The 82,325-nt window shown below is 63.4% G+C and carries 73 protein-coding genes and 2 pseudogenes; 40 read left to right on the top strand and 35 right to left on the bottom strand.

Annotated features, from left to right (window positions below; all coding sequences use genetic code 11):
- From AC1DYO_RS26090 to AC1DYO_RS26075, 4 genes are all read right to left on the bottom strand, one after another.
- Positions 1–217: hypothetical protein (locus AC1DYO_RS26090; protein ID WP_477267300.1), on the bottom strand; the 217-nt coding region annotated here is incomplete at its 3' end.
- Positions 218–278: 61 nt separating this feature from the next.
- On the bottom strand, positions 279–872 hold the full coding sequence (locus AC1DYO_RS26085) for a hypothetical protein (protein ID WP_477267299.1): 594 nt from the start codon (positions 870–872) through the stop codon (positions 279–281).
- A gap of 26 nt (positions 873–898) precedes the next feature.
- Positions 899–1,363: a hypothetical protein gene (locus AC1DYO_RS26080; RefSeq protein ID WP_477267298.1), complete on the bottom strand. Its 465-nt coding sequence runs from the start codon at positions 1,361–1,363 to the stop codon at positions 899–901.
- A gap of 36 nt (positions 1,364–1,399) precedes the next feature.
- On the bottom strand, positions 1,400–2,017 hold the full coding sequence (locus AC1DYO_RS26075; RefSeq protein WP_477267297.1) for a TetR/AcrR family transcriptional regulator: 618 nt from the start codon (positions 2,015–2,017) through the stop codon (positions 1,400–1,402).
- Between the two features lie 73 nt (positions 2,018–2,090).
- Here AC1DYO_RS26075 and AC1DYO_RS26070 point away from each other — a divergent pair, with 73 nt between their 5' ends.
- Both AC1DYO_RS26070 and AC1DYO_RS26065 read left to right on the top strand, forming a co-directional pair.
- Positions 2,091–3,374: an MFS transporter gene (locus AC1DYO_RS26070; RefSeq protein WP_477267296.1), complete on the top strand. Its 1,284-nt coding sequence runs from the start codon at positions 2,091–2,093 to the stop codon at positions 3,372–3,374.
- Positions 3,375–3,683: 309 nt separating this feature from the next.
- The gene (locus tag AC1DYO_RS26065) at positions 3,684–5,258 is read left to right on the top strand and encodes an alkaline phosphatase D family protein (RefSeq protein WP_477267295.1); all 1,575 of its coding nucleotides are present in this window, start codon (positions 3,684–3,686) and stop codon (positions 5,256–5,258) included.
- 213 nt (positions 5,259–5,471) lie between these two features.
- Here the strand turns inward: AC1DYO_RS26065 and AC1DYO_RS26060 are convergent, their stop codons facing one another.
- A complete protein-coding gene (locus AC1DYO_RS26060; protein ID WP_246691371.1) occupies positions 5,472–5,750 on the bottom strand; it encodes a hypothetical protein in 279 nt (92 codons plus the stop codon).
- 197 nt (positions 5,751–5,947) lie between these two features.
- On the opposite strand from AC1DYO_RS26060, the gene typA reads away from it, so the two are divergent.
- Entirely contained in the window at positions 5,948–7,777 is a 1,830-nt protein-coding gene (gene typA / locus AC1DYO_RS26055) for a translational GTPase TypA (RefSeq protein WP_477267294.1), read from the top strand.
- Between the two features lie 61 nt (positions 7,778–7,838).
- Here typA and AC1DYO_RS26050 read toward each other — a convergent pair whose 3' ends face one another.
- Entirely contained in the window at positions 7,839–8,465 is a 627-nt protein-coding gene (locus AC1DYO_RS26050) for a DUF1062 domain-containing protein (protein WP_477267303.1), read from the bottom strand.
- A 333-nt stretch (positions 8,466–8,798) separates the two neighbouring features.
- Entirely contained in the window at positions 8,799–9,833 is a 1,035-nt protein-coding gene (locus tag AC1DYO_RS26045) for an L-idonate 5-dehydrogenase (protein ID WP_477267293.1), read from the bottom strand.
- A gap of 142 nt (positions 9,834–9,975) precedes the next feature.
- Between AC1DYO_RS26045 and AC1DYO_RS26040 the strand changes: the two are divergent.
- Positions 9,976–10,591: pseudogene (locus tag AC1DYO_RS26040) on the top strand (LysE family translocator).
- 78 nt (positions 10,592–10,669) lie between these two features.
- Here the strand turns inward: AC1DYO_RS26040 and AC1DYO_RS26035 are convergent.
- Positions 10,670–10,993 carry a hypothetical protein gene (locus AC1DYO_RS26035; protein ID WP_477267292.1) on the bottom strand — a complete coding sequence of 108 codons (324 nt, stop codon included), beginning with the start codon at positions 10,991–10,993 and terminating at the stop codon, positions 10,670–10,672.
- Positions 10,994–11,116: 123 nt separating this feature from the next.
- A complete protein-coding gene (locus AC1DYO_RS26030; RefSeq protein WP_477267291.1) occupies positions 11,117–11,680 on the bottom strand; it encodes a peroxidase-related enzyme in 564 nt (187 codons plus the stop codon).
- A 131-nt stretch (positions 11,681–11,811) separates the two neighbouring features.
- Between AC1DYO_RS26030 and AC1DYO_RS26025 the strand changes: the two genes are divergently transcribed.
- Together AC1DYO_RS26025 and AC1DYO_RS26020 are read left to right on the top strand one after the other, a co-directional pair.
- Positions 11,812–16,602, top strand: coding sequence for an NAD-glutamate dehydrogenase (locus tag AC1DYO_RS26025; protein WP_477267290.1), 4,791 nt, complete (start codon positions 11,812–11,814; stop codon positions 16,600–16,602).
- A gap of 249 nt (positions 16,603–16,851) precedes the next feature.
- On the top strand, positions 16,852–18,228 hold the full coding sequence (locus AC1DYO_RS26020) for an MFS transporter (protein ID WP_477267289.1): 1,377 nt from the start codon (positions 16,852–16,854) through the stop codon (positions 18,226–18,228).
- Positions 18,229–18,365: 137 nt separating this feature from the next.
- On the opposite strand, the gene purH is transcribed toward AC1DYO_RS26020, so the two are convergent.
- From purH to AC1DYO_RS26005, 3 genes are all read right to left on the bottom strand, one after another.
- Positions 18,366–19,982, bottom strand: coding sequence for a bifunctional phosphoribosylaminoimidazolecarboxamide formyltransferase/IMP cyclohydrolase (gene purH / locus AC1DYO_RS26015; RefSeq protein ID WP_477267288.1), 1,617 nt, complete (start codon positions 19,980–19,982; stop codon positions 18,366–18,368).
- Between the two features lie 106 nt (positions 19,983–20,088).
- Positions 20,089–21,813, bottom strand: a complete 1,725-nt coding sequence (locus AC1DYO_RS26010; RefSeq protein WP_477267287.1) for a heparinase II/III family protein — start codon at positions 21,811–21,813, stop codon at positions 20,089–20,091.
- 217 nt (positions 21,814–22,030) lie between these two features.
- Positions 22,031–22,867: a helix-turn-helix transcriptional regulator gene (locus AC1DYO_RS26005; protein ID WP_477267286.1), complete on the bottom strand. Its 837-nt coding sequence runs from the start codon at positions 22,865–22,867 to the stop codon at positions 22,031–22,033.
- 92 nt (positions 22,868–22,959) lie between these two features.
- Between AC1DYO_RS26005 and AC1DYO_RS26000 the strand changes: the two genes are divergently transcribed.
- Complete coding sequence (locus AC1DYO_RS26000; RefSeq protein WP_477267285.1) at positions 22,960–23,895, top strand: phytanoyl-CoA dioxygenase family protein; 936 nt, start codon at positions 22,960–22,962, stop codon at positions 23,893–23,895.
- Between the two features lie 147 nt (positions 23,896–24,042).
- Here the strand turns inward: AC1DYO_RS26000 and AC1DYO_RS25995 are convergent, their stop codons facing one another.
- Both AC1DYO_RS25995 and htpX read right to left on the bottom strand, forming a co-directional pair.
- Entirely contained in the window at positions 24,043–25,425 is a 1,383-nt protein-coding gene (locus tag AC1DYO_RS25995) for an RsmB/NOP family class I SAM-dependent RNA methyltransferase (RefSeq protein WP_477267284.1), read from the bottom strand.
- On the bottom strand, positions 25,416–26,441 hold the full coding sequence (htpX, locus tag AC1DYO_RS25990) for a zinc metalloprotease HtpX (protein ID WP_477267283.1): 1,026 nt from the start codon (positions 26,439–26,441) through the stop codon (positions 25,416–25,418). The genes AC1DYO_RS25995 and htpX overlap by 10 nt, the downstream gene beginning before the upstream one ends.
- Positions 26,442–26,546: 105 nt before the next feature.
- Between htpX and AC1DYO_RS25985 the strand changes: the two genes are divergently transcribed.
- A complete protein-coding gene (locus AC1DYO_RS25985) occupies positions 26,547–26,753 on the top strand; it encodes a DUF1674 domain-containing protein (RefSeq protein ID WP_477267282.1) in 207 nt (68 codons plus the stop codon).
- A gap of 7 nt (positions 26,754–26,760) precedes the next feature.
- On the opposite strand, the gene AC1DYO_RS25980 is transcribed toward AC1DYO_RS25985, so the two are convergent.
- Positions 26,761–27,426 (bottom strand): HAD-IA family hydrolase, encoded by a 666-nt coding sequence (locus AC1DYO_RS25980; RefSeq protein WP_477267281.1) that lies wholly within the window; start codon positions 27,424–27,426, stop codon positions 26,761–26,763.
- Positions 27,427–27,609: 183 nt separating this feature from the next.
- Here AC1DYO_RS25980 and AC1DYO_RS25975 point away from each other — a divergent pair, with 183 nt between their 5' ends.
- The 3 genes from AC1DYO_RS25975 (at position 27,610) to AC1DYO_RS25965 (ending at position 31,772) form a co-directional block, all read left to right on the top strand.
- Positions 27,610–28,479, top strand: a complete 870-nt coding sequence (locus AC1DYO_RS25975; protein WP_477267280.1) for a transglutaminase-like domain-containing protein — start codon at positions 27,610–27,612, stop codon at positions 28,477–28,479.
- Between the two features lie 294 nt (positions 28,480–28,773).
- Entirely contained in the window at positions 28,774–30,135 is a 1,362-nt protein-coding gene (locus tag AC1DYO_RS25970) for a TadE/TadG family type IV pilus assembly protein (protein ID WP_477267279.1), read from the top strand.
- Positions 30,136–30,503: 368 nt separating this feature from the next.
- Positions 30,504–31,772: a class I SAM-dependent methyltransferase gene (locus tag AC1DYO_RS25965; RefSeq protein WP_477267278.1), complete on the top strand. Its 1,269-nt coding sequence runs from the start codon at positions 30,504–30,506 to the stop codon at positions 31,770–31,772.
- A gap of 90 nt (positions 31,773–31,862) precedes the next feature.
- Here AC1DYO_RS25965 and AC1DYO_RS25960 read toward each other — a convergent pair whose 3' ends face one another.
- Together AC1DYO_RS25960 and acs are read right to left on the bottom strand one after the other, a co-directional pair.
- Entirely contained in the window at positions 31,863–32,600 is a 738-nt protein-coding gene (locus AC1DYO_RS25960) for an MOSC domain-containing protein (RefSeq protein ID WP_477267277.1), read from the bottom strand.
- 33 nt (positions 32,601–32,633) lie between these two features.
- Positions 32,634–34,589: an acetate--CoA ligase gene (acs, locus tag AC1DYO_RS25955; protein WP_477267276.1), complete on the bottom strand. Its 1,956-nt coding sequence runs from the start codon at positions 34,587–34,589 to the stop codon at positions 32,634–32,636.
- 308 nt (positions 34,590–34,897) lie between these two features.
- Here acs and AC1DYO_RS25950 point away from each other — a divergent pair, with 308 nt between their 5' ends.
- Positions 34,898–35,170 carry an usg protein gene (locus tag AC1DYO_RS25950; protein WP_477267275.1) on the top strand — a complete coding sequence of 91 codons (273 nt, stop codon included), beginning with the start codon at positions 34,898–34,900 and terminating at the stop codon, positions 35,168–35,170.
- Between the two features lie 234 nt (positions 35,171–35,404).
- On the opposite strand, the gene AC1DYO_RS25945 is transcribed toward AC1DYO_RS25950, so the two are convergent.
- The 3 genes from AC1DYO_RS25945 to AC1DYO_RS25935 form a co-directional block, all read right to left on the bottom strand.
- Positions 35,405–36,439, bottom strand: coding sequence for an aldo/keto reductase (locus AC1DYO_RS25945; RefSeq protein WP_477267274.1), 1,035 nt, complete (start codon positions 36,437–36,439; stop codon positions 35,405–35,407).
- Positions 36,440–36,482: 43 nt separating this feature from the next.
- Positions 36,483–37,772 carry an SGNH/GDSL hydrolase family protein gene (locus AC1DYO_RS25940; RefSeq protein WP_477267273.1) on the bottom strand — a complete coding sequence of 430 codons (1,290 nt, stop codon included), beginning with the start codon at positions 37,770–37,772 and terminating at the stop codon, positions 36,483–36,485.
- A gap of 65 nt (positions 37,773–37,837) precedes the next feature.
- On the bottom strand, positions 37,838–39,031 hold the full coding sequence (locus tag AC1DYO_RS25935) for an MFS transporter (RefSeq protein ID WP_477267272.1): 1,194 nt from the start codon (positions 39,029–39,031) through the stop codon (positions 37,838–37,840).
- A 126-nt stretch (positions 39,032–39,157) separates the two neighbouring features.
- Here AC1DYO_RS25935 and AC1DYO_RS25930 point away from each other — a divergent pair, with 126 nt between their 5' ends.
- Positions 39,158–40,069, top strand: a complete 912-nt coding sequence (locus AC1DYO_RS25930) for a LysR family transcriptional regulator (protein ID WP_477267271.1) — start codon at positions 39,158–39,160, stop codon at positions 40,067–40,069.
- A 112-nt stretch (positions 40,070–40,181) separates the two neighbouring features.
- Here the strand turns inward: AC1DYO_RS25930 and AC1DYO_RS25925 are convergent, their stop codons facing one another.
- The 4 genes from AC1DYO_RS25925 to AC1DYO_RS25910 form a co-directional block, all read right to left on the bottom strand.
- Positions 40,182–41,231, bottom strand: coding sequence for an aldo/keto reductase (locus AC1DYO_RS25925; protein ID WP_477267270.1), 1,050 nt, complete (start codon positions 41,229–41,231; stop codon positions 40,182–40,184).
- A 145-nt stretch (positions 41,232–41,376) separates the two neighbouring features.
- A complete protein-coding gene (locus tag AC1DYO_RS25920) occupies positions 41,377–41,778 on the bottom strand; it encodes a PIN domain-containing protein (protein WP_477267269.1) in 402 nt (133 codons plus the stop codon).
- The gene (locus tag AC1DYO_RS25915; RefSeq protein WP_123151235.1) at positions 41,778–42,032 is read right to left on the bottom strand and encodes a type II toxin-antitoxin system Phd/YefM family antitoxin; all 255 of its coding nucleotides are present in this window, start codon (positions 42,030–42,032) and stop codon (positions 41,778–41,780) included. Before AC1DYO_RS25915 ends, AC1DYO_RS25920 begins: the two co-directional genes overlap by 1 nt.
- A gap of 70 nt (positions 42,033–42,102) precedes the next feature.
- Positions 42,103–42,765, bottom strand: coding sequence for a YggS family pyridoxal phosphate-dependent enzyme (locus tag AC1DYO_RS25910; protein ID WP_477267268.1), 663 nt, complete (start codon positions 42,763–42,765; stop codon positions 42,103–42,105).
- Between the two features lie 147 nt (positions 42,766–42,912).
- Between AC1DYO_RS25910 and leuS the strand changes: the two genes are divergently transcribed.
- On the top strand, positions 42,913–45,555 hold the full coding sequence (gene leuS / locus AC1DYO_RS25905) for a leucine--tRNA ligase (RefSeq protein WP_477267267.1): 2,643 nt from the start codon (positions 42,913–42,915) through the stop codon (positions 45,553–45,555).
- A complete protein-coding gene (gene lptE / locus AC1DYO_RS25900) occupies positions 45,542–46,138 on the top strand; it encodes an LPS assembly lipoprotein LptE (RefSeq protein ID WP_477267266.1) in 597 nt (198 codons plus the stop codon). Before leuS ends, lptE begins: the two co-directional genes overlap by 14 nt.
- 219 nt (positions 46,139–46,357) lie before the next feature.
- Here the strand turns inward: lptE and fsa are convergent, their stop codons facing one another.
- On the bottom strand, positions 46,358–47,014 hold the full coding sequence (fsa, locus tag AC1DYO_RS25895; RefSeq protein WP_477267265.1) for a fructose-6-phosphate aldolase: 657 nt from the start codon (positions 47,012–47,014) through the stop codon (positions 46,358–46,360).
- Between the two features lie 91 nt (positions 47,015–47,105).
- On the opposite strand from fsa, the gene AC1DYO_RS25890 reads away from it, so the two are divergent.
- From AC1DYO_RS25890 to AC1DYO_RS25855, 8 genes are all read left to right on the top strand, one after another.
- Positions 47,106–49,289, top strand: a complete 2,184-nt coding sequence (locus tag AC1DYO_RS25890; protein WP_477267264.1) for a primosomal protein N' — start codon at positions 47,106–47,108, stop codon at positions 49,287–49,289.
- 37 nt (positions 49,290–49,326) lie between these two features.
- Positions 49,327–50,022: an aspartate/glutamate racemase family protein gene (locus AC1DYO_RS25885; RefSeq protein WP_477267263.1), complete on the top strand. Its 696-nt coding sequence runs from the start codon at positions 49,327–49,329 to the stop codon at positions 50,020–50,022.
- Positions 50,023–50,174: 152 nt separating this feature from the next.
- Complete coding sequence (locus AC1DYO_RS25880) at positions 50,175–50,570, top strand: AGROH133_08824 family phage infection protein (protein ID WP_181061479.1); 396 nt, start codon at positions 50,175–50,177, stop codon at positions 50,568–50,570.
- A gap of 235 nt (positions 50,571–50,805) precedes the next feature.
- Positions 50,806–51,366, top strand: coding sequence for a F0F1 ATP synthase subunit delta (locus AC1DYO_RS25875; RefSeq protein WP_477267262.1), 561 nt, complete (start codon positions 50,806–50,808; stop codon positions 51,364–51,366).
- Positions 51,366–52,895, top strand: a complete 1,530-nt coding sequence (gene atpA, locus AC1DYO_RS25870; protein ID WP_477267261.1) for a F0F1 ATP synthase subunit alpha — start codon at positions 51,366–51,368, stop codon at positions 52,893–52,895. The genes AC1DYO_RS25875 and atpA overlap by 1 nt, the downstream gene beginning before the upstream one ends.
- A 32-nt stretch (positions 52,896–52,927) precedes the next feature.
- A complete protein-coding gene (locus AC1DYO_RS25865) occupies positions 52,928–53,812 on the top strand; it encodes a F0F1 ATP synthase subunit gamma (protein WP_181061476.1) in 885 nt (294 codons plus the stop codon).
- Between the two features lie 70 nt (positions 53,813–53,882).
- A complete protein-coding gene (gene atpD / locus AC1DYO_RS25860) occupies positions 53,883–55,463 on the top strand; it encodes a F0F1 ATP synthase subunit beta (protein ID WP_477267260.1) in 1,581 nt (526 codons plus the stop codon).
- 98 nt (positions 55,464–55,561) lie between these two features.
- Positions 55,562–55,969, top strand: coding sequence for a F0F1 ATP synthase subunit epsilon (locus AC1DYO_RS25855; RefSeq protein WP_477267259.1), 408 nt, complete (start codon positions 55,562–55,564; stop codon positions 55,967–55,969).
- A gap of 110 nt (positions 55,970–56,079) precedes the next feature.
- On the opposite strand, the gene AC1DYO_RS25850 is transcribed toward AC1DYO_RS25855, so the two are convergent.
- Positions 56,080–57,588, bottom strand: coding sequence for a mannitol dehydrogenase family protein (locus AC1DYO_RS25850; RefSeq protein ID WP_477267258.1), 1,509 nt, complete (start codon positions 57,586–57,588; stop codon positions 56,080–56,082).
- A gap of 185 nt (positions 57,589–57,773) precedes the next feature.
- Between AC1DYO_RS25850 and uxaC the strand changes: the two genes are divergently transcribed.
- The 9 genes from uxaC (at position 57,774) to recQ (ending at position 67,009) form a co-directional block, all read left to right on the top strand.
- On the top strand, positions 57,774–59,183 hold the full coding sequence (gene uxaC, locus AC1DYO_RS25845) for a glucuronate isomerase (RefSeq protein WP_477267257.1): 1,410 nt from the start codon (positions 57,774–57,776) through the stop codon (positions 59,181–59,183).
- Between the two features lie 39 nt (positions 59,184–59,222).
- The gene (locus AC1DYO_RS25840) at positions 59,223–60,200 is read left to right on the top strand and encodes a TRAP transporter substrate-binding protein (protein WP_477267256.1); all 978 of its coding nucleotides are present in this window, start codon (positions 59,223–59,225) and stop codon (positions 60,198–60,200) included.
- Between the two features lie 163 nt (positions 60,201–60,363).
- On the top strand, positions 60,364–60,831 hold the full coding sequence (locus tag AC1DYO_RS25835; RefSeq protein WP_477267302.1) for a TRAP transporter small permease: 468 nt from the start codon (positions 60,364–60,366) through the stop codon (positions 60,829–60,831).
- The gene (locus AC1DYO_RS25830) at positions 60,832–62,112 is read left to right on the top strand and encodes a TRAP transporter large permease (protein WP_477267255.1); all 1,281 of its coding nucleotides are present in this window, start codon (positions 60,832–60,834) and stop codon (positions 62,110–62,112) included.
- A 40-nt stretch (positions 62,113–62,152) separates the two neighbouring features.
- Positions 62,153–62,929, top strand: a complete 777-nt coding sequence (locus AC1DYO_RS25825) for a FadR/GntR family transcriptional regulator (RefSeq protein ID WP_477267254.1) — start codon at positions 62,153–62,155, stop codon at positions 62,927–62,929.
- Positions 62,930–62,949: 20 nt separating this feature from the next.
- Positions 62,950–63,807: a 5-dehydro-4-deoxy-D-glucuronate isomerase gene (gene kduI, locus AC1DYO_RS25820; protein ID WP_477267253.1), complete on the top strand. Its 858-nt coding sequence runs from the start codon at positions 62,950–62,952 to the stop codon at positions 63,805–63,807.
- Positions 63,804–64,571 (top strand): 2-dehydro-3-deoxy-D-gluconate 5-dehydrogenase KduD, encoded by a 768-nt coding sequence (kduD, locus tag AC1DYO_RS25815; RefSeq protein WP_477267252.1) that lies wholly within the window; start codon positions 63,804–63,806, stop codon positions 64,569–64,571. The genes kduI and kduD overlap by 4 nt, the downstream gene beginning before the upstream one ends.
- Before the next feature lie 10 nt (positions 64,572–64,581).
- Positions 64,582–64,920 carry a cupin domain-containing protein gene (locus AC1DYO_RS25810; protein WP_477267251.1) on the top strand — a complete coding sequence of 113 codons (339 nt, stop codon included), beginning with the start codon at positions 64,582–64,584 and terminating at the stop codon, positions 64,918–64,920.
- Between the two features lie 262 nt (positions 64,921–65,182).
- On the top strand, positions 65,183–67,009 hold the full coding sequence (gene recQ / locus AC1DYO_RS25805; protein ID WP_477267301.1) for a DNA helicase RecQ: 1,827 nt from the start codon (positions 65,183–65,185) through the stop codon (positions 67,007–67,009).
- Between the two features lie 18 nt (positions 67,010–67,027).
- On the opposite strand, the gene AC1DYO_RS25800 is transcribed toward recQ, so the two are convergent.
- Both AC1DYO_RS25800 and AC1DYO_RS25795 read right to left on the bottom strand, forming a co-directional pair.
- Positions 67,028–67,798: an SDR family oxidoreductase gene (locus tag AC1DYO_RS25800; RefSeq protein WP_477267250.1), complete on the bottom strand. Its 771-nt coding sequence runs from the start codon at positions 67,796–67,798 to the stop codon at positions 67,028–67,030.
- Between the two features lie 193 nt (positions 67,799–67,991).
- Positions 67,992–68,381 (bottom strand): hypothetical protein, encoded by a 390-nt coding sequence (locus AC1DYO_RS25795; RefSeq protein ID WP_477267249.1) that lies wholly within the window; start codon positions 68,379–68,381, stop codon positions 67,992–67,994.
- Positions 68,382–68,449: 68 nt separating this feature from the next.
- Between AC1DYO_RS25795 and AC1DYO_RS25790 the strand changes: the two genes are divergently transcribed.
- Positions 68,450–68,854 carry a DUF3024 domain-containing protein gene (locus AC1DYO_RS25790; protein ID WP_477267248.1) on the top strand — a complete coding sequence of 135 codons (405 nt, stop codon included), beginning with the start codon at positions 68,450–68,452 and terminating at the stop codon, positions 68,852–68,854.
- Positions 68,855–68,856: 2 nt separating this feature from the next.
- Positions 68,857–69,846, top strand: a complete 990-nt coding sequence (locus AC1DYO_RS25785; RefSeq protein WP_477267247.1) for a hypothetical protein — start codon at positions 68,857–68,859, stop codon at positions 69,844–69,846.
- A gap of 113 nt (positions 69,847–69,959) precedes the next feature.
- On the opposite strand, the gene AC1DYO_RS25780 is transcribed toward AC1DYO_RS25785, so the two are convergent.
- The 3 genes from AC1DYO_RS25780 to AC1DYO_RS25770 form a co-directional block, all read right to left on the bottom strand.
- A complete protein-coding gene (locus tag AC1DYO_RS25780) occupies positions 69,960–71,297 on the bottom strand; it encodes an ATP-binding protein (protein ID WP_477267246.1) in 1,338 nt (445 codons plus the stop codon).
- Between the two features lie 5 nt (positions 71,298–71,302).
- Entirely contained in the window at positions 71,303–72,040 is a 738-nt protein-coding gene (locus AC1DYO_RS25775; RefSeq protein WP_477267245.1) for a response regulator, read from the bottom strand.
- Between the two features lie 133 nt (positions 72,041–72,173).
- Positions 72,174–72,587 carry an organic hydroperoxide resistance protein gene (locus AC1DYO_RS25770; protein ID WP_477267244.1) on the bottom strand — a complete coding sequence of 138 codons (414 nt, stop codon included), beginning with the start codon at positions 72,585–72,587 and terminating at the stop codon, positions 72,174–72,176.
- Between the two features lie 235 nt (positions 72,588–72,822).
- Here AC1DYO_RS25770 and AC1DYO_RS25765 point away from each other — a divergent pair, with 235 nt between their 5' ends.
- From AC1DYO_RS25765 to AC1DYO_RS25750, 4 genes are all read left to right on the top strand, one after another.
- Entirely contained in the window at positions 72,823–73,869 is a 1,047-nt protein-coding gene (locus AC1DYO_RS25765) for an alpha/beta fold hydrolase (protein ID WP_477267243.1), read from the top strand.
- Positions 73,870–74,152: 283 nt separating this feature from the next.
- A complete protein-coding gene (locus AC1DYO_RS25760; RefSeq protein ID WP_477267242.1) occupies positions 74,153–74,791 on the top strand; it encodes a glycoside hydrolase family 25 protein in 639 nt (212 codons plus the stop codon).
- A 70-nt stretch (positions 74,792–74,861) separates the two neighbouring features.
- Positions 74,862–75,668: a hypothetical protein gene (locus tag AC1DYO_RS25755; protein ID WP_477267241.1), complete on the top strand. Its 807-nt coding sequence runs from the start codon at positions 74,862–74,864 to the stop codon at positions 75,666–75,668.
- Between the two features lie 24 nt (positions 75,669–75,692).
- Positions 75,693–76,385, top strand: coding sequence for a hypothetical protein (locus AC1DYO_RS25750; RefSeq protein ID WP_477267240.1), 693 nt, complete (start codon positions 75,693–75,695; stop codon positions 76,383–76,385).
- A gap of 10 nt (positions 76,386–76,395) precedes the next feature.
- Here AC1DYO_RS25750 and AC1DYO_RS25745 read toward each other — a convergent pair whose 3' ends face one another.
- Positions 76,396–77,334 (bottom strand): AraC family transcriptional regulator, encoded by a 939-nt coding sequence (locus AC1DYO_RS25745; RefSeq protein WP_477267239.1) that lies wholly within the window; start codon positions 77,332–77,334, stop codon positions 76,396–76,398.
- Positions 77,335–77,461: 127 nt separating this feature from the next.
- Between AC1DYO_RS25745 and AC1DYO_RS25740 the strand changes: the two genes are divergently transcribed.
- On the top strand, positions 77,462–78,355 hold the full coding sequence (locus AC1DYO_RS25740; RefSeq protein ID WP_477267238.1) for an SDR family oxidoreductase: 894 nt from the start codon (positions 77,462–77,464) through the stop codon (positions 78,353–78,355).
- Positions 78,356–78,361: 6 nt separating this feature from the next.
- Here AC1DYO_RS25740 and AC1DYO_RS25735 read toward each other — a convergent pair whose 3' ends face one another.
- On the bottom strand, positions 78,362–78,754 hold the full coding sequence (locus AC1DYO_RS25735) for a hypothetical protein (protein WP_477267237.1): 393 nt from the start codon (positions 78,752–78,754) through the stop codon (positions 78,362–78,364).
- 127 nt (positions 78,755–78,881) lie between these two features.
- The gene (locus AC1DYO_RS25730; RefSeq protein ID WP_477267236.1) at positions 78,882–79,928 is read right to left on the bottom strand and encodes a class I SAM-dependent methyltransferase; all 1,047 of its coding nucleotides are present in this window, start codon (positions 79,926–79,928) and stop codon (positions 78,882–78,884) included.
- Positions 79,929–80,195: 267 nt separating this feature from the next.
- On the opposite strand from AC1DYO_RS25730, the gene AC1DYO_RS25725 reads away from it, so the two are divergent.
- Entirely contained in the window at positions 80,196–82,175 is a 1,980-nt protein-coding gene (locus AC1DYO_RS25725) for a putative bifunctional diguanylate cyclase/phosphodiesterase (protein WP_477267235.1), read from the top strand.
- Here AC1DYO_RS25725 and AC1DYO_RS25720 read toward each other — a convergent pair.
- Positions 82,172–82,325, bottom strand: a pseudogene (locus AC1DYO_RS25720) (IS481 family transposase); the annotation flags it as partial. The gene AC1DYO_RS25725 and the pseudogene AC1DYO_RS25720 sit on opposite strands and share 4 nt — an antisense overlap.

The raw sequence follows: 82,325 nt of genomic DNA, 5'->3' as shown, positions 1-82,325 counted from the left end.
CGTCATCCGCAGGCTCGCGCAAAACATCTTGACGGCTCATCCACTCGACAAACCTATCGCCAGCAAAATGCGACGGGCAAACTGGAGCAAAGATTTCTTCTATGAGCTCTTTATTCATATGCGATAGCCCTGCCCTCAAGGGGGGAGATCGGGTGTCGCCACGGCTTTCGTTAATTTTCAGAGCCGAAAGAAAAAGCGCCGCCAGCGAAGCTGCCAATCTCCCCCCTTGAGGGGGAGATGCCCGGCAGGGCAGAGGGGGGTGCCTCGCGCCAACGTGCCTAGTTGTCCACCCTACCAAAAGCCGGCACGCTACCGATAACGGTGTGTTTGTCCTTGCCGCAGGCGAAGGCCTTCGCCTTTTCGTCGGCCAGCTTGCGCGCCTGGTCGTTGGCTTGCGGGTTGCCGGTGGCGAGCACAAGGCCGATGGTGCAGCCATCGCGGGCATCCATCTGGGCGACCTTGGCGACGAGCAGCACTTCGGTCGGCTTGTTCTCGTCCTCGGGATTGCTGATCGAGCGGCGGTGGATGACAGCGAAGGGAACGGCAACGTCGCCCTTGCTTTCGATGCGCCACTCGACCTTGGCGCCGGACGAATTGAAGCCGGAAAAGCTCTCCCAGACCGTCGTCATGTCGCCGCCAGGCGGAAACCCGTAAAACAGCGATTCACGTGCATCGTCATAGGCGATCAGCACAGGATAGCCGCGATAGCCGGAACAGGCGAGTTCGGCCCAGTCGCCGTCGCCTTCCTCGGCCTGCGCATAGGTGACGCAGTTTTTTTGCGAGTCGAGATCGGTGTAGGCGCTGGATATGCCGTCGGCATGGGCGACCTGGCAGAGGGCGGCGAGGGCAAAGGGGACAAGCAGGATGCGCATGCAGACGATCCCCTTCGAGCCGTTTCCTATCTGGCCCGAAGCCTCGCAAAAAAATACACGGCGTACAATGCGGAAAAGCAGGTGGCAGCAAGGAACGCCTGGTAGTCCATCCAGCAGATTGCGAGCAGTGACGCGCAGGCGACAAGCAGGACGACGGGGACAAAAACATCGAGATATAAGAATACCAAAGCGACTGCGCTTATCGACGCGGTCAGAATGCGCGCCGGTTGGGTAATGCCGTGTGCCTTAGCGGCTAAATACATCGCAGCCGATGCGATCAAAAACAGGAAAAGCAACCTTCGCAGAACGGCTTCCTTCACCGTGTATTCGTTCAGGTCGAGGATCGTGGCGATGTCCCTTCTTTCCTGCTCGCTCATGAACCCCTGGTTGCCCTGCCGGATGTAGTGGATCAGGAACATTTTTTGGAGGTCGTCCAAGAGCGTCCAAGCAAGATTCAAATCACCGCCAGCAATTCTGGATTGATATGACATCGATACTGCTTGTCGTTGGAATGGATCGCAAGAGGTCTATTTCTTCAAACTCGCTTCAATCAGCAGGTCGGCGTTGCGGGCGACCGATGCCGCAGGTCCGCCGAGGCCGAACAGCTGGCCGCTGATATAGGCGCCTTCGATCAGAAGCAGCAGGCCGTCGCCCAGCGTGTCGGGGTCTTGCGCACCCATCGCTGCGGCCATGGCGCGCAGGCGGTGGCGCAGCTCCTGCTTGTTGGCTTCGCTGACGACGCGCGCCGGATGGCTGTGCTCGGGATATTCCACCGCCGCGTTGGTCATGCCGCAGCCCCGATAGTCCGGCGTCTGCGTGCGCTTGCCGATGCGGGTCAGGAAAGCCTTGAGCTGCGCGCGCGGGTCGCCGGGATGGGCGGCCACGGCTTCGTCGAAACGCTCCCAATATTCGCGGTCATATTGCCGGAGATAGGAGGCGGCGAGTTCGTCCTTGGAGGGAAAGCTGCGGTAGAGGCTGGGCTTGGTGACGCCGGCGCGCTTGACGATCTCGTCGACGCCGATCGCCCTGATGCCGCGCCGGTAGAACAGGTCATACGCCACGTCGAGGATCTTCTTGGCAGCCTTGGGTGGCGACGCTGCATGACTGTCGCTGATGATCAGTTCAATATTTTTGTCCGTTGGCATGGTATGACTCGATTGACGTGTTACCGATCGGTACGTATACATCTCCTCACCCTGCAACGTACCGGTCAGTAACATGATAGCTCAATCCCGTCCCTTTGGCCAGCGCTACGCTTTCGTCGTGGTCGGCGTCATCTTCCTCTGCCTGCTGATCGCAGCGGGTCTGCGTTCGGCTCCCTCCGTGATGATGCTGCCGCTGGATAAAAGCTTCGGCTGGGGGCGCGATACCGTTTCGATTGCCGCTGCCATCGGCATCTTCCTCTATGGTCTGACCGGCCCATTCGCCGCCGCACTGATGGAGCGTATCGGTCTGCGCCGCACGCTGCTTGCCTCGCTGGTGATCATGTCGGGCTCGACCGCGCTCAGCCTGCTGATGACCGAGCCCTGGCACCTGTTCCTCACCTGGGGCGTGTTTTCCGGCATCGGCTCCGGCGCGGTTGCCACCGTGCTCGGCGCCACCATCGTCAATCGCTGGTTCAAGACCAATCGCGGTCTTGTCATGGGACTGATGTCGGCCTCCAGCGCCACCGGCCTGCTGGTGTTCCTGCCGCTGCTCGCCTCGCTCGCCCAGTCCGGCGGCTGGCAGCCGGTCGCCATCGCCGTCGCCATCGCCACCGCCTGTCTGTTGCCGCTGGTCTGGCTGCTGGTGCCGGAGCGTCCGGCTTCGATCGGCATGGTGCGTTATGGCGCCGACGCCAATGACGTGCCGCCGGTGTCACCGGCATCACAGGGCAATTTCCTGGTGCATACGCTGAACACGCTGCGCCGCGCCGCCGGCACCCGCGTCTTCTGGTATCTGTTCGCCACCTTCTTCATCTGCGGCTTCACCACCAACGGGCTGGTCGGCACGCATCTGATCTCCTTTTGCGGCGACATGGGCATCGGCGAGGTGCAGGCCGCCGGCCTGCTGTCGCTGATGGGCATTTTCGACCTGATCGGCACGACGCTGTCGGGCTGGCTCACCGACCGTTTCGACCCGCGCAAGCTGCTCGGCGTCTATTACGGCATTCGCGGCCTGTCGCTGATCTACCTGCCCTATTCAGGCTTCTCGGCGACCAGCCTGATCATCTTCGCCGTGCTCTACGGCCTTGACTGGATCGCCACTGTGCCGCCGACGCTCAGGCTCGCCAACGAAGCCTTCGGCGACCGCAGCGGCCCGATCGTGTTCGGCTGGATCGTCGCCGGTCACCAGGTCGGCGCCGCCACCGCGGCCGCCTTCGGCGGTACCATGCGCGAGCTGCAGGGCAATTACGAACTGGCCTTCCTGATTGCCGGCATGACGGCGATTGTGGCTGCCTGCCTGTCACTGCTGATCAACACGAGCAAGCCGGCTTTCGATCCGGAGCCGCAGGTGGCTTAAGGGCTGCTGATCTCCCCCCTTGAGGGGGAGATGCCCGGCAGGGCAGAGGGGGGCGCTGTCCCGCCGGCTTGTCAGTTCAATCTTCGTGATTTCCGTTCAATCGAATCGTTGAGCCAGCGCTCGGCCGGCAACATCTGAGAGGCTGGCGATCCTTCGCGCCCCCCTCTGGCCTGCCGGCCATCTCCCCCACGAGGGGGGAGATCAGCAGCTCGCCTGTTCACTGTTATCAAAACTTCATCTTCCCGAGATGCGGCTGAAACATTGAGGCTGGAGCTTGGTGGCGGACGTTCAAGCCATCAGGAGACAGCCATGAACAAGCTTTCGTTGACCCGCCGCGCTTTTGTCACATCAGCGAGTGCGGCCGGGCTGCTCGGCGCATCGGGGCTCGCTTTGCCCTATTATTCGCGCGCCAGCCAGCGCCCGGCCTTCACCCATGGCGTCCAGTCCGGCGACGTCGACGCCTCGAGCGGCATGGTGTGGACGCGCACCGATCGTCCCTCGCGCGTCATGTTCGAAGTGTCGTCGACGGAGAATTTCGCCAACGCCACCCGGCTGGCGCCGCTCGATACCTCGCCGGCCAGCGACTTTACGGTCAAGCGCCTGCTCACCGATCTCGCCTCCGACCAGGACATCTTCTACCGCATGACGGCCGCCGATCTCGCCGACATCAACGTCGTTTCCGAGCCGATCGTCGGCCGCTTCCGCACAGCACCGGCCTCGAAGCGCGACATCAAATTCGCCTGGTCGGGCGACACCGCCGGCCAGGGCTGGGGCATCGACGAGACCGGCATGAAAACCTACGCCACCATCGCCAAGCACACGCCCGACTTCTTCCTGCATTCCGGCGACACGATCTACGCCGATGGCGCCATGAAGGATGAGGTCGACCTGCCCGGCGGCGGCAAGTGGAAAAACGTCGTCCTCATCGACGGCAAGCGCAAGGTGGCCGAGACACTGGACGAGTATCGCGACCAGTGGAAGTACAACATGATGGACAGACACGTTCTCGCCCTCAGCGCCATCTGCCCGACCTTCTACCAGTGGGACGACCACGAAGTGCTGAACAATTGGTCGGATTCGAAGAATCTGAGCGCCGACAGCCGCTACACCGAAAAATCCATCCATGTGCTGGCGGCGCGTGCGGCGCGCGCTTTCCATGAGATGACGACGATCCGCTACGAGCCGTCGGAACCCGGCCGCGTTTATCGCAAGATCGCCCACGGCCCGCTGCTCGACGTGTTCTTCCTCGACATGCGTTCCTATCGCGGCCCCAACGGCCCGGATATGCAGGACACGATGACGCCGGAGTCCCGCATGCTCGGCGAACAGCAGACGAAATGGCTGAAGCGCGAGCTGGCCAATTCCAAGGCGACCTGGAAGATCATCGCCGCCGACATGCCGCTCGGCCTCGTCGTCTGGGACGACGGCACCAAGAAGGTCGGCGCGGAAGCCGTCAGCAATGGCGACAACGGTCTGCCCAAGGGCCGCGAACTCGAGATCGCCGACCTGTTGCGCTATATCAAGAACGCCGGCATCACCAACACGGTGTGGCTGACGGCCGACGTGCACTACACGGCGGCGCACTACTACAACCCCGACAAGGCGCAGTTTCAGGATTTCAATCCGTTCTGGGAATTCGTCTCCGGGCCGATCCACGCCGGCACGTTCGGCCCGAACGATTTCGACATGACTTTTGGACCAGAGCTGAAATTCATCAAGGCGCCGACCGCCGAACAGGGTCAGAACCTGCCGCCATCGGCCGGGCTGCAGTTCTTCGGACTGGTGGATATTTCAGGCGCCAGCGAGCAGCTGACGGTGCGGCTGATGGATCGCGACGATAATGAGCTTTACAAGGTGACGCTGGATCCGGTGCGGTCGGCGTAGATTGGACAGGCCGGCGGGACAGCGCCCCCCTCTGTCCTGCCGGACATCTCCCCCACACGGGGGGAGATTGGCAGTTTTGGGGTATCGCTAATATCTGCAACCCTGGTGATTGGCGAAAACGGCGGCGATAGCCGATCTCCCCACTCGTGGGGGAGATGCCCGGTAGGGCAGAGGGGGGCGTGAAGGATCGCTGCGCTTGGAGTAGAGCGCCCCTCAGTCCGGGTAGCAAACCGCAGGAATCTTCGGCCAAACCGCACTGTCGCAGCCGGCAACCTGCTGCCTCTGCTTGAAAGAGGCGCTGACCGGGCCGGTGACCACGGGGTCGACACCATCAGGGGCGTCGGCAAACATCTGCTCGGCCGTCTGGTCGGACGACGAGGCGGGATTGGCTTCCTTCAGCGTCGCGGCCGACTGGGCGGCATTGGCCGCCAGCAGGGCAGCGAATGCGACCGAAGCGATGAGTGGCCAAAATCGGTTGAGTTTGTCGGTCATGAGTTTCGAACTGCCCGGGCCCCGAAAGGTTCCCGCCTTGGTTAACAAAACCATCTCACACCGAGATGCTTAAGATTTGATGAGTATTTGGTGATGCGCCTCCTCTTTCGCAATTGCGAAAAACCCTGTATGAGCCGCGCAACCGAAAGAGGCGGCGCCTTTTGGCCTGCTGCCTGCAACGCTCCCGAGACCACAACATGAAAATTCGTAATATCGCGATCATCGCGCACGTCGACCATGGAAAAACCACCCTCGTTGACCAATTGCTGCGGCAATCCGGCTCCTTCCGCGACAATCAGCGCGTCGCCGAGCGTGCCATGGATTCCAACGACCTCGAAAAGGAACGCGGCATCACCATCCTGGCCAAGGCGACCTCGGTCGACTGGAAGGACACCCGCATCAACATCGTCGACACCCCCGGCCACGCCGATTTCGGCGGTGAAGTCGAACGCATCCTGTCGATGGTGGATTCGGCCATCGTGCTGGTCGACGCCGCCGAAGGCCCGATGCCGCAGACCAAGTTCGTCGTCGGCAAGGCGCTCAAGGTCGGCCTGAAGCCGATCGTCGTCATAAACAAGATCGACCGTCCGGATGCCCGCCATGTCGAAGTGGTCAACGAGGTGTTCGACCTGTTTGCCGCCCTCGACGCCACTGACGAGCAGCTCGACTTCCCGATCCTCTACGGTTCGGGCCGCGATGGCTGGGTTTCGGAAAACCCCGAAGGTCCGAAGGATCAGCAGCTTGCGCCGCTGTTCGACCTCGTCATCAAGCATGTGCCGGAGCCGACCGTTCATCCCGGCCCGTTCCGCATGATCGGCACCATTCTGGAAGCCAACCCCTTCCTTGGCCGCATCATCACCGGCCGCATCGAGAGCGGTACGCTGAAGTCCAACCAGGCGGTCAAGGTGCTGCACCACGACGGCACCCAGATCGAAACCGGCCGTATTTCCAAGATCCTCGCCTTCCGCGGCCTCGAGCGCCAGCCGATCGACGAGGCGCAGGCGGGTGACATCGTCGCCATTGCTGGCCTGTCGAAAGGCACCGTCGCCGACACCTTCTGCGACCTGGCGGTGACCGAGGCGTTGCATGCGCAACCGATCGATCCGCCGACCGTCACCATGTCCTTCCTGGTCAATGACTCGCCGCTCGCCGGCACCGAAGGCGACAAGGTGACCAGCCGCGTCATCCGCGACCGCCTGCTGCGCGAAGCCGAAGGCAATGTCGCGCTCAAGATCGAGGAATCGCCCGACAAGGATTCGTTCTTCGTTTCCGGCCGCGGCGAATTGCAGCTGGCCGTGCTGATCGAGACGATGCGCCGCGAAGGCTTTGAAATTGCCGTGTCGCGTCCCCGCGTCGTCATGCAGAATGGCGAAAATGGCGAATTGCTGGAGCCGGTCGAGGAAGTCGTCATCGACGTCGACGAGGAGCATGCCGGCATCGTTGTGCAGAAGATGTCGGAGCGTAAGGCCGAGATGGTCGAACTGCGCCCGTCCGGCGGCAACCGCCAGCGCATCGTCTTCCACGCGCCGACACGCGGCCTGATCGGTTACCAGTCGGAACTGCTGACCGACACGCGCGGCACCGCCGTGATGAACCGGCTGTTCCATGCCTATCAGCCCTACAAGGGCGAACTGCCCGGCCGCACCAACGGTGTGCTGATCTCCAACGAACAGGGCGAAGCAGTGGCCTACGCCATGTGGAACCTGGAAGATCGTGGCCCGATGGTCATCGATCCCGGCGTCAAGGTCTATCAGGGCATGATCATCGGCATCCATAGCCGTGACAACGACCTCGAAGTGAACGTGCTGAAGGGCAAGAAGCTGACCAACATCCGCGCCGCCGGCAAGGATGAGGCGGTCAAGCTGACGCCGCCGATCCGCATGACGCTGGAACGTGCGTTGGCCTGGATCCAGGACGACGAGCTGGTCGAGGTGACACCGAAGACCATCCGTCTGCGCAAGCTCTATCTCGACCCGAACGAGCGCAAGCGCTTCGAGAAGTCGGCGAAAGTGGTCGGCGCGGCGTAATCATCTGATTTTCCAGAGATATCGAAGGGGCGAAGCACCGGGTGCTTCGCCCCCTTTTGTTTCACCCGCCGGCTGCGAAAATGATGGCATCCCTGTCGGGCTCGCCGGTGAGATCGATGCGGATCGTCGTTCCCTCACGGGCCGGCTTGCGCAAGGCTTTGGCTCCGTCCGGATCAACCACCAGCCGCCGCTTCTCCTCCAGCGCCTGAAGCCGCGAGCGTGAGATGCCGAGTTCGCCGGCGAGCAGCCGGTCGAGCCGCAGCGATGTCGGCAATTCGAGCCCAATCCTGAGTTCCAGCGCGGTCGCGCGGTCGCTGTTGTCGCAGAGCCTCTGTTTGTGAACGACGACGTCGGAAAATTCCTCAACGCGGGCCACCCGGTTGCGCAATGCGACGACGTCGAAGCTATGGCGACGCGCCAGCGCCGGGTCATTGCTTTCAAGGGCCGCGAGCAGCGTCGGCTCGATGTCTCTGCGATTGCAGCGTTCGAAAATGCCGAAATTCCACGAATTGTCGCAGTCGACGCAGCGGTAGATCAGCCAGACATCGATGCGCTTGCCATTGGCGTTGACGCGGAATTTGTCGCTGCAGCGATAGGCCTTCACTGTGCCGCAGCGATTGCAGTTGATCAGGGGTCGAGGTGCGATTTCGGGCGCGATCGCCCAGTGAATGCGCAGAGACATGCCGATAAGCCCTTCCCGTCGGGAAGTTCTTCAGGCCGGCAGTGTCGAGATGCCCATGCGGGCACGGCGTGGCGAGAGGCTGCGGTTGTCTGGAAATCAGGTGTCACGGGCGACAAACGCGCGACAGCGGTTCAGCAGTGCCAAACCGGTCTCGAACCGCCGCCTGAGAACACGTGAAATGAAGCAGGCTCCGCGAATGCGGCGCCCTGCCAAGTGTGATCAGGGGAGTTGGCGAGACCGGCGGTTACTGAGGCAAAATGGAGCTCGAAATGGATGTCGGGACGGCTTGTCTAGCCACGAAGTGGCATGCACGCAAGCTCTCACGCGGTTCCGCTATGCTCAGCTGAATGCGATCTGCACCTTCATCGACTGGGTGCGGTCGCCGGCAATCTCGAACGCCGCTACCGCCTCGTCCATCGGATAGATGCCGGTCAGCAGTGGCTTGACGTCGACGCGACGGTTGTTGATCAGGTCGACGGCCAGCGCGAACTCGTCATGAAAGCGGAAGGAGCCGCGCATCTCGATTTCCTTGGCGACGATGAGATTCTGCGGCAGCGACATATCGCCGCCAAGGCCGAGCTGGACCAGCACGCCGCGCGGCTTCAACACGTCGAGCCCCGCCCGCACCGCGCGTTCGTTGCCGGAGCATTCGAACATCACGTCGAAACTGCCCTTTTCGACGTTGTAGGCGGCGAGGCTGGCGCTGTCGGTGGCGACATTGATGGTGCGGTCGGCGCCGATCTCCCGGGCCTTGGCCAGCACGGCATCCATGACATCGGTGGCGACGATTTCGCGCGCGCCGTGGACGCGTGCGGCGAGGATGCACAGCGCGCCGATCGGCCCGCTGCCGGTGACCAGAACCCGCTTGCCGAGCAGCGAGCCGGCGCGGTTCACGGCGTGCAGCGTCACCGCGAAGGGCTCGGCGAAGGCGGCTTCGTTGATGGAGACATGCTCGGCGATTTTGTGGCACTGCCAGGCCTCAGCGACCAGGCGCTGGCGGAAGGCGCCCTGGATGTGCGGCATCGGCATGGCGCTGCCGTAGAAGCGCATGTTGAGGCACTGGTTCTGCATGCCTTGCAGGCAGTAGCGGCAGGCATTGCAGGGCCGGCTGGGCGAAATCGCGACGCGGTCGCCGACGGCGAGGGTCGATACGCCCGTGCCAAGCGCCTTCACCGTGCCGGCGACCTCATGGCCCAGGATCATCGGCTCGCGCAGGCGAACAACGCCGAAGCCGCCATGATTGTAATAGTGCAGGTCCGAGCCGCAGATACCGCCGGCTTCGACCGATATTTCGACCTGTCCGGCGCCCAGCACGCCCGGGTCGGTCTCCTCGATGCGCAGGTCTTTTGCCGCGTGGATGACGATTGATTTCATGGCCGCGATCCTTTCTCAAACCACCGGTGCGGGCAAGGCGCGAGCGCCCAAATATCTCGCAAGCTCTGTCCCATCAGCTCGCAGGGTTCCAAATTGCGGCTGATCGGCTATCCTTCGTACTCCAACGCTCGAAGGCTCCGCCATGCACCTCACCTCGCTTCTGATCTTCGCCGCCGCTTTGTTCGTCGCCGCCGGTTCGCCCGGCCCGTCGATCGCCGCACTGGTTGCGCGCGTCATCTCGAAAGGGTTTCGCGACGTGTTCCCGTTCCTGCTCGCCATGTGGATCGGCGAGGGCATCTGGCTGTCGCTGGCGGTGTTCGGGCTGGCTGTCGTGGCGCAGACCTTTCACTTTGCCTTCGTCGTCGTGAAATGGGTGGGTGTCGCGTATCTCGCCTTACCTCGCCTGGAAGATGTGGGCCGCACCCGTCGACGCGAAAGAAGGCGAGATGCCACGCGAAGATTCGGCGACAAAGCTGTTCTTTGCCGGCATGGCGGTAACGCTCGGCAACCCCAAGATCATGATGTTCTATCTGGCGCTGCTGCCGACCATCATCGACCTCGCTTCGGTCAGCATTGTCGGCTGGGTCGAGCTAACGGCGACGATGGCGGTGGTTCTGATCGCCGTCAATCTTGGGTGGGTGGTCGTGGCGTCGCAGGCGCGCAAGCTGCTCAAAAGCAAGCGCGCCATGAAGATCGCCAACCGCCTCAGCGCCACGACGATGGCCGGCGCCGCGGCGGCTATCGCGACGCGGTCATAGGGCATGACCCCAAACCGAAGGATCGCATCAGCGAAAGGCGGGATCGTTTTTTGCTTCGATGACCTTCGGTAGATCGCGTCACATCATTTCGATGATCGGCGCGATCTCGACACTGAACGCCGGGTCCATCAGGATCGGGCAATCCTTCGCCTTGGCGACGGCATCGTCGATGTCCTTCGCTTCGACGATCGTGTAACCGGCGGTCGGACTGCTGCCACCATTGTTCTCGACCTTGCCGCCGGGCAGCACCATCTTCGACTTGCCGACCGGATTGCCGCCGTCGACGACGTCCGAGCCAAGCTTGCCGTACCAGCCGGTCCAGGCATCCATCGAGGCTTTCCGCTCGGCCTCGTCGGTCGGCATCTTGCCGGAGCCATGATAGACGTAGAGAAATTTCGCCATGTTCTCCTCCCTTGGTGAGCGGCTTGAACCGGCACGCGGTCATGCCGCCTGCCGATCATCGGACCAAACGGGCAAACAAGCAACGAGAATGAGGGATAGCTGATATAAGGCGGCGGCCGCGCCTCACCTTGCCATGGCGTGGTATTCGTCGTTTGGCCGCATGTCGATCGCCGCCGCCACGCGGTTGGACATGTTGAAGAAAGCGGCCGTCGAGGCGATGTCCCAGATGTCGCGGTTGCTGAAGCCGGCGTTGCGAAGCGCTGCCCGGTCCGCTTCGACGATCTTTGCCGGTTCCTCGGTCAGCTTGATGGCGAATTCGAGCATCGCCGTCTGCTTCGGTGACAGATTGGCGGCGCGAAAATTCATCACCATCATCTCACCGAATGCCGGGTCGCCGGAGAGCTGGCGCACCGCCGCGCCATGCGCGGTCAGGCAGTAATAGCAATGGTTGATCGAGGAGACGACGACCGCGATCATCTCGCGCTCCAGCTTCGACAGGCCGGATTCGCCGAGCATCAAATCATTGTAGGTGTCGGTGAAGGCGCGCAGTTTCTTCTCGTCGAAGGCGTAAGCAAGAAGCACGTTGGGGACCAGGCCGAGCTTTTCCTCGCATTTGGCGAAATAGGCTTTTGTCGCCGGGCTCAGCTCCGCGATACCGAGGTCAAGTGCACTGATTTTGCCGGACATGGGGTCTTCCTCCTCGTTCGCTGCCGCCTGACCGCCGAATTCCGATAATTGTTAGCGAGCCGTCAAACCTTTGTCGCCAAACGGCGGTCATCTGCTACCATAGTCGTAAAAGCATGTGACGGGAGGACATCATGGCGAGCGTGAAATCCGCAGCTAAGTCGAAGAAAAAAGCCACTGCGGCGGCGAAATCCGACGAGAAGTCGGCCGGTCTCGCCGATTATCTGCTGGCGCGCGCGCCGGCGGAAGACATTGCCGCCTATGACGCCGCCGACCTTCAGCGCGCCGCCGATCTGGCCGGACGGGCAGTCGCTGTCCACAAGAAGGGCGAGAGCGTCGTCGCCGTCGATGCGGAGTCGGGTGTCTCCCGCGAGGGCCGCCCGATGACGATCATCACCGTCGTCAACGACAACATGCCGTTCCTGTTCGATTCGATCCTTGGCGAGATCACCGAGACCGCCGGCGAGCCGACTTTGGTCACCCATCCGGTCATCGCCGTGCGCCATGGCAAGGCCGGTGTCGACGAGATCCTCGGCGACGGCAGCGTCATCAAGGACGACAGCACCCACGACCGGCTGAGCGTCGTCCATGTCCACATTCCGCGCCTGACGGCGGAGCAGGCGAACGCGCTGGCCGATCGCTTGCGCAAGATGCTCAACCAGGTCCGCGCCGCGGTCAGCGACTGGAAGCCGATGCTCGCCCGCCTCGACCAGGCGATCTCTGAGTTTCGCTATTCCGCCGTGCCGCTTGACAAGAAAAACGTCGCCGAGGCGATCGCCTTCCTGGAATGGCTGCGCGACGACAATTTCACCTTCCTCGGCATGCGCGAGTTCAAATACACCGGCGGCGCGGAGAGCGGCAATCTGGAGCGCGCCGACAAGCCCGGCCTCGGCATCCTCTCCGACCCCGATGTCCTGGTGCTTAGGCGCGGCACCGAAGCGGTGACGACGACGCCGGAAATTCGCGCCTTCCTGCACGGGCCGGAACCGCTGATCGTCACCAAGGCCAACGCCAAGTCGCTGGTGCACCGCCGCATCTATCTCGACTATATCGGCGTCAAAACCTACACCGCCAAGGGCGCGCTGTCGGGCGAGCTGCGCATAGTCGGCCTGTTCACCTCGACCGCCTACACGCGCTCGGTGATGAAAATCCCGTATCTGAGGTCGAAGGCTGAGACCATCATCGCCAAGTCCGGCTTCGACCGGCACGACCACTCCGGCAAGGCGCTCATCAACGTTCTGGAGAGCTATCCGCGCGACGAACTGTTCCAGGTGCCGGTGCCGATCCTGAAGAAGCACGCCGCCGCCATTCTCGGCCTGATCGAACGGCCGCGGGTGCGGGCGCTGGTGCGCGTCGACCAGTTCGACCGCTTCGTCTCCATCCTCGTCTTCGTGCCGCGCGACCGCTATGACAGCGTCGTGCGCGAGAAGATCGGCACCTATCTCAAGACTGTATTCGAAGGCCGTTTGTCGGCTTACTATCCGGCCTTCCCGGAAGGCGGGCTGACGCGCGTCCACTTCATCATCGGCCGTTCCGGCGGCAAGACGCCGAAGGTCGAGCAGGCGGCCATCGAGGCGGTGATCCGCGACATCGTGCGGACCTGGGACGACGCACTGGCCGATGCGGCGGAAGCCGGCGGCAGCGATCCGTCGCTGAAGGCGATCGCTGCACGGTTCCCGGAGAGCTATCGCGACTCCTTCAGCGCAAGCGTTGCTCTGACCGATGCCGGGCGCATCGCCAAAATCAGCGCCGCCAACCCGATCGCCATCGACTATTATCGCCACGCCGAGCAGGAGCCGCATCAGGCGGCGCTGAAGATCTATCACCACGGCAGCCCGGTGGCGCTGTCGCGGCGGGTGCCGGTGCTGGAAAACATCGGTTTCCGCGTCATCAGCGAGCGCACGTTCGAAGTCGGCGAGGATGGCGGCGATACGGTCTTCGTCCACGACATGGAACTGGAGAACAGCTACGGCAAGCCGATCGACCTCACCGATGGCGGCGCGCTGTTCGAGGACGCGTTCCTGTCGGTCTGGCGCGGCGATATCGACAATGACAGCTATAACGGTCTTGCCCAGACCGCCGGCCTATGGTCGGGCGAAGTCACCATACTGCGCGCCTATGGCCGCTACCTGCAGCAGGCCGGCATTCCGCAAAGCCAGGATTTCATCGCCGCCGCGCTCAACCGCTATCCCGACATCGCGCGCGGCCTGCATGCGCTGTTTGTGGCCCGCCTCGGCCCGACGGCCGCGACAGAAGGCGTCGTCGCCGCCAAGCACCTCAAGGCCAAGATCAAGGACGCCTTGGAAGAGGTGCCCAACATCGATGACGACACCATCATCCGCCGCTATCTCAATTTGATCCAATCATCGCTGCGCACCAACCATTTCGTTGCCGAAACGAAGGCCAGGGGCCAGTCGCTGGCGATCAAGTTGGACTCGCATTCCGTCGAAGGCCTGCCGGCGCCGCGGCCGTGGCGCGAGATCTTCGTCTACGGTTCCGAGGTCGAGGGCGTGCATCTGCGCTTCGGCCCGGTGGCGCGTGGCGGCCTGCGCTGGTCGGATCGCGCCCAGGACTACCGCACCGAGGTGCTCGGCCTGGTCAAGGCGCAGCAGGTCAAGAACGCGGTCATCGTGCCGGTCGGTGCCAAGGGCGGCTTCTTCCCCAAGCGCCTGCCCGCAGGCGGCAGCCGCGACGCCATCTTCGAGGCTGGCACTTCGGCCTACAAGAACTTCGTCTCCAGCCTGTTGTCGATCACCGACAATATCGGCCTGGACGGCGTCATACCCCCGGCCGGCGTTGTCAGGCGCGATCCGGACGATCCCTATTTCGTCGTCGCCGCCGACAAGGGCACGGCGACCTTCTCCGACACCGCCAACGCCATTTCCGAGAAGCACGGTTTCTGGCTCGACGATGCCTTCGCCAGTGGCGGCTCGGCCGGCTACGACCACAAGAAGATGGGCATCACCGCCAAGGGCGCCTGGGAAGCGGTGAAGCGGCATTTCCGCGAGATGAACCGCGACATCCAGACCTCGCCCTTCACCGTCGTCGGCGTCGGCGACATGTCGGGCGACGTGTTCGGCAACGGCATGCTGTTGTCGCCGCAGACCAGGCTGATCGCCGCCTTCGACCATCGCGACATCTTCATCGATCCCGATCCGGACAGGGTGGCCTCGATGGCCGAGCGCGAGCGCATGTTCGCGCTGCCGCGCTCATCCTGGCAGGACTACGACAAGACCAAACTGTCGGAAGGCGGCGTCATCGTCTCGCGCAGCCAGAAGTCGATCACGCTACCCGCGGCGGCAGCCGCCGCGATCGGCCTCACCAAGACCACCGCGACCCCGGTCGAGATCATGACCGCCATCCTCAAGGCGAATGTCGACCTGCTGTGGTTCGGCGGCATCGGCACTTACTTGCGGGCCTCCGGCGAAACCAACGCCGATGTCGGCGACCGCGCTAATGACGCCATCCGCATCACCGCGCTCGATGTCCGGGCGAAGGTGATCGGCGAGGGCGCCAATCTCGGCGTCACCCAGCGTGCCCGCATCGAGTTCGGCATGAATGGCGGCCGCTGCAATTCCGACGCCATCGACAATTCGGGCGGCGTGAACTGCTCCGACGTGGAGGTCAACATCAAGATCGCGCTGGCGTCGGCCATGCGCAAGGGATCGCTGACCCGGCCGGCGCGCAACAAACTTCTGTCCGAGATGACCGACGAGGTCAGCGGGCTGGTTCTGTCCAACAATTACGAGCAGACGCTGGCGCTTTCCATCGCGCGCAAGCGCGGGCTTGCCGACATCGCGCACCAAAGTCGCTTCATGACCGCGCTGGAGGCGCGCGGTCTGCTCGACCGCGCCGTCGAAACGCTGCCGTCGCCGGCCGCCCTTGCCGAGCGCGAGGCGCGCGGCGAGCCGCTGACCCGGGCCGAGCTCGGCGTGTTGCTCGCCTATGCCAAGATCGTGCTGTTTTCCGACATCGTCGCCAGCGACGTGCCGGACGATGCGCATTTCGACCGCGACCTGATGGGCTATTTCCCGGATCGGATGGCGAAGAAATACGCCGCCGAAATCCATGGCCACCGGCTGCGCCGCGAAATCATCGCCCGCGTCGTCGCCAACGATCTCGTCAATCGCGGCGGCCCGTCCTTCGTCAACCGGCTGCAGGAAGCCACGGGGCGCAGCGCCGCCGATGTGGTGCGCACCTTCGCCGTGGTGCGCGACGGCTTTGGACTGCCGGCGCTCTACCGCGAGATCGACGCGCTGGACAGCCAGATCGATGGCCAGGCGCAGCTCGACCTCTATCAGTCCGTCAGCCGGCTTATTTTCGTGACCAGCGGCTGGTACCTGAAGAACGATGCCGGCACCGCAGTGCTCGGCCAGCGGATCGCCGAACTGCAGGAGGCGCGCAAGGCGCTGGAGCCGAAGCTTGTCTCGCTGCTGCCGGCCTTCTCGCGCGAGCGGGTCGAGGAACGGCGGCACGGCCTGTTCAAGGCCGGCGCGCCGGAAAAGCTCGCCGAAAAGCTGGCGTTGGCCGATCTGGCCGAACTGATCCCCGATATCGCACTGACGGCACGCATGGCCAATGCCGACATCATCGCCGCGGCCAAGGCGTTCTTCGCCGTCAGCGATGCCTTCCGCATTCCGCGCGTCGAAGAGGCGGCGCGGTCGATCACGCCGTCGGACTATTACGACCAGCTGGCGCTGTCGCGCGCCACCGACACGATCGGCGCGGCCCGCCGTGGCATCGCGGTGGCGGCTCTCACCGGCCATGCCGGGACGGCGGATCCTGTGGCGGCCTGGCTGGAAGCCGGTGGCGAGCGGGTTGCCCGCATCCGCGAGCGGCTGCAGGCGCTGACCGAAGGCGGCGACATCACAGTTTCGCGGCTGTCGGTGGCGTCTGGGTTGATGAGCGACCTGACGGGAATGTGAGTGCTCTTACCCTCCCCCTTGTGGGGAGGGTCGCTGCGCAGCAGCGGGGTGGGGGTGTGGCACCGACCCCCACCCGGACCTGCGGTCCGACCTCCCCACAAGGGGGAGGTAAGGCGTCGCGCCTTTCTCCGCGTCTCTATGCAGGTAGACGGTGGCGACAGCCAGGGGCGCGACCCTTGATATTTGCATGAGCATTCGAAACATGCAGACATGGCGCCCGACGCGGGCGGAGCGGATGTCGGGGGAATCATGACGGTAGAAACAGTGCAGCGGGCATCCGGGCGCGGCATCTGGGGGTGGATGTTTTTCGACTGGGCGGCGCAGCCGTTTTTCACCGTCGTCACCACCTTCATCTTCGGTCCGTATTTCGCTTCGCGCATGGTCAGCGATCCGGTCATGGGGCAGGCAATCTGGGCCTGGGGCATCGCCGCCGCCGGCCTAGTCATTGCCGTTTTGTCGCCCATTCTTGGCTCGATCGCCGACCAGACCGGACCGCGCAAGCCGTGGATCGCGTTTTTCGCGACGATCAAGATCACCAGTCTTTGCCTGTTGTGGTTGGCTGCGCCCGGTTCGAATGCATTCCTGATCGTGGCGTTGTTCTCGTTAGCCTCGGTGGCGGCGGAGTTCTCGACCGTCTTCAACGATTCGATGATGCCGCGCCTGGTGCCGAAGAGCGAGATTGGCAGGATCTCGAACATTGCCTGGGGCCTCGGTTATCTCGGCGGCATGATCGCGCTGATCTTTGTCATCCTGTTCATGGCCGGCAATCCGGAAACCGGCAAGACGATCATCGGCGTCAACCCAATCTTCGGACTCGACCCAAAGCTCGGCGAAGATGCGCGCGCCACGGGACCGCTCTCGGCAGGCTGGTATTTCCTGTTCATCCTGCCGATGTTCTTCTTCACGCCGGACGCCATCAAGGGGATTCCGATCGGGCCGGCGGTACGTGAGGGCCTATCGGAACTGAGGTCGACACTGGCCGAAGCGCGTAAGCGCGGCGGCATCTTCCGTTTCCTCGTCGCCCGCATGGTCTATCAGGACGGCGTCAACGCGCTGCTGACGCAGGGCGGCGTGTTTGCTGCGGCGATGTTCGGCTGGTCAATCACCGAGATCGGGATTTTCGGCATCATCCTCAATGTCGTCGCCATCTTCGGCTGCTGGATTGCTGCCCGCGTGGATACGGCCTTCGGCTCAAAAGTGGTTGTCATGATTTCACTCGTGATGCTGACGGTGGCCACCGCCGGCATCGTCTCTACCGGGCCAGGTTTTACACTGCTCGGTCTCATACAGCTCTCGACCACCGATTCAGGAGGGCTGTTCGGCACGGCGGCGGAAAAGGCCTATATCCTCTACGGCCTGCTGATCGGGCTCGCCTTCGGCCCAGTGCAGGCGTCGTCGCGCTCCTACATGGCGCGCAGCGTGACCGCAGCGGAGTCCGGCCGCTATTTCGGCATCTATGCGCTGTCGGGACGGGCAACGAGCTTCCTGGCGCCGTTCCTGTTGGCGACGATCAGCTGGGCCACCGACTCCGCGCGGCTTGGTATGGCGGTGATCATCCTGTTCCTCGGCATCGGCATAGCGATCCTGATCAAGACGCCATATCCGGCGGATCAGCCGGTGGAGTGAGGCTTACCCTCCCCCTTGTGGGGAGGGTCGATCCGCGAAGCGGAGCGGGGTGGGGGTGCGGCGCCAATCACCCCACCCCGGTGCGCTCGCAAGCGAGCGCACCGACCCTCCCCATCGAGGGGAGGGTAAAAAAAGTGCTAATGCCGGAAATGCCGCACGCCGGTAAACACCATAGCGATGCCATGCGCGTCGGCGGCGGCGATGACGTCTTCGTCGCGCATCGAGCCGCCGGGCTGGATGACGGCGGTGGCGCCGGCTTCGATGGCCGATAGAAGCCCGTCGGCGAAGGGGAAGAAGGCGTCGGAGGCAACGACCGAGCCTTTGGTCAGAGGCTCGGCGAGACCGGCAGCCTCGGTGGCGTCGAGCGCCTTGCGGGCGGCGATGCGCGCGGAATCGACGCGGCTCATCTGGCCGGCGCCGATGCCGACGGTGGCGCCGTCCCTGGCGTAGACGATGGCGTTCGACTTGACGTGCTTGGCGATGCGGAAGGCGAATTTGAGGTCGGCCATTTCGGTTGCCGTCGGCGCGCGCTTGGTCACCACCTTGAGTTCGAGATCGTCGACGACCGCATTGTCGCGGCCCTGGACGAGCATGCCGCCGGCGACCGATTTCACCGTCGTGCCGGCAGAACGCGGATCGGGCAGGCCGCCGGTGACCAGCAGGCGCAGGTTCTTCTTGGCGGCAACGATGCGGACGGCGTCTTCCGAGGCGTTTGGCGCGATGATCACTTCGGTGAAGGTTTTCACGATCTCCTCCGCCGCCTCGGCGTCGAGGATGCGGTTCATGGCGACGATGCCGCCAAAGGCGGAGACCGGATCGCAGGCCAGCGCCCTGGCATAGGCCGCCGTCAGCGAAGCGCCCTCGGCGACGCCGCACGGATTGGCATGCTTGATGATGGCGACGGCCGCGCAACGGTTGGGGTCGAACTCGCCGACCAGCTCGAAGGCGGCGTCGGTGTCGTTGATGTTGTTGTAGGAGAGCTGCTTGCCCTGCAACTGCCGCGCCGTTGCGACGCCCGGACGCTTGTCGCCATCGACATAGAAGCCGGCGCGCTGGTGCGGGTTCTCGCCATAGCGCATGACGCTTTCCAGCCGGCCGCCGAAGGCGCGCCAGGTCGGGTGCTCGATCTCCAGCGTCTCGGCGAACCAGCCGGAGATAGCCGCATCGTAGCTTGCGGTGCGGGCAAAGGCCTTGGCCGCCAGCTTCTTGCGGAAGTCCAGCGACAGCGAGCCGATGTTCATTTCCAGCGCGTTGAGCACCGAGGCGTAGTCGCCGGGATCGGTGACGATGGCAACATAGGCGTGGTTCTTGGCCGAAGCGCGGATCATCGCCGGGCCGCCAATGTCGATGTTCTCGACGATCGCGGCGTAGTCGGCGCCGGAACGGCGGACCTCCTCGAACGGGTAGAGGTTGGAGACGAGAAGATCGATCGGCTCAATGTGGTGATCATGCATCGCCTTGGCGTGCTCGGGGTCGTCGCGCACACCGAGCAGCGCGCCATGCACCGACGGATGCAGCGTCTTGACACGGCCGTCCATGATCTCGGGAAAGCCGGTCAGCTCGGAAACGTCGCGCACGGCCAGGCCGGCTTCGGCGATCGCCTTTGCCGTACCGCCGGTCGAGACCAGCTCGACGCCGGCCGCGGCCAGGCCTTTGGCGAAGTCGATCAGGCCGGTCTTGTCGAAAACGGAAAGCAGGGCGCGGCGGACCGGAACGAGGTCGGGTGCCGGAATGTTCTTGGCGGCGACGGCCATGGGCTGGCGGCCTTTCAGGGCTGATTGGAGAGCGTTGCCGGGCCGTAGCACATGAGGTCAGGAAATCAAGCCGGAAGCTCGATCAAGCCGGCGCCGGCAACGACGCTCAGGTGTTGTCGGGGTAGCCGGCGATGCCGGTGCGCGTCAACTGCCAATGGACCTCGGCAATTTCCGAGGCCTTGAAGGCGAGCACGATCTGGCGGCTGCGGCGTGGGCCGCCAAGGCCGGCGAAATAGATCGATTCCTCGACCTCCGGCACCACCTCTGAGCAGGTGAACACCCAGGTGTCGGCCTGGTCGGCGGCCAGAACCAGGCGGTCATGCTCGTCCTGGAGAAGATTGATGTCGGGGTGGATGTGGAAGCGCACCACGACGAAATCGCGGCCATTGTTGCGGATAGCCGTGCCGCCGGGGCGCAGAAAGCGATCCCGGCCGGCAAGCACATTGCCTTCGCTCGACAGTTTCATCTCGCGCTCATGCAGGAAGCCGAAGCGCTGGATATAGCCGTCGTGGCGGGCAATGAAGCCTTGCGTGCCCTTCTGGTCGATGCGCTTGCACGGCACCTGCTGGGGGCCGCCGAGCAATGGCGTGCCGAGCAGGTCGTTGACGCGCAGCGAATGGGAAAACCGCGCCGACGACGTGTCGTTAAGGGTGGCGGTCGAATGCGCCGCCGTGGCGCGGGCCAGCGGCCGGAATTCGGCCGCGCCATAGGTGTCGATGCCGGCATTGACGACATAGTGCTGACGGCCGGAGGAGAGTTCGAAGGCGAGGCACCCGGCATGCGCGGCGTTGGACACGTCGACAGGTGGCGATGCGCCGGTATCGGCAATGACCGTCACGCCGCCCATCGACAGCCGTTCATAGCCGGAATGCGGCGCGTGCAGCAGCGGCGCGCCGGCGGTGTCGTCATGGCGCAATATGGTGGCGATGCGGTCGTGGATGGTCGCGCCCATGCCGTTGAAGCGGGCGAGGCTGCCGTCCTGATGGCGGAAGAAACGCAGCGCCGGCAGCATGCGGTCGATGGCGCCCATCAGCGCGGACGGCGGCGTTTCGGCCTGGTTGGCATAGGTCTGGCGCAGCGGCAGAAGATCTGCAAGCAGTTCGAGCACCGTCATCGGGTTGCGCGAAATATGGCCGCCGTCTGGAAGGATCTGGCGGTCGAGCTCTTCCGCAAGATGGCGGGTGGCGCCGCGCAGCGCCGAGGCCGGCGCCGGCAGCGACAAAGCGGCAAAGGCCAGCGCAATGCGGGCGCGCAGCCTGTCTTTGCCATCCGGCATTTCGCGCGCCATCGAGCGCAGATATCGGATCTGCACGGCAAGCGATTTCAGGAAGGCGCGGTAGAACGGAAATTCAGCCCCTTGTAGGACAACCGAGGAATGTTGCAGCCAGGCAATGACCCGCTTGGCCGTGGTGCCGGGCTCCCAGGCAATGCCGGAAATCTGGTTGCCATGCATGGCGATCCAGTCGGAAACCAGCGCGCGGGCATTGGCCGCGGCAAGCTCGGTGCCGGCGGCGCGCATGTGGCGAAGCCAGCGGAAGCCGTGCAGCGTCTTCACCCAGCCGCGATTGGCGACGTCGATCTGGAACGGCGATTTGCCGCCGGTCTCGACCAGATGTCCCGACAGCGGATAGCGGCCATAATAAATCTCGAGCGCGATCTGCGGGTCGGCGAGCCTGAGGTCCGGCGGTGCAATCAGGACGCGTTCCGGCGTGCGTCCGGAATAGCGCCAGCGATAGACTGGCCCTGCCCGCAGGCGCCGGCGCGTCTTGCGCCAAAACTCCTTAGCGACAAGCGTCCACAGACGTGTCGTGCTGCCGGCAGCCAGTGCCAAAACCCCTCCTCGTCACCTAGTGATGGAGCATGATGTTGTCCGAAAACCGCGTCACACTTTTCGGCATCATGCCCCTGTACCCCAGCACAAGCTTATATGATTCAAGAACTTATGCGAAGTCGAATTCCGCCGACGTGAAGGGCTTCACGCTGCCGGCGGCCGACCCATCCCGAAAAAAGTCAAACGATTTCCGAGGCTAAGCCCGACAATCCGGCACTCACTTGCGGTTGTGACGCGATCGGAACTCGCTCGGCGAGCAGTTTTCGCGATCGCGAAACAGGCGGGAGAAATAGAAGGCGTCGTGGATGCCGACGGCGGCCGCGATGGACTCAACCGACGAATCGGAGGCGGCCAGCATCTGCTTGGCGCGGTCGAGCCGAATGCGCAATTGAAAGGCCTTGGGCGACATGCCGGCGGCCAGCGCAAACCTGCGGCGCATGGTTGCCGGCGACATCCCGAACTTCGCGGCAAAGGCGTCGAGATCGACGGAATCGCAGGCGCAGCGGCGCAATTCGTCGATGATGGGCTGGATATCGGCGGCAAGGCCCGGGTCTCGTTCGCGGTTGATCCGATCCGCCGCTTGGCGGGCGGCCCGCACGACGATGCCATGCATCGTGGCGGCGGCTTCCGCCTGGCTCAGCACGGTGTCGAGCGAAAGCTCGCTGTGTAGCCTGTCAAACAGACGCTGCATCTCGCTGAGATCGTTCAGCCGGACGACAGGGGCGGCCTCGGCGATCAGCCGCAGCCGTGTGAAATCGCGCGTCAGGGCACCGTCAAAGAGCGCCCAGCGTTCGAGCCACCCGGAGGCGTCCGGCCCATAGGAGTGCGTCTTGCCCGGAAATAGCCAGAACAGGGCGGGCGCTGTGACCATCTGCACGCCGCAAGCTTTGGTTTCGAGCCAGCCTTTACCGTCCTCGACCAGCACTACGGCGAATTCCGGAAACTTACGCACGTTGATCGCCTGGGTGACGCGATGTCGGCCAATCCCGGTCACCGACAGGCCGCCGGCGGCTGTCGGCGCTGATCTGTAGAGCGCGAATTGGTGATCTGTCATGAGCGAAAAGTCCAGTCGTTCGTTCTGTCCATGGCGAAGGCGATGGTAGACATGGCACTGCTAGGTGATATGACAAATCATGGGTGACTGAAATGTCAAGATCGGCAAGCGGTGCGCAGCTTGGGGACACTGTTCCTGCGATCACTTTGATCGCCAATGGCAAGACATTGTCGACGGCGCCGAACCGGCTGGGCTATCTCTCGCCGACCGACCCCAAGGTCGGCATCGAGACGATCCGCAAACTCTTTGCCGAGCAAGGCTATGTCTGGCTGAAAGGCGTGCTGCCGCGCAGCGACGTCATCCATTTTCGCGGCTGGGTGTTTTCGCATCTGGCCGATACCGGGCTGCTGAAGTCTGGGTCCGATCCTGCGCTTGGGTTGGCGGCGGCCGGCGCGTTCGACCGTCAGCTCGCCGACCGCCGGCTGATGGCGCTGGTTCGTTCCACCGCCTATGAAGGGTTTTGCGCGCAGCCGCTGCTATCGCGGCTGATGGATGCGTTTGTCGGCGGGCTGTCCTACCTGCACAAGCGCAAGCTCATGCGCTTCACCCAGCCCGGCACGACTGTAGCGACACCGGCGCATTACGATCTCGTCTATCTGCGCGGCGGCACCAGCCGCATCGTCACCGCCTGGATTCCGATTGGCGATGTTTCCATCGACATGGGCGGCTTGGTCTATCTCCAGGGCTCACACACGATCGGCGCCGACATGGAAGCGCGCTTCGCCAGGGACAATGCCGGGCTCAGCCCCGAGGAACGCATCAGCGCCTTCAACAGAAATATGAGCGAAGGCGGCTGGGTGTCGAAAGACTTGCCCGACATGGCCGAACGGTTCGACACGCGCTGGCTGATCGCAGATTTCGAGGCCGGCGATGTCGTCCTCCACTCGCCCTACATGATCCATGCTTCGACGACCAACCAGAGCGCTGAGGGGCGTATCCGGCTCTCCACCGACATCCGCTACCAGAATGTCGACGATGAAATCGATGCAAGGTGGGCCAACCACTGGTCCTTAGACGACATGCTCTAAAGGCAGACTGATATTCAGGTGAGGCCGGCCTGCAAATGGTGGTCTCCTGCGCTTCCGGTGCTCACGTACTTGAGTACGCTCCGCTCCGGTTCTCGGAGACCGCCATTTTCGACGCGGCCTGACCTGAATCTCAGCCCACCTTCGGCGCTAGACACGCCGCATGCGGGCGGCGAAGAAGCCGTCCAGGCCAGAAATCCCGGGTGAGCCGAGATCGAGATCGGCTGGCGTTGTGCGCAGCGTGCCCTGGCTGGTCAGGAAGGCATCGAGGCCGGCGATTTCGCCCGGCTGCAACGGATCGTCGGCGATGTTTTTGTCCGCGGCCAGAAAGGCGCGGTAGAGATCCTCGCCTTCGATCGGGTCGAGCGAACAGTTGGAAAAAACAATCCGACCGCCCGGTTTGACCAAAGTAACGGCGCGGGCGAGCAGCCTTGCCTGAAGGTCGGCAAGCTTTTCGACGTCGGCCATCGTCTTCGTCCACGGCACGTCGGGGTGGCGCCGCACCGTGCCGGTGGAAGAACAGGGCGCGTCGAGCAGCACCGCGTCGAACAGTTCCGCCGGCTGGTATTTCAGCAGATCGGCCTGCACGATCTCAGCGGTGAGGCCGAGCCGCTCGAGGTTCTGCGTCAGTCGCGCCAGCCGGTTCTTCGAGGTGTCGACTGCGGTGACTTTCGCGCCGGCAAGGATCAGCTGGGCGGTCTTGCCGCCGGGCGCGGCGCAGAGGTCGGCGACGCGCAAGCCGCTGACATCGCCGAACAGCCGCGCCGGAAAACTGGCGGCGGCGTCCTGGACCCACCAGGCGCCTTCGTCAAAGCCGGGCAGTTCGGTGACGGAGGCGCTGAGCTTTTCCACCCGGATCGTGCCGGTCGGCAGCACGATGCCGCCGAGCTTTTCGGCCCAGTGTTCGGGATCGGCCTTGACGGTGAAGTCGACCGGCGCCTCGACCCGGTGCGCGGCGAGAATCTGCTTCGTCTTGTCAGCGCCATAGGCGGCTTTCAGCCGATCGGAGAACCATTTTGGCGCTTCATCGGTGGCGGCAAGCGCTGCGGGCAATTCGCTGTCCTTAGCCCGCGCCAAGGTGCGCAGCACGCCGTTGACGAGGCCGGAAAAGCGCTGCGTGCGCGGGTCGGACTTGGCGTGGGTCACGGCAAGATCGACGGCGGCGCTGTCGGGAATATCGAGGAACAGAATCTGCGCCGCCGCTACATGCAGAATGTGTGAAAGCGCCGTGGCGTTGGGCGGCAGCGGCTTTTCGAGGCGGCGGGCGAGGAGCCCGGCAATGGTCATGCGATAGCGCAGCGCGGTGACCAGAATGGCGCGCACCAGGCCGCGGTCGCGCATATCGAGCGCCTTGTATTGCGGGTGGCCGTTCTCGTGATCGGTCAGCCCGTCGAGCGGTGTCCTCGCATCGATCACGGCGGCCAGCAGCCGGGCCGCCGCCTTGCGCGCGGCGAGGCCGGCGACGGATTCGTCCGGGCTGTTTTCGCGATTGCCTGAGTGTGCGGGCCGGCCTCTGGCTTCGCTCACGACCACGGACCTTTGGGTCCGGTCGGGTTGCGGCCCCACGGGTTGGACTTTGGCTGTTCCGGTTCGGCCGGCGGTTCGGGTTGTGCCGGCTTGCCCCATGGGCCTTGCTGGCCATGGGCCTGCAGTTCTTCGGTGGGCTCCGGCGTCGGCGCCGGACGCGGTGCGGGCTGGCGGCCTGCCATGTCACGCGCCATCGCCTGCAGCGCAGCGATGCGGTTGTCGGTGTTCGGGTGGGTCGAAAACAGGCTGTCCATGCGCTCGCCGTGAAGGGGATTGATGATGAAGAGATGCGCGGTCGCAGGGTTGCGCTCAGCATCCGGGTTGCGGATGCGTTCGGCGCCGCGGGCGATCTTGTCAAGCGCCGATGCCAGCCAAAGCGGATTTCCAACGATTTCGGCGCCGCGCCGGTCGGCCTCGTATTCGCGTGTGCGGCTGACCGCCATCTGCACGATCATGGCGGCGAAAGGCGCCACCAGCATCGCCACCAGCACGCCGACAAAGCCGAACGGATTGTTGTTGTTGCGGCTGCCGCCGAAGAAGAAGGCGAAATTGCCGAGCATGGAGATGGCGCCGGCGAGCGTCGCGACGATGGTCATGGTCAGCGTGTCGCGGTGCTGGATATGGGCGAGCTCATGCGCCATGACGGCCGCCACCTCCTCATGCGAGAGGCGCTCCAGCAGGCCGGTCGAGGCTGCGACGGCGGCGTTCTCGGGATTGCGGCCGGTGGCGAAGGCGTTCGGCTGCGGATTGTCGATCAGATAGGTCTTCGGCATCGGCAGGCCGGCCTGCTTGGCCAGCGCTTCAACGATGGCGTAGAATTCGGGCGCGTTCTTCGCGTCGACCTCGACCGCGCGGTTCATCGACAACACCATCTTGTCGGCGTTCCAGTAACTGAACAGATTGGTACCGGCGGCGACCACGAAGGCGATCATCATGCCGCCAGTGCCGCCGATCAGAAAGCCGACGCCCATGAACAGCGCCGTCATCGCGGCCAGAAGCATGGCGGTGCGTAGCGTGCTCATCGTTTGCTCCGTTTGCGGCCGTGGCAAAAAGGGGTCGATCCGGGTGTCATCATCGCTATATGATGGGAAACACTACCCCTCATTTCAATCCGCCGGGACTATCGCATGACCGACGAAACCAGCAAAGCCGATGCCGACCGGGAGAAGGACCTGACGCCGGCCGCCCGCCGCGCGCTGGCCGAGGCCAAGGCGCGCCGTGATGAGTATCGCCAAAAGGAAGCGGCGCTGCCGAAAGAGCTCGGCGGCCGCGGCGGCAAGGAACCCGGCCGCTACGGCGACTGGGAGGTCAAGGGCTTGGCAACCGACTTCTAAGGCTAACCTAAGCCGCGCTGCGCCGCGCCTCCAGCGTCATCCAGCTGCTGTCATCGATGCCGATGGAGACGGCGTCGTAGCCGGCAATCGCGGCATGCGGCGTCGCCATCGGATGCTGGTGGGTGGCGCTAATCACCATCACCGAGGCTCCCGCCGCTTCGGCGGCGGCGATGCCGGCCGGCGCATCCTCGAAAACCAGGCAGTCGCCAATATCGACACCGAGCCGTTTTGCCGCCAGCAGGAAACAGTCGGGCGCCGGCTTGCCGTGCGACACGTCCTCGCCCGCGACCATCAGTGCCGGAACCGGGATGCCGGCCGCCTGCATGCGCAGCAGCGCCAGCGGGCGCGGCGCCGAGGTGACGATCGCCCAGCGCTCGGCCGGCAGCGCGTTGAGGAACGACACGGCGCCGACGATCGGCAGCACGCCTTCGACATCGTCCGATTCGGCCTGCAGCAGCACCAGCGCCTCGTGCACCGGGTCGACGCCGGGAAGCGCCAGTCTGGTGATGGTCTCGACGGCGCGCACGCCATGGATCGTCGGCAGGAAGGCTTCGACGTCGAGGCCATGCTTGCGTGCCCACGCCGCCCAGACGCGCTCGGCCGAAGCAATCGAATTGAGCACCGTGCCGTCCATATCGAACAGGAAGGCGGCGAATTTTCTGCCTGCAAACATCTGATTTTCCAAAGGGTTTTCGGGAGTGTTTCGGGAGGGTCAAAACATGTCGTTCGACCGTAACGCCACGGCGCCTGCCTGGGAAGGCGCGGGCGGGTCTTTTCGACAATTCCAGGGAACCATGATCCTGCTTCTGGCGTTTAAACCAAACTGTCTTCCATAAGAAATGACGGGGGAAACGCGATGCTGATCAGGCTCGGCTACGAAATCGCCATTGAGTGCACTGATGCCACACCGGTCATCTCGCTGCTCGAAATCCACAGGGATCGCCAGGCCGACATCAAGCGGCAGACGCGCGTGCTGACCTCGCCTTCGGTGCCGAGCAAGGTCTATCACGACCTGTTCGGCAATGCCTGCCGCCGCTTTGTCGCTCCCGCCGGCAATTTCCGCATCCTCTACGACGCAGCCGTCGAGGACAGTGGCGAGCCCGATGAGGTCAACACGCTGGCCAGGGAAGTGCCGGTGGCGGAACTGCCGGACGAGGTGCTGGGCTATCTCCTCGGCAGCCGCTATTGCGAGACCGATCATCTGGGCGGCCTGGCCTGGCAGCTTTTCGGGCATGTTCCATCTGGCTGGGCGCGGGTGCAGGCGATCGTCGACTATGTCCACAACCGGCTGTCTTTCGGCTACGGCTATGCGCGGCCGACGCGGACCGCCGCGCAGGCGCATGAGGAGCGCGTTGGTGTGTGCCGCGACTTTGCCCATCTGGCGATCACGCTCTGCCGCTGCATGAACATCCCGGCCCGCTATGTGAACGGCTATCTCGGCGACATCGGCGTGCCGGTCGATCCGGCGCCGATGGATTTCTCCGCCTGGCTGGAAGTCTTCCTCGACGGCAAATGGTACACGTTCGACCCCCGCCACAACCGGCCGAGGATCGGCCGCGTCGTCATCGCGCGTGGTCGCGACGCGACGGATGTGCCGCTGCTGCACAGTTTCGGCCCACATCGGCTCGGCCTGTTCAAGGTCTGGACCCATGAGCAGGAGGGCAAACTGTTCAACCCGCCCCATCACGGCGTCGACAAGACCATCAGCGCGCGCATGCTCGCGTAGAGCGGTTCGCGGCAGGGATTCTGATCCGCTTCGACACACTGCATCTTTCGGACATCTGTGCCGGATCGGGACCGGGATTCGCCCTGCGACAGATCATGGTGAGTAGTTCGTAAACGAAGGGGCTGCCGTGAATTTTTGTTTACCGCTCGTTCACCTTGCGACGATGCCGAACTCAGCAAAAACAACAGCTTGAACGGTGGTCGGCGGCTTTCGCGAAAGCGTCTGCGCGATCCGGCCGGAATCCTGCATTGACCCTCCTGCGGCGACGAGGCCGAGGCGAGCGGAGGCTGAAGGATGCGGAATTACGGGGGTCTTGTTCACGCGGCTGGCGTTTTCGCCAGGGATCGCAGTGGAAGTTTCGCGGTGCTGTTCGGCCTTGCCGCCTCGGTCTTGGCGCTAAGCGTCGGCTTTGCTGTCAACATCTCTCAGATTTACAACGCCAAATCGAGCCTGCAGGGCGTGGTCGATGCCGCCGTTACCTCGACGGCGCGCGACCTGACCACGGGCGTCATCAGAGAAGCCGATGCCAACAAATCGGTGCAAGCCTTTCTCGACGCCAACAGCATGGCCGGCATACTGCAGGCCAACCAGATCGTTCTCGACAAGCTCACCGTCGACAGGACCGCCAATACGGTCAAGGCCGACGCCCACGTCGATGTCGGGCTCTACTTTCCGCTGTTCAGCGTCGGCGACATGCAGCGTGTCGGCGCCTCGACCACGGCGCTCTACTCCGACAAGACCATCGAAGTCTCGATGATGCTCGACGTCACCGGCTCGATGGCCGGTCAGAAGATCAAGGATTTGAAGGCCGCGGCAGCCAATGCCGTCGATGCTTTCCTCGCCGGCCAGGACTTGTCCAAGCCGCGGGTGCGCGTCGCCATCGTGCCCTACGCCAACTCGGTCAATGCCGGCACGCTTGCCGCCAGCAGCGTGTTTGTCGAAACCAAGTCCAGCCAGCGCAAGCAGGCGCCCGGCAATGAAGACCCGCAATCCGTCTCGTCATCGACGCGTCCGGACAACTGTGCAACCGAGCGCAAGGGCGCCAATCAATACACGGATGCGGGTCCCGATGTCGGCATGGTCAATCGCGACTATTTCCTGTCGGGCTTCGCGCAAAACACCAACACGGCGGCCTGCCCGGCCGCAGCGCTGATGCCGCTGACGGCCGACGCCAACGCGCTCAAGACCGTGATCAAGAATTTTGCCGCTTCGGGCGGCACGGCCGGCCATATCGGCGTGCAGTGGGCCTGGTACATGCTGTCGGAAAACTGGGGCAGTGTGATGAAGGCCTCACAGCGGCCGGCCAAAATGGACCCGAAGAAGGTCGCCAAATTTGCGATCCTGATGACCGACGGCGAGTTCAACCTGTCCTATTTCGACGCCAGCAGCGTCGATCAGGTCTATAACGACGCCGGCAAGGAACCGACCCGCACGGCAGCCAAGGCCTTGTGCGGCGCCATGCGCAACAAGGGCATCGAGATCTTCACCATCGGCTTCGATCTCACCGAGAAGAACGCCAGGGCCACCTTGCAGGATTGCGCCAGCCCGGACACCGGCAGCATCAAGCATTTCTACCAGGTTGCCAGCGGCACAGAACTCAACGACGCCTTCCAGGCCATTGCCCGCAACATCGAGAATTTGGCGCTGACCAATTAGCCATCTCTCAGGCTCAAAAGGAAAAGGCCGCCGCTTCTTGACGAAGCCGGCGGCCTTCCGTGTTTCCGTCCATGGCGCGGCCGATGGCGGCGACCGAAGTCACCCACCGCGCTTCTCGCGCCTTAACGGGAAGACTGCTTCCCGAAAGTGCAATCCGCTGAGGCCACGTTCTGGAAAACGAAATCACTCGACATCGGATCACCTCCTTTCGATTTGTTGAACACGTCCTCATGATGGGGTGCGTTGCAGCAAAAGACAAGGTGTCTGTCTGAAATAGGACGGGCAGCCCGGCTTCCACGCGCGGCGGGTTGCGGTCGGCCGGCCGGGCGGGCAAACTCCTGCCGGGGGACCAGCATTCGGAGGAAGGCATGGAGGCAGCCGAGAAGGCCGCTCGGATCGTTCGAACGGTGATCGAAACGCTGAAGCCGGGTTTTGCCGTCAGGCTGTGGACCGGCGAGCGGATCGGTCCCGCCAGCGGTCCGGTGCTCACCATCAACGACCAGGACATCGTCTGGCAGGTGGTGAAGCGGCCGTCACTGTCGACGCTGATCGAGATGTGGATTTCCAAGACCATAGACATCGAAGACGGGACGATTTTCGATTTCTACGCTCTGCCGTCGCAAGGCAAGCTCAGGACCAAGATCAAGTCGCTGCCGAAGCTGGCGATCCTGCGCGACCTGCCGGCGGTGCTTTTGTCGCGAAAGCAGATGAGCGCGCGCACCGATCTGTCGGGGCGCAATCCCTATGTCAGCGGTTCGAGCCAGGAAGCGATCCAGCATCACTACGACATCTCGAATGCCTTCTACCGGCTCTTCCTCGACGAGCGCATGGTCTACAGCTGCGGCTATTTCACGGATTTCGCCAACGGCATCGACCAAGCGCAGGCCGACAAGCTCGACCATATCTGCCGCAAGCTCCGGCTGAAGCCGGGCGAAAAGCTGCTCGACATTGGCTGCGGCTGGGGCGCCATGCTGATCCATGCGGCGAAGAATTACGGCGTCATCGGCCATGGCGTGTCGCTGTCGCAGGCCCAGACGGACCTCGCCCGCGAACGCATCCGCGCAGAGGGGCTGGAAGACCGCATCACCATCGAGATCAAATCCTATGCCGAACTCACCGGCTCCTTCGACAAGATATCGTCGATCGGCATGTTCGAGCATCTCGGCCTCGCCAACCATGCCACCTATTTCAAGACCATTCATCGCCTGCTCAAGCCGGGCGGCATCTATCTGCACCACGCCATCACGAGGCGCAGCAAGGGCGACTTGAAGAAGACCCTGCGCAAGGGCCCGGAGTTCAAGGCGCTGCTCAAATACATTTTCCCCGGCGGCGAACTCGACACGATCGGCATGACGCTGGGCAATTTCGAGGCGCATGGTTTTCTGGTCTACGACGTCGAGAATTTGCGCGAACACTATGCACGCACCTGCCGGCTGTGGGCCGAGCGGCTGCAGGCCCGCTTCGACGAGGCGGTCGCCGAAGTCGGCGAGGCCAAGGCGCGGCTTTGGCTGCTCTACCTCACTGGCTGTTCGATCACCTTCGAGCGCGCCTCGGCGCAGATTTTCCAGACCGTCGTCACCAAGCGCGCACGCGGCCCGAGCGGCCTGCCGCCGACACGGGCGGATTTGTATCGGTAGCGGGGCCGGGGAACCCTCGAGCCTTCGAACGCGCGAAGGGTAGGCCAATCTCCAAGGTATGTGGTCTACCCGCTTCGCGCTGTTGAGGACCTAGACGAACCGCATTAGCGCGCCGATCTCGACGCTGGCGGGCCTGTCGACCGTGCAATAGACGCCGAGATTGTGGGCGTTGTGGCGGACCAGGTTGCGCAGGATGCCGGGGTCGTGGTCGAAGCCGTCCTGGCTGATGATGGTGAAGCCGCAGCGGCGGCATGGCGCGGAAATGGTCACCAGCAGGTCGCCGATGGCGAGCTTGCGGCCGATCCATTCGGTCTCGGGAAACGAACCTGCGACCGCCGCCATGTCGACGACGATGTTGGGTCGGAAGCGGCGCGGATCGGGGACACCTTCCGGGTGCAGTGCCTTCAGCCGCGCCAGCGATGCGGTGGTCAAGAGATGGATCGGCGCCTTGCGGTAGCGCTCGGCGGTCAGCGGGCCGGTGTAGCCGGGCGCGTTGTCCTGGCTGAACGGCCGGATCGAGGCGGCGAAGCCGAGATAGGCCGAGACGGCGCGGTCGCATTCGACGCCAGGTGCTGTCAGCCAGTCACCGTCGGGAACGGCGATCTCCAGCTCCCGGTCGTTGCTCAGCCGGGTGCGGATGCGCGGCACCTTGTGCCATTTCGCATCGCGATCCGGCCGCGCGATCTCATTGTCGGAGGTATCGACGAGACCGTACAGCCGGTCGCCGTCAATGGTCTCCAGACCGACCGAGATCGCGTCCTGGCGCTCGCCGGCGAGCGAACTCGCGGGATAGCGCCAGAGTTCGATCACGGAGCCGACCTCAGCCATTTTGCATCCTGACAATCCTGGGCCGAATGACCGTCAGCCCTTCTTGTTCTGCCGGTTGGCGATCAGATCGTCGACCACGGCCGGATCGGCCAGGGTCGAGGTGTCGCCGAGCGCGGAAAAGTCGTCCTCGGCGATCTTGCGCAGGATACGGCGCATGATCTTGCCGGAGCGCGTCTTCGGCAGGCTGGGAGCGAACTGGAGCTTGTCGGGCGACGCGATGGCGCCGATCTCCTTGCGGACATGGACGACGAGCTCCTTGCGCAGCTCTTCGGTAGGCTCCACGCCCTTCATCAAGGTGACGTAGCTGTAGATGCCCTGGCCCTTGATGTCATGGGGATAGCCGACGACGGCGGCCTCGGAAACCTTGTCATGGCTGACCAGAGCGGATTCGACTTCGGCCGTACCCATGCGGTGGCCAGAGACATTGATGACGTCGTCGACGCGGCCGGTGATCCAGTAATAGCCATCGGCGTCGCGTCGGCAGCCGTCGCCGGTAAAATATTTGCCCTTGTAGGTGGAAAAATAGGTCTGCACGAAGCGGTCATGGTCGCCATAGACGGTGCGCATCTGGCCGGGCCAGGAATCGGTGATGCAAAGATTGCCGTCGGCCGCCCCTTCCAGCACCTTGCCCTCGCCGTCGACCAGTTGCGGCTTGACGCCGAAGAAGGGCCGCGTCGCCGAACCGGCCTTGAGATCGGTGGCGCCAGGCAATGGGGTGATCAGGATGCCGCCGGTCTCGGTCTGCCACCAGGTGTCGACGATCGGCACCTTGCTGTTGCCGACGATGTTGAAATACCACTCCCATGCTTCCGGGTTGATCGGCTCGCCGACCGAACCCAGCACGCGCAGCGACTTGCGCGAGGTCTTCTTTACCGGTTCGTCGCCGGCGCCCATCAGCGCGCGCAGTGCCGTCGGCGCGGTGTAGAAGATGTTGACCTTGTGCTTGTCGATGACTTCCCAGAAGCGCGACTGCGAGGGGTAGTTCGGCACGCCCTCGAACATCAGCGTGGTGGCGCCGTTGGCGAGCGGGCCATAGACGATGTAGCTATGACCGGTGACCCAGCCGACATCGGCGGTGCACCAGTAGATATCGCCGTCATGGTAGTCGAAGACATATTGGTGGGTCATCGCGGCATAGACGAGATAGCCGGCGGTGGTGTGCAGCACACCCTTCGGCTTACCGGTCGAGCCTGAGGTGTAGAGGATGAACAGCGGATCCTCGGCCTTCATCTTCTCCGGCTTGCAGTCGCCCTTCACGGTCGCGGTCTCGTCATGGTACCAGACGTCGCGCCCGGCCACCCAGGCGGTCTTACCGCCGGTGCGGCGCACGACCACCACCTTTTCGACTTTGGTGCCGGCCTTGGCCGCGATCTCGATCGCCTTGTCGGTGTTTTCCTTCAGCGGGATCGGCTTGCCGCCACGCAGGCCTTCGTCAGCGGTGATGACAAAGGTAGATTTGCAGTCGTCGATGCGGCCGGCCAGTGCGTCCGGCGAAAAGCCGCCGAAGACGATCGAATGGATGGCGCCGATCCGCGTGCAGGCCAGCATCGCATAGGCCGCTTCCGGGATCATCGGCATGTAGATGGTGACGCGGTCGCCCTTCTTGACGCCGTGTTTCTTCATTACATTGGCCAGCCGGCAGACGTGCTCGTAAAGCTCGTTATAGGTGACCTTCTTGTCGTCGTAGGGGTTGTCGCCTTCCCAGATGATGGCGGTCTGGTTGCCGCGCTTCTTCAGATGGCGGTCGATGCAGTTGTAGGAGACGTTGGTCTCGCCGTCCTCGAACCATTTGATCGAGACCTTACCGTCGAAGGAGGTGTTCTTGACCTTGCTGAACGGCTTGAACCAGTCGATGCGCTTGCCGTGCTTGCCCCAGAACTTGTCCGGATTTTTCACGCTGTCGGCATACCATTTCAGGTAGGTGTCGTTGTCGATCAGCGCGTTCTTCTTCCACGCCGGCTGGACGCGGTGGATCTTCACCTCGGACATGTCTTCACTTTCCTCCCAAACCAGCCGCCGGCTTGACCACCGGCAGGATCACGGCGACGCAGCCGCGAATTCGGCGGCATTATTAACAGTTCCGCGCTGACGGCAACATTAGACGTTGGATTCGCGTGGCGGGATGCCGCAGTTCGTTGCGTGGCGGCTGTCAGCACTCAGGAGACGTCGCTGCTAAATGCATGTTTTCGCGCGGAAAACCCGTTTTCGATCAGGAAAAATCAATAGACAGTTAAGGAACGGCGCGCACAATTCGGTGTTGGGAGGAATGGAGAATCAACCGGGCGAAGGGGACTGCCATGCACGACCATTCCGAAATGGACCTGATGCTCAAGGGGTATGGCCTGACCACGGCCAAGATTCTGTATCACTTTCCCGACCACCCGCATCTGCTGCAGAGCTTCATCTGGCAGGATTACGATCTGGCACCGACGTTTCCGGTGCTGATCAAATTCATCGAGTTCTGGCAGGCCAAGCTCGATGGGCCGCTGCATTCGGTCAGCTATACGCATCAGAAGCTGATCGCGCCGAATGAGTGGCGGAAGGTCGATGGGGAGTTCGTGCTGCACTAGAGCTGCGGCTTCGGAGCCGTTGAGGTCGGCGCTCTACGGCGCCCCCCTCTGTCCTGCCGGACATCTCCCCCACGAGGGGGGAGATCGGCAGTTCCGCCGATAGCGCTATCCTTTTTGCGTTGGAGATTGGCGAAAGCCGAAGTGACATCCAATCTCCCCCCTCGTGGGGGAGATGTCCGGCAGGACAGAGGGGGGCGCTATCCCGCGAACCTTTGGCTTCAGTAGCCGATCCGATCACACCGCCGACGGATTCAGCCGGGCAAAGCCTTCCTGGCGGCGATAGGGGAAGTACGGGTAGGGCGCGGTAACCTCGCTTGCCACATCGAGCTTTTTGATCTGCTCCGGCGTCAACGCCCAGCCGACGGCGCCAAGGTTCTGGCGCAACTGCTCCTCGTTACGGGCGCCGATGATGACGGACGACACGGTCGGGCGCTGCAGCAGCCAGTTGATGGCGATCTGCGGCACGGTCTTGCCGGTCTCTTGCGCCACCGCATCGAGCGCATCCATGACCCGGTAGAGATGCTCGTCCGCGACCGGCGGGCCGAAATCGGCCGTGTCGTGCAGCCGGCTCTTTTCCGGCAGAGGCTGGCCACGGCGGATCTTGCCGGTCAGGCGGCCCCAGCCGAGCGGGCTCCACACCAGCGCGCCGACGCCCTGGTCGAGGCCGAGCGGCATCAGTTCCCATTCATAGTCGCGGCCGACCAGCGAATAGTAGACCTGATGCGCGGCGTAGCGTGGGTAGCCATGCTTGTCGGCCTCGGCCAGCGACTTCATCACTTGCCAGCCGGAGAAGTTGGAGACGCCGACATAGCGCAGCTTGCCGGCGCGCACGAGGTCGTCCAGCGTCGACAGCACCTCCTCGATCGGCGTGCCGGCATCGAAGGCATGCAGCTGCAGAAGATCGATGCAATCGGTGCCCAAGCGCTTCAAGGAGGCGTCCACGGCCTTGATCAGGCGCGAGCGCGATGAGCCGTAGTCGGCCGGTCCGTCGCCCATCGGCAACGACGTCTTGGTCGAGATCAGCACGGAGTCGCGACGGCCCTTGATGGCTTCGCCCAGGACCTCTTCCGAAGCGCCGTTCGAATAGACATCGGCCGTGTCGAACAGATTGACGCCGGCCTCGAGGCAGATGTCGATCAACCGTCGCGCTTCGGTGGCATCGCTGTTGCCCCAGGCGCCGAATAGCGGGCCGGAGCCGCCGAAGGTGCCGGCGCCGAAGGAGAGTGCCGGGACCTTGAGGCCAGATGCGCCAAGACGTCGATAGTCCATTTTGTGTCCTTTCAAGTGCGAGCCGAAGCAGTGGATGCGTCGCTCAGTTTTTGACCAGTGTGGCAAGGTCGATGGCGTCGGCCATAGCCTGGTTTCCCTTGTCGCCTGGATGTAGATGGTCGCCGGAATCGAATTCGGGCAGCAGGCGTGTCGGATGCGCCGGATCGCGCAGCAGGAGGTCGAAATCGACCACGGAATCGAAGGCGCCGCTGGTGCGGATCCAGTTGTTGACCTTCTGCCGCAGCGCGTCCTTTTCCGGCGTGTAGTAGGCATCGAGCGGCGTCCCGCTCAACGCGCCTTCGAAGGGCGTTAGCGTGGCGCCGACAATGCTGAGATTGTGAGCGTGGGCCTGGGCGGCGAGTTGCAGGTAGCCGCTTATCAAGGTTTCGAAGGCGGGCAGGGATTTTTCGCTCACGAAGGGCGTGCCTGGCCAGCTGATGTCGTTGATGCCGATAAGCAGGATCACCGCCTTGGCGCCGGGCTGGGCCACGACATCGCGATCGAAGCGAGCGGATGCCTTCACGCCCATGGCGTCGTCCAGCAGCCTCGCACCGGATATGCCGGCGTTGAGCACAGCCATCTGTTTCGGGGCGAGGCGAGCGGCCAGGAAGTCGGGCCAGCGGTTGTCCGCATCCAAAGTGGCGCCATTGCCATCAGTGATCGAATCGCCGATGGCGATGACGGCGCCGTCATTTGCCGGTGCGTCGACCAGGATTTCGCTGAGCAGGATGCGTGCGTCGGTGGTCTGCGTGGCCGCGAATGCATCTGAAGCCGTCTGATTGCCGTCGCCGACATAGGCAGTCTGCTTGCCGTCCCAATGAAAGGTGGCGAGACGCGTTTCCTGCGGCAGATAGACCGAGACAGAAAGCCGGCTCAAGGCAGCGAGCGGCATGTCCACCGGGTCGCTGATCAAAGATGTGCCCGGCGCGATTGCGGCGTTGGCCTGTCCGCCAAAGGTCAGCGCGCGATCGGTGCCGGGGACGATTTTCGACCCCTCACCGGCGACTGCCACACGGGCCTCGCCGATCTGGACCGGCGTGGCGGCATACTCGTTCGACAGGACGACACGGAATTTCTCGCCACCAAGGCTGATCCGGACCGTCTGGCGAATGGTCTGGTTCTCAAGCCGCGGCGGTATCTTCACCGGCAAGGCAAAATCGGTGCCCCATGTCGATTGCGGACTGGCCAGCCAGGTGCCGACCCACGTCTGCTTTTCGCCGGCTATCGCCGGATCGAACATCAAGGACGCCGCCAGGGCGAGCGCAACGAGCTTCAAATGCCTGACCGCATTGGCAAGGATGGCGTAGCGAACCGGATCTCTGCTGTTGATCACAACGGTCTCTCCTGTTGGGTTCGTGTCTGGGCTTCTGTCGGGGCAGGGATGTTTCGGAGCCGCGGTCACTCCGCGGCGCTTGGGCAGACGGCGACCGGCGCCAAACGCTCGCCGTTTCGGTCGAGGCGCAGCGCCAGGGCGGCGACGCCGAGCGCCGCGACCGGCAGCAGGGCAGCGACCCAGGTGAGGGAACCGAGGCCAAGGCCATGGGCAATCACCGCGCCGCCAAGCCAGGCGCCAGCGGCATTGCCGAGGTTGAAGGCGGCGATGTTGAAGGAGGAGGCGAGGCTCTGGCCCGCACCTTGCGCCTTGTCGAGCACCCACATCTGCAGTGGCGCCACGGTGGCGAAGGCGGCAGCGCCGAGCAGGCCGACATAGATGACGGCCAAGACCTGGCTGTGGACGGCGAAGGTCATGGTGGCCAGCACCAGCGCCAGCACGACGAGGCTGCCGAGCACCGCCGGCACCAGCCAGCGGTCGGCGACCTTGCCGCCAAGCAGATTGCCCGCGATGAGACCGCCGCCGAAGACGAGCAGGATCGGCGACACGGCCGCTTCCCTAAAGCCGCTGATCTCGGTCAGCAGCGGGGCGATGTAGGTGAAGACGGCGAAGACGCCGGCATAGCCGAGCACCGTGATGGCAAGGCCGAGCAGCACGGGCGTGCGGCGCAGGACGGCAAGATCGGCGCGCAGGTTGGTCTTCTCGGGCGCCGTCTGACTGCGCGGCACCAGTAGCAGGATCACTGCGAAGGCTGTCAGCCCGACCAGGGCTACCGCCCAGAAGGTGGCGCGCCAGCCGAAGGCCTGGCCGAGCCAGGTGCCGAAGGGCACGCCGAGAATGTTGGCGATGGTCAGGCCAGTGAACATCAGCGCGATCGCAGAGGCCTTCTTGTTGGGTGCGACCAGGCCGGTGGCGACCACGGAGCCGACGCCGAAGAAGGTGCCATGGGCAAAGGCGGTGATGATGCGGGCGCCCATCAGCGTCCAGTAATCGGCCGCGATCGCACAGGCGAGGTTGCCAAGCGTGAAGATTGCCATCAGCGCCAGAAGCACCGTCTTGCGCGGCCAGTTGCCGGTGGCGATGGTCAACAGCGGCGCACCGATGACGACGCCGAGCGCATAGCCGGAAATCAGCTGACCGGCGGCCGAGATCGAGACGCCGAGATCTTTGCTGACATCGATCAGCAAGCCCATGATGACGAATTCGGTGACACCGATGCCGAAGGCACCGGCGGCGAGGGCGTAAAGAGCGAGAGGCATGGCGGTTTCCACTTCCAAGACGACCGGCGCCTTGTCCAAACCCGCGCCCCGACCCGAGAGATCGTGTTGCCATCCCTTGTGAACCAGACTTGCCTTGGGCATATTTCCTGTGAAATAGATTCACAGATGGCCAGACCCGATATCAATCGCTCCGGCGAGATCGAAGTGTTCGTCCGCGTCGTCGAGGCGGGCAGCTTTTCGGCTGCGGCGCGGGCCCTGCGCATGACGCCGTCTGCAGTCAGCAAGCTGATCGCCCGGCTGGAGGCAAGGCTCGGCGCGCGGCTGGTCAGCCGCTCGACGCGCAAGCTGCAGCTGACACCGGAAGGGACGGCCTTCTACGACAGCGGGGTGCGCATCCTGGCCGACATGGCGGCGGCCGAGCGCGAAGCCGCCGTGGGTGCAGCGCCGCGCGGACGGCTGCGCGTCAACAGCTACGTGCCTTTCGGCGTGCACCGGCTGATCCCGTTGTTGCCACGCTTCCTCGAACGCTACCCCGAGATCTCGGTCGATCTGGTGCTGACCGACAGTGTCATCGACCTGATGCAGGAGCGCGCCGACGTCGCCATTCGCGCCGGTCCGCTCGGCGAATCCCGGCTGGTGGCGCGCAAGCTCGGGCAATGCCGGATGACGGTCGTTGCCGCGCCGTCCTATCTCGGCTCGCATGGCACGCCGCTGACACCAGCCGATCTCGACCGGCACAATCGCATGGCTTTCGGTTTTGTCCGGCATGTCGATGGCTGGCAATTTGTCGACGCAGCCGACAACGCCATCGTGGTCCCGATTATGGGAAACACAGTGGTCAGCGACGGCGAGTCGATGCGGCTGATGGCGGTTGGCGGCGCCGGCATTGCCCGGCTGGCGCACTGGCATGTAGCCGATGACATCGCGGCGGGGCGGCTGACGGCGCTGCTGGAGGATTTCAATCCCGGCGACGAAGAGCCTACCCACGCCGTCTATGTCGGCCAGGGTCGGCATTTACCGGCGCGGGTGCGTGCCTTTCTCGACTTTCTGGTCGAGAACGTTCGGATGGGAGCATGATCCCGAAAGTGGAATCCGGTTTTCGGAAAAGATCACGCTCAAATAAAAATAAGCCTGAAAAGACGTTGGGGAGCCAAATGGCCCCCCAAGCATCAGATCGACAGTGGTCGAACTACTTCTTCGGTACGAACGGTGCCGGGCGGCGGCCGACGCCCTGACGCTCCAGCATCCAGCCGGGATACTCGGCCGGCAGCGCGCTGACCTCATCCAGCTTGGCAAGATCGTCGGCGTCGAGTTTTACCTCGGCAGCGGCAAGGTTCTGTTCGAGCTGCTCCATCCGGCTGGCGCCGATGATGACGCTCATCACGAAGGGTTTTGCCAGCACGTAGCCGAGCGCGACCGTAGCGACGCTAACGCCGTGTTTCTGGGCAATCTCGCGCATGACGGCGACGGCCGCCCAGGCACGATCCTCATTGACCGGCGGGAAGTTGAAGGCGGCGCGGCGGCCTTCGCCATTGCCGGGCGCGCCGGGGCCGTATTTGCCGGACAGCAGGCCGCCGGCCATCGGCGACCACACCATCAGGCCGAGCTTCTCCTCGTTGATGAGCGGCACGATCTCGCGTTCGAGGTCGCGGCCGGCGATCGAGTAATAGGACTGGATGGTCTCGAAGCGGGAAAGATCCTTGCGCTCGGCGATGCCGAGCGCCTTGGCGATACGCCAGGCCTGCCAGTTGGAAACGCCGACATAACGCACCTTGCCGCTGGCGACGAGATCGTCGAGCGCCCGCAGCGTCTCGTCGATCGGGGTCACCGTGTCGGTGCCGTGCAACTGATAGAGATCGATATGGTCGAGCTGCAGCCGCTCGAGGCTGCCCTCGACCGAGTCCATGATGTGGCCGCGCGACGAGCCGCGCTCGTTCGGGCCTTGCCCCATGGCGCCATGCACCTTGGTGGCGATGATGACGTCCGAGCGCTTGACGCCGAGATCCCTGAGCGACTGGCCGAGCAGGCGCTCGGAGTCGCCGAAGGAATAGACGTCGGCCGTGTCGAAGAAATTGACGCCGGCGGCGACGGAGCGGGCAACAATGTCATTGACGCCCTTCTGGTCGAGGCTGGCGATCAGGCCCCATTGGGCATTCTCGCCGGCGGCGCCGAAGGTCATGGTGCCGAGGCACAGTTCGGAGACGAACATCCCCGTATTTCCGAGTTGATTGTAGCGCATGGTGGCGGCTCCAGCAGATTGATGATGACGCCAAGCAAATAGGAACGGACCGTTTCGTTTCCAGTGGTGGCGCAACGGAGCGCCCGACGTTGGCCCAACCCGCTGTCAATGCCGATATTGGCTTACCGGCATCGCTGCGGGCGGATCAGGCTTCCCAAGGGTTGAGCACTGTCACGCCGGTATCGTCGAAGTCGGCGACGTTGCGCGTCACCAGAATGAGATCATGAACAAGTGCGGTCGCGGCTATGAGAGTATCAGCGCTGCCGCGTGTACGGTCGGCCGTAATACGCCCCCACGTCAAAGCGACATCTTCGGTAACCGCAAGGATGCGGTCGGCATTGTCACGCCGAAGCTCTCGCAGCCACAGATCGAGGCGCGTTGCCTTTTCGGGATCGACCTTGCGCAGCTTGACGATCCCACGCTCGATCTCGCCGAGGGTGATGACGCTGAGATTGAGCGAGGCCGGATCAACCGAAGCGAGCCAAGCTGTCGGCTTGGGTAGACGCCTCTCCACATCTGATACGACGTTTGTGTCGAGTAGATACATCAGAGGTCGATGTCCCGGATCATCGTGTCCGAACGACGGTTGACCTCTTCGGCAAAATCATCGTCCCAGACCGGGCCAGTCAAAAGATATTCAGCCAGCGACTTCTTCTTTCCTGACAGGCGATCGTAGTCTTCGGCAGAGAGAACCACGGCGGCACGCTCGCCACGGAGCGTTACCGTCTGCGGGCCCTCGCTGCGCGCGCGTTGAACCACCTTGGAGAAATTGTTCTTTGCGTCCTGAAGGTGCCAGTTCATGAATGCTTCCTAGCTAGCTTGGCTAGATATAGCATTCGGCCGACTACGCGGCAAGGAGTGCTGGGCGAAACTACCGGCTGCCGAAAATCGCCGAGCCGACCCGGACGCTCGTGGCGCCGAAAGCAATTGCCGTCTCGTAGTCGCTGGACATGCCCATCGACAGTTTTGCCACGCCGGCCTCCTTGCCGAGCTTGTCCAGCAGCGCGAAATGCGGGCCGGGGTTCTCGTCCGCCGGCGGGATGCACATCAGGCCTTCGATGGCCAGACCATGGACATCCCGGCAGCGGGCGACGAAGGCGACGGCGTCGCGGGGCTCGATGCCGGCCTTTTGCGGCTCCGAGCCGGTGTTGACTTGGACGTAGAGCTTTGGTGCGCGGCCCTGGCGCGCGATCTCTTTGGCGAGCTCGGTGGCGATCTTCTCGCGGTCGACCGTCTCGATGACATCGGCGAGCGCAACGGCTTCCTTCGCCTTGTTCGACTGCAGCGGGCCGATCAGATGCAACTCGATGTCAGGGAATTCGGCTTTCAGCGCCGGCCATTTGCCTTGCGCCTCCTGCACGCGGTTCTCGCCGAAAACGCGCTGGCCGGCTTCGATGACCGGGCGGATGGCGTCGGCTTCAAAAGTCTTCGACACCGCAACCAGCGTCACCGAACCGGGCTCGCGGCCGGCCTCGCGCTCGGCGGTGGCGATCCTCGTCTTGACGGCGAAAAACTGTTCGACGGCGCTGGCCATGCCTATATCCTGCCTGTCTTAATCGTCTTGGCCGGCTCGCCGCAGTTGACGGGTCCGGCAATCCATGGTGAACACCGCGACGACATTTACCTCGGCCACCGGGCCTTGTCCGGCGGTCTGCGCCTGCTTTTAAGTGAAAATCATCCGATGGCAACCGAACGATACAATCCGCGCGCGTCAGAGCCCAAATGGCAGAAAGCCTGGGCCGAAAAGAAGCTGTTCGAAGCGCACAACAACGACCCGAAGCCGAAATACTACGTGCTGGAGATGTTCCCCTATCCCTCTGGGAAGATCCATATCGGCCACACCCGCAATTACACGATGGGCGACGTTGTGGCGCGCTACAAGCGGGCCAAGGGTTTCAACGTGCTGCACCCGATGGGCTGGGACGCTTTCGGCATGCCGGCCGAAAATGCGGCCATGCAGAACAAGGTCCATCCCAAGGAATGGACATACGCCAACATCGCCGCCATGCGCGAACAGCTCAAGATGATGGGCCTGTCGCTGGACTGGTCGCGTGAGTTCGCCACCTGCGACGTCGACTATTACCACCGTCAGCAGATGTTGTTTCTCGATTTCGTCGAGAAGGGACTGGTGACGCGCAAATCCTCCAAGGTCAACTGGGATCCTGAGGATATGACGGTGCTCGCCAACGAGCAGGTCATCGACGGGCGCGGCTGGCGCTCGGGCGCGCTGGTCGAACAGCGTGAGCTGACGCAGTGGTTCTTCAAGATCACCGACTACGCGCAGGACCTGCTGGATTCGCTCAACGGTCTCGGCGAGTGGCCGGAAAAGGTCAAGCTGATGCAGCAGAACTGGATTGGCCGCTCGGAAGGGCTGCTGATCCGTTGGCCGCTGGCCGCCCCAAGTTCTAGCAAGATTGGTGGCGACACGCACGAGCTGGAAGTCTACACGACCCGGCCCGACACCATCTTTGGCGCCTCCTTCATGGCGATCGCCGCCGACCATCCGTTGGCCAGGAAGGCCGCCGAAAACAATGTCGAGCTGGCCAAGTTCATCGACGAGGTGCGCCATATGGGCACGTCGGTGGCCGCACTTGAGACGGCCGAGAAGAAGGGTTTCGACACCGGCATCCGCGTCGTCCATCCGTTCGACGACTCATGGACGCTGCCGGTCTATGTCGCCAATTTCGTGCTGATGGAATATGGCACCGGCGCCATTTTCGGCTGCCCGTCGGGCGACCAGCGCGACCTCGACTTCGCCAACAAATACGGCCTGCCGGTCATTCCGGTGGTGATGCCGGAAGATGCCGACGCCAAGACTTTCCAGGTCACGGAAGAGGCCTATGTCGACGATGGCGTGATGATCAATTCGCGCTTTCTCGACGGCATGAAGCCGGATCAGGCGTTCGACGAAGTCGCGAAACTGCTGGAGCAGAAGACCATCGGCGGCCGGCCGATGGCCGAGCGCAAGGTGAATTTCCGCCTGCGCGACTGGGGCATTTCGCGCCAGCGCTACTGGGGCTGCCCGATCCCGATGATCCATTGCGAGGATTGCGGCGTGGTGCCGGTGCCGAAGGCCGACCTGCCGGTCAAGCTGCCCGACGACATCGAGTTCGACCGTCCCGGCAATCCGCTCGACCGCCACCCGACCTGGCGGCATGTGAAGTGCCCGCAATGCGGCAAGGATGCGCGGCGCGAGACCGACACGATGGACACGTTCGTCGATTCGTCCTGGTATTTCGCGCGCTTCACCGCGCCCTGGGCCAACGAGCCGACAGAGCCGAAGGCTGCCGATGACTGGCTGGCGGTCGACCAGTACATTGGCGGCATCGAGCACGCGATCCTGCATCTGCTCTATTCGCGCTTCTTCACCCGCGCCATGCGCGAGACCGGGCATCTCGACCTGGCCGAGCCGTTCAAGGGCCTGTTCACGCAAGGCATGGTGGTGCACGAGACCTACCGTGTCGGTGGCGCCTCGAACAATGGGCGCTGGCTGTCGCCGGCTGAGGTCAGGATTGAAGACGTTGGCGGCAAGCGCCGCGCCATCGAGATTGCCACCGGCGAAGAGGCGGCGATCGGCTCGCTCGAAAAGATGTCGAAGTCGAAGAAGAACACGGTGAGCCCGGAAGACATCACCGACGGCTACGGCGCCGACACAGCGCGCTGGTTCATGCTGTCGGATTCGCCGCCCGAGCGCGACGTCGAATGGACCGACGACGGCGCAGCCGGCGCGCATCGCTTCATGCAGCGCGTCTGGCGCCTGGTGTCGATCGCGGCCGAGACGCTCGACGGCGTCAAGCCGCAAGCGGCCACGGACGGCGAGGCGGGTGCCGTTTCCAAGGCCGCGCACAAAATCCTGAAGGCCATCGGCGAGGATATCGAGAAGCTCGGCTTCAACCGCGCCATCGCCCGCATCTATGAGCTGGCCAATGCACTGACCCCACCGCTCAACGACGTTGCCGAGGGCAAGGCCGATGCGGCGCTGAAGGGCGCCTGCCGCGAGGCGGTGGAGATCCTGGTGCATGTGGTAGCGCCGGTGATGCCGCATCTGGCCGAAGAGTGCTGGCATACGCTGGGCGGCACCGATCTGGTCGCCGAACGGCCGTGGCCGGTCTACGATCCGGCGCTGGTCGTCGACAACGAGATCGTGCTGCCGGTCCAGGTCAACGGCAAGAAGCGTGGCGATTTGACAATTGCCCGCGACGCGGACCAAGGTGCGGTCGAAAAAGCGGTTCTGGCTCTCGACTTCGTGCAGAAAGCGCTGGAAGGTAAGGCGCCCCGCAAGGTGATCATCGTGCCGCAGAGGATCGTCAATGTCGTTGCTTGACTTCAGAAGGATGGGGCCTGATTTCGGAAAGACGACGCATGTGCTGCGCCGCGCAGCACTGTACGGCATGGTTGCCTCGATGGCGCTGGTTTCGGCCTGCACCGTGCGTCCGCTCTATTCGAGCGCGCCGCTGACGGCAGGCTCCACGGTCAGCGCTTCAGCCGAAATGGCGTCGATTGCGGTCAAGCCGGTCAAGACCCGTTACGCCCAGCAGGTCCGTAACAATCTGATCTTTGCCTTTGGCCAGGGCGCCGGCGAGCCGCCAGCGCCGGTCTACATGCTTGATCTCGGCGTCACCGAACTGGTCGAGTCGGCGGCGCAGGTGCAGATTCAGACCGACGAGGACGAGCCGACGGCAGGCACGGTGACGCTGACCGCGAACTATGTACTGACCGATGCCAAGACCGGTGCGGTCATCGCCACCGGCAAACGCTCGATCCCGTCATCCTTCGACAAGCCGACGCAGGAGTTCGCCTCCTACAGGGCGCAGCTCGACGCCGAGAACCGCGCCGCGCGCGAACTGGCTGAAATGGTGAGCCTGTCGGTCGCCCAGGACCTGGTCAAGCACGGCAAGAAAGCCTGAGAGACCGTTTGGAAATTCTACTCCGGCGGCCATCTGATGGCGTTTTCTGCGCTTCCGGTGCTCACGGACCAAATGTCCGCTGCGCGCCGGTTCTCGAAACCACCACCATATGACTCGCCAGAGCGAATTTCGAAACGGCCTCTGAGCGCTTCAACATATTTCCGATCGCAATAAGAAAGGCCGGTTTCCCGGCCTTTTTCGTTGATATCGAACCTGATCTCAGCCGATCTTCTGGCCGGTCTTGGCCCAGTCGGCGAGAAACTGCTCGAGGCCCTTGTCGGTCAACGGGTGCTTGACCAGCGCCTTTAGCGTCGCTGGCGGGGCGGTGATGACATGGGCGCCGATCAGCGCGGCCTGCTTGACGTGGTTCACCGTGCGCACCGACGCGGTCAGGATCTCGGTCGGATAGTCGTAATTGTCATAGATTTGCTTGATCTCGGCGATCAGTTCCATGCCGTCCGAGCCGGTGTCGTCGATACGGCCGACGAAGGGCGAGATGAACGAGGCGCCGGCCTTGGCGGCGAGCAGCGCCTGGTTGGCCGAGAAGCACAGCGTCACATTGACCATGCGGTTCATCTCGGTGCGGATCGTCCTGCAGGCGCGCAGGCCGTCCAGCGTCAGCGGTACCTTGATGCAGATATTGTCGGCGATCTTGGCCAGGATCTTGGCTTCGGCCATCATGTCCTTGTATTCGGTGGCGACGACTTCGGCCGAAACCGGGCCCTTGACGATGTCGCAGATCTGCTTGGTGACATCGGCGATCTTGCCGCCGGATTTCAGGATCAGCGAGGGATTGGTGGTGACGCCGTCGAGCAGCCCCAGATCGTTCAGTTCCTTGATGTCCTTGATGTCCGCGGTGTCGACAAAAAATTTCATGGGGGTCTCCTGAAAGATTTCCATGTGCATGCCAATGCACATTCGGGGTTGCCCTTTGATCTAGACCAAAGTCGGGGCAAGGTCACGCCCGATGATCGAAGATTCGCCCTTTGTCGCGGCCGCGCCGGTGCTGGTGCCGATGCCGGCCGAACGGCCCTACACCTATGCGGTGCCCGCCGGCATGCGCGTGGTGCTGGGCTCGATCGTGCGCGTGCCGCTCGGTCCGCGCCAGGTTGCCGGCATCGTCTGGGACGGCGTGGTCGAAAAGGTCGACGCGAAGAAATTGCGGCCGATCGAGCAGGTTTTCGACTGTCCGCCGATCGACCGCGGCATGCGCCGCTTCGTCGATTGGCTGGCGCAATACACGCTGTCGCCGCCAGGCATGGTGGCGCGCATGCTGCTCAGGGCGCCGGAAGCGTTCGATCCCGAACCATGGATCGAGGGGCTGCAGCGGACGCTCGTAATGCCCGATCGGATGACGGATGCCAGAACGCGTGTGCTGGAGACGGCGGAAGGCGGCCTCGCCTGGACACGCTCAGGGCTGGCGCATGCCGCCGGCGTGTCGTCGACGGTGATCGAGGGGCTCAGGGCGCAAGGCGTGTTCGAGACGGTGATGATCCCGCCGCGACCGGTGGTCGCAGCGCCCGATCCCTCCTACGCCATGCCGGAGCTGATGCCGGACCAGGCCGATGCGGCCGCCATGCTGCGCGCCAATGTCGCGGCTGCTGCTTTCAACGTCACGCTGCTCGACGGCGTTACCGGATCGGGCAAGACGGAAGTCTATTTCGAAGCGGTGGCGGCCGCACTCGACCAGGGCAAGCAGGTGCTGATCCTGCTGCCGGAGATCGCGCTGACGCACGCCTTCCTCGAACGCTTCCAGCAGCGCTTCGGCGCCAAGCCGGCCGAATGGCATTCCGACCTGCCACCCAGGATGCGCGAAAAGGTCTGGCGGCAAGTGGCGGAAGGCGGTGTGCGCGTCGTCGCCGGCGCGCGCTCGGCGCTGTTCCTGCCGTTCAAGGAGCTCGGCCTGATCGTCGTCGACGAGGAACACGACCCTGCCTACAAGCAGGAGGACCGGGTCTTCTACAATGCGCGCGACATGGCGGTGGTGCGCGGCCATATCAGCGGCTTTCCGGTGGTGCTGGCGTCGGCGACGCCATCGGTCGAAAGCCGGGTCAATGCACAACAGGGCCGTTATGCGCGGGCGGTGCTTTCGGCGCGTTTCGCCGAGGCCGCTCTGCCCGATCTGAAGACAATCGACATGCGGCGCGCGCCGCCGGCGCGTGGTGGCTTCCTGTCGCCGCTGCTGATCGGAGAGATGCAACGCACGCTGGAGAAAAAAGAACAGTCGCTGCTGTTCCTCAACCGGCGCGGCTATGCGCCGCTGACGCTGTGCCGGGTCTGCGGCCACCGCTTCGGCTGTCCGGTCTGCTCAGCCTGGCTGGTCGAGCACCGCTTTCGCGGCCAGCTCGTCTGCCATCATTGCGGGCACAATGAAAAGCGCCCGGAGGCCTGTCCCGAATGCGGCACGCTCGACCATCTGGTCGCCTGCGGGCCGGGCGTCGAGCGCATCGCCGAGGAGGTGGTGTCGCATTTCCCCGACGCGCGCACCATCGTCTTGTCGTCCGACCTGATGGGCGGCGTGCGCCGGCTGCGGCTGGAGCTGGAAGCGATCGCCAATGGCGAGGCTGACATCGTCATCGGAACGCAACTCGTCGCCAAGGGGCACAACTTTCCCAACATGACGCTGGTCGGTGTCGTTGATGCCGATCTCGGCCTTGCCAATGGCGATCCGCGCGCCGCCGAGCGCACTTTTCAGCTGCTCAGCCAGGTAACCGGGCGTGCCGGGCGCACCGGCAAGAAGAGCCTCGGCCTGCTGCAGACCTTCCAGCCGGACCATCCGGTGATGCGGGCGATCGTCTCGGGCGACGCCGAGGCGTTTTACGAACGCGAAATCACCGAGCGTGAGCGTGCCGCCCTGCCGCCCTTCGGCAGGCTCGCTGGCGTCATTGTCAGCGCGGTGACGCGGGCGGAGGCCGAGGGACATGCGCGCGGCCTGCGGCGCGCAGCACCCCAGGCCAGCGATCTGTTCGTGCTCGGCCCGGCCGAGGCGCCGCTGTCGCTGCTCGGCGGCCGCCACCGTTTTCGCCTGCTGATCCAGGGTGAAAAGCGGGCCGACATGCAAGGCTTCATCCGCACCATGCTGGCCGAAGGGCCGAAGCAGCGTGGCTCGGTCCGCGTGCAGGTCGACATCGACCCGCAGAGCTTCTTGTAAGATTGATCGTGCAAATTGTCAGCGGAGCGATGACGCCATGAAAACCCTTGGCCTCATCGGCGGCATGAGCTGGGAATCGACGGCGATTTATTATCGCCTGCTCAACGAGATCGTGCGTGAGCGGTTGGGCGGGCTGCATTCGGCAAAGCTGTTGCTCCATTCCTTCGATTTCGCCGAGATCGCCGAGCGGCAGCATCATGGCGACTGGGATGGGGCTGGCGTGCTTCTGGCGGATGCCGCGCGCAAGCTGGAGGCTGGCGGCGCCGAGGGGCTTTTGATCTGCACCAACACCATGCACAAGCTCGCCGACCAGGTGCAAGCGGCGGTGTTCATTCCCCTTATCCACATCGCCGATGCCACGGCGGTCACGGTGAAGGGCGCCGGCGTCAGGCGGCCGGCGCTGCTGGCGACGCGTTTCACCATGGAGCAGGATTTCTACAAAGGCCGGCTGGTGGAGAAATATGGGCTGCAGCCTGTGGTGCCGGACCAGGCCGGGCGCGACATGGTGCACCGAGTGATCTATGACGAGCTCTGCCAGGGCATTGTCAGCGCGCCGTCGAAGGCGGCCTATGTCAATGAAGTCGCGCGCCTGCGGCGCGATGAAAAGATCGACGGCGTCATCATGGGCTGCACCGAGATCACCATGCTGATCGGCGCGCGCGATTTTGACATTCCGGTGTTTGACACCACGCGCATTCATGCCGAGGCGGCGGTCAATTTCTCGCTCTCTTGATGCGCCTCGTTTTTGGAGCATGATCTTTTTCCGAAAACCGGAAACCACTTTTCGGGATCATGCTCCCTAAACTGCCCACCGCCATCTGGCGCGCAGTCTTTCCTTCGCTAGAATGGCCACGATTTCAAACAGCCATTTATCGAGGGGATAAGATGGAATTTGCGTTTCCGTGGCCAACCAGCCAGGGCGAATGGCTGGCGTGGTCGAGCGCCGTGGTCACCTTGGCGCTTGGTCTTTTGTTTTTCCTCATGCCGGGGCTGGCCTTCCGGATTCTGCGGCTGCAGGTCCGGCCGGAAAAGGCAGCGGCGATCGCCGAAGGGCGCGGCCGCATGTCGGGCTTCTATCTCGGCGTCAGCCTGTGCTGCATCCTTCTCGCCCAGCCATGGCTCTATATGGCGCTCGGCTTCTCCTGGCTGTTCACCGCTTTCGGCCGTTTGCTGTCGATGATGTCGGACGGCGCCAACACGCCTTTCAACTGGGCTTCGATCGTTGTCGAGCTGGTGCTGGCTGCGCTGCCGCTCGCCTTCGTCTTCGGCTTTCTGCCCTGAATCCAAAGGCTTCGGTTGAACTCTGCGGCCGGATGCGACAATAGTGCCTGAAATGCATGCGGAACGACGCATTGCGGTCTTAAAATGCCTGTGCTAGACGGCAATCGACTTTCGGCCGGGGATAGCGGAAGCCGCGTCTTCGTGCTTGGAAAAACTTAGTAAGGTCAAAGATTTAGCCAGAGTTTTTGCTCGCGCCAACAATCTGCGGCCTGTCAGACAAGAGAAAAGACGGTCCGTGGCTCAATCGTCATCGCCAATCTCAGGTGTCGCAGAACGCTACGCGGGTTCGCTGTTCGACCTCGCGCTGCAGTCCAATTTGGTGGCCAAGGTCGAGGCCGACCTCAACAGTTTCGCAGCGATGCTTGATGGCAGCGCCGACCTGACGCGCCTCATCAACAGCCCGGTGTTCTCCAGCGAGGACCAGGCCAAGGCCATCGCGGCGATCGCCGACAAGGCCGGCATCACCGGCCTGACCGGCAATTTCCTGCGCGTCGTCGCCCGCAACCGTCGCCTCTTCGCGGTACCCGGCATGATCAAGGCGTTCCGCCAGATCGCCGCCGAGCATCGCGGCGAGACCGCTGCCGAGGTCACTTCGGCGCATGAGCTGACGGCGGCCCAGCAGACAGAACTCAAGGCCGCGCTGAAAAGCGTCGCCGGCAAGGACGTGGCCATCGCCGTCACCGTCGATCCGTCGCTGCTCGGCGGGCTGATCGTCAAGATGGGCTCGCGCCAGATCGATACGTCGCTCAAAACCAAACTCAATTCGCTCAAGCTTGCACTGAAAGAGGTCGGCTGATGGACATCCGCGCCGCGGAAATTTCCGCAATTCTGAAAGACCAGATCAAGAATTTCGGCAAGGAGGCCGAGGTCTCCGAAGTTGGACAGGTGCTGTCCGTCGGTGACGGTATCGCCCGCGTCTACGGCCTCGACAATGTCCAGGCCGGCGAGATGGTCGAATTCCCCGGCGGCATCCGCGGCATGGCGCTCAACCTCGAAGCCGACAATGTCGGCGTCGTCATCTTCGGCGCCGACCGCGACATCAAGGAAGGCGACACCGTCAAGCGGACCGGCGCCATCGTCGATGCGCCTGTCGGCATGGGCCTGCTCGGCCGCGTCGTCGACGCCCTCGGCAACCCGATCGACGGCAAGGGCCCGATCAAGGCGACCGAACGCAAGCGCGTCGACGTCAAGGCGCCCGGCATCATCCCGCGCAAGTCGGTCAATGAGCCGATGTCGACCGGCCTCAAGGCCATCGATGCGCTGATCCCGGTCGGCCGCGGCCAGCGCGAGCTGGTCATTGGTGACCGTCAGACCGGCAAGACCGCTATCATTCTCGACACGATGCTGAACCAGAAGGCGGTCCACGACAGCGGCCCGGAGAAGGAAAAGCTCTACTGCGTCTACGTCGCCATCGGCCAGAAGCGCTCGACCGTCGCGCAGTTCGTGAAAGTGCTCGAAGAGCGCGGCGCGCTCGACTATTCGATCATCGTCGCCGCCACCGCTTCCGATCCGGCGCCGATGCAGTTCCTGGCGCCGTTCACCGCCTGCACGATGGGCGAATATTTCCGCGACAATGGCATGCACGCGCTGATCAGCTATGACGATCTGTCGAAGCAGGCTGTCGCCTACCGCCAGATGTCGCTGTTGCTGCGCCGCCCGCCGGGCCGCGAAGCCTATCCGGGCGACGTGTTCTACCTGCACTCGCGCCTGCTCGAGCGCGCCGCCAAGCTCAATGACGACAATGGGGGCGGTTCGCTGACCGCGCTGCCGATCATCGAGACGCAGGCCAACGACGTGTCGGCCTATATCCCGACCAACGTGATTTCGATCACCGACGGCCAGATATTCCTCGAAACCAACCTGTTCTTCCAGGGCGTCCGCCCGGCCGTCAACGTCGGCCTGTCGGTGTCGCGCGTCGGTTCGTCGGCGCAGATCAAGGCGATGAAGCAGGTCGCCGGCTCGATCAAGGGCGAGCTCGCGCAGTACCGCGAAATGGCGGCCTTCGCGCAGTTCGGCTCCGATCTCGACGCTGCCACGCAGCGCCTGCTCAACCGCGGCTCGCGCCTAACCGAGCTTCTCAAGCAGCCGCAGTTCTCGCCGCTCAAGGTCGAGGAACAGGTCGCGGTGATCTTCGCCGGCGTCAACGGCTACCTCGACAAGCTGGCGATCAACCAGGTCGGCAAGTTCGAGCATGGCCTGCTCAGCCACATGCGCTCGGCCGGCAAGGACGTTCTCGACGGCATCCGCAAGGAAAAGGCGCTGTCGGACGATCTGCGGGCCAAGCTGAAGGCCGAGATCGACGCCTTCGCCAAGACCTTCGCTTGAGAAAGCCGGACGGACGGGATCAGGTTTGAAGCATGCCTTCGTTAAAAGACCTTCGTAACCGTATCGCCTCGGTCAAGGCGACGCAGAAGATCACCAAGGCGATGCAGATGGTCGCCGCGGCGAAGCTGCGCCGCGCGCAGGAAGCCGCGGAAGCCGCGCGCCCCTATTCGGAGCGCATGGGTTCCGTGCTCGCCAACATCACCCAGGCGATCGGCGGCGGTGGCGATGCCCCGGCGCTGATGACCGGCACAGGCAAGGACGATGTGCATCTGCTCGTCGTCTGCACCGCCGAGCGCGGCCTGTGCGGCGGCTTCAATTCGCAGATCGCGCGTCTCGCCCGCGACCATATCCGCCGGCTTTTGGCCGACGGCAAGCAGGTCAAGATCATCTGCGTCGGCAAGAAGGGTTTCGATATCCTGCGCCGCGACTATGCCTCGATGATCCTCGAACGCGTCGATCTGCGCGAGGTCAAGACGCTCGGTTTCGTCAATGCCGATGCCATTGCCCGCAAGGTCATCCACCTCTTCAACGAGGGCGGCTTCGACATCTGCACGCTGTTCTATTCGCAGTTCAAGTCGGTGATCAGCCAGATCCCGACGGCACAGCAGATCATTCCGGCCGGCATCGCTTCCGCCCCGGCCGAGGCGACCGCCGGCGGCAACGCCGTCTACGAATACGAGCCGGAGCCGGGCGAAATCCTGACCGACCTCATTCCACGCAACATCTCGGTCCAGGTCTTCCGCGCGCTGCTCGAAAACGCAGCCGGCGAAATGGGCGCCAAGATGAGCGCCATGGACAATGCGACGCGCAATGCCGGCGACATGATCAACAAGCTGTCGATCACCTACAACCGCCAGCGGCAGGCGCAGATCACCAAGGAACTGATCGAAATCATTTCGGGCGCCGAGGCGCTCTAGGCGCGGCCGCCAGGAGGTCATCGACCTTCTGGTGGAGCGTGAGAAACAAAGGACGAAAAGGGTAAAGACGATGGCGAAAGCAGCGACCCCGAAGGCGGCAGCTCCCAAGGCGGCGGCAAAGGCTCCAGCAGCAGCGGCGAAGGCCGCTCCGGCCAAGGCGGCCGCGCCGGCCAAGGTAGCGGCCCCGGCCAAGGCCTCGGCGGCCAAGACGACGGCCGCCGTCGTCAAGAAGACTGGAGCCGTAGGCAAGGTCCGCCAGGTCATCGGCGCCGTCGTCGACGTGCAGTTCGGCGATCATCTGCCGGCCATTTTGAACGCCATCGAGACCACCAATGTCGGCAACCGCCTGGTGCTCGAAGTTGCCCAGCACCTCGGTGAAAACACCGTGCGCTGCATCGCCATGGACTCCACCGAAGGTCTGGTTCGCGGCCAGGACGTCTATGACACCGGCGCGCCGATCACCGTGCCGGTCGGCCCGGGCATGCTCGGTCGCATCATCAACGTCATCGGCGAGCCGGTCGACGAGGAAGGTCCGGTCGACGGCATCGAAATGCGCGCCATCCACCAGCCGGCTCCGTCCTATGTCGAGCAGTCGACGGAAGCGCAGATCCTGATCACCGGCATCAAGGTTCTCGACCTTCTGGCGCCCTATGCCCGCGGCGGCAAGATCGGCCTGTTCGGCGGCGCCGGCGTCGGCAAGACCGTGCTGATCCAGGAGCTGATCAACAACGTCGCCAAGGCCCACGGCGGCTTCTCGGTGTTCGCCGGCGTTGGCGAGCGCACCCGCGAAGGCAACGATCTCTATCACGAGTTCATCGAGTCCGGCGTCAACAAGAAGGGCGGCGGCGAAGGCTCCAAGGCAGCGCTGGTCTATGGCCAGATGAACGAACCGCCGGGCGCGCGTGCCCGCGTTGGCCTGACCGGTCTGACCGTCGCTGAATATTTCCGCGACCAGGGCCAGGACGTGCTGTTCTTCGTCGACAACATCTTCCGCTTCACGCAGGCGGGTTCGGAAGTGTCGGCGCTGCTCGGCCGTATTCCTTCGGCCGTGGGCTATCAGCCGACGCTCGCCACCGACATGGGCGCTCTGCAGGAACGCATCACGACGACGACCAAGGGCTCGATCACCTCGGTGCAGGCGATCTACGTGCCCGCCGACGATTTGACCGACCCGGCGCCGGCGACCTCGTTCGCTCACCTCGACGCGACGACCGTGCTTAACCGCGCGATCTCGGAAAAGGGCATCTACCCGGCGGTCGATCCGCTCGATTCGACCTCGCGCATGCTCGACCCGCTGGTCGTCGGCGAAGAGCACTATGGCGTCGCCCGCCAGGTGCAGTCGATCCTCCAGCGCTACAAGTCGCTGCAGGACATTATCGCCATCCTGGGCATGGACGAGCTGTCGGAAGAGGACAAGCAGACCGTGGCCCGCGCCCGCAAGATCGAGCGCTTCCTGTCGCAGCCGTTCTTCGTCGCCGAAGTGTTCACGGGTTCGCCGGGCAAGCTGGTCGACCTCGCCGATACCATCAAGGGCTTCAAGGGCCTCTGCAACGGCGACTACGATCACCTGCCGGAAGCCGCCTTCTACATGGTCGGCGGCATCGACGAAGCGGTCGAGAAGGCACAGCGTCTCGCGGCAGAAGCAGCGTAAAGAAGCGAATAGCGAATAGGGAGTAGCGAATAGGGGAAACATGAGAGCGGGCTTCTTCACTACTCGCTACTCACTATCCCCTACTCGCTAGATTGATCATGGCTGAAGCTTTCCAATTCGAACTGGTCTCGCCGGAACGCCTCCTGGTTTCCGAGCAGGTCGAATCCGTCGTCATTCCAGGCGCCGAGGGCGAGATGACCGTGATGGCGCATCACGCGCCGGTCATGACCACGATCAAGCCGGGCGTCGTCACGGTGAAGACCGCTGGCGGCAAGGAAGAGCGCTATGTGGTGTTCGGCGGCTTTGCCGATATCGTTCCAGCCGGCTGCACGCTGCTGGCCGAATCGGCGGTTGCCGTCGGTGACATCGACCGCGCCGACCTCGCCCGCCGCATCCAGGACGCCAAGGAAGATGCCGCCGACGCCAAGGACGATCAGTCCCGCAGCAAGGCTGAGCAGTTCCTCGCCCAGCTCACCACGCTCGAAAGTGCGCTGCTGGCAGCTTGAGTCTGAGCGAAACAAAGACGAAACAGGCCGGGTTCAACCCGGCCTTTTTTGTGCCCACAGATATGGTGGAAGCACTTTCATCAGTCGGACGGAGTGGCGTTCGCCGGCCGTTAGAGCTGTCTCGTCGGTCCCGGTATGCCGAGTGCTGCGAGCGCAAGCGCTATCCCGCCTTGCCGGATGTGGGCGCGATGGGCGGCGACCAGCTCGATCAATGTCTGGCGCTCGGGCCTGCCGCTGGCGAAGCCGGCGAGGTCGAACACCGCCGCTACACGTTCCAGCATCGGCTGCTCGCCGAGCGCGGTCAGCGCCGCGTCGAGCGGGTCGGTGAAGTGCGCTTCCGGCAGGTCCTTGCCGCGTGCCTCGCAGGCGGCGATCCAGGCGGCGATCACCAGCGTCAGATGCTCCGGGACCAGGCCGGCCTGGATGCGCTCGATGGCGGAAGCGACAATGCGTTGCGGCAGTTTCTGGCTGCCGTCATTGGCGATTTGCGCGGTGCGGTGGGCGAGCGCCGTGTTGGAAAAGCGTTCGGCGAGTTCTGCCGTATAGGCTGATGTGTCGAGCCCTGCGTCTGCCGGCAAGGTCGGGATCGCCTCGGCCCAGAGGCGGTCGACGAATTCACGGATCGCCGGGTCGGCGAAGGCGCGGTCGACGGTGGCGTGGCCGCTGAGCAGGCCGAGATAGGCGATGCCCGAATGGGCGCCGTTGAGCAGCCTGAGCTTCATGTCCTCGAACGGCCTGACATCCTCGACCATGGTGACATCGAATTTTTCCCAGGCTGGGCGGCCGGCCGGAAAATGGTCCTCGATCACCCATTGCCGGAACGGCTCGGTCATCACCGGCCAGGCGTCCTCGACGCCGAGCTCGACCGCGATGCGCGCCCGGTCGGTGTCGGTGGTTGCCGGCACGATGCGGTCGACCATGCTCGAGGGGAACGCCACGTCGTCGGCGATATGGCCGGCGAGTTGCGCGCCAACTGAAGCGGCAGGGCGGGCGTCGCGCAATTTTGCGAATCCAACCAGCAGCCGGTGCAGGGTGGCGCCGTTGGCTGGCAGGTTGTCGCAGCAGAGCACGGTGAAGGGCGGCGTGCCGGCGTCGCGGCGTCGGGCCAGCGACTCGGCCAGGTATCCATGCGCGGTCTTTGGCGAGCCGGGATTGGCGAGATCGTGGACGATATCGGGATGGTTTTCGTCGAGGCTGCCGTCGGCGGCCCGGAGATACGCTTTTTCTGTGATGGTCAAGGTGACGATGCGGGTGCGCGGATCGGTCAGCGCGGCCAGCACCGCGCCGGGGTCTTCCGGCGCCACCAGCATCGACTGGATAGAGCCAATGATGTGAAGTGCTTCGCCATCGCTGCCGCGCACCGCCAGCGTGTAAAGCCCGTCCTGCGGCGCCAGTGCATCGCGCGTGTCAGCACTGCGCAGCGAGACGCCGATGATGCCCCAGCCGGTCTCGCCGGCCGCCAGACAGTCATCGACATAGGCTGCCTGATGAGCGCGGTGGAAGGCGCCGACGCCGAGATGGACGATGCCTGGAGCTATCGCGACGCGGTCATAGGCCGGGACTGCAACCGAGGCCGGCAAGGATTGCACCGTGTGGTTCGAAAGGCGTCTGCTTGTCATGATTTGGCTTTGTCGGGCTTGGCTTGTTGGGCTCGGCTTCGGTCCGGAGGCTAGCGGCGTACCATCCGCTCTCCCATCGCACAATGACCCGGTGTCGGCTAAAAGTCATCATACAACAATCCAATTTTTGTATGTTGACATTACTTCTTTCCAATCCTACCGATAGCGCCCTTGGGAGGAACGACGTGGCGGGATTGACCGATCCGGATCTGCTTTTTGCCGCCGAAGGGCGCGCGCTTTCGATCGCGCGCGATCTCTATGCCGGGGTCAAGGATCTGCCGATCGTCAGCCCGCACGGTCACACCGATCCGCGCTGGTATGCGCTCAACGAGCCGTTCCCCGATCCGGCGCAATTGCTGGTCGTGCCCGACCACTATATTTTCCGCATGCTGTTCAGCCAGGGTGTGCGGCTGGAGGATCTCGGCGTGTCGACCCTGGACGGCTCGCCGGTCGAGACCGACCCCAGGGCGATCTGGCGGCGCTTCGCCGAGCATTGTTACCTCTTCCGCGGTACGCCGACGCGGCTGTGGCTCGACCATGTGCTCGAGCATCTGTTCGGCATCGACGAGCCGCTCAACGCCACCACAGCCGACCGCCATTACGACACGATCGCCGGCCTGCTTAAACAGGACGACTATCGCCCGCGGGCGCTGTTCGAACGCTTCAACATCGAGGTCATCGCGACGACTGAGGGCGCGCTCGACGATCTCCAGTGGCACAAGACGATCCGCGAAAGCGGCTGGCAGGGCCGCGTCGTCACCGCCTACCGGCCGGATGCCGTGGTCGATCCCGACTTCGAGGGATTTGCGGCCAATCTCGACCGATTGGGCGAGATCAGCGGCTGCGACACCGGCACATGGGCCGGCTATCTCGACGCGCACCGCCAGCGCCGCGCCTTCTTCAAAAGCTTCGGCGCGACCTCGTCCGATCACGGCCATCCGACGGCGGAGACCGCCGATCTTTCCGATGCGGCGGCGGAAGAGCTGTTCAACCGCATCCGCCGCGGCTCCGACGATGAGCGCGAGCGCAAACTGTTTCGCGCCCAGATGCTGACCGAAATGGCCAAGATGAGCCGCGATGACGGTCTGGTGATGCAGATCCATCCCGGTTCGTGGCGCAATCATTCGGCCGGCGTTTTCCAGAAATTCGGCCGCGACAAGGGCTTCGATATCCCGACCCGCACCGATTATGCGTCGGCGCTCAAACCTTTACTCGATTGCGTTGGGCTGGAGCGCGACCTGACCGTCATCCTGTTCACGCTCGACGAGACCAGCTACGCGCGCGAACTGGCGCCGCTGGCCGGCGTCTATCCGGCGCTGAAGCTCGGGCCGGCCTGGTGGTTTCACGACAGTCCGGAAGGCATGCGCCGTTTCCGCGAGATGACCACCGAGACCGCCGGCTTCTACAACACGGTCGGCTTCAACGACGACACCCGCGCCTTTCCATCGATACCCGCCCGTCATGATGTGGCACGGCGGGTCGACTGCGCCTTTCTCGCCCGCCTCGTCGCCGAGCACCGGCTGCGCGAGGACGAAGCGCATGAGCTGGCGCGGGAGCTTGCCTACACGCTTGCCAAGAAGGCGTACCGGCTTTGAGCCGGGCGCCTTGATTTTTACAAAGGGAGGAAGACAGTCATGTTGCATTTTTCAAAACTGACGGCAGCCACATTCGCCTTCGGCGCGCTGATGATCGGCGTTGCCAATGCCCAGACCGTGCTGCGCTCGGCCGACACCCATCCCGACGGGTATCCGACGGTCGAGGCGGTCAAATATATGGGGGAGCTGATCAAGGAACGTACCGCCGGCCGCTATTCGGTCGAGGTCTATCACTCCGCGCAGCTCGGTGAGGAGAAGGACACGATCGAACAGACGCAGACCGGCGTCATCGATCTGAACCGCGTCTCGATGGGCCCGTTCAACGGCATCGTGCCGGAAACAGCGGTGCCGTCGCTGCCTTACATGTTCCGCTCGGTCGACCAGATGCGCCACGTCATGGACGGGCCGATCGGCGACGAGATCCTGAAGGCCTTCGAGACGCATGATCTGGTCGGCCTTGCCTTTTACGATTCCGGCGCCCGCTCCTTCTACAACACCAAGAAGGACATCACCTCGATCGCCGATCTCAAGGGCATGAAGTTCCGCGTCATCCAGTCCGACGTATTTGTCGACATGGTCAATGCGCTCGGCGCCAACGCCACGCCGATGGCCTATGGCGAAGTCTATTCGGCACTCGAGACCGGCGTCATCGACGGCGCCGAAAACAACTGGCCGAGCTTCGAATCCGCCAAGCACTATGAGGTCGCCAAGCACTACACCGTCGACCAGCACCAGATCGTGCCGGAAGTGCTGGTGATGGCGAAGCCGAGCTGGGACAAGCTGTCGCCGGAAGACCAGGCGATCGTCAAGCAGGCGGCCAAGGACAGCGTCGTCAAGATGCGCGAGCTGTGGGACGCGCAGGAGAAGAAGTCGCGCGACATCGTCGAGAAAGCCGGCGTCAAGGTCAGCGAAATCGACAAGCAGCCGCTGATCGACGCGATGAAGCCGGTCTACGACAAATATCTGTCGACGCCCGCGCTGAAAGACCTCGCCGCACGCATCCAGGCGACGAAGTAATTCCTTGGCGGGGCGGCTCATCGCCGCCCCGCTAATAGTTTTCAGGACAGAACACCGGGAGGATGGGATGACAGCGGGAACGGCAAGGAGCGGAGCGCCGCCGCGCTTCAGCACGGTGCTCTCGAAGATTTGCGACGGCGCGCTCTATCTCGCCTGCGTCGGGATGGTGGCCATGACCGCGCTCGTCGCCTACCAGGTGTTCTTCCGCTTTGTCCTCAACTCATCGCCGAGCTGGACCGAAGTCACCGCCATTATGCTGATGAACTGGTTCATCTTCCTGGGGGCGGCTGTCGGCGTGCGCGAGAACTACCATATGGGTTTCGACGTGCTGCTCTACATCCTGCCAAAAGGCAGCAAATGGGCGCTGCGCACGCTGTCCGACCTGATCGCGCTCGGCTTCGGCTTCGGCATGGTCTGGTACGGCTGCAAGTTGGTCGGGCTGACCTGGCACACCGTTATTCCGGCGCTCGAACTGCCCGGCGGCTTCGACTATCTGCCGCTGGTTGCCGGCGGCGTCCTGATCTGCCTGTTCTCGGCCGAACGCATCGTGCTGCGCTGGTCGGGCGTCGACATCGACAAGGATATCAATCTCGAAGAGGTGCCGGAAATGCCGGCCGTGCAGGAGGCCTAGATGGAGCTCTGGATCCTGTTCGGCGTCTTCACGCTGTTGATGTTTGCCGGTACGCCGATCGCCTTTTGCCTGGGTGCGGCGTCCTTTGCCACGGTGCTTTATCTCGGCCTGCCGCCCCTGGTGGTGTTCCAGCAATTGAAATCGGGCATGTCGGCGTTCTCGTTGATGGCGATCCCGTTCTTCATCTTTGCCGGCGACCTGATGGTGCGCGGCGGCATCGCGCAGCGCATCGTTTCCTTTGCCGGCTCTCTGGTCGGCCATGTCAGGGGCGGGCTCGGTCAGGTCAACATCATCGCCGCGACATTGTTCGGCGGCATTTCCGGCTCGGCCGTGGCGGAAGCCGCCGCCGTCGGCGGGCTGATGATCCCGCAGATGAAAGCGCGCGGCTACGGCGCCGACTACGCCGTCAACGTGACGTCGATGGCGGCGCTGATCGCGCTGCTGTTGCCGCCGTCGCAGAACATGATCATCTATTCGATCGCCGGCGGCGGCAAGATTTCGATCGCCGACCTGTTCACCGCCGGCATTCTGCCCGGTCTGCTGTTTGCGGCCTCGCTGATGGTCACCGCCTATTTTGTCGCCCGCAGCCGTGGCTATCCGGTCGAGGCCTTCCCCGGCTTCTCGCGCGTCGGTCAGTTGGCTGTCATCGCGGTTCCCGGGCTGCTGCTCATCGGCATCATCTTCGGCGGCGTCCGCTCGGGCATTTTCACCGCAACGGAAAGCTCCTGCATCGCCATCATCTACGCGTTGCTGGTCACCGTCTTCGTCTATCGGTCGATGGCTTGGAGCGACTTCGTCCATGCCACCAAGGGCGCGGTGCGCACGACCTCGATGGTGCTGTTGATCATCGGCACGGCGGCCTCGTTCAGCTGGCTGATGGCTTATCTCAAAGTGCCGGTGCTCTTGATCGCGGGTATGAACGCCATCTCCACCGACCCGCTGGTGGTGCTCTTGTTGCTCAACGTCCTGATGCTGTTGCTCGGCACCTTCATGGACATGGGGCCGATGATCATCATCTGCACGCCGATCTTCCTGCCGTTGGTCACTCATTACGGCGTCGACCCCGTGCATTTCGGCGTCATCACCATCCTCAATCTCGGCATTGGGCTGAACACGCCGCCGGTCGGCACGGTGCAGTTCGTCGCCTGCGCGGTGGGCAAGATCACGGTGTGGGAAGCGATGCGCTCGATCTGGCCGTTCTATGGCGCGGGCATCGTGGTTCTGGGACTGGTGACGTATATTCCGTCGATCTCGCTCTGGCTGCCAAGTGTCTTCAAATAGGGCGTGTTCAAAATAGGGCGTCTTCAAACAGGGGTGCGACATGGCATCGGATAGCGCTGTTGATCTCAGGGTGGAACGCAAGCCCAAGCTGTCGGAGACCGTCGTCGCGGCGATCCGCAAGCAGCTGCAGGCGGGCGACATTCTGCCCGGCCACAAGTTGCCGACCGAGGGCCAGTTGACCGAGACCTTCGGCGTCAGCCGCACCGTCATCCGCGAAGCGCTGGCCAAGCTCGCCGCCGACGGCCTGGTCGAGGCGCGCCAGGGCGCCGGCGTGTTCGTCACCGAACACATCTCGACCATGTTCGGTGCGCTCGCCGCCGACATGGGCAGCAAGGATTCGATCGCGCTGAACGTGCTCGAAGTGCGCCTGGCGGTCGAGATCGAATCGGCAGGGCTCGCCGCCATTCGCCGCAATGCCGCGCAAGAGGCGGCGATCCAGGAAGCGTTCTTCGAGTTCGAACGGCTGCTGCTCAACAGCGAGCCGACCGGTCCGGCGGATCTCGCCTTCCACCGGGCGATCGCCAGCGCCACCAACAACCCGTTCTATGTCGAGATGCTCGATGTGCTGGGACGCCGCGCCATTCCCTGCGACGTGACTTCGCCATGGTCGACCGAACTGGTGCAGTCCGACAGCTATCAGCGCGGGCTGCAGCGCGAGCATCTGGTGATCCTCAATGCGATCACGTCAGGCGACGCCGAAGCCGCGCGCGAGGCGATGCGCGCCCATCTCACCGCCAGCCAGCAGCGCTACCGCGAGCGCCTGCACGCCCGGCAGGTGTTTTATGCCGACTCGGTCAGGGCGACGAAAACCGAATAACCATTTCAGCTGGAGCAGTAATGTCTCAAAGTCACCCGCATACTGATTTTACCTCGCGTTTCGCCATCGACCCGGTCGCCGCGGCGTCCATGGGCACCGACGAACTGCGGCACAATTTCCATATTGACGACCTGTTCCAGCCAGGGCGTGTCAGCCTGACCTATACCCATTACGACCGCATGATCGTCGGCGGCGCGGTGCCGGTGGCGGAAGCGCTGCCGCTGGAAGCGATCAAGCCGACGGGGACGAAGAATTTTCTCGACCGCCGCGAGCTGATCATCGTCAACATTGGCGACGACGGCTCGGTGACGGCAAATGGCGAGACCCACCCATTGCAGGCGCGCGACATGCTCTATCTCGGCATGGGAAGCACAGAGGTGGCGTTCGCATCGGCCGATGCGGGCGCGCCGGCCAAATTCTACCTGCTCAGCGCGCCTGCGCATCACACCTATCCGAACCGGCTGATCCGCATCGGCGATGCCAAGCGTCTCGACCTCGGCAGCAAGGTGACCTGCAACGAGCGTTCGATCTTTCAGTTCATCCATGCCGACGGCGTCAAGACCTGCCAGTTGGTGGTTGGCATGACCCAGCTGGCGCCGGGCTCGGTGTGGAACACCATCCCTTGCCATGTGCATGACCGCCGCATGGAGGCCTATCTCTATTTCGACCTGCCGGAGACGGCGCGCGTCTTCCACTTCATGGGCGAGCCGGACGAAACCCGCCATGTGGTGATGGCCAATGAGGAGGCGGTGCTGTCGCCGGGCTGGTCGATCCATTCGGGCGCCGGCACCTCCAACTATGCCTTCATCTGGGCGATGGCCGGCGACAATGTCGACTACACCGATGTCGACCCGGTGCCGCTGGGCGAACTGCGTTGAGCGGCCCGTCCGCTTTCAGCCTGGCCGGCAAACGCATCCTGGTCACCGGCGCCAACACCGGCATCGGCCAGGGCATCGCCGTCTCGATCGCGCGCGCCGGCGGCATTGTGGTCGGTGTCGGCCGCTCGGCCATGGACGACACCGAAAAGAAGGTCGCGGAAGTCGGCGGGGGGTTCGAGGCCGTGCAGTGCGATCTCGCCGATCATGCCGCCGCCAAGGCGATGCTCGACCAGGTCTGGGAAAAGACCGGACCGATCGACGGGCTGGTCAACAATGCCGGCATCATCCGGCGCGCCGACGCGGTCGATTTCACGGAAACTGACTGGGACGACGTCATCGACGTCAATCTGAAGACGCTGTTCTTTCTGAGCCAGGGTTTTGCCAGACGCGTGCTGGCCGATCCGGGCCGGCGCGGCAAGATCGTCAACATAGCCTCGGTGCTGAGTTTCCAGGGCGGCATTCGTGTCGCCTCCTACACCGCGTCGAAGCATGGCGCGCTCGGCGTCACCCGGCTGCTCGCCTGCGAATGGGCAGCAAAGGGCATCAACGTCAATGCCATCGCCCCCGGCTATATCGAGACCAACAACACCGAAGCGCTGCGCGCCGACCCCGACCGCAGTGCGGCCATACTGGCGCGCATCCCGGCGGGACGTTGGGGCGGGCCGGAGGATATTGGCGACGCCGCCGTGTTCCTGCTGGCGCCGGCGTCCGACTATATGCACGGCGCGGTGGTTCCGGTCGACGGCGGCTGGCTGGCGCGATGAGGAGACGGTCATGACCGAGCAGAAGATTTTCGCGCAACCCGGCGAGAGCGCCTGGACGCCGACGCCGGACGGCAACAGGCGGCGCGTTCTCCTGTATACGGACGAGCTGATGATGGTCGAGTTCGGCTTCGACAAAGGTGGTGTCGGCGCCCTGCATTCGCACCCGCATGTCCAGGCCAGCTATGTCGCCGCAGGGCGCTTCGAGGTGACGATAGACGGCCGCACCGAAACCATCGAGACCGGCGGCAGCTTCATCGTGCCGTCCAATCTGGTGCACGGCGTCAAGGCGTTGGAGGCTGGGCGCCTGGTCGACAGTTTTACCCCGCACCGCGCCGATTTCCTGGCCTGAGCCCTTTTTCAGCCCGTTCCAGAAACGGAAAACCCGCGCCTCCTGGAAGGCGCGGGTTTGTTGCCTGTGCGCTCATGGCGCAGCGGTACTCGAAACATTGCCGCAGGGTTTGGACGGTGCCGCAACATGGTGAAGATAGGTTTAACAGCGCCAGCCAGGTCGATCATCGGTGGGATGTTGCTGCTGCTTGTTGTGGTCGGACGGGGGCTGCGCTAATCGTTGCCCATGCCGCTGCTTCGGGCGGCCGATCGAAACATCCGTGATGCAGATATCGACGACGCACGATCCCAAACGGCGTGTCCTGAAGGACGTGTTCGGCTTTGACGATTTTCGCCCGGGCCAGGCCTCGGTGATGGAGGCGCTGCTTGCCGGCCGTCATGTGCTGGCGGTCATGCCGACGGGTGCGGGCAAGTCGCTCTGCTATCAGGTTCCGGCGCTGGTCAAGGGCGGGCTGACCATCGTCGTGTCGCCGCTGGTGGCGCTGATGCAGGACCAGGTCGCCGCGCTGCGCCTTGCCGGCGTTGCCGCCGATACGATCAATTCCTCGATCGACCGTGATGCCAATGTCGCGGCATGGCGTCGTGTTGCGTCGGGTGAGACACGCCTGCTTCATCTGGCACCGGAGCGGCTGATGACCGAGCGCATGCTGGATGCGCTGGCCAGGCTCGATGTCAGCCTGATCGCCATCGACGAGGCGCATTGCATCTCGCAATGGGGGCCGGCGTTCCGGCGCGAATATGAAGATCTGTCGCAGCTGCGCGGCATCTTTCCCGACGTACCGATCATTGCGGTGACGGCGACGGCTGACGAGACCACCCGGGCGGACATCGAGACCCGGCTGTTCGGTGGACGTGTGGAAACGCAGGTCCTTGGCTTCGACCGGCCCAACATCAAGCTTGCCATCGAGCCCAAGCAGGACAGCAAGCGACAGTTGCTCAACTTCATCGAGCGCCATCAGGGGCGCAGCGGCATTGTCTACTGCCTGTCGCGCAAGAAGACCGAAGAGATGGCGGCCTTTCTCGAGAAGAACGGCGTCACCGCGCTCGCCTATCACGCCGGCATGAGCAAGGAGGCGCGTGACGCCAACCAGAACAGTTTCATGACGTTGTCGGGCGTCGTCATGGTGGCGACCATCGCCTTCGGCATGGGCATCGACAAGCCTGATGTCGCCTATGTCTTCCACACCGATTTGCCGGGCAGCCTCGAAGCCTATTACCAGGAAATCGGCCGCGCCGGCCGCGACGGCCGGGCAGCTGAGGCGCATATGCTTTACGGTCTCGGCGACATCCGCATGCGCCGTATGTTCATCGACGACGAGGACGCCGCTGTCGAGCACAAGCGCCGATCGCATGGCCGGCTCGACACGCTGATCGGCTATTGCGAGACGGCCGAGTGCCGGCGGCAGGTGCTGCTCGGCTATTTCGGCGAAGAGGCGGCGCCTTGCGGCAATTGCGACAATTGCCTGGAGCAGGCGCCGCGCGCCGACGGCACCGCCGAGGCCGGCATTATCCTGGCGGCGGTCGCGCAGAGCGGCGAGCGTTTTGGCGCTGGCCATGTCATCGACATCCTGCTCGGCCACGAGACCGAAAAGGTGACGGCCAGGGGCCATCACAGGCTTGCCGGTTTCGGCAGCGGCGCCGCGCACAAGAAGGACTTTTGGCTGTCGCTGATCCGCCAATTGGTCGCGAATGGTTTTCTGATGCCGGATCCGGGCGGTCATGGCGGCTTGGCCATCGCTGACAAGGGCCACGCACTCGGCCGTGGCGAGGTTGCGTTCCAATATCGTGTCGAGACGCGCACGCGTGCCGCGCGCCGCGCGGCTCGTGCCGGCCAGGTACCCCAGGGCGAAAATGTCGATGCGTCGCTGCTCGCCGCGCTCAAGACGCTGCGGCTGCGTCTGGCCAAGGAGCGCCAGGTGCCGGCCTATGTGGTGTTCTCCGACCGCACGCTGATCGACATGGCCGAGCGCCGCCCGCAAGACCTCGACGATTTCGCCGAGGTAAACGGCGTCGGTGCGGCCAAGCTCAAGGAGTTCGGCAAGGCGTTCCTGAGCGCGATCGCTGCGCACCAGTCGGGTGGGGCGGTCTGAAGACCTGCCGGGCAACCGTCACATCTGCACGGACATGCCGCCATCGACAGTCAAGACATGTCCGTTGACGAAGGAGGCTGCATCGCTGGCGAGGTAGAGCGCAGCGCCGGCGATTTCCTGCGGCCGTCCCCAGCGCTGCAGCGGAACCCGCTGGCGGGCGAAGGCGACCATGTCAGGATTTTCCGCCAGTGCGGCATTGGTCTCGGTAGCGAACATTCCTGGCGCGATGGCATTGCTCGTCACTCCATATGCGCCGTACTCGACAGCCATGCTGCGCATCAGCCCGGTCAGTCCCTGCTTGGCGACGGGATAGATGGCATCGCCGGGCCGCGCCATCTCGCCGACGATCGAGGTCACCGCGATCAGGCGGCCATGTCCCTGGGCTTTCATGATCTCTGCCGCATCGCGCGATAGCGAGATCGCCGACAACAGATCCGTCCTGATCAGATCGAGGATGGCGTCGTCGTTGAAAGCGGCCAGCGGCCTCCTGTCGCGGGCGCCGACATTGTTGACGAGGATATCGAGGCGGCCACAGGCCTTGGCAATATCGGCGGTCGCGCTGCGACCTGCCTGAATGTCCGCTACGTCGAAGACCGCTGCCTGCGCGCTGCCCCCGCCTTTGACGATGGCGGCGACGGCGGCGTCAAGCGTTGCGACGCTGCGTCCGGTCAAGACGACATGGGCTCCGGCTTCGGCAAAGGCGCGCGCGATCTCGAAGCCAAGCCCGCGCCCACCTCCGGTGATCAGCGCCACGCGCCCTGCCAGGGAAAATCTGTCGAAAATGCTCAAGCGGGCCTCGTCGCGCCTGGGAACGCCAACACCGATCCCATGCGGCAATCGGCGGCTCAGCCTAGCGTTCAATCGAAGCCGGTGAAAATACAACTTAATGCGCAGACGAAGGCGGCAGGCCGGCAATCGCGACGCATTTGTCAAAGGTTCAAGGCTGAGACGTTTTTTGCCGGACTAAAGCTTTGATCGGGCATCAATACGCTTCCAACTTGCCCGACCAGCGATCCCGCCTCGCCCAATAGGGGCATTGCGGGCAGACGCCGCCTTCCGGGTAGTCGACCCCTTCCTCATGCGGGCAACCGAGGATTCTGTCGACCATGACGACGGAATGGACTTCCTGCTCCCGCAGGAACGCAGCTATTTCGACAAAGATCGTGTCGTCCTTGCGCAGATCGCCCGTGTCGGTGAACCAGCGACGCAGTTCGCTCGCGTCGGACTGCTTGTCCGGGAGGATGGCGACGGCCACCTTGGTGGCGCGGCTGTCATCGGGGCCATAGAAGGCGATTGTGCCCACGGGGTGGCTTCGCACGCCTTTCTTGGCCTTCTTCTCGATCCACTTCCTTGCCCGCTGTTCCGGTTTCATGCTTGCTGGCCTTCCGTCACTGGACAAGATGGGAATATAAATCAACAAGACGAGAGTGGATCAAGCGCATGCCATGGAGCAAGCAAGGGATCGATCTGAGCACAAGGCCCGTGGCGGTCGAAGCGCGGGAAAAGCAGGCGATCGTCACTGCCTGTGAGACATTCATCCAGAACGTCTTGAAGCCGAGGTTCCTCTCAGAAATCCGGCCCAACGAGTGGAATTACACGGTCGATCTACACGGTGCCTGGAGGGCGAGTGGCTACAGGTTCATCCAGCGCTACAGGTCAGGCATGTCGCACAATCGCGGTGAAGAGTTCGACGCACCCTTTGCAAAACTCGATCGCATCGGACCGGACCGGTTCGATATCTACTGGATGCGACATACGGGCAAATGGTGGCGGCTCTATACGAATGTAACGCTCGCCAAGGCATTGCTGATCCTTGAAGCTGACGAGCTCCTGCATCCTGTCTAGCGATGAGCGAGTATCAATATTACGAGTTTCAGGCGATCGACCGGCCGCTCAGCAATGCAGATCGTCGGGCGCTGCGCGATCTGTCGTCACGGGCGCGGATCACCGCCGCCAACCTCACAAATTTCTACGAGTGGGGGGATTTCAAGGGCGATCCGGACGAGCTGATGGAGCGATGGTTCGATCTTCATCTCTATCTGGCGGACTGGGGCTCCCGCCGCTTGATGATCAAGCTGCCGGCGAAGATGGTCAACCGGGATCGCATAGGCGCCTTCCTCGCAGCCACCGACGACGCCACGCTCAGAATCGCTGGCGACAACGTCATTTTAAGCATTGCGCGCGATGAGCTGGAATTCGAGGATCGGGACGAGGATGACGCGAGTTGGATGGCAGCCTTGGCGCCGCTGCGGGCCGACCTGCTGGCCGGCGACCTTCGGCTTTTCTATTTACTCTGGCTGATGGCTGTCGAAATCGATGCGGTTAAACCCGATGAAGCGGAGCCGATGCCGGGAATCGGGCCGCTGACCGACGCACTGGACGCGTTCGTCGAATTCTTCGGCGTGGATCGCGATCTCGTCCGGGCGGCTGCCGAGCAAGGTGCGGCGATGCATCCCGATGACGCGCCTGAGGTGGCTCGACGCACTGTCGCAACCCTGCAGGATCGTGCCGCTGCAATTCGTCTGGCTCGTGAGCATGCCAAGGCGGAATTGGCCGCGGCGCAACAGCGGCTAAGCGACGAAGCCGCCGAGAAAGCCCGACAGCTCCGGCTCGATGCCGTTCACCGCAGGTGTGAAAGCATCTGGGAGGATATCGAAAAGGAAATCGTCCGCCGCAATCCCGCCGGCTATGACAAAGCGGCGGCCTTGCTTTTCGATCTGCAGACGCTTGCCGAAAGACACGGTACCGTCGAGGCATTTCGCCTCCGGCTGCAAGCCATTCGGGAGCGTCATTCCGGCAAGGGGCGCTTCATCGAACGTCTAAGGCTACTGGGCTAGATATGCTCCGTCTTAAGCAGGATATCGGCCCCATAACTAGTCTAAGGTGCGGCCGGCAATCGTATCGACGTGCCGCCCGGCGATCAGGACATCCCAACCCGGCCGGTTTGTGATTACGAATTGCGGCCCACTTGCATCTGATGCGGCAGGTGTATTTCGGCGATCAGGCCGCCGCCTGGCCTGTTTTTCAGTTCGAGCCTGCCCTCGATCGCAAGCGACAATTGATAGGCGATTGCCAGGCCAAGTCCGGCGCCGCCGCTGCCGCGATTTCGCGATTGCTCGAGGCGGAAGAACGGCTGCAGGACGGCCTCGAGCTGGTCTTCGGGAATGCCCGGCCCGCGATCCAGCACCTTTATGACGACGTGATCGCCAGGCCCCTTTTCCGCCGAGACTTCCGCGCTGCCGGTAAATTTCAACGCATTGTCGACGAGGTTGGTGAGGATCCGCCGCAGCGCCTGGGGGCGTGTCACCACGGCGGCATCGATTTCCGCACCTGATGAGACGGCCTTGCCGGTGTCCTGGTAGTCATACACCAGGCTTTCCACGAAGGAACCGAGGTCGATGCGGGAGGGTTTTTCGAGGCTGCCGCGGGCGCTGCGGGCATAGGCCACGCCCTCATGCACGAGGTTCTCGATCTCGGCCAGATCGTGCATCAGCTTCTCTTTCCCCGGCGTCTCGTCCGACAGTTCGGCACGCAGCTTCATGCGCGTTATCGGCGTCTGCAGATCATGGGAGATCGCGGCCAGAATCTGCATACGCTCTTCGAGATGCTCGGCAATGCGCTCGCGCATCGAATTGAAGGCGGTTGCGGCATGCGCGACCTCCAGAGGACCCGATTCGCTCAGACGCGGCGTCGGCTTGCCCGGATCGAGCTTGTCGGCGGCGTTGGCCAGATTGACCAGCGGACGGATAACCAGCCGGACCGCGAACCAGCTGCACAGCACAAGCAAAAGCAGCTGCGCCACCAGCACATAAGGCAGCCACCGTGCCAGCGGCATCAGCGAGGGGTGGACATCGATGGTCAGCGGCGCGCCATCGCTTAGCGTCAAATGCGCCTGAAGACGATCTCCGTCGCCGGGAATGGCTTCGACCCTCACGGGGAACCGCGGGCCGGCTGCTGCGCTTATGGTCGTGGCTATCAAGGGGCCGGGGCCGGTCAGCTCGGGAACCCCCGGCAATCCTGGCCCCAGCACATAGCGATAGGTGTTCCGGTCGAGCAGCGGCAGCCATTGCGCCCGTTCCGCCGCGGGAACGCGATCGAGGATGGCGATCGCCGACCTCACGTCCCTGTCCAGCGTATCGGACATGATCGTCTGGGCTGAGGCGAAGCGCTCCGCGATCAGCAGCACAAAGGACAGACCCTGCGCCACGATCAGGCCAGCCAGCAGAAGCAGGAACAGCCGCGAGCGCAGGGTGCGCGGCCAGGGCAGGAAGCGCCGGGACGTCGCCATCGGGCTCAACCCGGCTCGCTGATTTCGACAGGCATCGACAGTACATAGCCTTCGCTGCGAACCGTCTTGATGTAGGCAGGTTCGCGCGCGTCGTCGCGCAGGCGCTGGCGCAGGCGGCTGACCAGCAGGTCGATGGAGCGGTCGAAGATCTCCGCTTCGCGCCCTTGCGTCAGGTTGAGCAACTGGTCGCGGTTCAGGACACGCTGCGGATGGTCGACGAAGACGCACAGCAGCCGGTATTCGGCGCCGCTGAGTGCGATCGCGGTGCCATCCTCGTCGAGAAGATGGCGCGCCACCGTGTCGAGGCGCCACGTCCCGAATTTCAGCAGGCGGCCGGTCTCGGTCACCTGGAGATTGGGCGGCAGCATGCGCGTGCGCCTCAGCACGGCGTTGATGCGAGCCAGAAGCTCGCGCGCGGCGAAAGGTTTCACCAGATAATCGTCCGCGCCCAGTTCCAGGCCGATGATCCGGTCGGTTTCGTCATTGCGGGCGGTCAGCATCAGGATCGGCGTTGCCTTGTGCTTGCCGGCGCGCAGCTGCCGGCACAGAACGAGGCCATCGTCGCCGGGCATCATCACATCGAGTATGATGAGATCGACTGAATCGGTATCAAGGAAGGCGCGCATCTGCCGGCCGTCGGGCACGGCCGTGGCGCGCAGGCCGTTCTTCTTGAGATAGCCGGAGACCAGCTCGCGGATTTCGTGATCGTCATCGACGATCAGGATGTGATCGACATGATCCATCGTGGATGCTTCCTGCCTTTCTTCGCCTGGCGCCACCAGTACATTTTCCCTTGGGAAAGTGCATCTGGCGCCGCCGGTCAACGCATCGCGAAACGAAATGCGCTGCCGGCGGTTATGTCGCTCTTCCAGCCGCCTACACCAACTCGATCGTGACGCCGATGTTACCACGCGTCGCCTTGGAGTATGGGCAGGTCTGATGCGCTGCGTCGACCACGGCGCGGGCAGCTTCCCGATCCACACCCGGCAGGCTGACATTGAGACGGGCCTGGAGCAGATAGCCGCCCTCGGATGTGGCCAGGTCGACTTCGGCATCGACGGCGGCATCGGACGGCAAAACGACATTCATCTTGCGTGCTGCAAGGCCCATGGCGCCGATGAAGCAGGCCGACCAGCCGGCGGCGAACAGCTGCTCTGGATTGGTGCCGGCGCCGGTGCCGGGCGGTGAAAGCCTGATGTCGAGGTGGCTGTCCGAGCTGTGGGAGGCGCCGTCGCGGCCGCCCGTGGTGTGGGTCTTGCCGGTGTAGAGGACTTTCTCGATCGTCGTCATGGGGATAATTTCCTTAAGCGGAGGATAGCGTTGAGCCGTAATGGCCCGGAGGCCAGCGACATCCGCATAAGAGGCATGCGACGTATCCCGAATGTGTGCTGATCGGCTGGAAATGTATCTCAGTGTGTCCGGGTGCCGGCTTGCTACATCCGCTTTCAATTTCAGCGGATGGGGACACATGGGAGATACACCCGTGCCATCCTTTCCAGCAGGTATCAAATCAGTAGGAGAACCCATGACCGACGAAATCAACCACGACCGCCGCCGCTTCTTTGGTACGGCTGCCCTGACCCTCGCTGCCGCCGGCCTGATCGGCTCGGCCGGCGCACTGGCCGGCACGGCAAAAGCGGCGACCCTGCCCACGGTCAAGCCAGGGACGAACAAATCGTTCGGCGGGCTGAAGCAGGTCAAGGCAGGCGTTCTCGACATCGGCTATGCCGAGGCCGGTCCGGCCGACGGGCCGCCGGTCATTCTCCTGCATGGCTGGCCTTACGATATCCACGCCTTTGTCGATGTCGCGCCGCTGCTGGCGTCGGCAGGCTACCGGGTGATCGTGCCTTATCTTCGCGGCTATGGCACGACGCGCTTCCTGTCCGCCGAGACGATGCGGAACGGTCAGCAATCGGTGGTCGCCCAGGACATCGTCGCGCTGATGGATGCGCTCAACATCCCGAGGGCGATCCTGGCCGGTTTCGACTGGGGGGCGCGCTGCGCCTGCATCGTCTCGGCGCTGTGGCCGGAGCGCGCAAAGGCGCTGGTCTCGGTGAGCGGCTATCTCGTCAGCAACATCAAGACCGGCAAGGTGCCGCTGCCGCCGAGCGCCGAGCATGACTGGTGGTACCAGTTCTATTTCGCCACCGAGCGCGGCGCGGCCGGCTACGACAAATACCGGCACGATTTCGCCAAGCTGATCTGGCAGACGGCGTCGCCGAAATGGAAATTTGACGACGCGACTTTCGACCGCAGCGCCGCGGCCTTCGACAATCCGGACCATGTTGCCATCGTCATTCACAATTACCGCTGGCGGGGCGGGTTGGCGGCGGGCGATCCGCAATATGACGATCTGGAAAACCGGCTAGCCGGCGGCCCGGTCATTGGCGTGCCGACAATCACGCTCGAAGGCGACGCCAATGGCGCGCCGCATCTCAACCCGACGGCCTATCGCAACAAGTTCTCGGGCAAATACGAGCATCGGACGATCGAGGGCGGCATCGGCCACAATCTGCCGCAGGAAGCGCCGCAGGCTTTCGCCCAGGCGGTGATCGACGTCGACGGCTATTGATCCTGTCGCCGGAAGCAAAACGGGCGGCCATTGGCCGCCCGTTTGTACAAAGGACGCAAAGCCCGAAGACGTTCGGATCGTCAGCTTCCTCCAAGGCAGCGCTGTGTGAAGGGGTTCACAGAGGCGGCCTTAGATAGGGCTAATATGCCTGAACTCAGCGAAGGCAAGAGTTCTCCATTCCGCATCTGTGTTCGCTGAGCTTAGGGGCGTTTCTTACAGCTTGCATGATGACGAACGGGGCGCGCCGAATTTTTCGGCGCCCGTCTGGCTATGGGAGCAGGGCATGCCGACGCGCGAGGGGATCGACGTTTCTCACTATCAGAACGAGGCCGGGGGCGGCGGGGCCGGCGCCATCAAATGGGTGCGGGTGCGCAATGCCGGGGCCAAATTCGCGTTCGTAAAAATATCCGACAAGACCGGCAAGGATGCATTCGCGGTCCGCAATGTCGCCGATGCCAAGGCGGCGGGATTGCTGGTGGGCGGCTACCACTTCCTGCGCAACACCGCGCCCGGCGCCGACCAGGCGCATGCCTTTCTCAGCACGGTGGCGTTCGGCAGCGGCGATCTCATTCCCTCGCTCGACATCGAACTCATTCCAGCAACGCCGGCGGCGCGGGCCGCCTATGTCCAGAAGGCGAAGGATTGGGTGGCGGCTGTGCGGTCCGCCCATGGCGGCCGCTGGCCGTTCATCTACACCCGCGCCAACATCTGGCAGGCGCTGGGCAATCCGAGCGGCTTCGGCAACTGCCCGCTCTGGCTTGCCCGTTACAGCTCGAGCCCGCCGCCGATACCGTCGGGCTTCACCAACTATGCGATCTGGCAATTCAGCCAGTCGGGCAGCGTCGACGGGATCACCGGCAAGGTGGACGAGAACCACCTGGTGATGTCGTTCGCCGAGTTTCGCTCGCGTTACAGCCTGTAAGGGACGGCGATCCGGCGGGATCACTTCCGGCGGGATCACTGGGGGACGTCAACTGTCGGGGGCCGTGAACATGTTTCGTGTCTTTGGTTTCGCACTTGCTCTCACTGCCGTTACGGGGCCGGCCTTCGCCGAGGACACGGCTGCCGTCGTTCCGAATGTCGGCCAGTTGGGGACCGAGCTTGCCGCGCTTGCTGTGATCGTGCTGGTGGTGGAAAGCGCGCTCGCCACCATCTTCCAGTGGCGGCTCTACCGGATGCTGTTCAACAACCGCGCCGTGAAGACCCTAGTGATGGTCGCGGTGGGACTGACCGTCGTGCTCGGCTTCCACTACGACATCTTCGCCCGGCTGATCGCACAGGTCACGCCCAGCGGCACGCAGGCTACAAGCTGGAGCCCCAAAATATCGACAGTCCTGTCGGCGCTTATTATCGCCGGTGGGAGCGCCGGCGTGAACACCTTGCTGCAGCGGCTTGGCATCCGCAGCCCGATACAGGCCGAGCCGGAGCGGCCGGTGCTCAACAAGGATCAGGCCTGGATCTCGATCCGGGTGACACGCAACACGGCGGTCGGGCCGGTGCAGATCGCCGTGCGCGAACTGGCCGATGACGCCAAGGCGCCGGCGACGCCCGCGCTTGCCGGCACCCTCGTTGAACGGACTTTCTGGGAGACAGTGCGGGAGGCGTTCATGGCCGACGCGATGCGGTTTCCCAACTATGGCGGGCGCACGGTCGCGGCAGGAAAAACCTATGAAATCCTCGCCGTGGGTAAGCGGCTGGTGCCGGTCAACGGCGTCAACCAGAGCGAAGATTTTTCAATACCGGTCTACAAGGGCAGTTTTGCCTCGCAGGCGATCGTCGACTTCAGCGTCACCGTCTAACGCCACTCATTGGGAAAGACAGCCATGACCAGCGCCATGCAAGATGCGATGATCTGGATGAACAAGAATTTCGGTGCGGATATCGACGCTGCGGTCGCCGGCACGCCGATCACCAAGAATTTGCTGATCTCGATCGGCATCCAGGAAACCTTCTACATCTGGGCGAAGATGTACAAGACGGCAAAACCCGAAGAAGTGCTGGCTGTCTGCGTCGGCGATACGATCGATTTCCCCAAGCGCGCGTCCGCCTGGCCGAAGGACCGGGCGGACCTCGAGAGCCACGCCAGGGGCAAGGAGATGTTCAAGGTGGCGCGCGCCGCTCTGGTGCGCATTGCCGCGATCAATTCGGGCTACAAGGTAGCCGTGAAGAAGGCAGACAAATTCTGCCACGGCTTCGGCATGTTCCAGTACGACATCCAGTTCTTCGAAGGGGACAAGGACTACTTCATCGATGAGAAGTGGGCGACATGGAAAGGCACGCTCAGCCGCGGCATGTCGGAACTGACGGCACAGACCAAGGCGCTCTATGGCGCGGGCAAGAAAAGCCTGACGCATGACGAAAGCGTCTATGTCGCCATCGCCTATAATCAGGGCGCGAAGAAAACCAAAAACAACATGGCCACCAGGAAATTCAAGCAAGGCTACAAGGACGATCAGGGCGTCTTCTATGGCGAGCACATCGACAGCAATCTGAAGGCCACGAAGGGCCTTTGGTGAAGCCTGTCGCTCAGGCGGCTTCCCGTTCACCTTGCTCAACAGAGACCGGGTTCCGGCGGCTGTATTGGCGCGGCGAACAGCCCATAACGCGCTTGAACGCCGTGCTGAAGGCGCTTTCGGATTCGTAGCCGAACGCCAGCGCAATGACCGACACCGGATCGCCGGAATGCATCAGCCTGTCGCCGGCCAGCATCATGCGCCACCGTGTCAGATAGTCCAGGGGTGAGGCGCCGACCGTTTCCTTGAACCTGAGCGCAAAGGTCGAGCGCGACATGCCGGCGCGCTCGGCCAGCTTCTGCAGCGTCCAGCCATGCGCCGGGTCCTCATGCATGGCGGCGATTGCCGCGCCGATCTGCCTGTCGGTCAGCGCGAACAGCCAGCCGACGCTGTCCCGAGCCCCCATATGCAGGCGCAAGGCCTCGATCAGGATCATGTGGGCGAGGTGCTCGACGATGAGAAAGCCGCCGGGACGGCGCTGGCGCAATTCCTGCATCATCCGCTCCACCGGCCAGCGCAGCGCGGAATGGTCGCTCTCGGCGCGGATGTGGACGATGGGCGGCAGCATTCGCAGCAGGATGCCGGCATGGTCGCCGGACAGCGCGAAGCGGCTGCTGACCAGCAGGAAATCGCCGCCGCCATTGTAAGCGGTGATGCCGCCGGTGCGCGCCGGCGAAAAGATCGTTCGGGCATCGACCGTCGGCAGGCCGAGATCGCTGGCAAGACGGAAAGGTCGGCCGCGCGGCAGCAGGAAACAGTCGCCGGCGTCCAGCCGCACCGCGTCGGTGACGCCTTCGACCGACAGCCAGCATCGGCCTGACACCACGGCGCCGCATTTGATGGCGGCCTGCTGGTCGGGAAACTGGATCGCCCAGTCGCCACCGGCTTCCAGCCCAGCGGACAGGTAATTGCGCGGCTTCAGCAGCGACAGCACGTCTGACAGCGGATCCATGAGTGTTTCCGGACGATTGCGAAGGTATCTCGGATTTTACAGCATAGATCGTATGACCTCAACCAACTATCTCCTTCGGCAACGGGCTGTCCCGCGCGGCCTTCGGCAAAAACCAAGGAGAATAATCATGCGTGTGTTCGTGACTGGCGCCACCGGCTTTGTCGGTTCGGCCGTTGTGCGGGAATTGCTTGGGGCGGGCCATCAGGTGTTCGGTCTCGCCCGCTCGGAAGCGGGTGCAAAGTCGGTCGTCGCCGCGGGTGCAGAAGCGCATCGCGGCGATATCGAGGATCTGGACAGCCTGCGTAGCGGCGCTGCCCGGGCGGACGGCGTCATCCATACGGGCTTCAATCACGACTTTTCGAAATTCGCCGCCAGTTGCGCGGCGGACCAGCGCGCCATCGAAACGCTCGGCGCGGCGCTCGAAGGTTCCGAGCGGCCGCTGCTTGTCACCTCCGGACTGGCCGGGTTCGCGCTGGGGAGGGTAGCGACCGAAGACGACAAACCTGCGTCACCATCGGCTTCCATGCCGCGTGCTTCGGAAGCGACGGCCATGGCGCTTGCCGCGCGCGGGGTGCGCGCATCGACGGTGCGGCTGGCGCCGACCGTCCATGGCGACGGCGACCACGGCTTCGTGCCGATGCTGATTGCCATTGCGCGTGAAAAGGGCGTCTCGGCCTATGTCGGTGACGGGATGAACCGCTGGGCGGCGGTGCACCGGTTCGACGCCGCCACGCTGTACAGGCTGGCACTGGAGAAGGGGACCGGCGGCGTCAGCTATCACGCGGTTGCCGAACAGGGCGTGGCGACCAGGGAGATCGCCGAGGTCATCGGCCGCCGCCTCAACCTGCCAGTGGTGCCCAAAGCCCACGAAGAAGCGGCCGCGCATTTCGGCTTTCTCGGCCATTTCATCGGCAGGGATCTATCGGCTTCCAGCGAGCAGACCCGCACTGCGCTGGGATGGCTGCCGACCGGGCCTGGGCTCATCGCCGATCTCGACCGTCCTCGCTATTTCGAGAGCTGAATGGGGTCAGGGCCAGCTGCGTTGCATGGCATTGAGCGAAAGCCAGGCGATCAGCGGCAGGGCAAGCAGAAAGGCCATCCGCAACGCTGCTGATCGCGCTCCGTCCATGTCGCCTCGCCGGAGGCGCAGCCCGGCCTGCACGGCCGCGGCAAGGACGAACACGGCGTAGAGCCCGCCCAGAGCCCAGATGAGTTGCTCGCCCGTCACCGGAATGCCGGCCCGATGCAGCGCATCGCCGATGGCGGTTCCCGGCATCGCGATGAAGAAGGCGACCGTGATGCCGATCAGGAAGCCGATCATTCCGCCGGGAAACGACGTCGCAGACAACGCGACAACCACCGTCAGCAGGATAAGCAGGATGATGAATGCGCGCTGTGACACTGCCGGGAACTCCGTCAACGACGACCGAGTAGCAGCAAAGGCTTAGAAATCTGTTCGCGCCGATCAGGCCGGATTGCGCTGCCTTTGTGCAAATCATGCCCGCCGGGTGCGATGTGAGAAAGTCCTTCGGAGCGCGCTTAGGCTCTTAGAGGTCGCCTTTCCTGACTTTGCCGTAAACGATATTTCGGTTCGAGCCGTAATACACGTCCGCTTCGAAAGAGCTCCCGCCGAGGGCTGCATTGATGATGTCCCACATATCGTCAGCCGAACGTAGGATGAGTGGCCAGTCCATGAAGGTCTCCATGTAACCATCCGTCGTGATCTCGTCGCTGAAATTGGCAAACAGGAATTCGCCACCAGGCTTGACGAATTCCATGGCTCTTTGCAGCAGGCGGACGCCGATGGCATGCGGCAGGTAATCGTAAAGCCCCGATGCGTAGACGAGATCGAATGTGCCAAGAGCGTAGGCGCGGCGAAGAATGCCGCGTACAGAGCCGTGGATTGCCTCGACTGCCGTGCCGGCAAAGTCGTGGTTCACCGTGGCAACGCTGACAGGGTCCTGGTCCAGGCCGACCCAACGTTGCAATTTGCGCTTGGCCAACGCGTCGGAGCGTTCGGCTTCCCGCAGGTGGCCGCAGGCAATCGCCAGCACCTCCGCCTTTGCCACACTGCCGGCCGTCTCGTCCACCGTCCCGGCCAGAATATCCCGCCGCTCGCGCCCCGCCACCGAACTGGCGGCTTCACTGGTGTACGCGTAAATTTGCCGGCCAAGTAAGGTCGACGAAGCCACGATATCGTCGGCAGTGGGATGCTTGTAGTAAATGTCCAGCAGGCCTGCATCGCCCGAATATCCGCGCGGCTTTTCGACCGACCAACGCGTGAACGGGTCCTGGATCAAATATTCCGCGACACGATGCTGCTGAGCCAAAGGAACGAGTTTCTGCCAGACCGCGGGAGCAACCTGCCGGCGGAGCTTGTGAAGTCTGCCCGCCAAGCGATGGACGATGGGGGCGGCCGGTTTGTGCCGCGTGAAGGCTTGATGAGCAAGATCCAGTATCAGGGCGAGCTGGGCCGTGCTGTCCCTCAACTCGTCGGAGTCGGCCGTCTCTTCAGAGATAGCGGCATGTTTTTTCATCAGTCTGGTGGTGACGAGGCTGTATTCGTCGAGCTGCAATTTTGGGTCGATAGGCATGCCGTGTCTCCGGTTTAACCCCGCCCGGTCCACGGCAAACAGCATAGGTGTGTCGCTGCATGATGCGAACTATTTTAATAAAATTTTAATAAAACTTTAGACGATTGAGCGGTCATCCACCCTCCTGAACCGGCTAAATCCGAACCGCCTGTTTACCGTCGGTTAGCGACATCCGACTTTTCCTGCGGACAGTGGTGCCTTCATTCTCCGACGGCAGGCGACCTCGGCTATTGCATTCGCTACTGCAGATCGCGGAGGAGCGGTGCAATGCAACTGAGCGAGGACGTTGCCCAGAAGGTGGCGGTTGCGATTGCACGCCCGCGGTGGCATTCGGCCGATCCGGAACTCCTGGCACTGTTCCTGCAGAAAGATGCCGATGAAAATCGCAGTCTCGTGCGATGGGGTATTGCGGCTGCTGTAGTCAGCTATGTGGCCTATGGCCTGTTCGATTGGTTTCTTTTTCCGGATATCGCCGATCGGCTTATTTTGACCCGCGTTACGCTGGGGGTCACTTCCCTGGCGCTTGTCGAATTTGTCGCCCGGCGGGGCTTCGCCCTTCCCAGCTTGCATCTTGTAGCAGCGCTGGCGATTGTATCCGGTGCCCTTGGATGGCTCGTATCCGCTCTTGGAACAGAGCATCAGGATGCCCTCTCCCATTTCATGGTTTTTGGCACCGTGTTTATCCTGGGTGCGAATTTGTTCTTCAACTTCCGGTTTTGGCTTTCAGCCATGGCCTCCGCGACGGTCGCCGCAAGCTTTGTGTACGCCGCGATGTTCTCCCTTCAGGCCGACATCGCAGGCCGGGTCGTGCTGTCGGCCTATTTCGTGAACTGCCTGGTGTTGTCGCTTTATCTTTCCTGGCGACTGAGCCTGGAGCGCTACCAGACGTTCCTGCACGCACTTCGGGCACAGATTCAGGAGCAGGCTGCTATTAGGAAGGGGCAGAAGCTAACCGAAATCGCGGACACCGATCCGCTCACGGGAATGAAAAACCGGAGGGCGATCATTCGAGAATTCTCGGAGCTGCGCGAAGACTGGGCCGCGGACGACGACGAGATCGGCCTCATTCTGATCGACGTCGACTACTTCAAAAGGTTCAATGACGGACTTGGTCATCAGGCCGGCGACGATTGTCTGATCAAACTCGCCCACGTCCTTTCCGAGATGGCGGCTTCGAACAACGCCGTTGCGGCACGCTATGGCGGAGAAGAATTCGTCATTCTCTGCAAGGTCACCGGACGGGCTCACCTTCATGAAATAACGCAGCAATTTTGTCGCGCGGTGGAGGACTTGGATATCTACCACCCTGATCGGGGTGACAAGCTCAACATTGTCACGATCAGTGCCGGAGCCTCGTTGACGCGCGCCGATCAGAGCATAGAACTTAGAATCCTGCTGCAGGAAGCTGACCGCGCACTCTATGCGTCCAAGTTTGCTGGTCGGGCTACGTTCACAATTTACGACCCGCACGCCACCGGCCGGGATCGCTCCAGCGAAAATCTTTCAGAACTGCTGAAGCTGGCAATTTCCAACCAACTCGTTTCTGTCGCTTACCAGCCAATTTTCGACCTGGCGTCTGGACGAGTGCTGGGCCACGAGACTCTGATGCGGCTATGCGACTTCGACGGCACCATGATCGGTCCGTCCGTATTCATACCGGTTGCAGAGCAAACTGGAGCGATAGTGGAACTGGGTACGTGGCTGGTCGATCGAGCCTGCGGTGACATGGCTGAATACGGATTGGGCTCGGTCGTAACAGTGAACGTATCTGTTTTTCAGCTCAAGGCTCCTAACTTTTCACTGCGGATCACCGAAATCCTTGGTCGGCACGGCCTCGCGCCACAGAAACTGGCCATCGAAATCACCGAAGGCAGTGACATTTTTCTGGAGGCGCAAGCGGTAAGGAACGTGGAGCGGCTGCGAAAATTGGGCGTTCAGATCTGGCTGGACGACTTCGGAACGGGATTTGCCGGCCTTACATGGCTCCGCCGTTTCAAATTCGACGTGGTCAAGATCGACCGCAGCTTCCTCCACGATTGCCAGACGTCTCGAGGCTTGAGCCTGTTGCGGGACATGGTCGGACTGCTTCGCAATCTCGGCCATGTCGTGCTCGCCGAGGGCGTTGAAACTGAAGAGCAGTACATATTGCTGCAGCGCCTGGGGGTAGATCTGATGCAGGGCTTCCTCACCGGGCATCCGGTCCCGATCGAAGAAGTAGACCAAATCAGGCAAGGCCTCGTTGCCTAGATGTTTAGTCCCGGCATTTGCTGGAGCGGATCAAGCTTGAAGCGTTCTGGCTGTGCAGCCCATGCCTTGCAAATGAACTCGTAGGGCGTGAGGCCTTTGAGGGTCTTGAGCCTGCGGGCGAAGTTGTAGGCAGCGACGAAGTCGGTGAGG

Source organism: Mesorhizobium sp. P2_F5 (genome assembly GCF_056403715.1).
The sequence above is the reverse complement of the archived record's forward strand: the minus strand, read 5'-3'. Positions and strand labels throughout refer to the sequence as shown.

What these genes read in the sequence shown, in the direction of transcription:
- AC1DYO_RS25965 (WP_477267278.1), top strand. Translation starts at nt 30,504, where the DNA reads ATGGAGGCAGCCGAGAAGGCCGCTCGGATCGTTCGAACGGTGATCGAA.
- AC1DYO_RS25730 (WP_477267236.1), bottom strand. Translation starts at nt 79,928, where the DNA reads ATGCCTATCGACCCAAAATTGCAGCTCGACGAATACAGCCTCGTCACC.
- AC1DYO_RS25935 (WP_477267272.1), bottom strand. Translation starts at nt 39,031, where the DNA reads ATGCCTCTCGCTCTTTACGCCCTCGCCGCCGGTGCCTTCGGCATCGGT.
- AC1DYO_RS25975 (WP_477267280.1), top strand. Translation starts at nt 27,610, where the DNA reads ATGCTGATCAGGCTCGGCTACGAAATCGCCATTGAGTGCACTGATGCC.
- typA (WP_477267294.1), top strand. Translation starts at nt 5,948, where the DNA reads ATGAAAATTCGTAATATCGCGATCATCGCGCACGTCGACCATGGAAAA.
- AC1DYO_RS26035 (WP_477267292.1), bottom strand. Translation starts at nt 10,993, where the DNA reads ATGGCGAAATTTCTCTACGTCTATCATGGCTCCGGCAAGATGCCGACC.
- AC1DYO_RS25915 (WP_123151235.1), bottom strand. Translation starts at nt 42,032, where the DNA reads ATGAACTGGCACCTTCAGGACGCAAAGAACAATTTCTCCAAGGTGGTT.
- AC1DYO_RS26065 (WP_477267295.1), top strand. Translation starts at nt 3,684, where the DNA reads ATGAACAAGCTTTCGTTGACCCGCCGCGCTTTTGTCACATCAGCGAGT.
- AC1DYO_RS25865 (WP_181061476.1), top strand. Translation starts at nt 52,928, where the DNA reads ATGCCTTCGTTAAAAGACCTTCGTAACCGTATCGCCTCGGTCAAGGCG.
- AC1DYO_RS25925 (WP_477267270.1), bottom strand. Translation starts at nt 41,231, where the DNA reads ATGCGCTACAATCAACTCGGAAATACGGGGATGTTCGTCTCCGAACTG.
- AC1DYO_RS26080 (WP_477267298.1), bottom strand. Translation starts at nt 1,363, where the DNA reads ATGTCATATCAATCCAGAATTGCTGGCGGTGATTTGAATCTTGCTTGG.
- AC1DYO_RS25880 (WP_181061479.1), top strand. Translation starts at nt 50,175, where the DNA reads ATGGAATTTGCGTTTCCGTGGCCAACCAGCCAGGGCGAATGGCTGGCG.
- AC1DYO_RS25745 (WP_477267239.1), bottom strand. Translation starts at nt 77,334, where the DNA reads ATGGATCCGCTGTCAGACGTGCTGTCGCTGCTGAAGCCGCGCAATTAC.
- AC1DYO_RS25960 (WP_477267277.1), bottom strand. Translation starts at nt 32,600, where the DNA reads ATGGCTGAGGTCGGCTCCGTGATCGAACTCTGGCGCTATCCCGCGAGT.
- AC1DYO_RS25725 (WP_477267235.1), top strand. Translation starts at nt 80,196, where the DNA reads ATGCAACTGAGCGAGGACGTTGCCCAGAAGGTGGCGGTTGCGATTGCA.
- AC1DYO_RS25930 (WP_477267271.1), top strand. Translation starts at nt 39,158, where the DNA reads ATGGCCAGACCCGATATCAATCGCTCCGGCGAGATCGAAGTGTTCGTC.
- AC1DYO_RS25985 (WP_477267282.1), top strand. Translation starts at nt 26,547, where the DNA reads ATGACCGACGAAACCAGCAAAGCCGATGCCGACCGGGAGAAGGACCTG.
- AC1DYO_RS25920 (WP_477267269.1), bottom strand. Translation starts at nt 41,778, where the DNA reads ATGTATCTACTCGACACAAACGTCGTATCAGATGTGGAGAGGCGTCTA.
- purH (WP_477267288.1), bottom strand. Translation starts at nt 19,982, where the DNA reads ATGGCCGTCGCCGCCAAGAACATTCCGGCACCCGACCTCGTTCCGGTC.
- AC1DYO_RS26000 (WP_477267285.1), top strand. Translation starts at nt 22,960, where the DNA reads ATGTCAAGATCGGCAAGCGGTGCGCAGCTTGGGGACACTGTTCCTGCG.
- lptE (WP_477267266.1), top strand. Translation starts at nt 45,542, where the DNA reads ATGTCGTTGCTTGACTTCAGAAGGATGGGGCCTGATTTCGGAAAGACG.
- AC1DYO_RS25890 (WP_477267264.1), top strand. Translation starts at nt 47,106, where the DNA reads ATGATCGAAGATTCGCCCTTTGTCGCGGCCGCGCCGGTGCTGGTGCCG.
- AC1DYO_RS25810 (WP_477267251.1), top strand. Translation starts at nt 64,582, where the DNA reads ATGACCGAGCAGAAGATTTTCGCGCAACCCGGCGAGAGCGCCTGGACG.
- AC1DYO_RS25770 (WP_477267244.1), bottom strand. Translation starts at nt 72,587, where the DNA reads ATGACGACGATCGAGAAAGTCCTCTACACCGGCAAGACCCACACCACG.
- AC1DYO_RS25825 (WP_477267254.1), top strand. Translation starts at nt 62,153, where the DNA reads ATGGCATCGGATAGCGCTGTTGATCTCAGGGTGGAACGCAAGCCCAAG.
- kduI (WP_477267253.1), top strand. Translation starts at nt 62,950, where the DNA reads ATGTCTCAAAGTCACCCGCATACTGATTTTACCTCGCGTTTCGCCATC.
- AC1DYO_RS25775 (WP_477267245.1), bottom strand. Translation starts at nt 72,040, where the DNA reads ATGGATCATGTCGATCACATCCTGATCGTCGATGACGATCACGAAATC.
- leuS (WP_477267267.1), top strand. Translation starts at nt 42,913, where the DNA reads ATGGCAACCGAACGATACAATCCGCGCGCGTCAGAGCCCAAATGGCAG.
- AC1DYO_RS25765 (WP_477267243.1), top strand. Translation starts at nt 72,823, where the DNA reads ATGACCGACGAAATCAACCACGACCGCCGCCGCTTCTTTGGTACGGCT.
- recQ (WP_477267301.1), top strand. Translation starts at nt 65,183, where the DNA reads ATGCAGATATCGACGACGCACGATCCCAAACGGCGTGTCCTGAAGGAC.
- AC1DYO_RS25760 (WP_477267242.1), top strand. Translation starts at nt 74,153, where the DNA reads ATGCCGACGCGCGAGGGGATCGACGTTTCTCACTATCAGAACGAGGCC.
- AC1DYO_RS26085 (WP_477267299.1), bottom strand. Translation starts at nt 872, where the DNA reads ATGCGCATCCTGCTTGTCCCCTTTGCCCTCGCCGCCCTCTGCCAGGTC.
- AC1DYO_RS25885 (WP_477267263.1), top strand. Translation starts at nt 49,327, where the DNA reads ATGAAAACCCTTGGCCTCATCGGCGGCATGAGCTGGGAATCGACGGCG.
- AC1DYO_RS25950 (WP_477267275.1), top strand. Translation starts at nt 34,898, where the DNA reads ATGCACGACCATTCCGAAATGGACCTGATGCTCAAGGGGTATGGCCTG.
- AC1DYO_RS25835 (WP_477267302.1), top strand. Translation starts at nt 60,364, where the DNA reads ATGGTGGCCATGACCGCGCTCGTCGCCTACCAGGTGTTCTTCCGCTTT.
- AC1DYO_RS25830 (WP_477267255.1), top strand. Translation starts at nt 60,832, where the DNA reads ATGGAGCTCTGGATCCTGTTCGGCGTCTTCACGCTGTTGATGTTTGCC.
- AC1DYO_RS25840 (WP_477267256.1), top strand. Translation starts at nt 59,223, where the DNA reads ATGTTGCATTTTTCAAAACTGACGGCAGCCACATTCGCCTTCGGCGCG.
- AC1DYO_RS25740 (WP_477267238.1), top strand. Translation starts at nt 77,462, where the DNA reads ATGCGTGTGTTCGTGACTGGCGCCACCGGCTTTGTCGGTTCGGCCGTT.
- AC1DYO_RS26045 (WP_477267293.1), bottom strand. Translation starts at nt 9,833, where the DNA reads ATGAAATCAATCGTCATCCACGCGGCAAAAGACCTGCGCATCGAGGAG.
- AC1DYO_RS25755 (WP_477267241.1), top strand. Translation starts at nt 74,862, where the DNA reads ATGTTTCGTGTCTTTGGTTTCGCACTTGCTCTCACTGCCGTTACGGGG.
- AC1DYO_RS25790 (WP_477267248.1), top strand. Translation starts at nt 68,450, where the DNA reads ATGCCATGGAGCAAGCAAGGGATCGATCTGAGCACAAGGCCCGTGGCG.
- htpX (WP_477267283.1), bottom strand. Translation starts at nt 26,441, where the DNA reads ATGAGCACGCTACGCACCGCCATGCTTCTGGCCGCGATGACGGCGCTG.
- AC1DYO_RS26025 (WP_477267290.1), top strand. Translation starts at nt 11,812, where the DNA reads ATGGCGAGCGTGAAATCCGCAGCTAAGTCGAAGAAAAAAGCCACTGCG.
- atpD (WP_477267260.1), top strand. Translation starts at nt 53,883, where the DNA reads ATGGCGAAAGCAGCGACCCCGAAGGCGGCAGCTCCCAAGGCGGCGGCA.
- AC1DYO_RS25750 (WP_477267240.1), top strand. Translation starts at nt 75,693, where the DNA reads ATGACCAGCGCCATGCAAGATGCGATGATCTGGATGAACAAGAATTTC.
- AC1DYO_RS25970 (WP_477267279.1), top strand. Translation starts at nt 28,774, where the DNA reads ATGCGGAATTACGGGGGTCTTGTTCACGCGGCTGGCGTTTTCGCCAGG.
- atpA (WP_477267261.1), top strand. Translation starts at nt 51,366, where the DNA reads ATGGACATCCGCGCCGCGGAAATTTCCGCAATTCTGAAAGACCAGATC.
- AC1DYO_RS25850 (WP_477267258.1), bottom strand. Translation starts at nt 57,588, where the DNA reads ATGACAAGCAGACGCCTTTCGAACCACACGGTGCAATCCTTGCCGGCC.
- AC1DYO_RS26020 (WP_477267289.1), top strand. Translation starts at nt 16,852, where the DNA reads ATGACGGTAGAAACAGTGCAGCGGGCATCCGGGCGCGGCATCTGGGGG.
- AC1DYO_RS25795 (WP_477267249.1), bottom strand. Translation starts at nt 68,381, where the DNA reads ATGAAACCGGAACAGCGGGCAAGGAAGTGGATCGAGAAGAAGGCCAAG.
- AC1DYO_RS26030 (WP_477267291.1), bottom strand. Translation starts at nt 11,680, where the DNA reads ATGTCCGGCAAAATCAGTGCACTTGACCTCGGTATCGCGGAGCTGAGC.
- AC1DYO_RS25785 (WP_477267247.1), top strand. Translation starts at nt 68,857, where the DNA reads ATGAGCGAGTATCAATATTACGAGTTTCAGGCGATCGACCGGCCGCTC.
- AC1DYO_RS26070 (WP_477267296.1), top strand. Translation starts at nt 2,091, where the DNA reads ATGATAGCTCAATCCCGTCCCTTTGGCCAGCGCTACGCTTTCGTCGTG.
- AC1DYO_RS25855 (WP_477267259.1), top strand. Translation starts at nt 55,562, where the DNA reads ATGGCTGAAGCTTTCCAATTCGAACTGGTCTCGCCGGAACGCCTCCTG.
- AC1DYO_RS26060 (WP_246691371.1), bottom strand. Translation starts at nt 5,750, where the DNA reads ATGACCGACAAACTCAACCGATTTTGGCCACTCATCGCTTCGGTCGCA.
- acs (WP_477267276.1), bottom strand. Translation starts at nt 34,589, where the DNA reads ATGTCCGAGGTGAAGATCCACCGCGTCCAGCCGGCGTGGAAGAAGAAC.
- fsa (WP_477267265.1), bottom strand. Translation starts at nt 47,014, where the DNA reads ATGAAATTTTTTGTCGACACCGCGGACATCAAGGACATCAAGGAACTG.
- AC1DYO_RS25945 (WP_477267274.1), bottom strand. Translation starts at nt 36,439, where the DNA reads ATGGACTATCGACGTCTTGGCGCATCTGGCCTCAAGGTCCCGGCACTC.
- AC1DYO_RS25980 (WP_477267281.1), bottom strand. Translation starts at nt 27,426, where the DNA reads ATGTTTGCAGGCAGAAAATTCGCCGCCTTCCTGTTCGATATGGACGGC.
- AC1DYO_RS25910 (WP_477267268.1), bottom strand. Translation starts at nt 42,765, where the DNA reads ATGGCCAGCGCCGTCGAACAGTTTTTCGCCGTCAAGACGAGGATCGCC.
- AC1DYO_RS26005 (WP_477267286.1), bottom strand. Translation starts at nt 22,867, where the DNA reads ATGACAGATCACCAATTCGCGCTCTACAGATCAGCGCCGACAGCCGCC.
- AC1DYO_RS25780 (WP_477267246.1), bottom strand. Translation starts at nt 71,297, where the DNA reads ATGGCGACGTCCCGGCGCTTCCTGCCCTGGCCGCGCACCCTGCGCTCG.
- AC1DYO_RS26075 (WP_477267297.1), bottom strand. Translation starts at nt 2,017, where the DNA reads ATGCCAACGGACAAAAATATTGAACTGATCATCAGCGACAGTCATGCA.